Annotated in this window: 86 protein-coding genes and 1 pseudogene (1 of these 87 cut by a window edge); 40 read left to right on the forward strand and 47 right to left on the reverse strand. The window is 65.1% G+C overall.

Annotated features, from left to right (window positions below; translation table 11 throughout):
• Window positions 1-6,960, reverse strand: partial view of a beta strand repeat-containing protein gene (locus tag LB571_RS02830; protein WP_224592087.1) — the 5' portion only. 6,414 nt of this gene lie to the left of the window's left edge; only the first 6,960 of its 13,374 coding nucleotides appear in the window; the start codon lies at window positions 6,958-6,960; its stop codon lies beyond the left edge, outside the window.
• A gap of 334 nt (window positions 6,961-7,294) precedes the next feature.
• On the opposite strand from LB571_RS02830, the gene LB571_RS02835 reads away from it, so the two are divergent.
• Together LB571_RS02835 and LB571_RS02840 are read left to right on the forward strand one after the other, a co-directional pair.
• Window positions 7,295-7,816, forward strand: a complete 522-nt coding sequence (locus tag LB571_RS02835) for an invasion associated locus B family protein (RefSeq protein ID WP_224587168.1) — start codon at window positions 7,295-7,297, stop codon at window positions 7,814-7,816.
• A gap of 308 nt (window positions 7,817-8,124) precedes the next feature.
• A complete protein-coding gene (locus LB571_RS02840; protein ID WP_224592089.1) occupies window positions 8,125-9,369 on the forward strand; it encodes a M24 family metallopeptidase in 1,245 nt (414 codons plus the stop codon).
• A gap of 280 nt (window positions 9,370-9,649) precedes the next feature.
• Here LB571_RS02840 and LB571_RS02845 read toward each other — a convergent pair whose 3' ends face one another.
• The 5 genes from LB571_RS02845 to LB571_RS02865 all read right to left on the reverse strand — a co-directional run bounded on the left by LB571_RS02845 (window position 9,650) and on the right by LB571_RS02865 (window position 15,618).
• Window positions 9,650-11,086: an amidase gene (locus LB571_RS02845; RefSeq protein ID WP_224592091.1), complete on the reverse strand. Its 1,437-nt coding sequence runs from the start codon at window positions 11,084-11,086 to the stop codon at window positions 9,650-9,652.
• Window positions 11,087-11,276: 190 nt separating this feature from the next.
• Entirely contained in the window at window positions 11,277-12,368 is a 1,092-nt protein-coding gene (locus LB571_RS02850) for a Gfo/Idh/MocA family protein (RefSeq protein ID WP_140876140.1), read from the reverse strand.
• 353 nt (window positions 12,369-12,721) lie between these two features.
• The gene (locus tag LB571_RS02855; RefSeq protein WP_224592093.1) at window positions 12,722-13,885 is read right to left on the reverse strand and encodes an ABC transporter substrate-binding protein; all 1,164 of its coding nucleotides are present in this window, start codon (window positions 13,883-13,885) and stop codon (window positions 12,722-12,724) included.
• A gap of 66 nt (window positions 13,886-13,951) precedes the next feature.
• Window positions 13,952-14,794 carry an ABC transporter permease gene (locus LB571_RS02860; RefSeq protein ID WP_224592106.1) on the reverse strand — a complete coding sequence of 281 codons (843 nt, stop codon included), beginning with the start codon at window positions 14,792-14,794 and terminating at the stop codon, window positions 13,952-13,954.
• On the reverse strand, window positions 14,791-15,618 hold the full coding sequence (locus tag LB571_RS02865) for an ABC transporter ATP-binding protein (protein ID WP_140618202.1): 828 nt from the start codon (window positions 15,616-15,618) through the stop codon (window positions 14,791-14,793). The genes LB571_RS02860 and LB571_RS02865 overlap by 4 nt, the downstream gene beginning before the upstream one ends.
• Window positions 15,619-15,931: 313 nt before the next feature.
• Between LB571_RS02865 and LB571_RS02870 the strand changes: the two genes are divergently transcribed.
• Window positions 15,932-16,870: a MurR/RpiR family transcriptional regulator gene (locus tag LB571_RS02870; protein ID WP_224592109.1), complete on the forward strand. Its 939-nt coding sequence runs from the start codon at window positions 15,932-15,934 to the stop codon at window positions 16,868-16,870.
• A 114-nt stretch (window positions 16,871-16,984) separates the two neighbouring features.
• Complete coding sequence (locus tag LB571_RS02875; RefSeq protein WP_224592112.1) at window positions 16,985-18,775, forward strand: NAD(P)/FAD-dependent oxidoreductase; 1,791 nt, start codon at window positions 16,985-16,987, stop codon at window positions 18,773-18,775.
• Between the two features lie 214 nt (window positions 18,776-18,989).
• On the opposite strand, the gene LB571_RS02880 is transcribed toward LB571_RS02875, so the two are convergent.
• Together LB571_RS02880 and LB571_RS02885 are read right to left on the reverse strand one after the other, a co-directional pair.
• Complete coding sequence (locus LB571_RS02880; protein ID WP_224592115.1) at window positions 18,990-20,219, reverse strand: amidohydrolase/deacetylase family metallohydrolase; 1,230 nt, start codon at window positions 20,217-20,219, stop codon at window positions 18,990-18,992.
• A gap of 32 nt (window positions 20,220-20,251) precedes the next feature.
• Window positions 20,252-20,617 (reverse strand): RidA family protein, encoded by a 366-nt coding sequence (locus tag LB571_RS02885; RefSeq protein WP_224592118.1) that lies wholly within the window; start codon window positions 20,615-20,617, stop codon window positions 20,252-20,254.
• 221 nt (window positions 20,618-20,838) lie between these two features.
• Between LB571_RS02885 and LB571_RS02890 the strand changes: the two genes are divergently transcribed.
• Window positions 20,839-21,324: a hypothetical protein gene (locus LB571_RS02890; protein WP_224592121.1), complete on the forward strand. Its 486-nt coding sequence runs from the start codon at window positions 20,839-20,841 to the stop codon at window positions 21,322-21,324.
• 72 nt (window positions 21,325-21,396) lie between these two features.
• Here LB571_RS02890 and LB571_RS02895 read toward each other — a convergent pair whose 3' ends face one another.
• Window positions 21,397-22,032 (reverse strand): methyltransferase family protein, encoded by a 636-nt coding sequence (locus LB571_RS02895; RefSeq protein WP_224592123.1) that lies wholly within the window; start codon window positions 22,030-22,032, stop codon window positions 21,397-21,399.
• Window positions 22,033-22,281: 249 nt separating this feature from the next.
• Between LB571_RS02895 and LB571_RS02900 the strand changes: the two genes are divergently transcribed.
• From LB571_RS02900 to LB571_RS02915, 4 genes are all read left to right on the forward strand, one after another.
• Window positions 22,282-22,539 (forward strand): hypothetical protein, encoded by a 258-nt coding sequence (locus tag LB571_RS02900; RefSeq protein WP_224592126.1) that lies wholly within the window; start codon window positions 22,282-22,284, stop codon window positions 22,537-22,539.
• A gap of 27 nt (window positions 22,540-22,566) precedes the next feature.
• Window positions 22,567-23,358, forward strand: coding sequence for a hypothetical protein (locus LB571_RS02905; RefSeq protein ID WP_224592129.1), 792 nt, complete (start codon window positions 22,567-22,569; stop codon window positions 23,356-23,358).
• Between the two features lie 103 nt (window positions 23,359-23,461).
• Entirely contained in the window at window positions 23,462-24,145 is a 684-nt protein-coding gene (locus LB571_RS02910; RefSeq protein ID WP_224592132.1) for a winged helix-turn-helix domain-containing protein, read from the forward strand.
• A gap of 13 nt (window positions 24,146-24,158) precedes the next feature.
• Window positions 24,159-25,529, forward strand: coding sequence for a sensor histidine kinase (locus LB571_RS02915; protein ID WP_224592135.1), 1,371 nt, complete (start codon window positions 24,159-24,161; stop codon window positions 25,527-25,529).
• A 66-nt stretch (window positions 25,530-25,595) separates the two neighbouring features.
• On the opposite strand, the gene LB571_RS02920 is transcribed toward LB571_RS02915, so the two are convergent.
• Window positions 25,596-26,024, reverse strand: coding sequence for an Lrp/AsnC family transcriptional regulator (locus tag LB571_RS02920; protein WP_140719599.1), 429 nt, complete (start codon window positions 26,022-26,024; stop codon window positions 25,596-25,598).
• 121 nt (window positions 26,025-26,145) lie between these two features.
• Here LB571_RS02920 and LB571_RS02925 point away from each other — a divergent pair, with 121 nt between their 5' ends.
• Entirely contained in the window at window positions 26,146-27,249 is a 1,104-nt protein-coding gene (locus LB571_RS02925) for a saccharopine dehydrogenase family protein (protein WP_224592137.1), read from the forward strand.
• 292 nt (window positions 27,250-27,541) lie between these two features.
• Here the strand turns inward: LB571_RS02925 and lpdA are convergent, their stop codons facing one another.
• The 4 genes from lpdA to LB571_RS02945 all read right to left on the reverse strand — a co-directional run bounded on the left by lpdA (window position 27,542) and on the right by LB571_RS02945 (window position 32,808).
• The gene (lpdA, locus tag LB571_RS02930; RefSeq protein ID WP_224592140.1) at window positions 27,542-28,939 is read right to left on the reverse strand and encodes a dihydrolipoyl dehydrogenase; all 1,398 of its coding nucleotides are present in this window, start codon (window positions 28,937-28,939) and stop codon (window positions 27,542-27,544) included.
• Window positions 28,940-29,212: 273 nt separating this feature from the next.
• Window positions 29,213-30,541 carry a dihydrolipoamide acetyltransferase family protein gene (locus LB571_RS02935; RefSeq protein WP_140712125.1) on the reverse strand — a complete coding sequence of 443 codons (1,329 nt, stop codon included), beginning with the start codon at window positions 30,539-30,541 and terminating at the stop codon, window positions 29,213-29,215.
• 17 nt (window positions 30,542-30,558) lie between these two features.
• Window positions 30,559-31,572: an alpha-ketoacid dehydrogenase subunit beta gene (locus tag LB571_RS02940; RefSeq protein WP_140618177.1), complete on the reverse strand. Its 1,014-nt coding sequence runs from the start codon at window positions 31,570-31,572 to the stop codon at window positions 30,559-30,561.
• A gap of 3 nt (window positions 31,573-31,575) precedes the next feature.
• Entirely contained in the window at window positions 31,576-32,808 is a 1,233-nt protein-coding gene (locus LB571_RS02945) for a 3-methyl-2-oxobutanoate dehydrogenase (2-methylpropanoyl-transferring) subunit alpha (RefSeq protein WP_015314818.1), read from the reverse strand.
• Between the two features lie 389 nt (window positions 32,809-33,197).
• On the opposite strand from LB571_RS02945, the gene holA reads away from it, so the two are divergent.
• Window positions 33,198-34,241, forward strand: a complete 1,044-nt coding sequence (holA, locus tag LB571_RS02950) for a DNA polymerase III subunit delta (RefSeq protein ID WP_224531600.1) — start codon at window positions 33,198-33,200, stop codon at window positions 34,239-34,241.
• Between the two features lie 154 nt (window positions 34,242-34,395).
• Here the strand turns inward: holA and LB571_RS02955 are convergent, their stop codons facing one another.
• The 5 genes from LB571_RS02955 to mnmE all read right to left on the reverse strand — a co-directional run bounded on the left by LB571_RS02955 (window position 34,396) and on the right by mnmE (window position 40,238).
• Window positions 34,396-35,280 carry a ParB/RepB/Spo0J family partition protein gene (locus tag LB571_RS02955; RefSeq protein ID WP_140618171.1) on the reverse strand — a complete coding sequence of 295 codons (885 nt, stop codon included), beginning with the start codon at window positions 35,278-35,280 and terminating at the stop codon, window positions 34,396-34,398.
• Window positions 35,281-35,347: 67 nt separating this feature from the next.
• The gene (locus tag LB571_RS02960; protein ID WP_031251964.1) at window positions 35,348-36,148 is read right to left on the reverse strand and encodes a ParA family protein; all 801 of its coding nucleotides are present in this window, start codon (window positions 36,146-36,148) and stop codon (window positions 35,348-35,350) included.
• Window positions 36,149-36,202: 54 nt separating this feature from the next.
• Window positions 36,203-36,835 carry a 16S rRNA (guanine(527)-N(7))-methyltransferase RsmG gene (rsmG, locus tag LB571_RS02965; RefSeq protein ID WP_140876120.1) on the reverse strand — a complete coding sequence of 211 codons (633 nt, stop codon included), beginning with the start codon at window positions 36,833-36,835 and terminating at the stop codon, window positions 36,203-36,205.
• On the reverse strand, window positions 36,832-38,715 hold the full coding sequence (mnmG, locus tag LB571_RS02970; protein ID WP_224592143.1) for a tRNA uridine-5-carboxymethylaminomethyl(34) synthesis enzyme MnmG: 1,884 nt from the start codon (window positions 38,713-38,715) through the stop codon (window positions 36,832-36,834). The genes rsmG and mnmG overlap by 4 nt, the downstream gene beginning before the upstream one ends.
• 194 nt (window positions 38,716-38,909) lie before the next feature.
• Window positions 38,910-40,238 (reverse strand): tRNA uridine-5-carboxymethylaminomethyl(34) synthesis GTPase MnmE, encoded by a 1,329-nt coding sequence (mnmE, locus tag LB571_RS02975; protein ID WP_224592147.1) that lies wholly within the window; start codon window positions 40,236-40,238, stop codon window positions 38,910-38,912.
• Window positions 40,239-40,310: 72 nt separating this feature from the next.
• Between mnmE and LB571_RS02980 the strand changes: the two genes are divergently transcribed.
• The gene (locus LB571_RS02980) at window positions 40,311-42,329 is read left to right on the forward strand and encodes a thioredoxin domain-containing protein (RefSeq protein ID WP_224592248.1); all 2,019 of its coding nucleotides are present in this window, start codon (window positions 40,311-40,313) and stop codon (window positions 42,327-42,329) included.
• Window positions 42,330-42,387: 58 nt separating this feature from the next.
• On the opposite strand, the gene rho is transcribed toward LB571_RS02980, so the two are convergent.
• From rho to hemE, 3 genes are all read right to left on the reverse strand, one after another.
• A complete protein-coding gene (rho, locus tag LB571_RS02985) occupies window positions 42,388-43,653 on the reverse strand; it encodes a transcription termination factor Rho (RefSeq protein WP_015314810.1) in 1,266 nt (421 codons plus the stop codon).
• A gap of 165 nt (window positions 43,654-43,818) precedes the next feature.
• Window positions 43,819-44,355: a protoporphyrinogen oxidase HemJ gene (hemJ, locus tag LB571_RS02990; protein WP_140719578.1), complete on the reverse strand. Its 537-nt coding sequence runs from the start codon at window positions 44,353-44,355 to the stop codon at window positions 43,819-43,821.
• A complete protein-coding gene (gene hemE / locus LB571_RS02995) occupies window positions 44,355-45,386 on the reverse strand; it encodes a uroporphyrinogen decarboxylase (protein ID WP_224592149.1) in 1,032 nt (343 codons plus the stop codon). The genes hemJ and hemE overlap by 1 nt, the downstream gene beginning before the upstream one ends.
• A 404-nt stretch (window positions 45,387-45,790) precedes the next feature.
• Between hemE and LB571_RS03000 the strand changes: the two genes are divergently transcribed.
• From LB571_RS03000 to dnaQ, 5 genes are all read left to right on the forward strand, one after another.
• A complete protein-coding gene (locus LB571_RS03000) occupies window positions 45,791-46,612 on the forward strand; it encodes a pyruvate, water dikinase regulatory protein (RefSeq protein ID WP_224592152.1) in 822 nt (273 codons plus the stop codon).
• A 282-nt stretch (window positions 46,613-46,894) separates the two neighbouring features.
• A complete protein-coding gene (locus LB571_RS03005) occupies window positions 46,895-47,494 on the forward strand; it encodes a Maf-like protein (protein WP_140660365.1) in 600 nt (199 codons plus the stop codon).
• Window positions 47,487-48,344, forward strand: a complete 858-nt coding sequence (locus tag LB571_RS03010) for a shikimate dehydrogenase (RefSeq protein WP_224592155.1) — start codon at window positions 47,487-47,489, stop codon at window positions 48,342-48,344. The genes LB571_RS03005 and LB571_RS03010 overlap by 8 nt, the downstream gene beginning before the upstream one ends.
• A complete protein-coding gene (coaE, locus tag LB571_RS03015; protein WP_224592158.1) occupies window positions 48,341-48,922 on the forward strand; it encodes a dephospho-CoA kinase in 582 nt (193 codons plus the stop codon). The genes LB571_RS03010 and coaE overlap by 4 nt, the downstream gene beginning before the upstream one ends.
• An 89-nt stretch (window positions 48,923-49,011) precedes the next feature.
• Complete coding sequence (dnaQ, locus tag LB571_RS03020) at window positions 49,012-49,740, forward strand: DNA polymerase III subunit epsilon (RefSeq protein ID WP_015314803.1); 729 nt, start codon at window positions 49,012-49,014, stop codon at window positions 49,738-49,740.
• Window positions 49,741-49,759: 19 nt separating this feature from the next.
• Here dnaQ and LB571_RS03025 read toward each other — a convergent pair whose 3' ends face one another.
• The 9 genes from LB571_RS03025 to rph all read right to left on the reverse strand — a co-directional run bounded on the left by LB571_RS03025 (window position 49,760) and on the right by rph (window position 57,759).
• Complete coding sequence (locus tag LB571_RS03025) at window positions 49,760-50,710, reverse strand: alpha/beta hydrolase (RefSeq protein WP_224592161.1); 951 nt, start codon at window positions 50,708-50,710, stop codon at window positions 49,760-49,762.
• An 18-nt stretch (window positions 50,711-50,728) separates the two neighbouring features.
• Window positions 50,729-51,409, reverse strand: a complete 681-nt coding sequence (locus tag LB571_RS03030) for an isochorismatase family protein (protein ID WP_224592164.1) — start codon at window positions 51,407-51,409, stop codon at window positions 50,729-50,731.
• A 336-nt stretch (window positions 51,410-51,745) separates the two neighbouring features.
• Complete coding sequence (locus LB571_RS03035) at window positions 51,746-53,050, reverse strand: M24 family metallopeptidase (RefSeq protein WP_224592168.1); 1,305 nt, start codon at window positions 53,048-53,050, stop codon at window positions 51,746-51,748.
• A 150-nt stretch (window positions 53,051-53,200) separates the two neighbouring features.
• A complete protein-coding gene (locus tag LB571_RS03040; RefSeq protein WP_224592170.1) occupies window positions 53,201-54,172 on the reverse strand; it encodes a GlxA family transcriptional regulator in 972 nt (323 codons plus the stop codon).
• Window positions 54,173-54,269: 97 nt separating this feature from the next.
• Entirely contained in the window at window positions 54,270-54,593 is a 324-nt protein-coding gene (locus LB571_RS03045) for a low molecular weight protein tyrosine phosphatase family protein (RefSeq protein ID WP_015314798.1), read from the reverse strand.
• Window positions 54,594-54,596: 3 nt separating this feature from the next.
• Entirely contained in the window at window positions 54,597-55,775 is a 1,179-nt protein-coding gene (gene hemW / locus LB571_RS03050; protein ID WP_224592171.1) for a radical SAM family heme chaperone HemW, read from the reverse strand.
• Complete coding sequence (gene rdgB / locus LB571_RS03055) at window positions 55,772-56,449, reverse strand: RdgB/HAM1 family non-canonical purine NTP pyrophosphatase (protein WP_224592173.1); 678 nt, start codon at window positions 56,447-56,449, stop codon at window positions 55,772-55,774. Before rdgB ends, hemW begins: the two co-directional genes overlap by 4 nt.
• Window positions 56,449-56,859, reverse strand: coding sequence for a VOC family protein (locus tag LB571_RS03060; RefSeq protein ID WP_224592175.1), 411 nt, complete (start codon window positions 56,857-56,859; stop codon window positions 56,449-56,451). Before LB571_RS03060 ends, rdgB begins: the two co-directional genes overlap by 1 nt.
• A gap of 183 nt (window positions 56,860-57,042) precedes the next feature.
• Window positions 57,043-57,759 carry a ribonuclease PH gene (gene rph / locus LB571_RS03065; RefSeq protein WP_015314794.1) on the reverse strand — a complete coding sequence of 239 codons (717 nt, stop codon included), beginning with the start codon at window positions 57,757-57,759 and terminating at the stop codon, window positions 57,043-57,045.
• A 155-nt stretch (window positions 57,760-57,914) separates the two neighbouring features.
• Here rph and hrcA point away from each other — a divergent pair, with 155 nt between their 5' ends.
• From hrcA to LB571_RS03095, 6 genes are all read left to right on the forward strand, one after another.
• A complete protein-coding gene (gene hrcA / locus LB571_RS03070; RefSeq protein WP_015314793.1) occupies window positions 57,915-58,997 on the forward strand; it encodes a heat-inducible transcriptional repressor HrcA in 1,083 nt (360 codons plus the stop codon).
• Window positions 58,998-59,100: 103 nt separating this feature from the next.
• A complete protein-coding gene (locus tag LB571_RS03075; RefSeq protein ID WP_015314792.1) occupies window positions 59,101-59,298 on the forward strand; it encodes a hypothetical protein in 198 nt (65 codons plus the stop codon).
• 105 nt (window positions 59,299-59,403) lie between these two features.
• A complete protein-coding gene (locus LB571_RS03080) occupies window positions 59,404-60,747 on the forward strand; it encodes a PQQ-dependent sugar dehydrogenase (protein WP_224592177.1) in 1,344 nt (447 codons plus the stop codon).
• 115 nt (window positions 60,748-60,862) lie between these two features.
• The gene (locus LB571_RS03085) at window positions 60,863-61,480 is read left to right on the forward strand and encodes a LysE family translocator (protein ID WP_140618139.1); all 618 of its coding nucleotides are present in this window, start codon (window positions 60,863-60,865) and stop codon (window positions 61,478-61,480) included.
• A 177-nt stretch (window positions 61,481-61,657) separates the two neighbouring features.
• Window positions 61,658-62,638 (forward strand): cysteine synthase A, encoded by a 981-nt coding sequence (gene cysK / locus LB571_RS03090; protein WP_140712085.1) that lies wholly within the window; start codon window positions 61,658-61,660, stop codon window positions 62,636-62,638.
• A 159-nt stretch (window positions 62,639-62,797) separates the two neighbouring features.
• A complete protein-coding gene (locus tag LB571_RS03095) occupies window positions 62,798-63,424 on the forward strand; it encodes a glutathione S-transferase family protein (protein ID WP_224592179.1) in 627 nt (208 codons plus the stop codon).
• Between the two features lie 9 nt (window positions 63,425-63,433).
• Here LB571_RS03095 and LB571_RS03100 read toward each other — a convergent pair whose 3' ends face one another.
• Together LB571_RS03100 and LB571_RS03105 are read right to left on the reverse strand one after the other, a co-directional pair.
• Entirely contained in the window at window positions 63,434-64,678 is a 1,245-nt protein-coding gene (locus LB571_RS03100; RefSeq protein ID WP_224592251.1) for an RNA polymerase sigma factor, read from the reverse strand.
• Between the two features lie 7 nt (window positions 64,679-64,685).
• On the reverse strand, window positions 64,686-65,054 hold the full coding sequence (locus LB571_RS03105; protein WP_015314786.1) for a YciI family protein: 369 nt from the start codon (window positions 65,052-65,054) through the stop codon (window positions 64,686-64,688).
• 256 nt (window positions 65,055-65,310) lie between these two features.
• On the opposite strand from LB571_RS03105, the gene LB571_RS03110 reads away from it, so the two are divergent.
• The 3 genes from LB571_RS03110 to LB571_RS03120 all read left to right on the forward strand — a co-directional run bounded on the left by LB571_RS03110 (window position 65,311) and on the right by LB571_RS03120 (window position 68,905).
• Entirely contained in the window at window positions 65,311-66,270 is a 960-nt protein-coding gene (locus tag LB571_RS03110) for a TAXI family TRAP transporter solute-binding subunit (protein WP_224592180.1), read from the forward strand.
• A 69-nt stretch (window positions 66,271-66,339) separates the two neighbouring features.
• The gene (locus LB571_RS03115) at window positions 66,340-68,445 is read left to right on the forward strand and encodes a TRAP transporter permease (protein ID WP_015314784.1); all 2,106 of its coding nucleotides are present in this window, start codon (window positions 66,340-66,342) and stop codon (window positions 68,443-68,445) included.
• 76 nt (window positions 68,446-68,521) lie between these two features.
• Window positions 68,522-68,905: a DUF1850 domain-containing protein gene (locus LB571_RS03120; protein WP_140618416.1), complete on the forward strand. Its 384-nt coding sequence runs from the start codon at window positions 68,522-68,524 to the stop codon at window positions 68,903-68,905.
• A 171-nt stretch (window positions 68,906-69,076) separates the two neighbouring features.
• On the opposite strand, the gene LB571_RS28735 is transcribed toward LB571_RS03120, so the two are convergent.
• Together LB571_RS28735 and LB571_RS03125 are read right to left on the reverse strand one after the other, a co-directional pair.
• On the reverse strand, window positions 69,077-69,202 hold the full coding sequence (locus tag LB571_RS28735; protein ID WP_263484918.1) for a hypothetical protein: 126 nt from the start codon (window positions 69,200-69,202) through the stop codon (window positions 69,077-69,079).
• A 2-nt stretch (window positions 69,203-69,204) separates the two neighbouring features.
• Entirely contained in the window at window positions 69,205-69,345 is a 141-nt protein-coding gene (locus LB571_RS03125; RefSeq protein ID WP_015314782.1) for a hypothetical protein, read from the reverse strand.
• 401 nt (window positions 69,346-69,746) lie between these two features.
• Between LB571_RS03125 and LB571_RS03130 the strand changes: the two genes are divergently transcribed.
• The 3 genes from LB571_RS03130 (at window position 69,747) to ligD (ending at window position 73,781) form a co-directional block, all read left to right on the forward strand.
• Window positions 69,747-70,253 (forward strand): ferritin-like domain-containing protein, encoded by a 507-nt coding sequence (locus tag LB571_RS03130; protein ID WP_015314781.1) that lies wholly within the window; start codon window positions 69,747-69,749, stop codon window positions 70,251-70,253.
• Window positions 70,254-70,361: 108 nt separating this feature from the next.
• Entirely contained in the window at window positions 70,362-71,231 is an 870-nt protein-coding gene (locus tag LB571_RS03135) for a Ku protein (protein ID WP_224524692.1), read from the forward strand.
• 9 nt (window positions 71,232-71,240) lie between these two features.
• Complete coding sequence (gene ligD / locus LB571_RS03140) at window positions 71,241-73,781, forward strand: DNA ligase D (protein WP_224592182.1); 2,541 nt, start codon at window positions 71,241-71,243, stop codon at window positions 73,779-73,781.
• A gap of 23 nt (window positions 73,782-73,804) precedes the next feature.
• Here ligD and LB571_RS03145 read toward each other — a convergent pair whose 3' ends face one another.
• Window positions 73,805-74,479 (reverse strand): ArsR/SmtB family transcription factor, encoded by a 675-nt coding sequence (locus LB571_RS03145; protein WP_140618125.1) that lies wholly within the window; start codon window positions 74,477-74,479, stop codon window positions 73,805-73,807.
• A 68-nt stretch (window positions 74,480-74,547) separates the two neighbouring features.
• Here LB571_RS03145 and LB571_RS03150 point away from each other — a divergent pair, with 68 nt between their 5' ends.
• The 3 genes from LB571_RS03150 (at window position 74,548) to LB571_RS03160 (ending at window position 75,523) form a co-directional block, all read left to right on the forward strand.
• On the forward strand, window positions 74,548-74,763 hold the full coding sequence (locus LB571_RS03150; RefSeq protein ID WP_140618124.1) for a DUF1127 domain-containing protein: 216 nt from the start codon (window positions 74,548-74,550) through the stop codon (window positions 74,761-74,763).
• A gap of 86 nt (window positions 74,764-74,849) precedes the next feature.
• Window positions 74,850-75,182 (forward strand): NIPSNAP family protein, encoded by a 333-nt coding sequence (locus LB571_RS03155; RefSeq protein ID WP_224592184.1) that lies wholly within the window; start codon window positions 74,850-74,852, stop codon window positions 75,180-75,182.
• Entirely contained in the window at window positions 75,179-75,523 is a 345-nt protein-coding gene (locus LB571_RS03160; protein WP_224592186.1) for an antibiotic biosynthesis monooxygenase family protein, read from the forward strand. The genes LB571_RS03155 and LB571_RS03160 overlap by 4 nt, the downstream gene beginning before the upstream one ends.
• Before the next feature lie 106 nt (window positions 75,524-75,629).
• Here the strand turns inward: LB571_RS03160 and mbfA are convergent, their stop codons facing one another.
• The gene (gene mbfA, locus LB571_RS03165) at window positions 75,630-76,613 is read right to left on the reverse strand and encodes an iron exporter MbfA (RefSeq protein ID WP_140618116.1); all 984 of its coding nucleotides are present in this window, start codon (window positions 76,611-76,613) and stop codon (window positions 75,630-75,632) included.
• Between the two features lie 168 nt (window positions 76,614-76,781).
• Between mbfA and LB571_RS03170 the strand changes: the two genes are divergently transcribed.
• Window positions 76,782-77,105 carry a hypothetical protein gene (locus tag LB571_RS03170; RefSeq protein WP_140618115.1) on the forward strand — a complete coding sequence of 108 codons (324 nt, stop codon included), beginning with the start codon at window positions 76,782-76,784 and terminating at the stop codon, window positions 77,103-77,105.
• Window positions 77,106-77,254: 149 nt separating this feature from the next.
• Complete coding sequence (locus LB571_RS03175) at window positions 77,255-78,229, forward strand: threonine/serine dehydratase (RefSeq protein WP_140618113.1); 975 nt, start codon at window positions 77,255-77,257, stop codon at window positions 78,227-78,229.
• Between the two features lie 21 nt (window positions 78,230-78,250).
• Here LB571_RS03175 and LB571_RS03180 read toward each other — a convergent pair whose 3' ends face one another.
• From LB571_RS03180 to LB571_RS03195, 4 genes are read right to left on the reverse strand one after another with little or no spacing between them, the layout of a single operon-like run.
• Window positions 78,251-79,387, reverse strand: a complete 1,137-nt coding sequence (locus tag LB571_RS03180) for an ABC transporter permease (protein ID WP_015314771.1) — start codon at window positions 79,385-79,387, stop codon at window positions 78,251-78,253.
• On the reverse strand, window positions 79,384-80,304 hold the full coding sequence (locus tag LB571_RS03185) for an ABC transporter ATP-binding protein (RefSeq protein ID WP_224592188.1): 921 nt from the start codon (window positions 80,302-80,304) through the stop codon (window positions 79,384-79,386). Before LB571_RS03185 ends, LB571_RS03180 begins: the two co-directional genes overlap by 4 nt.
• Entirely contained in the window at window positions 80,301-81,254 is a 954-nt protein-coding gene (locus tag LB571_RS03190; protein WP_015314769.1) for an HlyD family secretion protein, read from the reverse strand. Before LB571_RS03190 ends, LB571_RS03185 begins: the two co-directional genes overlap by 4 nt.
• Complete coding sequence (locus tag LB571_RS03195; RefSeq protein ID WP_015314768.1) at window positions 81,251-81,970, reverse strand: CerR family C-terminal domain-containing protein; 720 nt, start codon at window positions 81,968-81,970, stop codon at window positions 81,251-81,253. The genes LB571_RS03190 and LB571_RS03195 overlap by 4 nt, the downstream gene beginning before the upstream one ends.
• 91 nt (window positions 81,971-82,061) lie before the next feature.
• Between LB571_RS03195 and LB571_RS03200 the strand changes: the two genes are divergently transcribed.
• Complete coding sequence (locus LB571_RS03200; RefSeq protein WP_224592190.1) at window positions 82,062-82,535, forward strand: CYTH domain-containing protein; 474 nt, start codon at window positions 82,062-82,064, stop codon at window positions 82,533-82,535.
• Window positions 82,532-83,476 carry a CHAD domain-containing protein gene (locus tag LB571_RS03205; RefSeq protein ID WP_140823001.1) on the forward strand — a complete coding sequence of 315 codons (945 nt, stop codon included), beginning with the start codon at window positions 82,532-82,534 and terminating at the stop codon, window positions 83,474-83,476. The genes LB571_RS03200 and LB571_RS03205 overlap by 4 nt, the downstream gene beginning before the upstream one ends.
• 22 nt (window positions 83,477-83,498) lie before the next feature.
• Here the strand turns inward: LB571_RS03205 and LB571_RS03210 are convergent, their stop codons facing one another.
• A complete protein-coding gene (locus LB571_RS03210; protein WP_224592192.1) occupies window positions 83,499-84,302 on the reverse strand; it encodes a helix-turn-helix domain-containing protein in 804 nt (267 codons plus the stop codon).
• A 114-nt stretch (window positions 84,303-84,416) separates the two neighbouring features.
• Between LB571_RS03210 and LB571_RS03215 the strand changes: the two genes are divergently transcribed.
• Both LB571_RS03215 and LB571_RS03220 read left to right on the forward strand, forming a co-directional pair.
• Window positions 84,417-85,277, forward strand: a complete 861-nt coding sequence (locus LB571_RS03215) for an SMP-30/gluconolactonase/LRE family protein (RefSeq protein ID WP_015314764.1) — start codon at window positions 84,417-84,419, stop codon at window positions 85,275-85,277.
• Between the two features lie 117 nt (window positions 85,278-85,394).
• Window positions 85,395-86,012 carry a DNA-3-methyladenine glycosylase gene (locus LB571_RS03220; RefSeq protein WP_224592254.1) on the forward strand — a complete coding sequence of 206 codons (618 nt, stop codon included), beginning with the start codon at window positions 85,395-85,397 and terminating at the stop codon, window positions 86,010-86,012.
• Here LB571_RS03220 and LB571_RS03225 read toward each other — a convergent pair.
• The 4 genes from LB571_RS03225 to LB571_RS03240 form a co-directional block, all read right to left on the reverse strand.
• On the reverse strand, window positions 86,002-87,732 hold the full coding sequence (locus tag LB571_RS03225; protein ID WP_224592194.1) for a SulP family inorganic anion transporter: 1,731 nt from the start codon (window positions 87,730-87,732) through the stop codon (window positions 86,002-86,004). The genes LB571_RS03220 and LB571_RS03225 overlap by 11 nt on opposite strands.
• Before the next feature lie 62 nt (window positions 87,733-87,794).
• Window positions 87,795-88,073, reverse strand: coding sequence for a helix-turn-helix domain-containing protein (locus tag LB571_RS03230; RefSeq protein WP_140792405.1), 279 nt, complete (start codon window positions 88,071-88,073; stop codon window positions 87,795-87,797).
• Window positions 88,074-88,348: 275 nt separating this feature from the next.
• Window positions 88,349-89,053 carry a phosphatase PAP2 family protein gene (locus tag LB571_RS03235; protein WP_140660505.1) on the reverse strand — a complete coding sequence of 235 codons (705 nt, stop codon included), beginning with the start codon at window positions 89,051-89,053 and terminating at the stop codon, window positions 88,349-88,351.
• Between the two features lie 8 nt (window positions 89,054-89,061).
• Complete coding sequence (locus LB571_RS03240) at window positions 89,062-89,403, reverse strand: hypothetical protein (RefSeq protein ID WP_015314759.1); 342 nt, start codon at window positions 89,401-89,403, stop codon at window positions 89,062-89,064.
• Window positions 89,404-89,570: 167 nt separating this feature from the next.
• Here LB571_RS03240 and LB571_RS03245 point away from each other — a divergent pair, with 167 nt between their 5' ends.
• On the forward strand, window positions 89,571-90,962 hold the full coding sequence (locus LB571_RS03245) for a sensor histidine kinase (protein WP_224592196.1): 1,392 nt from the start codon (window positions 89,571-89,573) through the stop codon (window positions 90,960-90,962).
• Window positions 90,959-91,621 carry a response regulator gene (locus tag LB571_RS03250; RefSeq protein ID WP_015314757.1) on the forward strand — a complete coding sequence of 221 codons (663 nt, stop codon included), beginning with the start codon at window positions 90,959-90,961 and terminating at the stop codon, window positions 91,619-91,621. Before LB571_RS03245 ends, LB571_RS03250 begins: the two co-directional genes overlap by 4 nt.
• Window positions 91,622-91,753: 132 nt before the next feature.
• On the opposite strand, the pseudogene LB571_RS03255 reads toward LB571_RS03250, so the two are convergent.
• Window positions 91,754-92,079, reverse strand: a pseudogene (locus tag LB571_RS03255) (hypothetical protein); the annotation flags it as partial.

A 92,079-nucleotide genomic window follows, 5' to 3' on the forward strand; every position in this document is an offset into this window, starting at 1 on the left:
ATCCGGGCCGACCGTCGCGCCGTCCAGGTCGAGCGCGGTGCCGGTCGTCGTGGTGATGGTGTTGCCGGTGCCGCTGACGCTGACCGTGCCCGGGCCGGTGGTGCTGGCGGTGAAGCCGGCGCCGCTCGAGGTGGTGATCTTGAGGTTGCCACCGGTGAAGGCCAGCGTGCCCGTGCCTTCGCCCGGGCCGATGCTGGGGGCCTTGACGATGGCGCCGTTGGCGCCGCTGCTGGTATTGAAGATCTTCGACGTGCCGGAGAAGGTGGCCGTTCCCTCGGACGATCCGTCAAACAGCACGCCGATGCCCTTGCCGGTATGATTGGTCGTGCTCGAAATGTTGTAGGCGCCGTTGGCGTTGCCGGTGAAGGTGAAGGCCGCCGTCCCCGCCGCCGCCGCGTCCGTGGTCGAAACGACCGAACCGCTCAAATTGAGCTCGCTCCAGTCGGTCACGGCCTGCACGACACTGCCGGTATCAACCTTGATCGAGCCGTTGTAGTTGAGCGTCGCATGGACGAGATCGTTGCCGCCGCTGACCGCGATGGCCGAACCGGTAGTGCTTGTCGTCGCACCGATGCTGGCGACGCCACCATTGCCGCCGACGTTGATGATCCCGCTCTGCAGGCCGGTCGTGACGATGCCGCCCTCACCCCCATCGATGGTCAGCGTGGATCCGGCGACATTGGCGATGTTTATGGTGCCGACCTGTGGGCCGCCAATGTCGAATCCTCTGAAGCTGACGTCGAGATCTATATCTCCTGTGAAATTGACCGCCCCGGTCCCAGTTAGGCCGGACAGCGAGGCGCCCGTGTAGCCGGTATCCCTGAGCCCGCCGATGTTGACATCGCCGTTAAGGACGGCGGCCTGCAGCAACACGCCGGCGTCTGTCGATACCGCCGCGATGCTGTCAAAAGTAATGCCGCCAGCGCCGACATTGGCGCCGAACACCACCAACCCGTCCGCGCCGGAATTGATCTTGTTGCCGCTGCCGGTGACCGTGACGGAGCCTGAAGTGAAATCGCCAAGCGCGGCGAAGCCCATGCCGCCTGTCGTCGTTATGTCCAGGCCGCCAGTGGTGAAGTTGATGGCGGAGTTCGTGTTGGGGCTCGGCGTGCCGGACGGGTATCCACCGGGGAAGCCGATGTTGACGCCGTCGGTCGCGCCCGAGCTGATCTGCTTGGTGGTGCCCGAGAAGGTGATCGTGGCCGAATCATTGCCGGCAATGAGGATGTTGCCGCCAGCGCCCGCAAGGCCGTCGGTCAGATTGCCCGACAGCGTCACCGAGCCGCCTGTCAGCTCCTGGATCGAGACCGCCGCACCGGTGCCGTTGCTGGCGATGGTGCCGCCATAGGAGACGGTGGCGTTGCCGCCGCTGGCATTGGTCGCCGAGCCTATATTGAAGGCCGTGCCGGTGCCGGTGTTGGTCAGCGTGCCGGTGCCGAAAGCGGCCGTGCCGGCCAGGTTCTGCAGGTCGATGCCGTTGCCGGCGCTGAACGTCGCGCTGGTGGACGTGAAATGAATGTCGGCCGTGATGCTGTCGAGCGACGCCGCTTGCGCGTCCGTGGCATTGATCGTTCCCGCGTCGACCGTGATCGTGCCGCCGCCGGTGGCGGTGAAGGCCGTCGTTCCATTGGTGGAAACGTCCAGATCGGCGAAGGTGATTCCCGCGCCGCTGTTGTTGGCCAGCGATACGCCATTGCCGCCGATGGTCGCCTTGTCGGTGAAATCGACAAGGCCGCCGGTGCGGTTGACGATCGAGACGCCGCCGCCGGTCAGCGTGCCGGCCGGCCCGCCATTGGGCAGGTTGCCGCGCGTGAGCGTGATGTTGCCGTCGCCGCCATCGGCGTCGAGCAGCGTCCCGGCGACGTTGATGTTGTTGTCGATGATCGAGACGTTGCTGGTGAGGCCGTCGACCTTGAACGCCGTCTGGCCAACGGCGACATTGCTGACCGTGACGCCCTGGATCGTGATGCCGCCGGTGTTGTCGAAGCCGGCCGCACTCTGGTCGATCAGGAAGACTGAGCCGCTGGCGCCAGTGAAGTCGAAGGCGGTGTTGCGTACCTGATTGCTGCCGAGCAGATGCATAGCGTCCGCGGTGCCGGTGACGACGCCCTCGTCGCCGGTAACGTTGCCGCCGGTGGCGCCGAGATTGCCCTGCACGTTCACCTGCTGGAAGGTGCCGGACACGGCGATGGTGTTGCTGTTGCCGAAGCCGGTGATCGACTGGCCGGAATCGAGCGTGAACGGCGTTGCGCTGAGATCGACGGTGCCGACGAAGGCGAAGGTCTGCGTGCCGGTCATGAGATCGGCGTCGGCAAGCGAAATCGTGGTCACCGACTGGCTGAGGCCGTACGTGCCGACGGCGATGACGCCGCCCGACTGCGAGACCATCGTCACCGCGCCGACCGCCGAGGGCAGATTGGCGCTGCCGGTGAAGAACACGTCGTCGAAATCATAATTGCCGAGCGTCGGGTCGAGCCCGACCGTGTTGACGGTGTAGCCGCCGGGCGCGGCGCTGATCGAGGATTGCAGCCCGTCGGATGAAGTGCCGTCGCCGAAGGTGAAATTGGCGTTGGCCGAAGTCAGCGTGCTGAGGCCGGACGACAAATCGACGCCGATATGGACGTCGCTGATGCTTGAGCCGCGCAGGAAGGTGATGGTCTTGTTGCCTGTCGTCGACGACAGGTCGATGCCGCGCGAGGTGGCCTCGCCGGTGCCGGTGATGGTGGTCACGCCGAAATCGGCCGTCGTCGACGAGCCGCTGAAGTCGATTGCCGTCTGGTTGGCGCCGGCGCCCATCGTCACACTGGTGGTGCCGAAGCTGACATCGGCGTTGATGCCGCCGAAGTTGATGCCGGCGGTGTTGGCCGCCGAGCCCAGCGTCACATTGGTGGTGCCGAAAGTCACCGAACCGGAATTGCCTGAAATGTCGATGCCATTGCCGGTTGCACCCGACACGGTGACCGCGCCGAAGGTGGCGCTGCCGGCGACATTGGAGACCGACAGGCCGTTGCCGACCGCGTTGGTGATCGAAATTGGGGACGTGGCGTTGAAGGTCGCGGCCGCGCCCAAGCCTGCGATGATCGCGCCACCGCCGCCGCTGGCGGTCAGCGCCGAGTCGGTGAAGCTGATCGTGCCACCCGTCGGCGCGGTGGTCGAGCCGATGGCGAACAGGTTGCCCGCGCCGGTTGAGGTGACCGGACCAGTGAAGGCGACCGAGCCGCCGGTGATGCCGTCGACCCTGACGGCCGTGCCGGGCGCTGTCGCCGAGCTGTTGATGGTCGCGCCGATCGTGATCGCCGCGCTGCCGCCGGAGACGACGACGCCATCGCCCGTGCCGGAATTGGTGATGGTGCCGCCAATGTCGATCGTGCCGGTGTTGTTGGTCAGGCTGACATCGGCGCCGGCGATATTCGTCGTTACGAGGTTGCTGACGCCGACGGTCGCGGCGCTGTTCTGAACCAGGAAGCCGGAGCCTCCACCCACCACGGTGTCGACCTTGGTCGTGCCCTGGAAGGTGTATCTGCCGCTGGCGACATTGTCGAGACTGATGGCGACGCCGCTGATGCGATACAGGTCGACGCCACCGAAGTTGACGTTGCCGCCGCTGGTGTTGGAAATGGCGATGCCGGTCGAAACGCCGCCGCCCGAGCCATCCACGGTGACGCTGGAGAAGTTCACTCCGGCCAGGCCGATCGTCATGCCGGCGATCTGGATGCCCTTCTCGTCCGGCCCCAGGCCGGTCGCCACGGTATTGCTTGCCCCGTACACCGTCAGATTGCCGCCATTGACGGCGCTGAAGGCAAAGCCGCCATCGGTTGTCAGATCGAGACCGCCGACGAAAGCAATCGCGCCGCTGGCATTGCCGGTCAGGTCGATGGCGTTGGCCGCGCCGGTGCTGGCGGTGATCTTGCCGCCGAACCTGGCGAAGCCGCCGTTCATGGCGTTGATCTTGACCGCGCTCGCGGCAGCGGTCTGGTTGATCGTGCCGTTATAGATGAGATTCGGCGTCGAGGAATCGATGTTGAACGCCACGCCTGTCGTGCCGGCGATCGAGCTCGCCGCGTCAAAGGTCAGGGTCCCGGTGGTGCCGCCGGTGATGCTGACGCCCGCGCCGGCGCTGGCGATATCGAAATTGGTGAACGTGCCGGTACCGCTGAAATTGTCGAGCGACAGGCCTGTCGCGACATTGCTGACCGTAACGCCCTGCACCGCCAGGCCGGCAACACCCGTCCCGTTGATCGCCGCGCCGCTGCTGCCCGAAATGTTGAAATCCAGCAGCGAGTTGCCGTTGCCCAGCGTGACGACGTCGCCGGCGCCCGAATTGGTCAGCGTCGCCGCCCCGGTGCCGGGATCCGAAACGACCTGGTCGTGCTGGATGTTGGTCCCGGTGACGTTGATCGGCACGCCGCCGAGCGAGAAGGAGCGGCCATTGCCGAAGGACGCCAGCGTCTGGTCGTCGCTGAGCGAGAAGCCGCCCGACGCATTGATCGGCGTGTTGCCGGCGTCGTTGACCAGCACGAAGATCGCGTTGGCGTCGGTAATGCCGTCGGCGGTGCCGATCGACGCCAGGTTCGCAAGCGAGGAGCCGTCGCCGGCACCCGAGGCTGCCGCGCCGACGAAGATCACGTTCTGGAGGTCGAACAGCTGCGGGCCGCTGAACGTCGTCGAGCCGAAGGCATAGAGGCCGAGCGTCTGGTTCAACCCACGCGCGTCGAGCGAGGCGGTGACGCCCGCGATCGAGCCGCCGCCGAAGCTGAATTGGGCATTGGCCGAGTGGGCCAGCGAGCCGGCGATGCCCAGGCGCACACCCGTGTCGACGCCCGAAATGGTGCCGCCATTGGTGATAATGATCGAAGCGCCGCCGGTGGTGTCGGCGAGATCGATGCCGATCGAGCCGGCGCCCGATCCGCTGATGTTGGCCGAGAGCGCCGTGAAGGTCGTCTGGCTGCCGGAGAAGTCGAGGCCGGCATGGCCGAGACCGAGCCCGGAGATGACGATGTTGCCGGCCACAACCGCCGCGTTGACGCCGCTGAACGACATGCCGTCGCCGCCCAGCGCCGTGATGTTGATGTCGCCGAAGCGGATCGTTGCCGGCGAATCGGAAATGGCGATCGCCGGTCCCGTCGTGTTGGAGATCGTGGTGGCGCCGTTGACCGTGAAGCTGCCCGAGACATGGTCGAGCACCACGCCCGATGTGCCGCCGGTCTGCGAGATTGAATCCAGCACCACATGCGCGGTGATCGGGTCGATGAAGATGCCGGCGCCGTCGTCGCCCAGCGCCGTGTTGCCCGACACCTGGCCGCCGGTGGTGGTGAAGCTGCCGCCGACGGCGGTGCCCTTCACCGTTATGCCGGCATCCTGGTTGTCCTGCGCGTTGAGGATGGCGAAGCTGTAGGTGCCCTTGCCCGTAATATCGAGGCCGTCGTCCTGGTTGCCCGACAGCAGCGTCGTGCCGGTGAAATTGTAGGTGCCGTCGCCTTCGATGTGCAGGCCGTCGAGGCCGTTGCCGGTGGCGGTGAAATTGGACGCGCTGACATTGGTCGAATTGCCGGTGAAGTCGGCGCCATTGCCGCCGGTGCCCGTTACCGTGACGTTGGTCAGCGTCGTGCTGGTGGCGTTGTTGCCGAAAATGCCGTCGCCGCCGCCGGTGATGGTGATGCCGTTCAGCGTGTTGCCGTTGCCCAGCGTGATGACGGGGTTGGCGACGTTGGTGCCCTGGATCGTGCCGTCGCTGCCGCCCAGGTTGAAGGTGGCGGTGCCGCCGCCGAAAAGCTTTGCGGTGACGCTTTCGCCGCCGCCGATGACCGTCTGGCCCGTGGCCAGCGTCACGCCGCCAGTCGTCAGATTGCCATTGCCGCCGAGCGCCACGACGAAGCCGCCGTTGCCGGCCTTGGTGACGGCATCGTCCAATGTCGTCGGGTCGGCCTGCGTGCCGGCGCCGGCCAGGCCGCCATCGGCGAAATAGAACTTTCCGAACGCGGCATTGGTGGCGGCGTTGATGGCGACGCGGGTCGTCGTGCCGCCGGTCTTGTCCTGGCTCTGGATGCGGACGCCGATATCGCCGCGCACCCGCTCGTTGACGCGCTTGCGCAGGCCTTCGCTGACCGGATAGACCGGATCCGCCCCGATGGCCGCGGTGCTGTCCGAGCCGCCGCCGGGATTGAACGGGATATTCAGCCGCACGCTGCCGGCGAACTGGGTGTCGTCGCGATTGTCGTTGCGCACCTCGCCGGTGAAGGTCAGCGACGTTCCGGTGCCGAAGACATCGCCGATCTCATATTCGATGCCAGCCTTGGCGCCGGTGACGCTGCCGTCATCACCGTGCGGATCCTCGAAATGGTAGCCGCCAATGTCCAGTCGCAGCGAATGCTTGTCGGGCAGATTGAGCGGCACCTTCGCTCCAACCTCGCCCTCGATGCCCCAGGCCGCGTAGTCGCGATGGTCGAGCACCGAGATCTGCTCGATCAGCTGGTTGGAGACCATCGACAGGGTCGAGCTGGTCGAGTGGTCGGTCGAGTCGCCCTTGATCGGCACGAAGACGTTCACATGCGCGTCGAAATTCGGCGTGATCGCCTCGACGCCCAGCGTGCCCCCGGTGAACTGGGTGCCGCCGTAACTCTCGGCATTGAAATAGGCATAGCCGCCGAGCATCAGGTCCGGGTTGACGATGCGGCGGATGCCGAGGCCGATATCCTGGCCGAAGGCGTCCTTGAAATCGTGCTTGGCCCGCACATCCAGGAACAGCACCGATTCGGCGGTCTGCTTGATCGGGATGAAGCCTTCGAGCGCGGCGTTGCCGCCATTGTTGTCGGCGCCGATGATGGCCCGGACCTGGGGCTGCCAGAGCCCGGCATCGTCGCCATAGGCGGCCACGCCCGAGAGCGCCAGCGCCAGCGACGTAAGCGCCGTCGTCTTCCAGAGCTGCCTTGCAATGCTCGAACGGCGATAACCGGCGCGCATGAGGAACCCCTCCCCACGCGCCGCCATCTCACCAACTTGCCGAGACTTCTCGGTAGTTCCCATCCCTGGCGAGTCCTTCTGGGACTACACGTCCCGCGTGCCGATGTTTAATGGAATTCTATTGTATAGCGAGTCCCCAATGATCAAACTGCTGTTGTGGCCCACCAAACTGCTACTCTGTGGCAACATGGACACAGTAGATTTGCCGGCTTGCTTCGGTGGATTCCTGGCTTTCAGGCTGGATTGGAGTGTTGTATCAAGCCCTACTGCGGGAAATACCGGTGGGGCCTAAAAGAACATGAGAGTTGTTTTAGCTGTAGCTAATACTTTGAGCTTGGCCGCAGGTATTGGTGCCCTGTGGCTCATCCTGTCGGGCGCCGGACCCGCACTTGCCGAGGAAGCCGCCAAGCCCCAACCGGCCCAGTCAAAGCCGGCCGACGCCAATCCCTGGGCGGTCAACTGCTCCAGCGGCTCGGCGAGCTCCGAACTTCAATGCCAGGTGTCTCAGAACCTGACCGAGGCGAAGACAGGACAGCGCGTGCTTACGGTGACCGTTCGCCGCGACAACGGTAATGGCAGCCTCGCCATGCTGCTCGCCTTGCCGCACGGCCTCTTCCTGCCGTCCGGCGCCAGCTACCAGATCGACCAGGGACAGAAGACGACCATCGCCATCCAGACCAGCGACCAGAACGGCGCCTATGCCGCCACGCCGCTGCCGCCGGACCTCGTCAAGGCGATGAAGTCGGGAACCAATCTGAACATCGGCATGGAGTCCGTCACCCGCAAGCCGGTCACCATCCCGGTGTCGCTGGCCGGCTTCACCGCCGCCCTGACCAAGCTGGAATCGATCAAGTAGCGGGTCGCCGGCAACCGTGGCCGACATCCTATCCCTTCGTCATCCACGGGCGGAGCAGCCGCGGCGCGGCGTCGCGGAGACCCGAGGATCCATGCCGCGACCGTGCTGGCGGGTGCAGCGGAGCAGATTCTGGACCGTGGATCCTAGGGTCTGCGCTGCGTCGCTGCGCTCCTTGCTCCGCTCTAGGATGACGAAGTCGTGGGCGTCTCCGCTCCGCACTCAAGGTATCGGTGCGTCAATACGAGCAACCGTCTTGATTGTCCGCACCTGCGATGCTCCGTTGTCGCTTCGGACATCCGGAGAAACACATGACGGGTTTTGTCGACCGGCAGCGCGCCACGCAGTTGATGCAACGCGCCGGCATCGCCGCGCTGGTGCTCTCAGCGCCCGAGGCCTTCCATTACGCGACCGGCGCTTCGATCGGTCCGGCCGGACTGTTCCGGCGCGCCGGCGCCGGCTTCGTCGTCGTCCCGGCCAGGCAGGACCTGCCGATCGGCGTCGTGGTCGCCGACTTCAATGCCACGCAACTGCGGACCGCCGCGCCCGAGATGGTCGTGCGCTCGCACCCGATCTGGATCGAAGCAGCGCCGGTCGAGACAGGAGCTGCCGGGCTGCCCCTGGCGGAGCGTATCGAGGCTGGCCTGGCTTCGCTCGGCCGCGCGCCGGATTTCGCGCGTCCCGCCACCTTCGACCTCGCCGGCTCGGTGCGACAGCTGCAGGCAATCCTCGCCGATTTCGGGCTGGAGCGCGCCACGCTCGGCCTCGACCTCGACTTCATTCCCGCCGCCGATTTTGCCGCCATCAAGGCGCTGCTGCCGGATTGCCCTGTTGCGGACGGCTCGCTTGTGCTGGACCGGCTGCGCGCGCTCAAGTCGCAGCGCGAGATCGACCTGCTTCGGCAAGGCATCATCCTGTCGGAAGCCGGCCTGGAGCGGCTGCAGGTCGATGCCATGGCCGGCATGCGTCAGAGCGATCTCGTCGCGCTCTACCGGCAGGGCGTCGCCGCAGCGGCGGCTGGGCTTTCGTATCCGGTCATCACGGCCGAATATGTGACGCTGGGCGCCCGGGCCAAGGGCGCCGACGCCAGGGCCGTGGCGGGCGATCCGCTGAAATGCGACATGGTCTGTACGGTCGGTGGCTACGCCTCCGACATGTCGCGCAACTTCACCTTCGGCCCGCCTTCGGCTGATCAGGCCGAACTGCACGCCATTGCCGAGCGCGCCTTCGACGATGGGCTGGCCGAGCTTGTTCCCGGGAACACGCTTGCCCATGTCCACCGCGTCGCCACCGACAGCCTGGCGCGCCAAGGCCTGCGCTCCTACCGCCGCGGCCACTTCGGCCACGGCGTCGGGCAGTCGGTCTTTTCCGAGCAATGGCCGTTCATATCGGCCGGCAGCGAGGTCGTGATCGAGGCCGGCATGGTGCTGGCCTTCGAAATCCCGCTCTATATCGACGGCCTCGCCAGCTTCAACCTCGAGGACCAGTTCCTGATCACGCCGGATGGGCCGGTCGCGATGAACCGGCTGCCGCGGCGGCTGGAGGTGATTGGGTAGTAGGAGGCTTGATATCTGCACCTCCGGAAATTGGCTGAGGTCCCTCCACCTTCGTCATCCACGGGCGGAGCAGGAGCGAAGCTCCGTCGCGGAGACCCGAGGATCCATGCCGTGACCTTTCCGTGGGGTGCAGCGGAGCAGAATTTTGGACCGCCGGGAACGCTTTGATGTCGCGGCATGGATCCTGGGGTCTGCGCGGCGTCGCTGCGCTCCTTGCTACGCCCCAGGATGACGACGGGAAAGGTTTTGCCGTCCAGCGATCAAACCTCCGTACAGGTCCCTAAGCGCTCACCGGCGGCCGCCTGTCCCTCCATGGCATTTCCTGTTCCAGCTGTGCCGACGCCGCCAGCACCGTCGCCTCGTCGCCGTAGCGGCCGACCAGCTGCACGCCGACCGGCACGCCGCCCTGCGACCAGCCGAGCGGCAGCGAGATCGCCGGCTGGCCGGAGATGTTGAAGGGGAAGGCAAAGACGGCATCCGTCCATTTGGCGTTGTAGCGGTCGATGTCGGTCTCCGACATGTCGTAATAGCCGAACGGGCGCGGCAGTTGGGTCAAGGTGGGCGTGACGAAGAGATCATAGGCCCTGAGGTCGCCGACAATATCGCGGCCGACCTGCCGGAGCTGCTCGACATCGGAGATGTGCCTGACCCCGCTGGTGGCGCGGCCGCGCTCGATGATCGCCCAGGTCACCGCCTCGACATCGCCTGGCGTCGCCGGCCGGCCGATCACCGTTTCCAGGGAGTCGAAGGTCGCCGCCGTCTGCACGCAGGTCATGTTGGTGTAGGTCGCCCATACGCCGTCGGCATCGAGCGGCATGTCGTGCTCCTCGACATGATGCCCCAACCGCTCGAATGCGGCCACGGTCGCCAGCACCGCCGCCTTCACCTCCGGATCGATGGCGGTGCCGTTGGGCGGCGTGACGGTGAAGCCGATGCGCAGGTTTTTCGGCGCACGCGCCGACAGGCTGAGCCAGGAGGCATCCGGCACCGGCGGCGTATAGGGTTCGCCGGGCAGCGCGCCGGCCACCGCATCGAGATAGGCCGCCGTGTCGCGCACGGTGCGCGAGCAGCAGAGGAAGTAGGCACCGCCATACCAATAGTCGCCGAACGGCGCCAGGCTGACGCGGCCGCGCGACGGTTTCAGGCCCACGATCCCGCAGCAGGAGGCGGGGATGCGGATCGAACCGGCGCCGTCGCTGGCCTCCGCGATCGGCACCATGCGCGAGGCGACAGCCGAGGCCGCACCGCCGCTCGAGCCGCCTGGCGTGATGCCCTCCTTCCACGGGTTTTTCGTCGTGCCGTAGAGTTTTGGTTCCGTCGTGATCGACCAGCCGTTTTCGGGCGCGTTCGACTTGCCGACCAGCACCAGTCCCGCCGCCTTCATGCGGCGAACGACTTCGGTGTCGAAATCGGCGACGACATCTCTGAGGTAGAAGCAGGAATTGGTGTTGGGCGCACCCGTCCAGGACGAGGCCAGTTCCTTGAGCAGGAATGGTACGCCGGCAAAGGGTGCCGATCTGTCGACCGTCGCGGCCTGCGCGCGCGCCATGTCATAGAGGCGATGGATGACCGCGTTGAGCGACGGATTCAACCGTTCGACCAGCGTGATCGCCGCCTCGACCAGTTCCGCCGGCGAAACCTGGCCGCCGCGGACCAGCGCGGCGAGGCCAAGCGCGTCGGACTCGGCATAGGTCTTCAAAAGACTGTCGGTGACCATGTCTCACTCCCAAATTTGCGTTGCCTCGACATCGCGCTTAGGAACGCGCGAGCTGTCGCTACCGGCTAATTACAAATGTAGGCGCCGCCCCTCATCCGCCTGCCGGCACCTTCTCCCCGTATAGTGACGGGGAGAAGGATGAAACTCCTGCGCTGCCGGTGCCGCCTCCAGCGCCAGCAACCGGATAGCATCAGGCCAGCTCGACCGTCCGTCCCAGCTCGATGCTCTGTTCGGCCGCGAGCACGATGCGCAGGCTGTTGACCGCCGCGTCCATCTGCTCGGTCAGATCGAGGTCCTCGCTTATGGCGCGCAGGAAGAACGCCTGCTCGCGGTCGCACAGTTCCTGGTGGCCGGGCTCGTCCTCCATGCTGACGATCTCGTCGGGCTTTTTGAAATTCTTGTCGCCGTCGACGGCCGCATAATGGATCTTCAGCGCGTCGGTCTTGGTGTGGCGGTCGATGTCGGCGGAGTTCGACACTTCGGCCAACTCGGCCGCGCTGCTCGCCTGCTGGCCGGCGACGATCGAGACCGCGCCTTTCGGGCCGACGACATCCTTCACGAAGTAGGCCGTCTCGCTCATCATCGGGCCCCAGCCGGCCTCGTACCAGCCGACCGAGCCGTCATCGAAGGTGACATGCAAGTGGCCGTAATTCTGCTTGTCGGCTTCGGCCCATAGTTTGGCGCCGATGCCATGCACGCGCACCGGCTTGGCGCCGGTCAGCTGGCACATGACGTCGACATAATGCACGCCGCAATCTACGATCGGGATCAGCGAATCGATCAGGTTCTTGTGCCAGTGCCAGGCGCTGCCGCTGCTTTGCTGGTTGAGGTTGAGCCGCATGACCAGCGGCTTGCCGAGCGTCTTGCCAACCTCGATGAACTTGATCCACGAGGGGTGGACACGCAGGATGTAGCCGAGCACCAGCTTGCGGTTTTTCGCTCGCGCGGCCGCCACCACCTTTTCGGCGTCCTCGATGTTGGTGGCCAAGGGCTTTTCCATGAACACGTGGCAGTTCGCCGCGATCGCCTTCAGCGCGTATTCGGCATGGGTGTTCGGCCAGCTGTTGATCGAGACCGCGTCCGGCCTGGTCTCCCCCAGCGCCAGGTCGAAATCCTCGTAGAGCGGATAGCCGGCGAGTTCGGCCGGGATTTTCGTGTTGCTCCTGATCGAGCGGCTCATGATGCCGACGATCTCAAACCCCTCCGAGCGATGATAGGCACTGGCGTGCGACGCACCCATATTGCCGAGACCCACCACCAGTACTTTCACCTTGTCGGCCACCGTTATCTCCCAGGTTCTGGATTGAATTGTGCGCGGCGACCGGTTGCCGCGTGTTTATCCGGACAATCACCTCAGGTCAGCGCCGCCGCTCGTTGCCCGGCCCTTTCCTCTCCCTCGTCGATCGGGGGAGAGGTGTCGAGCGAAGCTCGACGGAGTGGGGGTCGACCTTCGCCGCCCGCCTGAGGTTACTTCGCCAGATTGTGCCTGTCCCGCAGCGACTGCGCGTTTAGCGACCGCCTTCCCCCACTCCGTCGCCGCTTCGCGGCGCCACCTCTCCCCCTCCGGAGGGAGAGGAAAGGAGCCAAGGCAGGGCAATGAGGAGTGGCGTCGTCATGGCCTTCGCTTGCGCGCTTCTACTTCACCGCCGAATCGAACAGGTGCGCCTTGATCTTCTCGACATCGAGCGCGGCAAAGCCTTCCGACAGTTTGACGCCGTCTGCGTCGGCCTTGACCTTGGCCTTGTTGAAGTCGTTGGCGGCCGGGATCAGGTCGTTGCTGCAGACATCCTCGGCCTTCACCGGGTTGGTGATCTGGCCGATCTTGTGGATCTCGTCGAAGAAGCCCTGCCAGCTCGCCATGTCGTGCGACCCCCAGCCGCCGCGCTTGTCCATGTCGCCGCGGAAGACGTTGATCTGCTGCAGGATCGAGGTGGTGCCGAGCTCCGGTCCGAGGTTCTTGGCCAGCGTCGGGAACTGCTCGAACACCGCTTCGACCGCCGCGCGCGGATTTTGATAGCCGAACTCAAGGCCCATCGCCCAGCCGCGCAGGTATTTTTCCAGGAACGCCTTCTTGTCGGGATCCTCGAGATCGGCGGCGCGCACGACGAAGGTGTTGGCCGGCAGCTTCGAGTTCTTCACGCCGAGCCAGTATTCGAAGTCGAGACCCTTGGCGATCCATTCGGCGCGCAGCCCTTCCCATGACAGCGCCGCGTCGCCTTGGCCGCCGGCAAGCGCGGTGCCCCAGGTCGGCCAGCCGGCCTCGACATACTTGATCTTCTTGATGTCGACGCCTTGCGCGGCAAGCAGCGGATCGGTGATCGACTGCCAGGCGGCGGAACCGAGCAGGATGGTCTTGCCTTCCAGCTTCTTCAGGTCGTTCGAGCCCTCGCCCTTGCGGAAGGCGATGCTGAACGTGTCGCGCGCGCCCATGTGGAACACCGACTTCAGCTTCATGCCGTTCTGGATGGCGAAGGAGAACACGCCGGGCGAGGGAAAGCCCATATCAGCCTGGCCGACATCGACGAACTTCACCGTCGCCGTGCCGTCGGACGGCCCCGGCTGCATGTCGGTGTCGAGCCCGTCGAAATAGCCAGCCTTCTTGGCCGCCCAATAAGGATAGTCGTCGAGCACCTCGAGCGTGCCGCGCGGCGAGATCCAGGTGAATTTTCCATAGGCCTCGGCCCTCGCCCTGAGGCCGGTGGCGCCGAGCGCGGTCGCCGTCACCAGGCCGGCGCCGGTGACCTGCAGGAAGATGCGGCGGCTCATTCCCGCCTGTTGGATGAAACTGTCTTTGGTCATGGCATTCCCCTTTTTGTCTGACGTTGGTCTGCCGCCCGCCTCGCGGGCGTGCTCATTGCCTTTGCTTTAAGCCTCCCAGCTCGCCCATTTCTTGCCGATGAGGAAGAACAGCACGTAGATCAGGATGCCGAGCATCGACAGGATCAGCACCACGGCGAAGAATTGCGGCATCTGGATCATCGACGAATAGGTGGTCAGCCGGTTGCCGAGGCCGAAGCCACCGCCGACCATCTCGGCGCCGACGGCGGTGAGCAGGCCGAAGATGGCGCCGATCATCAGCCCGACCAGGATCATCGGCAGCGCCATCGGCGCGCGGATCTTCCAGAATATCTGCAAGGTGCTGGCGCCATAGGACCGCGCCAGCGCGATCTTGGCGCTGTCGACGCGACGAAAGCCGGTGGCGGCATTGATCATCACCATCGGCCCGGCGGCCAGCGCCACCGCGATGATGCGCGGCGTGTAACCGAAACCGAAACGCAGGATGAGCAGCGGCACCAGCGCCAGCATCGGCGTGGTAACCAGCAGCAATATATACGGCGCGACGATCTTTTCCGCGAACGGGAACTGGGTGATGACCGCGGCCAGCACCAGACCGACGGCGGCGCCGATGGCAAAGCCGGACACCAGCTCGACCAGCGTATAGCCGAGATGCGGCGCGATCAGCGGAAACTCGTCGAACAGCGCATAGGCGATCGAGCTCGGCGGCGGCATGATGTAGAGCGGCACCTGGAACAGCCGCAGCGCGAGTTCGATACCGCCGATGATGATGACGGCGACGGCGAGGATGGCCGCCACCTCCTTGCCCGACTTGATGCCGGGGCCGCTGGCGAAGGCCGAGAGGTTGGTCAGGCTGACGTCTTGCCCATCGCCTGATTTCGACTTCGAAAATTCGGGAATGGCGTCGCTCATGGCCTGATCCTCACGATCTCGGCGCTCGGGCGTTCCGGCGCCTTCGGTCTGGTGCGCTCTCCGACAATGTCCATCTTGATCCGGTTGGTGAGATCGAACACCTCCTTCGTCGCCATGATCTCCAGCGAGCGCGGCCGCGGGAACGGCACGCGGTATTCCTTGGCGACGCGGCCCGGCCGCGCGCTCAGCACCACGACGCGGTCGGAGAGGAAAATCGCTTCCTCGATCGAGTGGGTGATGAAGACGATAGTGGTCTTGGTGTCGAGCCAGATCTCCTCGACCAGCCGGTTCATCTCCTCGCGGGTAAAACTGTCGAGCGCGCCGAACGGCTCGTCCATCAAAAGCACCGATGGTTTCAGCGCCAGCGCCCGCACGATCGCCGCGCGCTGCTGCATGCCGCCCGAAAGCTCGCGCGGGAACTTGCCGCCGAAACCGTCGAGGCCGACGCGGTTAAGCAGATGCGCGATCCAGGCGCGGTCCGGTTTTTCGCCCTTGATCTCGAAGGGGAAGCGGATGTTGGCGTCGAGATTGCGCCAGGGCAGGAGGTTGGCTTCCTGGAAGACGATGCCGATATCGGGATGCGGCCCGGAAATCTCTTTGCCGTCGAGCTTGATCGCGCCGCTTGTCAGGCCGTGCAGCCCCGACATCGACCACAAAAGCGTGGTCTTGCCGCAACCGGACGGGCCGACGATCGAGACGATTTCATTGGCTCTGACGTCGAGGCTGCAGCGGTCCAGCGCCAAGAGGTCGCCGGACGCCGTGTGATAGATCTTGGTCGCTGCCTGCACGCCAAGCTTCGGCGTTGTTATCTCGCCCGCGTTCATCCGCCCCTCGGAGATTGCGTGATGATCCAAAGGTCATCAGACTGTCAAAAATCAGTGTGTAACTATCCTACTTTGCTGTCAAGCGTCGACGACGGCGAGCATGGGACGAGAACCGACTGCTAGGAATAACTATCTGTTTTGACGTTGTATTCTTTGCCTTGAAATTCGTGTTGCTTTCCTACATGATTTGGCAGGCGCACACGCGAATGCCCTCGCGGCACGCATCGGTTGCAGCGCCGTCCTGCGCATGGAACGACAGCGTGCAAACATGATAAGAGGTCAGGTCGAAAACGGGCTAGGGAACACCGCCTTCATGACCGAAGCTGCCAGCCATCCGATCGCGGACGAAGAGGGAACCGGGGGCGAACCCGTCCGGCGCATTCCCGACATCATCTCGCTGGTCAAGGATTCCTACGGCGAATTGCGCCCGGCCGAACGCCGCGTCGCCGATGTCGTGCTCGATAATGTCAAATATGCCGTCGACGCCTCCAACGCGGCGCTGGCCCAGCGCGCCGGCGTCAGCGAACCGACGGTGACCCGGTTCTGCCGCGCCATCGGCTGCGAGGGCGTGCGCGACTTCAAGCTGAAGCTGGCGCAGAGCCTCGTCGTCGGCGCGCTCTACCTGGACACGTCGCCGGCCAGGGAGAGCGACGCCGCCATGCCGTTCTGGAACGCGGTGTTCGGCGAAGCGCGCCGGGCGCTGCAGGAAGCCGAGCGGCAGCTCGATCCGGGTGAGCTGGAAAAGGCCGCCGAGCTGATCGCCCAGGCCCGCCAGGTCACCGTATTCGGGCTCGGCGGCAGCTCTTCGGCGCTGGCGCAAGAAACTCAATACCGGCTGTTTCGCTATGGCATCTCGATCAGCGCCCAGTGCGACCCCTATTTGATGCGCATGACCGCCTCGACGCTGAAGCCCGGCGACCTGGTGATCGCCATCTCGGCGACCGGGCGCACGCGCGAGGTGATCGAGGCGGTCGAACTCGCCAAGCACTACCGCGCCAACGCGATCGCCGTGACGGCGCCCGATACCGAGCTCGCCCGCGCCTGCGACGTCAGGCTGACGGTTGCCGTGCCCGAATATCCCGATACGCTGAAGCCGACGGCCTCGCGCTTCGCCTTCCTGGCGATGATCGACCTCCTGGCGGTGGCGTCGGCCTACAAGCTCGACGGCCCGGCCCGCGAGACCGTGCGCCGCATCAAATACAACGCCCAGATCCACCGCACGGGCAAGGAAATGGAGCCGCTCGGCGACTAATCCTTCTCCCCGTCACTATACGGGGAGAAGGTGCCGGCAGGCGGATGAGGGGCAGCGCCGAGTTCGACAGTTGCCGTCCCGCTATACAGATTGGACGCATACAAGAGGGAAAACATGCTCGAGATTGCACCATCCAAACAGGCGGCCGCATGGCTTGGCTCCTTTTCACAGGCGCTTGAATCCGACGACGTGTCGGCCGCAAGCAACCTGTTCGTCGACGATTGCTATTGGCGCGACCTGCTGACCTTCACCTGGAACGTCACCACGATGGAAGGCCGCGAGGCCATCGCCGACATGCTGAAGTCGATGCTGGCGACGACGAAGCCTGCCGCGTGGCAGCTCACCGGCGAGGCGACCTCGGATGAAGGCACGATCGAGGCCTGGTTCACCTTCGAGACGGCGGCGGCCACGGGCCAGGGCATCATGCGGCTGCGCGACGGCCGCTGCCGTACCCTGTTCACGGCGATGACCGACTTGAAGGGACACGAGGAGCGCAAGGGCGCAGCGCGGCCGCTGGGCGTGCGCCACAAGGCGGACCCGGAACGCGAGACCTGGTCGGAGGCGCGGGCGCGCGAGACGCGCGAGCTCGGCGTAACGGAGCAACCCTATTGCCTGGTCATCGGCGGTGGCCAGGGCGGCATCATGCTCGGCGCACGGCTGCGGCAGCTCGGCGTGCCGACCATCGTCATCGAGAAGAACGCACGGCCGGGCGATTCCTGGCGCAACCGCTACCGCACGCTCGTGCTGCACGATCCGGTCTGGTACGACCATCTGCCCTACATACCGTTCCCCGACAACTGGCCCGTCTTCACGCCCAAGGACAAGATGGGCGACTGGCTGGAAATGTACACGCGCGTCATGGAGCTGAATTACTGGGTCGCCACCAGGTGCCTCAGCGCCAGCTACGACGAGACGGAGAAAGAATGGACCGTGGTGGTCGACCGCGTCGGGCAGCGCATCACGCTCAAGCCGAAGCACATCGTCTTCGCCACCGGCGCCTACGGTCCGCCGCGCAAGATCGACCTGCCGGGTTCCGACCAGTTCAAGGGCGAGCTGCTGCACTCGAGCCAGTATGCCAGCGGCGAGAAGTTCCGCGGCAAGAAGGTCGCCGTCATCGGCGCGGCCAGTTCCGGCCACGACGTCTGCGTCGATCTCTGGGAGAGCGGCGCCGACGTCACCATGATCCAGCGCTCGCCGACCACGGTGGTCAAGTCGGACACGCTGATGCAGGTCGGCTTCGAGATCTTCTCCGAGGACGCGCTGGCACGCGGCATCACCACCGAGAAGGCCGACATGATCGTCGCCTCGACGCCGTTCGCGCTGGTGCCCAAGGGCCAGCGCGCGCTCTACGACGTCATCCGCGCGCGCGACGCCGAATTCTACGAGCGTCTGGCCGCCTCCGGCTTCGCGCTCGATTTCGGCGACGACGAAACCGGCCTTTTGATGAAGGCCTACCGCACCGGCTCCGGCTACTACATCGATGTCGGCGCCTCGGACCTGATCATCGACGGCAAGGTCGGCATCCGCAGCGGCGTCGCGATAAAATCGCTGACGGCGAAAGGCATCCTGTTCGAGGACGGCAGCGAGCTCGAGGCCGACGCCATCGTCGCCTGCACCGGCTACCAGTCGATGAACGAGAATGTGGCGGCGCTCGTCTCGCGCGAGGTCGCCGACAAGGTCGGCCCCTGCTGGGGCCTAGGCTCCGGCGTCAAGGGCGACCCCGGCCCCTGGCAAGGCGAATTGCGCAACATGTGGAAGCCGACGGCGCAGGAAGCACTGTGGTTCCACGGCGGCAATCTTGCGCTGTCGCGCTTCTATTCGAAATATGTCGCGCTGCAGATCAAGGCGCGAATGGAAGGGATCGAGACGCCGGTTTATGGGGCGCCGAGCAATTCGCGGCGGTGAGGCGGAAGCATGCTTCGGTGAGAGGTCGACCCCCACTCCGTCGAGCTTCGCTCGACACCTCTCCCCCGATCGACGGGGGAGAGGAAAGGCGCAAGTTCACCGACCTTGGCTCCCTTCCTCTCCCTCCGGAGGGGGGAGAGGTGGCTCGGCGAAGCCGAGACGGAGTGGGGGAAGCCGCTCGTCAATCGCGCAGCCTCCTCGATATCGGTTAATCCTACCGGTGTCCGAAATGCCTGGCTGCCACCTCGACATGCGTATGCCCGACATGGGCCACGAAGCGCTCGGTCTCGCCGACATCGTCGACCGCCTCGTTCGGCCACCAAATGCCGCCGACGACGATGCCTTCCGGCACCAGCCGCTGGTCGGCGACCAGCGAGGCGCCGACCGCGTCGACGAAGGTGAAGCGGCCTGACCGCTGCCGCAGCACGGCCACGTCGCCGGCGGTGCCGATCGTCAGCGTTCCGAGGTCCGGCCGCGCGATCGCCCGCGCTGGCGCCTGCGTCGCGGCGCGCAGAACCTCGACCAGCGGCATGCCGAGGGCCATTAGCTTCGACATGCAGACCAGTATGTCGAAGGCCGGCCCGTCGACGCAGTAGAGATGTACGTCGCTCGAGATGACGTCGGGCGCCAGCCCTTCGGCCAGCATGGCGCGGGCGACCTCGAAGTCGAACGAACCCATGCCATGGCCGAGATCGAAGATGACGCCGCGCTCGCGCGCCAGCCGCATGTCGGGCCGCACCGTGCCGGAGGCGAACACCGGCGCATTGGGGAAGGGCCGGAAGCAGTGGGTGAGAATGTCGCCCCGGCGCAGGCGCGGCAGCACTTCGGAGCGGCCGGGCGGTGGCTCGTCTATATGCGCCATCAGCGGCAGGCCGGCCTTGTCGGCGGCCTCCAGCGCCAGGTCGACCGGCGCGATGCCGCTTGTGCCGCCGGCATGCTTGCCGGAGCGAACCTTGACGCCGACGACGACGTCGGCGTGCTCGCGCACCGCCGCCACCACCTCGCGCGGCTCGCAGAGACGGAGATCGCTGCATTCGCCGACCGACACCGTCTGCGAGAAGCCGAAAATGCCGGCAAAGGAAATGTTGACATAGGCCAGGATGCGCACCTTCGAACGCTCCATGACATGGCGGCGGAAGCCCAGGAAATTGCCCGCGCCCGCGCTGCCGGCGTCGATGAAGGTGGTGGTGCCGCTCTTGGCGGCGAGCCTGTCGGCGTCGACACCGAGCGAAGTGCCGCCCCAATAGACGTGGCTGTGCAGGTCGACCAGGCCGGGCGCGACGATGCAACCGGTGGCGTCCACCACCTGGGCGGCGCTGGTCGCGGGGATGTCGGCGTCGATCGCGGCGACGCGGCCACTGGCGATGGCGACATCGCGCGGCGCATCGATGCCGGCCGCCGGGTCGATCAGCCGTCCGCCCTTCACGAGGAGGTCGAATTGCATTGTTGGAACCTTCGATTGCCCGAATTGCCGTCTCAGGCCGGTCTGTAGGCGACGGCCTCGACTTCGATCTTGATGTCGATCATCAGCCGCGATTCGACCGTGGTGCGGCCCGGCGGATTTTTCGGAAAATGCCTGGCGTAGACAGCGTTGAAGGCGCCGAAGTCGCGCGCGTCCTCGAGCCAGACGGTGGTCTTGACCACGTCGTCCATCGTGCAGCCGGCGAGCGCCAATGCGGCCTTCACATTGGCGAGCACCTGCTCGGTCTGCTCCGTGATGCCGCCCTTGACCACGATGCCGTCGCCGCCGACGGGAACCTGGCCCGAGACAAAGACGAAATCGCCGGCCCGCACGGCGGGCGATAGCGGCACGTGTGATGTTCCGAAAGTCTGCTTGGGCAAGGGACGGCCTCCTCCGATGACATGGCCGGACACCGAGGTGGCGCCCGCTTTGAACGAGATTTACCGCGATCGGGGCAATCCCGATAGAGGCCCTTGTTGGAAAGCAACATTGTTCGAAATCCGTGTTGCTTTATTACAGATGCGCTTGCATCGTGCGCGTTTGCCGGACGGGCTCCACGCCACGACGGACAGACGCCCCTTGCGAAACCGGAGACCCGACAATGACCTTCGACAAGAACCCGTTCCCTTCCGGCGACGCCGACCGTCACGCGCTGTGGGAGATGCTGGTGCGGCGCGACATCGACGCCTTCATCGGCCAGGATTGGGCCATGGTCGAGAACGATTTCATCGCCGAAAGCTTCTTCGGCATGCATGCGCATTTCCTGGCCAATGCCGATGCCTGGCGGCTGCAATTCCCGCGGCTGGAGATTTACCGCGACGAGTGGCTGCGCCAGGCCAAGGAAACGGCGGCGGCCAAATTCGCCGAGCCGCTGCGCGAGGCGCTGTTTCGCGTCACCAATCTGCGCGACATCGATGTCGACGGCGACCGCGCCGTGCTGCACAAGAAATTCGACGGCAGCGTCGCCAAGGCGGATGGCAGCGTCGACCGGCTGAAATGGCAGACGCTGTATTTCTGCCGAAAGGTCGGCGCGAGCTGGAAGATAGCCGGCTTCGTCGGCTACATGCCTTATCCGCTGGGAAGCTAGTTTCGATTCCCATGAATGGCCATCGACAGTCGCGATGGCCGATCAGCCCCGCCAATTCCCGTGGCGAGCTGCTCAGTACAGCGTGATGAAGGCCGGGAACAGCACGCCTGTCTCCCTGAAATACTCGATCAGCTCGATGGCCGGGAAGATGGCGAGGAAATAGAGCCCGTCGAAAAAGGTGCGCCTCAGCGCCCGGGTCGAGAACCGCAGCTCGTCATTGTCGTGGTAGAGCAGCGGGTTTGGCCAGAACCGGGGCGTCGCCTTGATGTAGGCGCTGTAGGCCGGGCCGAACTTGCCCAGGAGATATTCGGCCTCCCTGCGCGCCGTGACACGGAAGATCAGGAAGCTGGCGACGCCAAGCGCGGCGGCGGCCACCACCGAGCCGTAGAGCAGGCCGATGCCGACCGCGCCGACCGTCGAGAAGAAGTAGAGCGGGTTCTGGCTCATCGAGAATGGTCCCGTCGAGACCAGCTCTTCATTCTTCTTGCCGCCGACATAGAGGATGCTCCACAGCCGGCCGGCGACGCAGGCGAGCACCAGGCAGAAGCCGAAGAATTCGAGCGTTTCGTGGCCGTTCGAGCCTTCGCTGAGCGCCGGTTTGGTCAGGAACAGCAGCAGCACCGCCAGCACCGCCGCGACCCGGATGAATATCAGCCGCTTGCGCTGGTCGAAAGCCTGTGAAACCGGCTTGAGGGAAGCGTAGGTCATTTTCGCGTTTTCCTGGGCACTCTGGTGCAGGCCCGGCCACTGGGGCACGCCATTGATGGCGGATACAAGGCGTTCATCCTCTATCAGCGCATCGCGAGGCATTCGTAAAGGCCTTTCGCGTCGGCCACCGCCATCCTTACGAATTTGTATGGCGCCGGACAGGCTGGCGAGAACTCAAATCCCTATCGTTGGATGCCGGTTCGCCATTCAGGGGCCGGCTCCGATTAAGACAGAGACAGGAACGGTTTCATGAGAAGAATTGCACTGGCCGCCGCACTGGCCACCCTCGCGGTCTGCGGATCGCGTTCCTCCGTTTTCGCGGCCACCGCGCCTTGCGAGGAGACGTTGAAGGCCCTTCGCGCCGCCGAAGCGACAGCCAAGCTGAGCCCCGCCGACAAGACCAAGGTCTCGGAACTGGAGACCAAGGGCATCGAGCGCTGCAATGCCGACGACGACAAGCGCGCCGACGACTTCTTCGCCCAGGCCATGAAGGTCATGGGCAAGTAACCCGCCGCGGCATCGAGGACATCAGCCATGCTCGCACCCCACACACACCCCACACCGAGCCAAAACAGGGTGCCGGACGTCACCCTCGACTTCTGGCTGGTCAAGCTGATGGCGGTGACCATGGGCGAGACGGCGGCGGACTATCTCGCCGTCAACCTCGGCCTCGGCTTGACCGTCACCTCGCTGATCATGACCGGCGTGCTGGTCGTCGCCCTCGCCCTGCAGTTCGCGCACAAACGCTACGTGCCGTGGGCCTACTGGCTGGCGGTGGTGCTGATCAGCGTCGTCGGCACGTTGATCACGGACAACCTCGTCGACAATTTCGGCGTGCGCCTGCAGACCACGACGATCGCCTTTTCCGTTGTGCTCGCGGCGACATTCGCGGTCTGGTACGCGAGCGAACGGACGCTTTCGATCCACACCATCTTCACGACCAGGCGCGAGATCTTCTACTGGCTGGCGATTCTCTTCACCTTCTCGCTGGGAACCGCCGCCGGCGATCTGGTCGCCGAGACCTTCGACATGGGCTACCTGACCACGGGCCTGCTGTTCGGCGGCGTCATCGCGCTTATCGCGCTCGCCTGGTATCTCATCCATCTGGATGCCATCCTGGCCTTCTGGCTCGCCTATATACTGACGCGTCCGCTGGGTGCTTCCTTCGGCGATTGGCTGTCGCAGCCAGCCGAATATGGCGGCCTCGGTCTCGGCACCACCTACACCAGCCTGATCTTCCTCGGCTGCATCATTGCGCTCGTTCTCTACATGACGCTCAGGAATAATGCCGATGAGATGGACGACATGCTGCTGGACTCGGAGTGAACCGCGGTCGGACGCCGCAAGGCCTGGCCAGTTGGCGACGATCCTAGGAACGGACCCGAGCCGGTGATAGCCTGTCGCCGATACCGGCAGCCAGGGAACAGCGATGCGGCTACTTCTCGTCGAGGACGACCACAGGACGGCGGACTATATCGTGCGCGGCCTGACCGAGGCCGGCCATGTCTGCGATCTGCTGCGCAACGGACATGACGCGCTCTTCGCCGCGACCGGCGGCGGCTACGACGTGATCGTCGCCGACCGGATGATCCCGGGCCTCGACGGCCTGTCGATGGTCAAGGCTGTCCGCGCCGCCGGCGTGCGCACGCCGGCGATCTTCCTCACCTCCGTCGGCGGCATCGACGACCGCGTCGAGGGGCTCGAGGCCGGCGGCGACGACTATCTGGTCAAGCCCTTCGCCTTTTCCGAGCTGCTTGCCCGCATCAACGCGCTCGGCCGGCGGCCGGCCGCGCAGGAGCAGAAAACCGTTCTGCGGGTCGCCGACCTCGAAATGGACCTGATCATGCGGCGCGTCGTCAGGCAGGGCCAGCCGATCGACCTGCAGCCGAGGGAGTTCAGCCTGCTTGAGGTGCTGATGCGCGGCGAGGGCCGCGTCATCACCCGCACCATGCTGCTGGAGCGGGTCTGGGATTTCCACTTCGACCCCAAGACCAGCGTCGTCGAGACCCATATCAGCCGCTTGCGGGCCAAGGTCGACAAGCCGTTCGGTACCCAGCTCATCCACACCATCCGCAACACCGGCTACAGCCTGCACACGCCGCTCTCCCAGTGATCGCGACCTTCCGATGACCGCGACCCAGACCCGCCTGCTGCGCAGCACGCCGTTCCGGCTTGCCCTGACGTTCGCCTTCCTGTTCATGCTGGCCTTCGTGCTGGCGGGCGCCATCGTCTACCAGATGATGAGCGCCGACCTTGCCGAACAGCTCGACGATACCATCAGCGAGACCTATGCCGTCATCGCCGCGACCTATGCCGACAAGGATCTCAGGGAGTTGGTGGAGACCGTCGAAAACCACTCCGTGCGCAACCCTAGGGAGGAGCAGCTCTTTTCGCTGACCGACGCCGCCGGCAACCGTATTGCGGGCAACTTCACCGCGGCGGGGCTTCCAGATGGTTTCTCGATGTTCGGCGCCGAAATGCCAGGCCTGCCGCCGGACACCGAATACCGGGCCTATTCCGGTCCGGTCGGCGCCAACACGTTGACCATCGCCTTCAGCCTCTCCGAGACGGAGGAACTGGAAACGATCATGCTGATGAGCTTCGGCTGGGCGACGCTGATCATCACCGGCCTGGCCGTCGCCGGCGGCGCCCTGCTCGCCTCGCGCGTCCAGCGCCGTCTCGACGGCATTGCCGCCACGATGGTCGACGTTTCGCATGGCCGCCTCGACACCCGCATCCCGCTGACCGGCAAGGACGATGACATCGACATCGTCTCCAGCCAGATCAACGCCGCGCTCGACCGCCTGTCGGCGCTGGTCGAGGGCATGAAGCAGGTCAGCGCCGACATCGCGCATGATTTGAAGACGCCGCTCAACCGCCTGCAGATGATCCTGGAGAGCGCCGCCGACAAGGCCGCACGGCGCCAGGACGTCTCCGACGATCTGGCCGACGCGCGCGCCGAGGGCCACCAGATCAACGAGACCTTCGACGCGCTGCTGCGGATCGCCCAGATCGAGGCCGGCGCGCGCAAGGCGCGCTTCACCGATGTCGCTCTCGGCGAGATCCTCGAGACCATTGCCGAGATCTACGCCGGCGTGGCCGAGGACGACGGCAAGGTGCTGTCGGCTGCGGAACCGGACAAGACCGCGGACCGCATTCATGGCGACCGTGAGCTGTTGACGCAGATGTTCGCCAATCTGGTCGAGAACGCGCTGCGCCATTGCCCTCCCGGCACATCCATCCAACTCTCGGTGACGCGCCGGGACGACCGCGTGCTTGCCGGCGTCGCCGACAATGGCCCCGGCATTCCCGCCGACGAGCGCGAAAAAGTGTTTCAGCGTCTCTACCGGCTGGACCACAGCCGCTCGACCCCCGGCAGCGGCCTCGGCCTCAGCCTTGTCAGGGCCATCGCCGAGCTGCACGGCGCGACCATTACGCTCGAGGACCGCCGGCCGGGGCTGGCCGTGGTGGTGAGTTTTCCCCTGGTGATGGATTAACTTCGGAAGTTAGCGAAAGCCGGCGTCGCGGCCATCTCCCCCGCAAGGGGGGAGATGGCCGTAACGTCACCTGTCGATCCGTGTCGACAAAATAATCGACGACGATGTCCGCTCGACCCCCTCCATGGCGCCGATCTGGTCGAGCAGCGTGTCGAGGTCGCGGATCGATGGCGCGTCGACGATGACGATCATGTCGAAATTGCCGCTGACGGAGTGCAGCGTCCTGACCGGCGGCAGCGCCTGCAGGCTGCGCACCACCTTGTCGGCGAGCTTCGGCGTGACGGTGAGCAGCACATGCGCCCTGACCAGCCCCTGCTCATAGTCCGGCGCCAGCCGGACGCCATAGCCGGTGATGATGCCGCGCTGCTCCAGCCGCTCGATCCGGCTTTGCACCGTCGTGCGCGACACGCCGAGCCGCCGCGCCAGTTCGGCCGTCGAGGCGCGCGCGTTGGCGCGCAGCAGCGAGAGCAGGGCTTGTTCGGCATCACTGAGCATTTCGACGAAGCCCTTCGGCAGATCGGTGAAAGATGGGGTTCACTTTGCAGAATTCCACGCTTCCTTTCGACAGGCAAGCTGCGATGGTTTTGGGAAACGCAGATCGCAGGGGAATTTGAACATGAACAAAATCATTATCGTCGGGGCCGGCAAGATCGGCTCGACCATCGCCGAAATGCTTGCCGCGACGGGCGACTATCAGGTCACTCTCCTCGACCGCTCGGCGGCGCAGCTCGCCGCGGCGGAAGTCCCTGTCGGTGTCGAGACGCTGGAACTCGACATCGCGGCGCCCGGTGCGCTTGAAGCCGCGCTCGCCGGCAAGTTCGCGGTGCTGAGCGCCGCCCCCTTCCACCTCACCACGCGCATCGCCGAGGCGGCGGCCAGCGCCGGCGTGCATTATCTCGATCTCACCGAGGACGTCGTCTCGACCAGGCGGGTCAAGGAGCTGGCCCGTACCGCCAAGAGCGCCTTCATCCCGCAATGCGGGTTGGCGCCCGGCTTCATCTCGATCGTCGCCAATGATCTCGCCAGCCGCTTCGACACGCTGGAAAGCGTGCGCATGCGCGTCGGCGCGCTGCCGCAATACCCGTCCAACGCGCTGAACTACAATCTGACCTGGAGCACCGACGGCGTCATCAACGAATATTGCGAGCCTTGCGAGGCGATCGTCGAGGGCGAGCTGGTCGAAGTGCCGCCGCTGGAGGAGCGCGAGGAGTTTTCGCTCGACGGCGTCACCTACGAGGCGTTCAACACCTCCGGTGGACTGGGTACCTTGGCCGAGACGCTGAAGGGCAAGGTACGCACGCTGAACTACCGCACCATCCGCTATCCCGGCCACGCCGCGATCATGAAGGCGCTGCTCAACGACCTTGGGCTGCGCCACCGCCGCGACGTCCTGAAGGACATTTTCGAAAGCGCCCTGCCGGCGACGCTGCAGGACGTGGTCATCGTCTTCGTCACCGTCTCGGGCCGCAGGAACGGCCGCCTGCTGCAGGAGACCTACGCCAACAAGATCTATTCCCGGCGCATCGGCCGGACGGTGCGCAGCGCCATCCAGATCACCACCGCGTCTGGCATCTGCGCCGTGCTCGACATGCTGGCGGACGGATCGCTGCCGGCGACCGGCTTCGTCAAGCAGGAGGAAATCGCGCTCGACGCCTTCCTCGCCAACCGCTTCGGCCGCGCCTATGCCCAGCATGACATGGTAAGCCGGCTGGCGGGGTGAGCGACGGCGCCTTTCCTCTCCCCCGTCGACCGGGGGAGAGGTGTCGAGCGAAGCTCGACGGAGTGGGGGTCGACCTGGCTCGGGCTTGTTATTTCAAGCCGGGGTGATGCCTCGTCCTGACTGATTGAGGCTTGTGATGAGTTTTCAGCGGCGGTGCGTCTGAGGACCGGCTTCCCCCACTCCGTCGCTGCTTCGCAGCGCCACCTCTCCTCCCTCCGGAGGGAGAGGAAAGGAGCCTGGGGCAATCGAGCAACTCCTCCCCCTTTACGCCTGACGCGGGAGAGGGGGAGCTCTAAATATGCAGCGCGTGGCCCAGCGCCTTGAGCGCGGCTTCCTGAAACCCTTCGCCTTGCGTCGGGTGCGCATGGATCGTCCCTGCGATGTCCTCCAGCCTGGCGCCCATCTCCAGCGCCAGCCCAAACACCGCCGACAGTTCCGACACACCCTGACCGACGGCCTGGATGCCGAGCACCAGGTGATTGTCGGCGCGCGCCACGACGCGGACGAACCCGTCTTCGCCGAGCTTGGTCATGGCGCGGCCATTGGCGGCGAAGGGGAACAGGCCGATCTTGATCTCGCCGCCCTGCGCCTTGGCCTCTTCGGGCGACAGACCCGCCGTCACCAGCTCGGGATCGGTGAAGCAGACGGCCGGGATCGAGCGCTTGTCCCAGCCGCGCTTGTGGCCGGCGACGATCTCCGCGACCATTTCGCCTTGCGCCATCGCCCGGTGCGCCAGCATCGGCTCCCCGGTGACGTCACCGATGGCGAAGACGCCGCGCATCGAGGTCCGGCACTGGTCGTCGATCCGTATGAACTTTCCGGCCCTGTCGAGATCGATCTGGTCGAGTCCCCAGCCTTCCGTCACCGGCTTGCGGCCGACCGTCACCAGCACCTTGTCCGCGGCGACCTTGGTGCTCTTGCCGTCCGATGTCTCGACCAGCAGGGCATCGCCGTCTGTCGACAGCCCTTTGGCCCTGGCGCCCAGCATCACCTCGACGCCGAGCGCGGAGAGCCGCTTGACGACAGGCCGGGTCAGCTCCGCGTCATACTGCGCCAGCACGCGCGGCAAGGCTTCGACCACGGTGACCCCCGCACCCATCTTGGCGAAGGCCATGCCGAGTTCGAGCCCGATATAGCCGCCACCGACGACAGCGATTTTCTTGGGAACCTCACTCAGGGCCAGCGCGTCGGTGGACGAGATCACAGGCCCGCCGAAGGGAAGAAAAGACAACTCGACCGGCGCCGAGCCGGTGGCGATCACGATCGTCTCGGCCCGGATCACCTGGCTTCCGGTCTCGGTCTCGACCTCGACGGTCTTGCCATCGCGAAACCTCGCCCAGCCATGCACGGTCTTCACCCCGGCTTTCTTCAGCAGGCCGGCGACACCGCTGTTGAGCCGGCTGACGATCCCGTCCTTCCAGGCGATGGTCCTGGCCAGATCGAGCACCGGTGCGGTGACCGAAATGCCGAGCGGGCTGTTGCCGCCGGCCATGTGCGAGACCTTCTCGAACTCCTCCGCCGCATGGATCAGCGCCTTGGACGGGATGCAGCCGACATTGAGGCAGGTGCCGCCGGGCTTCGCAACCTCGACAATCACGGTGTCGACGCCGAGCTGCCCGGCGCGGATGGCGCAGACATAACCCCCCGGGCCCGCGCCGATGACCAGCAGCTTGCAGGAGATTTCCTTCATGTTGGCAGCTTCCTTGTCGTGAGAGCCGTCAACGTCCTCCCATCCAACCCAGCGCTGCCCCTCATCCGCCTGCCGGCACCTTCTCCCCGTATAGTGACGGGGAGAAGGGATTGGCCGCGATGTTGGCGCCCTCGTCTGCAACGCTGCCGATTGGCGAAACCATGGATAACGGCGTCTTTCTCCCCGTTACTATACGGGGAGAAATGCCCGGCAGGGCAATGAGGGGCGGCGCGGCGCCCGCCAATGGAAACTCGAGAACGCATCACATCTCCCTCAATCCACGAAAATCAGCGCCGGCGTCTCCAGCAGCGCCTTGATCCGCTGGATGAACACCGCCGCGTCCCAGCCATCGATGACGCGGTGGTCGAAGCTCGACGACAGGTTCATCATCTTGCGCGGGATGAACTGGGTGCCGTCCCAAACCGGCCGCACCATCATCCTGTTGACGCCGATGATCGCCACTTCCGGATGGTTGATCACAGGCGTCGTCGCGATCCCACCCATGGCGCCGAGCGAGGTGATGGTGATGGTCGAGCCGGACAGCTCGTCACGTGTCGCCGTGCCTGACTTCGCAGCCTCCGCCAGCCTGCCCACCTCGGTGGCACAGTCCCAGACGTCGCGCGCCTCGGCATGCTTGACGACAGGCACCACCAGGCCCGACGGTGTCTGCGCGGCAATGCCGATATGGATGCCGCCATGCTGGTGGATGATACCAGCCTCGTCGTCGAACAGGGAATTGAGCTGGGGCTGGTCCGCGATCGCCTTGACCATCGCCCGCATCAGGAACGGCAGCAAGGTCAGCTTCGGCCTCTCCGCGCCGCCCTTGGCAACACGCTTTTCCTTGTTGAGCGCGGCGCGCAATTCCTCGAGCGCAGTGACGTCGATCTCCTCGACATAGGTGATGTGCGGGATGCGCGACTTCGACAGCGTCATCTTCTCGGCGATCTTGCGCCGCAGGCCGACCAGTTTGATGTCCTCGACGGTGTCGTCGCGGGCGAGGCCCGGCGCCCTGGCCGATTGCGGCCCGCGCGCCAGGAACGCCTCCAGGTCCTCGTGGCCGATGCGGCCGACCGGACCGGTCCCCGCCACCTGCCTGAGATCGATGCCCGCCTCTTTCGCCCGCAAGCGGACAGCGGGGGAGGCCAACGGCTTTTCGCCTTCCGGACGCGGCGCGCCCGAAGCCGAGGAGCGCGTCACGGTTTTCGGCGCCGACGACGACGATGCGGGTTTCGCCGGTGTCTCGGCGGGTTTTGCCGGCTTGGGCGGCGAAGCGGCTTCGGGCTTCGGGCTCGGCAGCCTGACGGGCGGCTCGGCCCCGGTCGCCGGTTCAGCCTCCTTGCCGGGTTTCACATTGCCGTCGCCCGCCACTTTCAGCCGCACGATCGGTGAACCGATCGCCACCGTGTCGCCGATCTCGGCGCCCAGCCACAGGATTTCGCCATCGACGGGCGACGGGATTTCGACCGTCGCCTTGTCGGTCATCACGGCGGCGAGCACCGTGTCCTCGCGCACGATGTCGCCGATCTTCACATGCCATTCGACGAGCTCGGCCTCGGCGACGCCCTCGCCGACATCGGGCAGCTTGATGATGTGTTCGCCCATCTCAGGCCTCCCCCACTCTAGGCTTCCAATGTTTCAAGCAAAGCGCGGCCGACACGCGCGGGACCGGGAAAATACTCCCACTCCTGCGCATGCGGATAGGGCGTGTCCCAGCCGGCGACGCGGACGACCGGCGCCTCCAAGTGATAGAAGCAGTTTTCCTGCACCAGCGCCGACAGTTCGGCGCCGAAGCCCGAGGTCAGCGTCGCCTCATGCACGACGACGCAGCGCCCGGTCTTCTTGACCGAAGCCACGATCGTGTCGAGATCGAGCGGCAGCAGCGTCCTCAGATCGATGATCTCGGCGTCGATGCCGGTCTCCTCGGCGGCCGCTTGCGCGACATAGACCATGGTGCCGTAGGCCAGCACCGTGACCGCCGCGCCCGCCCTGCGGATGGCGGCCTTGCCGAGCGGCACGGTGTAATGGCCGTCGGCGACCTCGCCGAGCTCATGCTTCGACCATGGCGTCACCGGCCGGTCGTGGTGCCCGTCGAACGGGCCGTTGTAGAGCCGCTTCGGCTCAAGGAAGATCACCGGATCGGGATCCTCGATCGCCGCGATCAGCAGCCCCTTGGCGTCATGCGGGTTGGACGGCACCACCGTCTTCAGGCCCGACACATGGGTGAACAGCGCTTCCGGGCTCTGGCTGTGCGTCTGGCCGCCGAAAATGCCGCCGCCGGTCGGCATACGGACAACGATCGGGCAGGTGAAATCGCCATTCGAGCGGTAGCGCAGCCTTGCGGCTTCCTGCGTCAGCTGGTCGTAGGCCGGATACATATAGTCGGCAAACTGAATTTCCACGCAGGGCTTCAAACCATAGGCGGCCATGCCGATGGCCGAGCCGACAATGCCGGATTCGTTGATCGGCGCGTCGAAGCAGCGGCTCTTGCCGTATTTGGCCTGCAGCCCGTGCGTGACGCGAAAAACGCCGCCGAAGAAACCGACGTCCTCGCCGAACACGACGACCTTGTCGTCGCGCTCCATCGACACGTCCATGGCGTCGCGGATGGCCTCGATCATGGTCCGTCTTGGCATGGCTCAGACTCCCGCCTGCTGGCGCTGGCGCCTGAGATGCGGCGGCATCTCGGCAAACACACCTTCGAACATCTCGCGCGTCGACGGCTTGCCGCCGGCATGCAGCGTGCCGTGGCTTTCCGCTTCCTTCTGCGCCGCGATCACCGTGTCGAGGATTTCGGCCTCGGCCTGCGCATGCCGTTCGTCCGACCAGACACCGAGCTTGATGAGATGGTTCTTCAGCCGCACGACCGGGTCACCGAGCGGCCAGGCGTCGGACTCGGTCTTCGGCCGGTAGGCGGAGGGATCGTCCGAGCTCGAATGAGCGCCGGCGCGGTAGGTGACATATTCGACCAGCGTCGGCCCGAGATTGTCCCGCGCCCTTGTCGCCGCCCATTTGGCCACCGCGTGCACGGCCAGATAATCATTGCCGTCTACGCGCAGCGACGGGATGCCGAAGCCGAGCCCCCGGGCCGCGAAGGTGCCGGAGCCGCCGCGCGCGATGCCCTGAAAAGTCGAGATTGCCCACTGGTTGTTGACGACATTGAGCACGACCGGCGCCTTGTAGGTGGAGGCGAACACCAGCGCCGAATGGAAATCGGATTCCGCCGTCGAGCCGTCGCCGATCCAGGCCGCGGCGATCCTGGAATCGTTGGAGATCGCCGACGCCATCGCCCAGCCGACCGCCTGGATATACTGCGTGGCCAGATTGCCCGAGATCGAGAAAAAGCCGTGCTCCTTCGACGAATACATGATCGGCAGCTGTCGGCCCTTCAGCGGATCGGCCTCGTTGGAATAGATCTGGTTCATCATCGTGACCATCGGATAGCCGTCGGCGATCAGCAGGCCGGCCTGGCGATAGGTCGGGAAATTCATGTCGCCGGGCGCGAGCGCCTTGCGGAAAGCGCAGCTCACCGCCTCCTCGCCGAGATGCTGCATGTAGAAGGAGGTCTTGCCCTGGCGCTGCGCCATCTGCATGCGCGCATCGAAGGTCCGCAGCGTCATCATGTTGCGCAGGCCTTCCAGCAATTCCTCGCTGGACAGCAGCCCGGCCCACGGCCCGACGGCCTCGCCATTGCGGTTCAGCACCCGGATGATCGAAAAGGCCATGTCGCGGATGGTGCGCGGATCGACGTCGATGTCGGGGCGTGGCACGGAGCCGGCCTCGGCGATGGTCACATTGGAGAAATCAGGCGTCCCGCCCGGTCGCACTTCCGGCTCCGGAACGTGAAACCGCAACATCCCAGCATCGGCCATGACCTCGAGTCCTCCAATGTTGCCTGGCAGGGATATTTGCATATCCGCGCCGCCAGTGCGAATGCGTCGGGTGTCGGTTCCGGCCGCGCCGGCCGATCCGGCCTTCCCCGCTCAAGATGAAGATATGTCCGCGAAATTTCTTGTCGATGTTGGGCGGCCGCGCGCAATTTGGCGCATGGTTGTGCCGTGTTTGTCGCCAGATAAAGTGATTGGCTGGCGAGACTTGGTTCCACGCCTCCTTTTGTGCCTCCGCAGGCAGGGGAAATTGGGGATCGCCAACCTTGGCGCCCTTCCTCTCCCCCGTCGATCGGGGGAGAGGAATGGGCCAAGGTTGGCGATCCGAACCGGAAGACGTTCACTCCATCCCCGCATCATGCTAACCACCCTCCATGGCACAGAAGAAAGCTTTCGAGGTCGACGGTTGGCTGGCGCGGCCTGATCCGCGCATCTCGATCGTCCTGCTTTATGGCCCCGATCGCGGCCTTGTCTCCGAGCGGGCGAAGGCCTTTGCCGGAAAGACCGGCCTGCCGCTCGACGACCCGTTCTCGGTGGTCAGGCTCGAGGGTTCGGAGGTCGATCGCGACGAGGGCCGCCTGCTCGACGAGGCCCGCACCGTGCCGATGTTTTCCGACCGGCGGCTGCTCTGGGTGCGCAATGCCAGCGGCCAGAAGGCTCTGGCCGACGACGTCAAGGCGCTGACGGCGGAGCCGGTGCGGGACGCCATCATTCTCATTGAGGCCGGCGATCTGAAGAAAGGCGTCGGGCTGCGCGCCGTGGTCGAGGGCGCGGACAATGCCATGGCGCTGCCTTGCTACGCCGATGAGGCCCGTGACATCGACACGGTCATCGACGACGAACTGCGCAAGGCCGGCATGGCGATGACACTGGAGGCGCGGCAGGCGCTGCGCCGCAATCTCGGTGGCGACCGGCTGGCCTCGCGCGGTGAGATCGAAAAACTCGTCCTCTACGCCCACGGCCAGAAGGAGATCGGGCTGGAAGAGGTGAGAGCCATGTCCGGCGACGTGTCTGGCGCCTCTTACGACGATGCCGTCGACGCGCTGCTCGAAGGCAAGGTCGGCGACTTCGACACCGCTTTCACGCGCCACTGCCAGGGCGGCGGGCAGCCCTTCCAGGTGCTGTCCTCGGCGATGCGGCAGCTCCAGCAGATCCAGGTCATGCGCGGCCAGATGGAGACCGGCGGCCGCAACGCCGCTTCCGTCGTTGCCGCCGCGCGGCCGCCGGTCTTTTTCTCCAGGCGCAAGCTGGTGGAGAAGACCCTGGAGCGCTGGAACAGCGAAGCGCTCGGCCGCGCGCTGACCCGGTTGCATCAGGCCGTGCTGCAGACGCGGCGGCGCCCCGACCTGTCCGTCGCGCTCGCAAGGCAGGCGCTGCTCGGCATCGCGGTTGAAAGCGCGAGGCTGGGACAGCGGTAGAGAAATTGGCCGCCGGCGTCACAGAAAGGCGCCGGCGTCGCACACCCAGCCTCTTCTCCCCGTCTCTATACGGGGAGAAGGTCCCGGCAGGGGGATGAGGGGCGGCGCCGAACGCCGGGAACAACGCTGTATCGCATAATTTGCCGGCTAAATGTCAATCCTGCTTCAGCCGCCTGCACAGCTCGTCGAGCTGTTCCAGGCTGCGATAGGCGACCCGCAGCACCCCGCCCTTGCCCTTGTGGTCGACGGTGACGATCATGCCGGTCGTGTCGGTGAGCAGCTTTTCCAGCGCCAGCGTGTCGGCGTCCTTTTCGGCGGCAGGCGCGGCTGGTTTGGTGCCGTTGGAACTGGCGCCGGCCGGCATCTGCGCCAGCGCTTCGGCCTGGCGCACGGAAAGTCCCTCCTCGACGATGCGCTTGGCGAGGCCCGCCGGATCCTCCGCCGTCACCAGCGTGCGGGCGTGGCCCGCCGACAGCGCGCCGTCGACCAGCATGTCGCGGATCACGTCGGGAAGCTTCAACAATCTCAACGTGTTGGCGACATGGCTGCGGCTCTTGCCGATGACCTGGCCAAGATCGGCCTGGGTGTAGCCATGGTCGTCGATGAGCTGCTGGTAACCCTGCGCTTCTTCGACCGGATTGAGGTCGGCGCGCTGGACGTTCTCGATGATCGCCAGTTCCAGCGCGGTGCGATCGTTGACGTCGCGGATGATGACCGGGATCTCGGTCAGCCCGGCGCGCTGCGCCGCCCGCCAGCGCCTCTCGCCGGCAATGATCTCGTAGCGGCCGGCCTGCGTCGGCGAAGGCCGCGCCACGACCGGCTGCACCACGCCGTGTTCGCGGATCGACTGGGCAAGGTCGGTCAGTTCGGCATCGCCGAAATGCCGGCGCGGATTTTTCGGATTGGCGCTGATGAACTCGATCGGCACCTTGCCGTCGGCGCTCATGCCGGGCTTTTCCGGGGCCGCCGGGCGATCGATCTCGCCGATCAGTGCTGCCAGTCCGCGACCCAGTCTTTTCCTCGATAGATCTTCGCTCATCTTTATTCCACGTCTATTTCGGCTCGTTTCGGTATCGAATCGGCTGTTAAATGTGCATCGGTTCTAATCAAGCGGCGCGCAATTTGCGCTCGCGGCGGATCACTTCGGAGGCCAATTGCAGATAGGCCTGGCTGCCCGAGCATTTCAGGTCATAGAGAATTGCCGGCTTGCCATAGGACGGGGCTTCGGACACCCGCACATTGCGCGGAATGATCGTCTCGTAGACCTTGTCGCCCATATGCTCGCGCACATCCTGCACCACCTGATTGGCCAGATTGTTGCGGCCGTCATACATGGTCAGCACGATGCCCTGGATGGTGAGGTCCGGATTGATCGAGCGACGCACCTGCTCGACCGTCTCGAGCAGCTGGCTGAGACCCTCCAGCGCGAAGAACTCGCATTGCAGCGGCACGAGAACGGAATCGGCCGCCGCCATTGAATTCAAAGTCAAAAGATTGAGCGAGGGCGGGCAGTCGATCAGCACATAGCCGAAGGGCGCCCCGCGCTCGGTCGCGGCACGCAGCGCGTTGCGCAGCTTGAGCACCCGGTCGGGTGCCGAGGCGATCTCCATCTCGATGCCGAGCAGGTCCAGCGTCGAAGGAACGATGGAGAGGCCGGGCACCGCGGTCGGAATGGCGGCGGCTTCCAGATCCAGTTCGCCCGTCAGCACATCGTAGGACGAAACCGTCCGGTCCTTGCGGTCGATGCCGAGGCCGGTGCTGGCATTGCCCTGCGGGTCGAGGTCGACGATCAGCACTTTCTCGCCGATTGCCGCCAGCGCGGTGGCCAAATTGATGGCGGTGGTGGTCTTGCCGACGCCGCCCTTCTGGTTGGCTACGGTGATGATTCGAGGGCCGTTCTTCATCATGGGTCTATGCCAGAAATTCATCTTGGGTCGCCGAACACTCAGACCGGTCTCGGTTCAGACAGGTCGCACATTGGACAATTCGAGGATGACGCCGCTGGCGTCGGTCACGCTTGGATGTTCTACCAGATCGAAGGTCCACCGGTTAACGCTTTCTTGCACTTCGGCGCGATAATCCCGGCCTTTGTGGAACAGCGCCCGCGCGCCCGAGGCCAGCCATGGGGCCGACAGGTCCAGCAGCACCGAAAGCGGTGCCAGCGCCCGTGCGGTGACGATTTCCGGCTTCGAAACAAGCACATGGCTGTCCTCGATGCGGCGCGCCACGACCCGCGCCGGCAGACCGAACTGCCCGACGACCGTCTGCAAAAACGACGCTTTCTTGCGGTTGCTTTCGACCAGATCGATGCTGGCGCCCGGGCGGTCGCCGAGCAGAAAGGCCATGACAAGCCCGGGAAATCCGCCACCAGAACCAATGTCGACCCAATGCATGGCATCGGGCTCTATCCCAGCAAGTTGCGCGCTGTCCAGGATGTGGCGCTGCCAGACATCGCCCGAGGTCGACTGCGCCACGAGATTGATGCTGCGGTTCCATTTCTGGAACATCGCTTCGAACGCCACCAGGCGATCGAATGTTTCACGTGAAACGGGGCCGGCGGCCTCCTGCAGGCGCTCGCGAGAGAAGGAACTCACGCCACATCCCTCTGCTCGGCTTTCCGCACCGATTCCCAATGGCGGACATGCGCGACGATGATCGCCAACGCCGCCGGCGTCATGCCTTCCATGCGCTGCGCCTCCGCGATGGAGCGCGGCCGCCGCGCCTGCATCTTCTGCTTCAGCTCATTGGACAGGCCGGGCACGCCGGCAAAATCTACGGTGTCCGGAATCAGCCGGCTCTCTTCACGCCGGATCTGCGCGACATCGGTGCTCTGGCGATCCAGATAAACCGAATATTTCGCTTCCGTTTCGAGCCGCTCCGCGGTCCTGGCATCGACGTCGTGAAATTTCGGTTCAACCCCAGCCAGCCAAGCCACATCGACACCGGGATAGGCCAGCAGTTCAAAGCCGGACCGGCGCACGCCGTCGCGATTGATCTCCAAACCGTGCCGTGCCGCCTCGTTCGGCGTCATGGTCAACGAAAGCGCCATCTCGCGCGCTTCATTCAGCCGCTGCATGACATCGCCATAACGCTGCATCCGCTCCGGCGAGGCGATCCCCAGCGTCTGCGCCAGCGGCGTCAGCCGCTCATCGGCATTGTCGGCGCGCAGCGAGAGCCGGAACTCGGCCCGCGAGGTGAACATCCGATAGGGTTCGCTGATGCCGCGACTGGTCAGATCATCGACCATCACGCCGATATAGGCCTGGGTGCGGCTGAGCACGATCGGTGCGCCGCCCGCCGCCCGCCGCGCCGCATTGACGCCGGCGAGCAGGCCCTGGCCGGCGGCCTCTTCATAACCGGTCGTGCCGTTGATCTGCCCGGCCAGAAAAAGCCCGGCAACGCGCCTGGTCTCAAGTGTGGGATGCAGTTCGCGCGGATCGACATGATCATATTCGATGGCATAGCCAGGCTGCAGCATGGCCGCATGCTCCAAACCGGGAATAGTCTTCAATACCTCGAGCTGAACGTCTTCCGGCAGCGAGGTCGAAATGCCGTTGGGATAGACGGTGTGGTCGTCGAGCCCCTCCGGCTCGAGGAAGATCTGGTGCCCGTCCCGGTCGCCGAATTTGACGATCTTGTCCTCGATCGACGGACAATAACGCGGCCCAACCCCTTCGATCGAGCCGGAATACATGGCCGAGCGGCCAAGATTGGCGCGGATCAGCTCATGCGTGGCTGTCGTCGTGCGGGTGATGCCGCAATCGATCTGCGGCGTCACGATACGGTCGGTCATCAGCGAGAACGGTACGGGATTCTCGTCCGCCGCCTGGCTTTCCAGCGACGCCCAATCGATGGTTCGTCCGTCCAGTCGCGGCGGCGTGCCGGTCTTGAGCCGCCCGAGCTTGAAGCCGGCGCGGTCCATCGTTGCCGACAGCCCCATGCTGGCCTTCTCGTTCATGCGGCCCGCGACGATCTTCTTTTCACCGATGTGAATGAGCCCGCGCAGGAAGGTTCCCGTCGTCAGCACCACGGCGCCGCAGGCAAGCCGGCGGCCGTCAGCCAGGAGAACCGCTACGATATCTCCATCGGAGATCTCGAAATCGAGAACTTCGCCCTCGACGATCTCAAGACCGTTTTGCTGCCGAATCGCTTCCTGCATGGCAAGGCGATAGAGTTTTCTGTCGGCCTGCGTCCGCGGGCCGCGCACCGCCGGACCCTTGCGGCGGTTGAGCAGGCGGAACTGAATGCCGGCTGCGTCAGCCACACGGCCCATCAGCCCGTCCATGGCGTCGATCTCACGCACCAGGTGCCCCTTGCCGAGCCCGCCGATGGCAGGGTTGCACGACATCACGCCGATCGTGTCGAAACGCAGCGTCACCAATGCAGTGCTGGCGCCGGCGCGCGCGGCGGCGCTGGCCGCTTCGCAACCCGCATGGCCGCCGCCCACCACAACCACATCATAGTGATCGGTCATTCCATATAGGTCCCGGACTCGAAGAAGATGAGCGACACATGTCCCCGCGAGGCGGGACTGTCAAGAAAACTTCCGCGCAGGCGTTTCACGTGAAACAGCAAAACCCCGCTCCTAGCGGCGTTTCACGTGAATTACCGTTTGATTGTTTCACGTGAGTCAGCACGAGCTTCGGCAGCCATTATGTTTCACGTGAGTCATTTTCCAATGCAGAACTGGGAAAAGATCACGTCGAGCAAGTCTTCGACCTCCACCGCACCCACTATCCGTCCCAGGCGATCCGCTGCCAGGCGCAGCTCTTCGGCGCGCAATTCCTGAGGCATGCGTTCATCGGCGGCGCGGTGCAGATGCCGGTTCGCCGCGTCGAGCAACTCGACATGGCGTAGCCGTGACGGCAGCACATCGCCGCTAACGCCGGCCGCCTCGGCAGCGCGGCGACCGATCTCCGCCAGCAATCCATCCACACCCGTCCCGTCGACCACCGATATACCAAACTCGTAGCGCCCAGCTGCATCCTGGATCGCTCCCTTGTCGAGCAGGTCGAGCTTGGTGCCGACGCGCAATGCCGGTGTCGACATTGGCAGCGGGCCGGCGTGCTTGGGGCCCGCGGCGTCCTCGAGCAGCAGAAGTAGATCGGCGCGATCCGCCTTGGCTCTTGCCTTCTCGATGCCGATCGCCTCGATTTTGCCAGGCGCTTCCCGCAACCCGGCCGTGTCGGTCAACCTAACGCGCAAACCCCGGAGATCCAGCACCACCTCCAGCAAATCTCGGGTGGTGCCGGGTTCATCCGTTACAATAGCGGCATCGCGCCGCGCCAAGGCATTGAACAGGCTGGACTTGCCGGCATTGGGCGCGCCGAGAATGACGACCTCGAAGCCGTCGCGGATGATCTCGGCGGCATGGAAGCCGGCAATGTGGCGGTCGATCTCCGATATCATCGACCTCACGTCGGACCAAACCGTATCCGAAACGGAACCCGGTACATCGTCTTCATCGGCGAAGTCGATCTCGGCCTCGATCATGGCCCGCGCATGGATCAGGCGCCGACGCCAGCCGAGGTAGAGCGCGCTCTGCGCGCCCCCGGCGTTCTGGATGGCAAAACGCCGCTGCGCCTCGGTTTCAGCATTGACGAGGTCGGCCAGCGCCTCCGTCTCGACCAGATCGACCTTGCCGTTGAAGAAGGCGCGGCGCGTGAATTCTCCCGGCTCGGCATGCCTGACGCCGTCGAAATCAGCGATCGTTTCCAGCATCCTGGCCACCACGGCGCGCCCGCCATGAACATGGAACTCGGCGACATCCTCGCCGGTGAAGCTCGCTGGACCGGGAAAGAACAGAACCAAGCCTGTATCGAGCACGGTTCCATCCGGAGCCCTGAATCTGCGCAGGACCGCGGACCGCGCCTTAACCATGCCGCCAACGATCGTTTCGATCACGAATCGAGTCTGCGGGCCGGATATGCGCAGCACCGCGACTCCGGCCGGAAGCCGGCCGCTCGACAGCGCCACGATCGAATCGCCTGAAATCATTTGCCCGCTCTACCGAACCGCCCTAGCTTTCGCTTCATCACCGCCCCGGATTGCTCCTGAAAGTTGGCCATTGTGACATTGCCCGCGCAAAACCTGCTTGCCGACGAGGCCAGCCCCTATCTGCAGCAGCACAGCGGCAACCCCGTACATTGGCGGGGATGGTCACCGGCATCGCTGGAAGAGGCAAAGGCGCTGGACAGGCCTATCCTGCTCTCCGTCGGATACGCCGCCTGCCATTGGTGCCATGTCATGGCCCATGAAAGCTTCGAGAACGACGACGTCGCCGCCGTCATGAACCGTCTGTTCGTCAATATCAAGGTCGACCGCGAGGAGCGCCCCGACATCGACCAGATCTATATGGCGGCCCTGTCCTCGATGGGCGAGCAAGGCGGCTGGCCGCTGACCATGTTCCTGACCCCCGATGGCAAACCGTTCTGGGGCGGCACCTACTTCCCGCGCGAGCCGCGCTATGGCCGTCCGGGGTTCATCCAGGTGATGGAAGCGGTCGACAAGGCATGGCGCGAGAAACGGGCAAGCCTGCACCAGAGCGCCGACGGCCTGACCTCGCATGTCGAGGCGCGGCTCTCGGCCACGCATTCCAAGGCACTTCTCGATCGCGATACGCTGTCCGACCTTGCCGGCCGCGTCAGTGGCATGATCGACCGCGACCGCGGCGGGCTCGCCGGCGCGCCGAAATTCCCGAACGCGCCGTTCATGCAGACGCTGTGGCTGTCCTGGCTGCGGGACGGCAATGCCCCGCATCGCGACGACGTCCTCGTCAGCCTCGAACATATGCTGAGCGGCGGCATCTACGATCACATCGGCGGCGGGCTCAGCCGCTACTCGACGGACGCCGAATGGCTGGTGCCCCATTTCGAGAAGATGCTCTACGACAATGCGCAGCTCATCCGCTTCTGCAACTGGACCCTCGCGGCGACCGGCAATGATTTGTTCCGGGTCCGAATCGAGGACACGGTCGACTGGCTGCTGCGCGAAATGCGTGTCGAAGGCGGCGCCTTCGCCGCCAGCCTCGATGCCGATAGCGATGGCGAGGAAGGCCTGTTCTACACCTGGAGCAGGGGGGAGATCGAATCTGTTCTTGGAGACGATTCAACCTTGTTTTTCAATTACTTCAGCCTTTCCAGCCCGCCCGGATGGGAAGGTAAGCCGGTGCTCCATCAGACCCTCTCCCAGCAGGCGTTTGGTGTTGCCGACCGGGAGCGGCTTGTCCCGCTCAAGACAAGGCTTCTCACTGTCCGGGAACAACGCGTCAGGCCGGGCCTGGACGCAAAGACCCTTACCGACTGGAACGGCCTGATGATCGCCGCCCTCGCCGAGGCGGGGCGTTCGCTGGCGCGGCCGGATTGGATCGAGGCCGCGGCCAAGGCCTTTGCCCATATCGGCAAAGCCGGCCGCGACGGTCGCTTGCCGCATTCCATGCTTGGTGTCCGGAAACTGTTTCCCGCACTGTCGAGCGACTATGCCGCCATGACCAACGCGGCCATCTCGCTGTTCGAGGCCACTGAGGACTGGAGCTACGTCGAGCAGGCCAGCCAGTTCCTTGGACAGCTCGACCATTGGCACGCTGACGTGGAAGGCACGGGCTATTATCTGACTGCCTCGGACAGCACCGACGTGCCGATCCGCATCCGGGGCGATGTCGACGAGGCCATCCCCTCGGCCACCAGCCAGATCATCGAGGCGCAGGTCCGGCTGGCTTCTATTACCGGCAACCTCGACTTGCAGGAGAAGGCGGGGAAAACGGCCGAGCATGCTGCCGGCCGAGCGGCGCACCAGGCCTATGGCCAGGTGGGTATCGTCAATGCCTGCGCGCTTGCCCTCGAGCCGCTGAAACTGGTCATCGTGGACGGGCTGGAGGATCCGAAGCTCATTCAGGTGGCGAATCGAAACCCGGATCCGCGTCGCGTCGATATCGTGGTGCCAATCGGTACGGCGGCGAATCGACCCTTGCTCCCCGGCGGAATCCTGCCTCCGACCAACCGGCGCGGCGCCTGGTTGTGCACCGGCCAGGTCTGCCTGCCGGTGGTTACGGATGTTGACGAATTGGAAGGATTGTTGCGGCGAAAGTGATTCGTCATCCTCGGGCTTGATCCGAGGATGACGAAGATAAGGCTCTGCCGCGCCTCGATTACGTGTTCATCGAATCGAAGAAATCGCCATTGGTCTTGGTCTGCTTCAGCTTGTCGATCAGGAACTCGATCGCGTCGGTGGTTCCCATCGGCGCCAGGATGCGGCGCAGCACGAAGATCTTCTGCAGGTCCTGGCGCGACACCAGCAGGTCTTCCTTGCGGGTGCCGGATTTGAGGATGTCGATGGCCGGATAGATGCGCTTGTCCGCCACCTTGCGGTCGAGCTGGATTTCGCAGTTGCCGGTGCCCTTGAACTCTTCGAAGATGACTTCGTCCATGCGGCTGCCGGTGTCGATCAGCGCGGTGGCGATGATGGTGAGCGAGCCGCCTTCCTCGATGTTGCGCGCGGCGCCGAAGAAACGCTTCGGGCGCTGCAGCGCATTGGCGTCGACACCACCGGTCAGCACCTTGCCGGAGGACGGCACGACGGTGTTGTAGGCGCGGCCCAGGCGAGTGATCGAATCCAGAAGGATCACCACATCGCGGCCGTGCTCGACCAGCCGCTTGGCCTTCTCGATGACCATTTCGGCGACCTGGACGTGGCGCACCGCCGGCTCGTCGAAGGTCGAGGAGATGACTTCGCCTTTGACCGAACGCTGCATATCGGTGACTTCCTCGGGCCGCTCGTCGATCAGCAGCACGATCAGGTAGCATTCCGGATGATTGGCGGTGATCGAGTGCGCGATGTTCTGCAACAGCACCGTCTTGCCGGTGCGCGGCTGTGCGTTGATCAGCGCGCGCTGGCCCTTGCCGATCGGCGCCACCAGGTCGATGACGCGAGGCGAGATGTCCTTGCCGGGCGGATTGTCGACCTCCATCTTCAGCCGAGAGGTCGGGTAGAGCGGCGTCAGATTGTCGAAGTGGATCTTGTGGCGGATCTTCTCGGGATCGTCGAAATTGATCGTGTTGACCTTGAGCAGCGCGAAATAGCGCTCGCCCTCCTTCGGGCTGCGGATCGGCCCTTCGACCGTATCGCCGGTCTTCAGCGAAAAGCGCCGGATCTGCGACGGCGAGATGTAGATGTCGTCGGGACCTGGCAGATAATTGGCATTGGCGGAGCGCAGGAAGCCAAAACCGTCCTGCAGCACCTCGACCACGCCGTCACCGATGATCTCGATGTCCTGGGCGGCGAGCTTCTTCAGGATCGCGAACATCAGTTCCTGCTTGCGCATGACGCTGGCGTTCTCGACCTCGAGCGATTCGGCATAAGCGATCAGCTCTGGCGGCTTCTTGTTCTTGAACTCGGTGAGTTTCATTTCTTGCATTAGACGGACTCTGGGTAGGCTTTGGGGGAAAGATCGGCGGGATGCGACAAATGCCGGGCGCGGCCGAAAGCAATGACGGGCGGCGCATGACGGGAAGGAAGACCCGTCTTGTATCGTCGGTCGGCTGAAAGAGCAAGCCGCCTTTTGAGCGGGTCCGATGAAGTCTCAGAAGGGCTTCACGACGACCAGGATCACGATTGCGATCATCAGCAATGTGGGGATCTCGTTGACGATCCGCCAGTGCCTTGCCGGTTTTTCGTTGCGGTCCTCGGCGAATTTGCGCACCGCGCCGGCCAGATAGCCGTGAATGCCCGACAAAATCAGCACCAGGCCGATCTTGGCATGCAGCCAGCCGCCCTGGAACGCAAAGATCTTCCAGGCCAGCCACAGCCCGAACACCCAGGTGAGGATCATCGCCGGATTGATGATGCCGCGCAGCAGGCGCCGCTCCATCACTTTGAAAGTCTCCGACTGCACGGAGCCTTTCTGCGCATCGACGTGATAGACGAACAGCCGCGGCAGATAAAGCATCCCGGCCATCCAGGAGATGACGGCGAGGATATGGATCGCCTTTGCCCAGGGGTAGAAGCTTTCGGGCGCGAAGAAAAACAAAAGCGCGGTAAGAACAATCAGGACAGCGATGCCAACGACCATGCGCTTCATCGCCTGGCCGGTGCTGTTGGTGTTATCTCTGTCAGCCATCAGCGTGCCGCGCTCCGAACCTGTTTCACCATCGCCTCGACATGCGCCACCGGCGTCTCCGGCGTGATGCCGTGGCCGAGATTGAAGACCAGCGGCCCATTCCCCAGCGCCTGGAGGATCGCCTCGACGCCATCGGCCAACGCTTGCCCGCCGGCGACCAGCCGCAACGGATCGAGATTGCCCTGGACGGCGCCTTGCCGCTGCAACGCCTTCGCGGCCTCCAGCGGCACCGTCCAGTCGATGCCCAGCCCCGTCACGCCGGTCTTCTCGCGGTAGCTCTGGTAGCGGGCGCCGGCGCCCTTGGGAAAACCGATGATCGGCACATCGGGATGGACCGCCCGAACCTGCCTGACGATCTCGGCCACCGGCTCGACGCAGAAGCGTTCGAACGAGGCATCGTCGAGCACCCCCGACCAGGAATCGAAAATCTGCACGACATCCGCCCCGGCCTCGATCTGCCGGATCAGATAGGACGCCGAATGGTCGGCGAGCACTTTCAGCAGCTGCCCAAACGCCGCCGGCTCGCGGTAGGCGAACAGCCGCGCCGGTGCCTGGTCCGGGGTGCCGTGGCCGGCGATCATATAGGTCGCCACCGTCCACGGCGCGCCGCAAAAGCCGATCAGCGTCGTCTCGTCGGGCAATTTCGCCCGCAGCCGGCGAAGCGTCTCGTAGACCGGTTCGAGATTCACGTGAAACACATCGCTTTCCAGCGCCGGAATCTCGGCCGCCGAAATCGGCGTCAGCAGCGGCCCACGCCCTTCCTCGAAGCGCACGTCGCGGCCAAGCGCATGGGGAACGACAAGGATGTCCGAAAACACGATCGAAGCGTCGAAGCCAAAGCGCTCGATCGGCTGCAGCGTCACTTCCACGGCAAGCTCGGGATCGTAGCAGAGATCAAGGAACGAGCCGGCCCGTCTTCGCGTCTCACGATATTCCGGCAGATAGCGCCCGGCCTGTCGCATCATCCAGAGCGGAGGAGGAAACACCGCCTCGCCTTTCAGCACATCCAGCATGATCCGTCTTGCAGGCATCGAGCGCTCGCCTCTCCCGGCTTCCTCTTAATCAAATATCTTATTTTAAAAGAGTCTTCTGATTCTAAGAGTCTGTTGGTTGTGGTGGTTGTCACCTGTCCCGCTTTGGCCGCCAAAACGCCAGCAAGCATATTGTCGCGCACTACCGATCGCGGCTGGCAGGGTTCTGGGGACAATCAGGAATCCGCCACTGGAGTCAATGCGCTAGGTCTGATGCCCTGGAGACCTGCCCTGTGGACGAGCAAAAGGCAAAATGCTTCGTCCACGGACTTGTCCCCAGCCGCCCGGAGAAGCTGACAGCGCATCGAATTGTGGACAAACCGGCATCTGATACAGTCGCCTTCGGCCGGCCCGTCGGCCCGTCCGATCTTATCCACATCCGCCCACAGCCCCAGGTGATCCCTGTGAACAAACCCCAGAGCTTCTTTCACCTGCATCTGATTTCCGATGCCACGGGCGAAACCCTGCTCGCCGCCGGCCGCGCGGCTTCAGCGCAATACAAGGATGCACGCGCCATCGAGCACATCTACCCGCTCATCCGCACCGAAAAGCAGATAGCCAAGGTCTTCGAGGACATCGAGGAGGAGCCGGGCATCATCCTATACACGGTGGTCGACCAGAAGCTGGCACGCGGCATCGACGAACGCTGCGCGGCCATGGGCCTGCCCTGCGTGTCCGTGCTGGAGCCGGTGCTGACGGTCTTCCAGTCCTATCTCGGGACGCCGGCCGGCCGCCGCGTCGGCGCCCAGCATGTTCTCGATGCCGAATATTTCCGGCGCATCGACGCGCTCAATTTCACCATGGACCATGATGACGGCCAGCTGCCGGCAAACATGGATGACGCCGATGTCGTGCTGATCGGCATATCGCGCACCTCGAAGACGCCGACCAGCATCTATCTCGCCAACCGCGGCATCAAGACCGCCAACATCCCGATCGTGCTCGGCGTGCCGGTGCCAGAAAGCCTGGTCAACGCCAGGGCGCCGCTGGTCGTCGGGCTGATCGCCACCGCCGAGCGCATCTCGCATGTGCGCCAGAACCGCATCCTCGGCAATTCGAGCACCTATGTGCCGACCGAGTATGTCGACCGCGCCGCCATCAACGAGGAACTCGCCTACGCCCGCCAGATCTGCACCCGCCACGGCTGGCCGATGATCGACGTCAGCCGCCGTTCGATCGAGGAAACGGCGGCGGCGATCGTTGCCCTGCGGGGGAAGACGCGATAGATCAGCCAAGAGGTTTTCCGAGGCTTGCCGCGGAAGGTTAGCGCCGCCCCTCACCTGCCTGCCGGCATCCTCTCCCCGTATAGAGACGGGGAGAGGGGGCCTGTCATCGATGGCTTCGCCAATCACCAGCGTGGCCGAAAAGAGGGCCCGCGTTGAAGCTGCCCTTTCTCCCCGTCTCTATACGGGGAGAAATGTCCGGCAGGACAATGAGGGGCGGCGCTAACTTTACAAAGTAAAACAGCTCACACTCCAACCGCGCCTGTGTCTGCGCCCGAGTGCAAAATGACAGAAAAAATCATCCTCGCTTCAGGCAGCCCGTTCCGCAAGGCGATGCTGGTCGATGCCGGCGTCGACATCGAGGCGGTTCCCGCGACGCTGGACGAGCGGGCGCTGGAAGCGCCGTTGCAGGACAGCGGCGCCTCGCCCGAGGACGTCGCGCTGGTGCTCGCCGAAGCCAAGGCCACCGAAGTCAGCGAGCGCCGGCCCGGGGCACTGGTGCTTGGCTGCGACCAGACTTTGTCGCTCGGCGACGAGGTCTTTCACAAGCCGGCGGACATGGAGGGCGCGCGCCGCCATCTCCTGGCGTTGTCGGGCAAGACCCATCAGCTCAACAGCGCCGCCGTTCTGGTGCGCGACGGCAAGGTGCTGTGGCGCCATGTCGGCATCGCCTCGATGACCATGCGCAAGCTCGACCCCGCCTTCATCGGCCGGCATCTGGCCCGGGTCGGCGTCAAGGCATTGTCGAGTGTCGGCGCCTACCAGGTCGAGGGCGAAGGCATCCAGCTGTTCGAAAAAATCGAAGGCGACCATTTTACCATTGTCGGCCTGCCGCTGCTGCCGTTGCTGGCGGAACTGCGCGCACTGGGAGCCATCGATGGCTGAAACCTCGAAAAAGGCCTTCGTCACCGGCCACCCCATAAAACATTCGCGCTCGCCGATGATCCACGGTCACTGGTTGGCCAAGCATGGCATTGATGGCAGTTATCAGGCGATCGATGTGGCGCCCGAAAACTTCGCCGAATTCCTGGCGACGCTGCAGGCGAACGGTTATCGCGGCGGCAACGTAACCATCCCGCACAAGGAGGCGGCTTTTGCCGGGGTCGCGCGCCGCGACCATGCGGCCGACGAGATCGGCGCCGTCAACACGTTGTGGTTCGAGGACGGCAATTTGTGGGGCGGCAACACCGACGGCCATGGCTTTGCCGCCAATCTCGACGACCACGCTCCGGGCTGGGCGGCCAATGGCCCTGCCGTGGTGCTGGGTGCCGGGGGGGCCGCCCGTGCCGTGATCCATGCGCTGAAGGCGCGCGGCCTCCGTGATATCCGCATCGTCAATCGCACGCTCGCCCGGGCAATCGAATTGCGCGACCGCTTTGGCGCCGGGGTGTCCGCGCATCCCCTGGCGGCGACCGGCGAATTGCTGCGCGACGCCGGCCTGCTGGTCAACACCACGGCGCTGGGCATGCAGGGCAACGGGGATCTGGCCGCCGACCCCAGGGGTCTGCCCGCCCACGCTGTGGTCAACGACATCGTCTATGTGCCGCTCGAGACCCCACTGCTCGCTGTCGCGCGGGCACGGGGGCTGAAGACGGTCGACGGGCTCGGCATGCTGCTCAACCAGGCGGTGCCCGGCTTCGAACGCTGGTTCGGCGTCAGGCCGAAGGTGACGGCTGAACTGCGCGCACTCATCGTTGCCGATCTGGTGCCCAAATCCCGGGTGCCGAAATCATGATCGTGCTCGGCCTCACCGGCTCGATCGGCATGGGCAAGTCGACCACGGCCAGGATGTTCGCCGAGGCAGGCGTTCCGGTGCATGATTCCGACGAGACGGTGCACCGCCTCTATGCCGGCAAAGCCGCCCCGCTGGTCGAGGCCGCCTTTCCCGGCACCACGGTTCACGGAAGCGTCGACCGCGCAAAACTCGGCGCCCGGGTGCTCGGCGATGCCGCGGCCCTGAAAAAACTCGAAGCCATTATCCACCCGCTGGTCCGTGCCGATGCCGATGCCTTCCTGACCAGGCATCGTGAAGCGGGCGAATCGATCGTGGTCCTCGACATCCCGCTGCTGTTCGAAACCGGCGGCCGTGGCCGCGTCGACAAGGTCGTCGTGGTGACGGCGCCGGCCGAAGTCCAGCGCCAGCGCGTGCTGGCGCGGCCTGGCATGAGCGAGGAAAAACTGGCGTCGATTCTGGCCAAGCAGGTGCCGGATGCCGAAAAGCGCCGGCTGGCCGATTTCGTCATCGACACCGGCGAGGGGCTGGACGCCGCGCGTGCGGCGGTTGCTTCGATCATCGCCGAAATCAAGGGATAAGTCGGGCTCCTGACGGCAGGCCGTCAGCATTGCCCATTGCCATTTTGTTCCGGTCTGGCGATTCTGCTCCCCAGGAGCGACCTGATTCGATGCGTGAGATCATTTTCGATACGGAAACCACCGGCCTCGATTCGCGCGACGACCGCGTGATCGAGCTTGGCGGCGTCGAACTGGTCAATCGCTTTCCGACCGGCAGGACCTTCCATCATTATATCAACCCGCAAGGCCGCGCGATCCATGCCGAGGCGCAGTCCGTGCACGGCATCAGCGCGGCCGATCTCGCGGGCAAGCCGAGCTTCGCCGAAATTGCCGAGGAATGGCTGAAATTCACGGAAGGCGCCAAGCTGGTCGCCCACAACGCCACCTTCGATATCGGCTTCCTCAATGTCGAATTCGGGCGGCTCGGCCACCCGCCTGTCGACAACGGGCTTGTCGTCGACACGCTGGCCCTGGCGCGCCGCAAGCACCCGATGGGGCCCAATTCGCTCGACGCGCTGTGCCGGCGCTACGGCATCGACAATACCAAGCGCACCAAGCACGGCGCCCTGCTCGATTCCGAATTGCTGGCGGAAGTCTATATCGAGCTGATCGGCGGCAAGCAGGCCGCACTGATCCTCGACAGCGCCACCGCGCCGGCCCAGGGCGGCAACAATGTCAGGCATATCGAGATCATCGTCGCCGAGCGCCCGGCGCCGCTGCTGCCCCGCCTGACCGAAGCGGAGCGCGCGGCGCACGCCGCCATGGTTGCGACGCTCGGCGAAAAGGCGCTGTGGCTGAAAGCCTCCCCCCAGGAAGCAGCCCAGGCGCTGTCCTCATAAAGCCATCGGAGGAGCGGCCTCAGTAGGGCCATTCCCCCCGGCCCAGCGCGGCAACGGCCGCAATGATGCGCGCAAAAGCCTCCGCCGCGGCCGGCACGGTTGTGCGGGCGCGCAGGAAACTGTGCACGAGACGGGGCTCCTCATGCCACCAGGCCTTGCCGCCGGCCTCCAGGATAAGGTCGCGATAGACTTCGCCGTCCGACGACAGCGGATCGCATTCGGCCGTGATGATCACCGTTGGCGGCAGGTCGGAAAAGTCGCGGTCGCGCAGCGGCGCGAAGGTCGGATCGCCAGGCGATTGCTTCCGGGCTGAGCGGACATCGCGGTAGAAGGCGGCGTCGCTTGTCGACAGCAGCGGCGCATCGGCGTGTTCCACGTAGGAGCCGATCGCCTCGTGGCCGCCGAGATCGGGATAGATCAGCAACTGGCCGATCGAGGCGCGCGGATGGTGACGCGTGGCCTGTGCCACCGCCGCCGCCAGATTGCCGCCCGCACTTTCACCGCAGAGCAAGAGCGGCGGCTCGCCGGTCGCCGCCGCCCATTCGAAAGCCACCAGCGCATCGTCGAAGGCGGCGGGGTGGAGATGCTCGGGCGCCAGCCGGTAATCGACCGACACAACGTCGAAGCCGGTGCCGGCGCAGATTTCGGCGCAGATGTCGTCATGGCTTTCGAGCCCGCCGAGGATGAAACCGCCGCCGTGGAAATAGAGCACTGTCGCGCGCGGTGTGGCGCCGGCGAGCCGGTAACGGCGGACCGGGATATCATGGTTCGAAGCGGCGACCAGGCTGTCGGTGGCCTTGACCCCAGGCGGACGGCCCTGGTGAAAGGCCCGGCACATCCTGGCATAGACCGCGCGCTGCTTGTCGATCGGCAGGCCGGCGATCTCCGGCGGGTACCAGGCGTTGACGCTGTCGATATAGGCCCAGAGCGCCGGGTCGAGCCATGGTCCGTATTTGCCGCGGCTGGTCATTTCAATCCGAGGGGCACGTCAAAGCTCGGCATAGAGACGGGCGGCGTTTTCAAAAGTGAAGCGCAGGGGTACAGAGCCTTCGACCTGCCAGACGGTGACCGTTTCGCCGGCCAACAGCCGGCAGGCGCCGCCGGTGTCGGTAACCGCGCCGCCATAGAGCCGGTTGGCAAGGTTGAGGATGCCGGTCTGGTGCATGGCCGCGCTGCCGCTGCCGCAGGCATCCTTGACCAAAAGCACGCGAAAGCCCCTTGCCACGGCATCCCTGACCGACGCGTCGATGCAGGCCTCGGTCCACACGCCAGCCATGACGAGCCATTCGACGCCGGAAGCCTTGAGCCGGTCGCCAGCCGGACCGGAGCGGAAGGCGCTGGCCTCGGCCTTGATCAGCAGCGCCTCGCCATTCGCCGGCGCCACCTCGTGGCAGATCTCGGTCAGCGGGTCGCTCTTGTCGGAAAAGGCCGACTTGCCGTCTTCGCCGACCGGATGAAAGGGCCGGTCCTGGCTGTCGAGATCGACGATATAGGCCCAGTGATGAAGCGGCACATGGTTTTGCCGCGCCGCCGCCTGCAGGCGCTGGACGTTGCCGAGGATTTCTTCATAGCCCTCGACGAGGTAGCGCTTGTCCCGCCGATGCTCTTCCTGCAGGTCGATGAACACAGCGGCCACCGTGCCGGGGCGGATGGAAATGGGGGCTTTCATGCGGATGCGCCAGGATTGGCGCTCAGCGCCGTTCGGTTCAGCGAGCTGGCGCTAGCCCTGATGATTGGCCGTCGCCTCCCCAACGTCGTCATCCCAGGGCGAAGCAGGAGCGAAGCTCCGTCGCGGAGACCCTGGGATCCATGCCGTGACCTCGATCGAATGGTGCAGCGGAGCAGAATTCCGTAGCCGTTGCGACGCTTTGTCGTCACGACATGGATCCCTTGGGCTGCGGAGCAGCTCCAGAGGTCTGCGCTGCGTCGCTGCGCTCCTTGCTCCGCCCTAGGATGACGAAAGCAAGGGGCGTTCGCTCCGGTTGTTGACGGACACGGATCCACATCAAACCTGCGTCTCCAAAAACTCATCCTCATACGGAAAGCGCGACAGAAGCTCGGTGCCGGTCTCGGTGATCAGGATTTCGTCCTCCAGCTTGACGCCTTCGCGGCCGCCCTTCTCGCCAATATAGCTTTCCACGCTCACCACCATGCCTGGCACGATATGGCCGTCGCGGCCATAGGTCTCGTAATCCATGGCATGCGCGATGAACGGTGTCTCGCCATGCATGCCGACGCCGTGCATGACCGAGGTGTAGCGCTGGTCGACGAAGCGGTCCGGAATTTTCCACGCCTTCTCGGCGATCTCGCGGAACGCCATGCCGGGCTTCACGATCGAAATATTGTGCTGAACCTGATCATGCGCCATGCGGTAGAGCGATTTCTGATAAGGGGTCGGTCTGCCCGGCCCGCAGCGGAAGGTGCGCGAAAAATCCGAATAATAACCGTAACAGCCGATCGTGTCGGTATCGAGCGCCAGCAATTCGCCGGGCCTGATCTTGCGGCCGCTGGCTTCATTGAACCACGGATTGGTGCGCTGGCCCGAGGTCAGCAGCCGCGTTTCGATGAACTCGCCGCCCTGGCGTATGACCTCGCCATACATGATGGCGAACAGCTCGTTCTCGGAAACGCCGGGCTTGATCGCTTCGCGCACCGCATAGACGGCGGCTTCGGCGCCGGCCATCGAGGCCAGCAGGCATTTGACCTCCTCCGGCGTCTTGACCGCGCGCACGGCGAGGATCTCGCCCTGGCAGTCCCGGACCTCGCAGCCGCGCTTCTCCAGGGCGAGTGCCTGCAGATGGCTGCAGCGGTCAAGGCCGAGCTTCATCGAGCCGCCGCCATGTTGCTTCAACAGTTCGGCGATCTCGTCGGCGAAGGGACCGGCGGTTTTGTCGTCGCGGCCCGACACGGAAGACCAGACAAGCTTGGAAGGACGCGCTTCATCGATCGTGTCGAGCACCATGGAGACATGGTAGCTCTGCGGATATTCGAACAGCACGATCGGCCCGTCGGTCGGAATGAAGAAATAGCGGGTCGAATTGCGCAGGAAATAGCCGAACATGTTGCGCGAACCGGTGGCGTAGCGCTGGTTGTAGGGGTCGAACAAAACGACGCCGCCATAGCCGGCCTCGCGCATCCAGCCGCGCAGTTTCGCCAGCCGGCCTTTGCGCAGGGCATCGGCATCGATGAAGGACGGCTCGGTGTCCGACAGCCACATGCCGCCGGCCGGATCGGCCGCCGCCGGGTGGCGCATGCGGTCCTTGAAGTCGACGTCCTCCGTGCTGTCGGGGTCGAATACGACGATGCTCATGGGGTCTGGCCTTTGGCTGGGTGTAGGGCCAGAGCATGGCGCAGGGGGATCGGGGCGATTGTGCGGAAAACCGCGTGGGTTGTGCGGGATACCGCTGCAGGACAGAGGGGGGGCGCTGTCCCGCCAACGCCTCCCGCGTCAACGCTCGCGCTAATGCCTTCTCGCCATCTTCGGCGCATGGCCATGCTCCTCTCGAAAAGCCCGGGCAAAGCTCGACATCGAGGCAAAGCCGCAGGCCAGCGCCACGTCGCGCACGGCAAGCGTCGAATGCGCCAGCAGGTCGGCGGCGCGTTTCAGCCTGAGCCGCCGATAATAGCCGTTGGGCGAGATGGCGAGTTCGGAGCGGAACGAGCGTTCGAGCTTGTCGGAGGAAACGCCGAGCTTCGCCGTCAGCTCGGCCATGCCGAGCCGCTCCTCCACCGCGTCTTCCATGATGGCGATGGCCGACAGCACCAGCTCGTTCTGCACGCCGGTGCGCAGGCGCAGCGGCATCAGCTTGCGGTCGACGCTCGAGCGCAATTGGCTGTGCACGAACCATTCGGCGACGCCCGCGGCAAGCTCGGCGCCGTAGTCGCGGGTGACGATCTCCAGCATCATGTCGAGGCTGCCGACGCCGCCGGCCGAGGTAAAACGCTTGCGGTCGATGACGTAGAGATCGCGGCGCAGCTCGATGTTGGGGAACGCCTCGGTGAAGGCGGCCTGGCTGGTCCAGTGCAAGGTGCAGGCATGGCCGTCGAGCAGGCCCGCGCGGGCGAGGAAGAACGCCGCGTCCGCGACCGCGCCGATATGAGCGCCGGCGCGCAGGCTGCGGCGGATCCAGCTCGCGGCGTCCTCGGCGACGAGATGGTCGGCGTCGCCGCCCGAGCAGACCACGATGCGGTCGACCTTGGGCGCTGCCTCGGCGTAAAAGCCTGGCTGGATGACGACGCCGTTCGAGGCCTCGACCGTCCCTTGGGTCGCCCCGACGATGATCCAGCGGTAGCATTCCCGCTTCGCCAGTATGTTGGCGGCGCGCAGTGGCTCGATGACGGAACTGAACGCCATCATCGGAAAGCCGGGGAACACCAGCACCGCGAAGGTGAGCGGGGCGTCCGTGGGTTTGGGTGGTTCGCGTGTGGCCATGACGTCCGGAGCCGGGAGGATCGGGGGCTACAATTCGGGCAGATGGGCTTCGGGGTCAACGGTGTTCGGCCAAAGGCGAAGGGGCGAACGCAAGCGCTCAGTCCAGATACCGGGACACGCGCGCCTTCAGAAGCGCGATCAGCTCCGGGTCCATGAATTCATAATCGTCGGGGATATCGAGGCAGATCACCTTGGCCGCCTTCAGGCTGGCCTTGAATTGCTTCCGCAGTTTCGTCCGGTGGGTTTTCTCCATGACAAAGATGATGTCCGCCCAGCCGACGAGCTCGTGCGTCAGCGGCGTGTCGGCGTCATGATTGGTGCCAGCCGAGGCGACTTCGATGTCGCGCCGCGTGGAAAACACCTGTTCGGCGGTCGGGCTGCGCAAGCGGTTCTGGCTGCAGACGAAGAGGACGTTTTTCAAGGTTTAGCGCGCCAAATCCGCCACCACGGCGTCGAGCACGATCATGCCGGCCGGCGTGGCACGCAGCCGGGCGTTGCCGATCGGCGCCACCAGCCCCTCGCCCTGCAGCACCGACAGCCGAGCGCTCGACAGCTCGCGCCCGGAAAAGGCCTCGTAGCGCGAGAGGTCGATGCCTTCGGCGAGCCTCAGCCCCATCAAAAGAAATTCGTCCGCCTCTTCGGAGCGCGTCAGCAGCTCGCCGCCGGTGATGCCATGGCCCTTGGCCTCGACCAGATTGGCCCAGGTCTCCGGCATCCGTTCGGCGATGGTCACCACACGGTGGCCGTTCTCCACGAAGCGGCCATGCGCGCCGGGGCCGACGCCGACATATTCGCCGTAGCGCCAATAGGTCAGATTGTGCCGGCTCTCGGCCCCCGGCCTGGCGTGGTTGGAGATCTCGTAGGCCGGCAGGCCGTGCGCCGACGTGATTTCCTGCGTCAGTGCATAGAGATCGGCGGCGTGGTCGTTGTCGGGAACGACGAATTTCTTCGCCGCGTGCAGCGCATGGAAGGGCGTGCCTTCCTCGATGGTCAGCTGGTAGAGCGACAGGTGGTCGGCGGCATGGCCGATCGCCTGTTCGAGTTCCGCCTGCCAATCCTCCGGCGTCTGCCCGGGCCGCGCATAGATCAGGTCGAAGGAGAGCCGCGGAAAGATTTCGCGCGCGAGCCCGATGGCGTGCAAGGCTTCCCTTACATTGTGCAGCCGGCCGAGAAAGCGCAAATCCTTGTCGTTCAGCGCCTGCACGCCAAGCGAGACGCGGTTGACGCCCGCCGCCCGGTAACCGCGAAACCGCTCCGCCTCGACCGAGGACGGATTGGCCTCGAGCGTCACCTCGATGCCATCAGGCACCGTCCAATTCCCAGCCACGGCGTCCAGAACCCTGGCCACGGTTTCCGGCTTCATCAGCGACGGCGTGCCGCCGCCGAGGAAGATGCTGGTCACTTCGCGCGGCCCGGTGCGCTGGCGCATCGTTGCCAACTCGGCCTCGAAGGCGGCGGCGAAGCGCTCCTGGTCGACCGGCTGGTGGCGGACATGGCTGTTGAAGTCGCAATAGGGGCACTTGGCCGCGCAGAACGGCCAATGGACATAGACGCCGAAGCCGGGACCGCGGTCGAGCGCCATGGTGGTGCCGGGTCCGATCATGCCGAGCCAGGCCTCACCGAACCAAGCCGGGCTTGGGCGAATTTCTGGAAGGCGCGGGCGCGGTGCGACAGCGCCGTCGCCTGGCCGGGTTTCCAGCCGTGCTTTTCCTCCGCGCTCATCTCGCCGAAGGTCTTGTCGAAGCCATTGGGCAAAAACACCGGATCGTAGCCGAAGCCGAGCTCGCCGCGCGGCGGCCAGACCAGCGTGCCCTCGGCCTCGCCGCGATAATATTCGGCCTCGCCGTCGGGAAAGGCGAGGCAGATGACGGCGACAAAGCGGCCCGTGCGCCGCTCGGGCGTGGCCGCGCCGACTTCCTGCATCGCCACTTCGGTGCGCTGCATGGCTATGGCGAAATCGCGCGATCCGTCTGGTGTCTCGGCCCAGTTCGCGGTATAGACGCCGGGCGCGCCGTCGAGCGCGTCGACACACAGGCCAGAATCGTCCGACAGTGCCGGCAGGCCGGTCGCCTTTGCGGCGGCAAAGGCCTTGATGTAGGCGTTTTCCTCGAAGGTGGTGCCGGTTTCGTCCGGTTCGGGCAGGCCATACGCCTTGGCTGATTTCGCCTCAAAGCCGAACGGTCCCATCAGCTCGGCGAATTCGCGCAGCTTGCCTTCATTGTGGCTGGCGACGACGATCTTCTTGCCATCAAGCGTATGGAGGTTTGGCGAGTGCATCAAAGGCCCCAGATTCTCGGCTCGGCGAACTCGATCGAATTGCCCGAAGGGTCGCGTATATAGATCGAACGGCCACCTTGCGGCCATTCGAATTCGCTTTCGACGGCGATTTTCTTCGCCAAGAGATGGGTTTTCCAAAGCTCGATTTCAGCGGCGTTTGCGGCAAAGCACAGATGGCCTTCGCCAACCGTGCCGTGCGGCGGCACTTTCAGCCTTGCGTCCGGCGCGGGCGGAATTCTGGTCGCCTCGGCGTTGAAGACGAGCAGGACGCCCGGGCCACAGCGGAAGAAAAGGTGGCGGCCGTCGACCTTGCCGAGGAGAGTGAGGCCGAGGATATCGGTGTAGAAGACCTCTGCTTCAGCGAGGTCGGTGACATAGAGGGCGGATTCAAGAATGGCGGAGGGTGTCACGAGGCGCCCCCCTCTGCCCTGCCGGCCATCTCCCCCGCAAGGAGGGAGATTGGCAGCGCGAGCGCCGGCTCGTGGTATTCTATGCTGATTATTGGCGAAGCTCTCGACAACATCCGATCTCCCCCCTTGCGGGGGAGATGGCCGGCAGGCCAGAGGGGGGCGCCCAGGCTCGGCATCGAAAACTCAGGCCACCGCCATCTGCTGCAGGCTGACCAACCGGGAAATGCCCTTCTTGGCCAGGCCCATCAAGGCCGCGAACTGCTCTTCGGAGAAGGGCTCGCCCTCGGCGGTGCCCTGGATCTCGACGATGCCGCCCTTGCCGGTCATGACGAAATTGGCGTCGGTGCCGGCCGAGGAATCCTCGATATAATCGAGATCGATGACCGGCTGGCCGTCATGGATGCCGCAGGAAATCGCCGCGACATGATCCTTCAGCACTTTCGAAACACTGGCCATCTGCCGCGCTTCCATCCAGCGCAGGCAGTCATACAGCGCCACCCAGCCGCCGGTGATCGAAGCGGTGCGGGTGCCGCCATCGGCCTGGATGACGTCGCAGTCGACGGTGATCTGCTGTTCGCCCAGCGCCTGCAGGTCGACCACGGCGCGCAGCGAACGGCCGATCAGCCGCTGAATCTCCAGCGTGCGGCCGCCCTGCTTGCCGGCGGAGGCCTCGCGGCGCATGCGCTCGCCTGTCGAGCGCGGCAGCATGCCATATTCGGCCGTCACCCAGCCCTTGCCGGAATTGCGCATCCAGCCAGGCACCTTTTCCTCGAGGCTGGCGGTGCACAGGACATGCGTGTCGCCGAACTTCACCAGGCACGAGCCTTCGGCATGCTTGGAGACGCCGCGCTCGAAGGATATGGCGCGCATTTCGTCGAATTGGCGTTTGGAGGGGCGCATTCGGCCTGCTTTCTTGTCATTTTTTTGAATCGTGGCCGGCTTTTAGACGCATGCAGGGCACGGCGCAAAGGAAAAGGGGCGGTGACCCGACACAGACACCGGGTTGCGCGCGGCCCACCGAAGTCTATATCCTTGAACCGGAGGTTTTTAGCCGAATGACCAAGGCAGTCGATCCCGCCTCGCAGTCGCTGGCTCTTCAGTCGCTCGACATGCGCTCGCGCGACATCTTCCGGCGCATCGTCGATTCCTATCTGCGGGACGGCGAACCCGTGGGCTCGCGCAGCCTGTCGCGCATCCTGCCGTCCTCGCTGTCGCCCGCCACCATCCGCAACGTGATGAGCGACCTCGAGCATCTCGGGCTGATCTACGCGCCGCACATCTCGGCCGGGCGCCTGCCGACCCAGGCTGGCCTGCGTTTCTTCGTCGATGCCTTCATGGAGCTTGGCGACCTCTCCGACGAGGAGCGCCGCACCATCGAGGCGCAGGTGCGGGCCTCCGGCTCCGGCGCGACGCTGGAGCATATGCTGACCGAGGCCAGCCAGATGCTGTCGGGCATGTCGCGCGGCGCCGGCCTGGTGCTGGCGGCCAAGAACGAGGTGGCGCTCAAGCATATCGAATTCATCCAGCTGGAGCCGACCAAGGCGCTTGCCGTGCTGGTATCGCAGAATGGCGATGTCGAAAACCGTGTCGTCGAGCTGCCCGCCGGCATCACCGTCTCGCAACTGCACGAGGCCTCGAATTTCCTCAATGCGCATATCCGTGGCCGCACGCTGGCCGAGGCGCGCACCGAGATCGCCCGCATCAAGGAAGAGACGAGAGCCGCCCTCGACACGCTGTCGCAGGACCTCGTCGAGAAGGGGCTTGCGGTGTGGGCGGGGGCCGAAAGCGGCCTGCCGGCGCGGCTCATCGTGCGCGGCCGCGCCAATCTGCTGGAAAACGTCACCGCCCAGGCCGACATCGAACTCTTGCGCCACCTGTTCGAGGACATGGAGACGCAGGACGGGCTGATCCAATTGCTCGACCTCGCCGAGCAGGGATCGGGCGTGCGCATCTTCATCGGCTCGGAAAACAAGCTGTTCTCGCTGTCGGGCTCGTCGCTGGTGGTGGCGCCCTATCGCGACAAGGACGCCCGCGTCGTCGGCGCGCTCGGCGTCATCGGCCCGACAAGGCTGAACTATGCCCGCATCGTGCCGATGGTGGATTATACGGCACAGCTGATTTCCCGCATGCTGAGGTAAGGAGTCCGAGGAATTATTGCTTTGGTTTCCATGCCGGAATTCGACCGCGAACGACTTTCCTGGCGGGACCGTAAATCCAGACAGGCTGCAAAGGAGAAAAAGAATGGCGCTGGAATCGTTCAAGGCCCAGATCAGTCTGCTGCTGGAGGAGATGGTCAACCAGCCGGAGGACCAGCACGAAATTCAGGAACAGCTGCGCGAAAAACTGCGCGAGATGCGCGCCATGGGCCTGCCATTGCCGGCCGATCTCGTTGAATTGGAAAAACGCCTGGACGACGATTTTTACGCTGCCGGGACCTGACCCGAGAAGTTTTGCGCATGGTGCGCAACGGAACCCACGGGCAAACCGATCGTTGCTTTCCTTCATGACGGATTGGAGGAAGTGATGCGATTAGCCGGACTGGCGATGTCCGCACTGTTTGTCACGACCGCAGCGCTCGCCCAGCCAGCCGACCAGCCTGTGCTCAAGGGCCCGGCCGCCTTCGGCGACTGGCGCGCGGACAGGCCCGGCGTGCGCCGGCTGATCAAGCCGGAAGACCTGCCGAAACCCTATGTCACCAAATCCGCCTCCAACAGCGCCGGCGTGATCGACATGCCGGCGGACGCAAAGCCGCATTTGCCGCCGGGGTTTTCGGCCGAGTTGATCGCCTCGGGGATCGACAATCCGCGCGTCGTGCGCATCGCACCCAACGGCGACCTGTTCGTTGCCGACAGCAAGGCCAACCAGCTCCGCGTCTATCGCCTGGCGAAGGGCAGCGCGAAAGCCGCTGAGAAAAGCATCTTTGCCGGCGGTCTCAACCGGCCCTATGGCATTGCCTTCTATCCCCCGGGCAAGGACCCGCAATGGGTCTACGTCGCCAACAGCGACAGCATCGTGCGTTTTGCCTACGGCAATGGCGACCTGAAGGCCTCGGGCGAGCCGCAAACCATCGTCGCCGACATTCCTTCGACCCACCACTGGACCCGCGACATCGCCTTCTCGCCCGACGGCAAGACACTTTATCTTTCCGTCGGCTCCGGCTCGAATGTCGCCGAGGACATGGGCAAGAGGCCCAGGGGCGGGCTCGACGCCTGGGTCAAGGCTAAGCCGCTCGGCGCCAGTTGGGGTTCCGAGGCGGGCCGGGCCGAGGTCCGGGCCTTCGATCCCGACGGCAAGAACGGCCGCACAGTCGCCACCGGCTTGCGCAACTGTTCGGGCATGACCGTCCAGCCGGCGACCGGCGCGCTATGGTGTGTCGTCAACGAGCGCGACGGGCTCGGCGACAATGTGCCCGCCGAATACGCGACATCGGTCAGGGAAGGCGCCTTCTATGGCTGGCCCTGGTATTATATCGGCGACAATGAGGACCCGCGCCACAGGGGCGAGCGGTCCGATCTCGCCGGCAAGGCTGACAGTCCCGACGTGCTGATGCAGGCGCATTCGGCGCCGCTCAACATCGCCTTCTACGATGGCAAGGATTTGCCCGCCGACACCGGATTTCCCCAGGCGTATCGAGGCGACGCGTTCGTTGCCCTGCACGGTTCGTGGGACCGCGGCAACAGGACCGGCTACAAGGTGGTCCGGCTTCTGTTCAAGGACGGCAAGCCAACCGGCGAATACGAGGATTTCATGACCGGCTTCGTCGTTTCCAATGGCGAGGTGTGGGGCCGCCCGGTCGGCGTTGCGGCGGCCGGCGACGGATCCTTGATCGTCTCCGAGGACGGCAACGGCACGATCTGGCGCGTGACTTATAGCGGCGACCGCTCCTGACCCTTCCTTGCGAACCGGGCCATGCCGTCTGGTGCAAGCGAATTTCGCGCTCAGGGCGTTCTCCCCGAGGCCGCCTCGTGCGACAAGGGCGCGACTGCCCTTGGACGCCAGCGCCATGACCCTCACCGGATTCCTCGCCTATAGTGCCGCACTCGGTATCGCCGCCGCCATTCCTGGCCCCGGCATCACCGCGCTGGTCGCGCGTGCGCTGGGCTCGGGCTTTCGCTCGTCGCTGGCCATGTCCTTCGGACTCATGCTGGGCGATCTCACCTACCTGACCGCCGTGGTGCTGGGCCTCGCCTTCGTCGCGCAGGAGTTCGGCATGGTTTTCCTGGCCATCAAATGGGCCGGCGTCGCCTACCTGGCTTTCCTCGGCTGGCGCTTCTGGACCGCCGGCATCACACCTGAAACCGTCGAAGCCAGGAAGGGAAAGGGCGGCTTGCTGTCGAGCTTCGTCGCCGGCCTCACCGTGACGCTCGGCAACCCCAAGACGATGATCTTCTACCTCGCCATCACGCCGACCATCGTCGACCTGAAGACGATCACGCTTGCCGATTACGGCATTCTCGTCGCTCTGACGGTCGTCGTCCTGTTCGTCGTGCTGGTGCCCTACCTGGCGCTGGCGGCCAAGGCGCGCTGGTTCCTGAAGTCGCCGCGCGCGCTGAAGGTGCTGAACCGCACTGCCGGCGCCTTCATGGTTGGCGCGGCGGCGGCGATCGCCGCTCGCCAGTAGGTCGTTTCGGCCAAACCATTCCCTGGCGCGGCTGTTTCGGGAAATGCTTTTCCGAGTGCCAGGCGTTTTCAGCACGCGCCCCACTCGGATATTTTCCAGCCGCAGCCTATCTTGCGCGGTTGAAAGCCCTATTCTGTCGGCTACTGCCAATTGCCTGAAATCCAGGGAGCGAAACCAATGAACAAGCCCGTCACTTCAGCCCGCGTACCCGGCCGCGGCCGCATCTACGATTCCATCACCGACACGATCGGCGACACGCCCTTGGTACGGCTCGACAAGTTCGCCAAGGAGAAGGGCATCGTCGCCAATCTGGTCGCCAAGCTCGAATTCTTCAATCCGATCGCCTCGGTCAAGGACCGTATCGGCGTAGCGATGATCGAGGCGCTGGAAGCGGCCGGCAAGATTGCCCCCGGCAAGACCACGCTGATCGAACCGACATCCGGCAACACCGGCATCGCGCTCGCCTTCGCCGCCGCCGCCAAGGGCTACAAGCTGATCCTGACCATGCCGGAGACAATGTCGGTCGAGCGCCGCAAGATGCTGGCGCTGCTCGGCGCCGAACTGGTGCTGACCGAAGGCCCGAAAGGCATGAAGGGCGCCATCGCCAAGGCCGACGAACTGGCCGCGACGATCCCCAACGCCATCATTCCGCAGCAGTTCGAAAACCCGGCCAATCCAGAGATCCATCGCAAGACGACGGCGGAGGAAATCTGGAACGACACCCAGGGCGGGATCGACATCTTCATCGCCGGCATCGGCACTGGCGGCACCATCACCGGCGTCGGCCAGGTTTTGAAGAAGCGCCAGCCCGCGCTGCATGTCGTCGCCGTCGAGCCGGATGCTTCGCCGGTCCTGTCGGGCGGCCAGCCCGGCCCGCACAAGATCCAGGGCATCGGCGCCGGCTTCGCGCCAAAAATCCTCGACACCACGGTCTATGACGAGATCGTTAAGGTCTCGAACGAGGATTCGGTCGCCAATGCGCGCCTCATCGCCCGCCTCGAAGGCGTGCCGGTCGGCATCTCCTCGGGCGCGGCCCTGCAGGCGGCCATCGTCGTCGGCTCGCGGCCCGAGAACAAGGGCAAGACCCTGGTCGTGGTCATCCCCGATTTCGCCGAGCGGTATCTGTCGACGATCCTGTTCGAGGGGCTGGGAGCTTAGGCTTCGATACCCAAGAACAGCAGCGCTAACGTAGCTTGTTTAGCGTCCTGAGCCTGGCCCGTTGAAAAACCTGCCGTGGAGTCCTTACCCGACTTGAGTAGCCCCTGCTTCCGGTGCAAATCTCGAGCGCGCCCTGGTTCGGGCCGGGGGGAGGATTTCATGTACAAGCTCTACACGCGTCCGGGCAGCGGCGGCTTTGTCGTCGAGGCGGCGCTGGCGCTGATCGATGCGCCTTTCCAGCAGATCGACGTGCTGAAGAGCGAGGCGCCCGATCCGGCCTTCCTCGCCATCAGCCCGTTGAACCAGGTGCCGGTGCTGACCTTGCCGGACGGACGCTCGGTCACCGAATCGGCGGCGATCTGCATCCTGCTCGCCGAGCGCCACCCGCAAGCCGGCCTGGCGCCGACCGCCGATGAACCGGCGCGCGCGGAGTTCCTGCGCTGGATGGCGTTCATGTCCTCGGTGCTCTACCCGGCGATGCTGCGGCTCTACTACGCCCATCGCTACACGACGGATGCCGAGGGCACGAAGGCGGTGAAACAGGCGGCGGTCGCCGAGATGGACCGCGGGTTTGCCGTCGTCGATGCAGCCTTGCGCAACCGCGACTGGCTCGCCGGCGATCAGATGTCGCTGGCCGACATCTATCTCGTCATGCTGGTGGCTTGGCATCCCGACATCGACATGGCGCGGGCGGCCTGGCCCGGTATCGAACGCCTGTGGGCGCGGTTGCGCGAGCATCCGCTCATGGAGACGCTCAACACGTCGCACGAAATGTGGCCGGCCTGAGCGGACACTTCACTGTATGAGCGCGGCGCGTCTTGCCTGCAGGAAGCGGCGCACCGCCGGATCGCGCTCGAGGCCGATCGCCCGATCATAGGCTTCGAGCGCCTGCGGTGCCTGGCCGAGCCTGGCCAGCAGGCCGGCCCGCGCGGCCCAGTAGGGCTGGTAGTCATTGAGCCGCTTGTCGTCTCCCAGCACGTAAAGAGCCGCCAACCCCGCCACCGCGCCCTCGGTCTCGGCGATCGCCACCGCGCGGTTGATCGCCACGACCGGTGATCCCGCGATCGAAAACAGCGCTTCGTAGAGCGCGCGGATCGCCGCCCAGTCGGTGCGGCCGCTCAGCCGTCGCGCCACATGCGCCGACTGGACCGCCGCCTCGAGCTGATAGCGGCCGATCGTGCCCATGGTGGCGGCACGGCGGAGCAGCGCTTCGGCCTCGTCGACCAGGGCGTGATCCCACAGTGCATGGTCCTGCTCGGCGAGCGGCACATACTCTCCGGCCGTGTCGCGACGCGCGGCGCGGCGCGCCTCGGCGAACAGCATCAGAGCCAGCAGGCCCAGCGCTTCCGGCTCGTCCGGCAGCAGCGAGGCCACCAGCCGGCCGAGCCAGATACCTTCGGTGGCGAGGTTTCGGCGCCGCGTCTCTGTACCGGCGGGGTCGGACCAGCCCTCGGCGAAAGCGGCGTAGATCGCCTCCAGCACGGCGTCCAGCCTTTCACCGAGTTCGGCTCGCTCCGGCACGCGGAACGGAATGCCGGTCTCGCGGATGCGGCTCTTGGCGCGCACCAGCCGCTGTCCCATCGTTGACGGCGAGAGCAGGAAGGCGGATGCGATCGTCGCGGCATCGAAGCCGAGGATGGTCTGAAGGATCAGCGGCGCCCGCACGCCGGGTTCGATCGCCGGATGGGCGCAGGCGAACATCAGCCGCAATCGTTCGTCGGGCAGGTCCTCATCGGTCATGCGCGCCTCCGCCTCCTCGGCAATCAGCTTGAGATGGTCGCGGCCGGCTTCGCCGGTCAGCCGCCGCCGCACCGCATCGACACGCCGCCGCCTTGCCACCGCGAGCAACCAGGCTTCCGGCTTTTCCGGCACGCCGGTGCGCGGCCAGCGTTCAAGCGCCGCCGCAAAGGCGTCGGCCAGAGCATCCTCCGCGGCAGCCACGTCGCGCGTGCGCGCCGCCAGCCAGGCGACCAGCTTGCCGTAGCTCTGCCGGGCGGCCGTCTCGGCGGCCACCCGGGCAATTTCGGGGCGTGTGTCCATCACGCCGTCATTTCCTGGGCAGATAGTCGGCCATTTCCCAGATCGGTCGCACCTCGACAGTCCCGGTGCTGGCCGCCGGACAGCGCGCCGCCCAGGCGATCGCGGCGTCGGCGTCCTCGGCCTCGATCATGTAGAAGCCGGCAAGCTGCTCCTTGGTGTCGGCATAGGGGCCGTCGAGCACGCTGGTCTTGCCGTCAGTCATCCGGACCAGGGTGGTCGCCTGGCTCGGGCGCAGCCTGTCGCCGGCCAGCCAGGTGCCGGACTTCTTCAGCGCTTCCGTGTAGGCGTCATAGGCGGCGCTCATCTGATAGGTCGCCTCGGTCGGCACGTTCGCCATCGCGGCTTCGTCGGCGTAAATCATAAGCATGTATCGCATGGGTCTTCTCCCGTGGTTTCGAAGGCCGCTTCGTTGCGGGCCGAACGTATGTCGCGCGACCTTGGCCGATTTCGACAGGCGCTGGAAAAACTTTCGGCTCCGGCCGCGCCTTGTGCAAGCGGGCATATGTTTGGCGACACTCTCAACCATTCGTCTAACGAGCGGAATTGCGGGTTGGCATTTCTCCTCCGCTGTCTAAACTCGCCCGGTTCGCGTCAGGGAGGCGATGCGGCCAATATTTCAGGGAGGAAACCGGATGTTGAATTTCAGAAAGAGGTTTATTGCTGCCGGCGCGATGGCGCTTTCCCTTGGCCTTGGCGCGGTGTCTGCCACCGCGCAGGAATTCATCAATGTGCTGACCGGCGGCACTTCGGGCGTCTATTATCCGCTCGGCGTGGCACTGTCGGAAATCTACGGCAAGGGCATCGAGGGCGCCCGCACCCAGGTGCAGGCGACCAAGGCCTCGGTCGAGAACCTCAACCTCCTGCAGCAGGGCAAGGGCGAGATCGCGTTCGCGCTCGGCGATTCCGTCAAGATGGCCGCCGAGGGCAATGCCGAGGCCGGCTTCCCCGGCAAGCTGGACAAGCTGCGCGGCATCGCCGCCATCTATCCCAATTACATCCAGATCGTCGCCAGCCAGGAATCCGGCATCAAGACGCTCGCCGACCTCAAGGGCAAGAGCTTGTCGGTCGGCGCGCCGGCATCGGGCACCGAGCTCAACGCGCGGGCCATCTTCGCCGCCGCCGGGCTGAAATACGAGGACCTCGGCCGCGTCGAATATCTGCCCTTCGCCGAATCGGTCGAGCTGATCAAGAACCGCCAGCTCGACGCCACGCTGCAATCGGCCGGGCTGGGCGTCGCCTCGATCCGCGATCTCGCCACCTCGCTGCCGATCAATGTCGTTGCGGTGCCGGCCGAAGACGTCGCCAAGATCGGCTCGCCCTATCTGTCGGTGGTCATTCCCAAGGGCACCTATGAGGGCCAGGCAGAGGATGTCGCGACAGCCGCCGTCGGCAACTTCCTCATCACCCGTGCCGATGTCTCGGATGAGACCGCCTACCAGATGACCAAGCAGATGTTCGAGCATCTCGACCAGCTTGCCGCCGCGCACGCCGCCGCCAAGGCGATCGACCCGGCCAAGGCCCTCGACGGCATGCCGGTGCCGCTGCATCCGGGCGCGGAGCGGTATTACAAGGAGAAGGGGCTGCTGAAGTAGGCGAGGACTATCTGAGATGTCTTCGCGACGCGCCTCGCACTATCATTCGCTCATTTTGGAGTGCGTCGGATGAGCGAAGCAGTCGACGGCAAATCCTCCACCTTCCATCTCCCCGTCGCCGAAGAGCAGGTAGAAGGACTGCCGCCGGGTTTCGGCGACGGCATCGCCGGCAAGGCGGCCTTCGCCATCGCGGTCGCTTTTTCCGCCTTCCAGATCTACATCGCCGCCTATGGCAGCCTGCCGAGCCAGGTGGTGCGGGCCATGCATGTCGGCTTCCTGCTGCTGCTCGGCTTCGGCCTGATCGCCAATCTGCGCGCCACCAACCTGCCGGCCAAGGCCGCGTTCTGGACGCTGGGCGTGCTCGGCTTCGGCACCGGCCTGTACAATTGGGTGTTCTATACCGACCTCATCCGGCGCTCCGGCTTCCTCACCACGCCGGACCTGATCGTCGGCGCGGTGCTGGTGGTGCTGGTCTTCGAGGCGGCGCGCCGGCTGATGGGACTGCCGCTGGCGGCCATCGCCTTCATCTTTCTCGCCTATTGCTTCGTCGGCAATCATCTGCCGCCGCCCTTCATCCATCGCGGCTATGACTTCGCCCAGCTGGTCGACACCTTCGCCTACGGCACCGAAGGCATTTACGGCACGCCGATCTATGTCTCGGCCGCCTATATTTTCATCTTCGTCGTCTTTGCCGCCTTCCTGGAGCGCGCCGGAATGATCGCGCTGTTCAACGATTTCGCGCTCGGCCTGGTCGGCACCTGGCGCGGCGGCCCGGCGCAGGTCTGCGTGCTGTCCTCGGCGCTGATGGGCACCATTTCCGGTTCCGGCGTCGCCAATGTGGTGGCCAGCGGCCAGTTCACGATTCCCTTGATGAAGCGCTTCGGCTTCCGCTCGGCCTTTGCCGGCGCCGTCGAGGCGACCTCATCGATGGGCGGCCAGATCATGCCGCCGGTGATGGGCGCGGTCGCCTTCATCATGGCCGAGACGCTGAACATCCCCTATGCCGACGTGGTCAAGGCGGCCATCATCCCGGCGCTGCTCTATTTCGGCGCCTGTTTCTGGCAGGTGCATCTGGAGGCAGGCAAGGCCGGCCTGAGCGGCATGGCCAAGGCGGACCTGCCCAACCCCTGGGACGCCGTGCGACAGCACTGGCCGCTGGTGCTGCCGCTGGCGGCGCTGATCTATCTGCTGTTCGCCGGCTACACGCCGGTCTTCGCCGGTACGATGGGCCTGGCGCTGACCATCGTGCTGATCCTCGGCACGCCGCTGGCGGCGCTGATCGGGCCGCTCGCCTTCCGCGTCGTCTTCTGGCTGGCGCTGGGGCTTGCCGCCGCCTCCTTCATGAAATTCGGCGTCAACATCCTCAGCCTTGTCATCGCCGCACTCGTCATTGCCTGCCTTGCCTTCAGGGGTGGCCGCGAGACGCTGCGGATCTGCATCGATTCGCTTGCCGAAGGCGCCAAGAACGCGCTGCCGGTCGGCATTGCCTGCGCCATCGTCGGCATCGTCATTGGCACCCTGACGCTGACCGGCATCGCCTCGACCTTCATCGGCTGGATCATCTCGATCGGCGAGAACAATCTGTTCCTGTCGCTGGTGCTGACCATGCTGACCTGCCTGGTGCTCGGCATGGGCATCCCGACCATCCCCAACTACATCATCACCTCGTCGCTGGCCGGGCCGGCGCTGCTATCGCTCGGCGTGCCGCTGGTGGTCAGCCACATGTTCGTCTTCTATTTCGGCATCATGGCCGACCTGACGCCGCCGGTGGCGCTGGCCGCCTTTGCCGCCGCACCCATGGCCAAGGAGAGTGGCCTCAAGATCGGTATCCAGGCGACAAAACTAGCCATTGCCGGCTTCGTCGTTCCGTTCATGGCGGTCTACACGCCGGCGCTGATGCTGCAGGACGCCGGACCGATCGCCGCCCAGTTCGGTTATCCCGTCGAGGTCGCCTACATCGTTCTCAAGGCCTGCATGGGCATCGTGCTGTGGGGCGCCGCCGCCGTCGGCTTCCTTGCCACGCGCATGGCCTGGTGGGAACGGCTGGTCGCCTTCGCCGCCGGCGTGCTGCTGGTGGCGGCGGTGCCGCTGACCGACGAGACCGGCTGGGCGCTGTCGCTGGCCTGGATCGGCTGGCATGTCTGGCGTGCCCGGCAGGCGCCGGCCAGGGCATGATCCCGAAGCGAAGGTCGGCGAACGCAAAAAGCGGCACCCGGCTGGCGGCGGCGATCCTGCTCAGGCGAGAAACCGCATGAGCCTGTGCATCCTCGCCGCCGGCAAGAGCGTGACGCTCGGCGTTGCCGCCTTCACATTGTCCTGGGCGCATTCGGTGGAGCGGACGCGCTGGGAGGAAGACTGGAAGGTGACGCCCTCCGGCCTGCAAGTGGTCGAGGCCCGTATCAAAGGCTCAGGTGCCGGCATGGAGCCGCCGGAAGGTGCGGTGCTGAAGGATGGCTGGTGGGCCTATTCGCCCAAGGTCGGGCCGCAGCCCCGTCTCGTGCTGGCGGCCTCCGGCGCGACGGCCGGTGGCTGGACGCTGTGCACGTCCCAGGATTGCCGCGAACTGGGTAAGGCGGCGGGCGGCGCGATTGTGCTCCAACCCTGTGTGGCCGATCGCTTGAGCCGGCCGCGGTAGCGCGCATTCATCCGATTGGCCGCAACCAGGCGCGACGCTCTCGAAGAGGATCAGCGGCTGCACCGAAGGGTTCAGAGGGACGGCTTGCGTGGGATGGCTCGTCCGCGGACGCGCGGTCACGCTAGCCTCGGCTGCTTATGTCCTATGACACCAAGCCAGCCGATGGCGGCATCAAAGACGCGGCGTTGCCGCACGCCGGCGGTCGGCCAGGACAGGGCGTTCGGCGCGATAGGCGGTGGCGCGGCTGTCGGCGTCCGGCCTGCAGATGCGGCTGTTGTGGCGGCTTTCGAAGCTCATGGTCAGTGCGCGCCCAGCGACGTGCCGCGACGGGCGCAGGCCGGACCGGGGCCACGCATGTAATAGCGCTCGGGCCGATAGGTCGGCGCGACGAATTCGCGGATAGCGGCGGCATAGCCGATGAGTTGCGTGAGGAAGTTCATTTTACCTGGTCCCTGTCCCGATTTTCGGACGTCCCTTCCGAAGTGCGAGAACGATAGCATCGAGGCGTGAATACTCAGTGAACGTGATGTTAATTTTTGGTCGAAAACCCGTCGCTTCATGGCCGGATTGCGGCTGATTCGGGGTGTTTCGACGCCTTTTGTCACCATTTCGGTTGGTGTGACTTTTGCATCACATATGTTTCGTTTGAATGTCGCCTTGGCGCGCTTGTGTTTCAACTTTCGTGCCGCCCGGGAATTTCCTGCCGTGCGGCCGCGAGCGCTCGGAACCGGCCCCACCAATGGACGTTGAGTTCCAAGAACCGGCATTGCCGGCTCACAGGCACTGCCCAGGCAAGGCCGGGATCTCCCGAACAAGCAAGAGCAATGGAAAGGTTGAAATCATGGGCTTCTTTTCGAAGGACATCAAAACGCTGGACGACCTCTTCGTGCACACGCTGCGCGACATCTATTATGCCGAAAAGCAGATCGAGAAGGCGCTGCCGAAGATGGTCGACAAGGCAACCGATCCGCAATTGAAGGCCGGCTTCGAAAAACACCTCGAGCAGACCAAGGGCCATATCGAACGCGTCGAGCAGGTGTTCGAGCTGCATGGCGTCAAGGCCAAGCAGGTCAACTGCCCGGCCATCGACGGCATTCTCGAGGAGGCCGACGACGTCAGCGGCGATGTCGACGACAAGGACGTTCTGGATGCCGCGCTGATCGCCTCCGCGCAGGCCGTCGAGCACTATGAAATGACCCGCTACGGCACCTTGATCGCCTGGGCCAAGCAGCTCGGCCGCAGCGACTGCGCCAATGTGCTGGCCAAGAATCTCAAGGAAGAGCAGGCGACGGATCGCAAGCTGACCGAAATCGCGGAAAGCAAGATCAACCTGCAGGCCGCCGAATAGGGGCTGAAAGCCGGGGCCGGCGGCAACCGCGCCGGCCCCGGCCGACCGGGTTGGAACCGAGCGGGGTGGTCGCCCGTTCCAGCTGATCTTTCTCAAAGGGAAAACCTCATGGCGCCGCGCCCGGCCTGGAAAGGCTATCTGAAGCTCTCGCTGGTCACCTGCGCCATCGAACTGACCAACGTGGTCACCCATGCCGACAAGGTCTCGTTCCACATCCTGAACCGCAAGACCGGCAATACGGTGAAGCGGATCTATGTCGACGCCGAGACCGGCAAACCGGTGGAGGACGGCGACGAGATCAAGGGATACGAGATCGAAAAGGGCGACTTCGTCCATATAGAGGAGGACGAGATCGAGGCGGTGCAGATCGAAACCTCGCACACGATGAGCCTCGACGGCTTCGTCGACAAATCCTCGATCCGGCAGATCTATCTCGACACGCCCTACTATGTCGCTCCGGCCGACAAGGTTTCGGAGGAGGCCTTCGCCGTCATCCGCGACGCGATGGCGGGCAAGAAGATGGCCGGGCTGGCGCGCATCGTTCTTTATCGGCGCGAGCGTCCAGTGGTCATCGAGCCGCTCGGCAAGGGCATGGTGCTGACCACGCTGCGCTACGACAACACGGTGCGCCAGCCGGAGACCGTCTTCGGCGACATCGAGGCGGTGAAGACCGACCAGGAGATGACCGATCTGGCCGAGCTCATCATCGACAAGAAGAAGACCAAGTTCGATCCCTCGAAATTCGACGACAAATATGAGGAAGCCCTGCTCGAGCTGATCCGCGCCAAGAAGGCGGGGCACAAGGCGCCCAAGGCCAAGGAGGCGCCCAAACCCTCCAATGTCGTCAACCTGTTCGACGCGCTGAAGAAGAGCTTGTCGTCGGATTCGGCGCCGACCAAGTCGTCCCCGGCGAAAGCCAAGCCGGCGGCCAAACGTGCCAAGGCGAAAAGCGTTGCGCCGAAGCGCAAATCGGCCTGAGGATACGAGATGGCCAGCAGCCTCGAACAGTATCATTCGAAGCGTGACTTCAAGAAGACCGCCGAGCCGGCGGGCAAGGTTGCGCGCGGCAAGAAGGCCGGCGGCATCTTCGTCGTCCAGAAGCATGCCGCCACGAGGCTGCATTACGATTTTCGCCTCGAGCATGACGGCGTGCTGTGGAGCTGGGCGGTGACGCGCGGTCCGAGCCTCGATCCGCACGAAAAGCGGCTGGCCGTGCATGTCGAGGATCATCCCATCGACTATGCCGGCTTCGAAGGCACCATCCCCAAGGGCGAGTATGGCGGCGGCTCGGTCCTCGTCTGGGACGAGGGCACCTGGATGCCCGAGGGCGATCCGGCCAAGATGATGGCGAAGGGGCACATCAACTTCGAGCTCGAGGGCCACAAGCTGCGTGGCAAGTGGCATCTGGTGCGGCTGCGGCCGCGGCCCGGCGAAAAACGCGACAACTGGCTGCTGATCAAGTCGGACGATGCCGCCGCACGCCCCGGCGAGGATATTCTGCAAGACGAGCCGAAATCGGTGAAATCAGGCCTGACGATCGAGGAGGTCGGTGAAGGCAAGGCGGCCAAGGGCGAGAAGCCGAAGGTCTGGCATTCGAACAAGCCGGCCGCCGGCAAGGCCAAGACCGGCGGCAAGAAGCTCGATTTCATCGAGCCGCAGCTCGCCACGCTGGAGCGCGACGCACCGTCGGGCCAGGACTGGCTGCATGAGGTGAAGTTCGACGGCTACCGCATGCAGGCGCAGATCGCCGGCACCGACGTTCGGCTCTTGACCCGCACCGGGCTGGACTGGACGGAAAAATTCGGCGGCGAGATCGCGGCCGAACTCGCCGGGCTGAAATGCAGCGACGCCATCCTCGACGGCGAGATCGTCGTGCTGGCCGACAGCGGCGTGTCGTCCTTCGCGCTGCTGCAGCAGGATCTGTCGGCGAAGCGGACGAACCGCTTCATCTATTACGTCTTCGACCTGATGCGGCTCGACGGCAAGGATTTGCGCCGCGAGCCGCTTGTCGAGCGCAAGCAGGCCCTGCAGGCGCTGCTCGGCGAGCCGTCCGACACCGCGGCGGTGCGTTTCTCCGACCATTTTGCCGAACCCGGCAAGATCATGCTGGAACATGCCTGCCGCATGGGGCTGGAAGGCGTCGTCTCAAAACGCGCCGATGCGCCCTACCGGAGCGGGCGCGGTCCGACATGGGTCAAATCGAAATGCACGGCACGGCAGGAATTCGTCATTGGCGGCTATCTGCCGTCGGACAAGACCGGGCGCGGCCTGCGCTCGCTGCTGGTCGGCTATTTCGAAGGCGGCAGCCTGCACTATGCCGGCCGTGTCGGCACCGGCTTCTCCACCAAGAGCGCCAACGACTTGAAAAAGAAGCTCGATGCGCTGAAGGCGGACGCCTCGCCCTTCGATGCGGCCGTGCCGAAGGGCAAGGGCCTGGTCTGGGTCAAGCCGGAACTGGTCGGCGAAGTGGAGTTTCGCAGCTGGACGTCGGACCGTATAATACGCCATGCTTCGTTCCAGGGGCTGCGCGAGGACAAGCCGGCGGAGGAAGTCGTGCAGGAAAAGCCCAATGCAGCGGGAACAGGGGCAGCGGGAACCAAAACAGCGACAGGCAAAAGCCCCGCCAAGGCCAAGCCGGCGGCAGGCAGCGCCAATACGGCGGCAACGGCGGCGAAAACGACCGTGAAGCTCTCCCACCCGGACAAGCTTCTGTGGCCCGACGAAAAGATATCGAAGCAGGCCCTGCTCGATCATTACGCGCTGGTATGGCCGCGCATGAAGCAATTCGTGGTCGACCGCCCGCTCAGCCTTGTCAGGGCGCCCGATGGCGTTGGCGGCCAGCGTTTCTTCCAGAAGCATGCCTCGCCCGGCATGCATGCGAAGATCGAGAAGACCAAGGACCCCACGGATGGCGAGGAAATCCTGTTCATCCGCGATTTCGACGGCATCGCGGCGCTGGTCCAGCTCGGAGTGGTCGAGATCCACATCTGGGGCTGCACCATCGACAAGCTTGAACAGCCCGACCAGATCGTCTTCGACCTCGACCCCGACGAGGGCGTCGACGTGAAGGCGGTGCGCGAGGCGGCGCTCGACATCAGGGGCAAGCTCGACGAGCTGTCGCTGCCCAATTTCGTCAAGACATCAGGCGGCAAGGGCTTTCACGTCGTCGTTCCGCTGAAGCCGTCGGCGGATTGGGCCGAGGTCAAAGGCTTCGCCCATGATTTCGCCAGGGCGCTGGAGCAAGGCGCGCCGGACCGTTACACCGCGACGCTGTCGAAGAAGGCGCGCACGGGGAAGATCTTCGTCGACTACCTGCGCAACGGCAGCGGCGCGACCACCGTCGCGCCCTACTCCTCGCGCGCCAAGAAGGGCGCGACGGTGTCGATGCCGGTGACATGGGCCGAGATCGAGGCCGGCCTGCCGCCGAACGCCTTCCCGATCGGCGACAAGACGACGCTGAAACGGCTCTCGGAAGCCGATCCGTGGGTGGATTTCTTCAAGAAGGGCAAAGTGCTGAAGCGGGGGTAGCTCGACTCTCGGCGCCGCCGACCTCACCCCAAAAACACCCTCTCGAACGCCTGCTTGCCCGGCGGCGAGAAAATCACCGCGCGGCTGTCCTTCTCGCGGCGCGCCCATTTCTCGGCAAGGATCTTGTCGAGGATGGCGGCGCCCAGCGTCCCGGCGAGGTGCGAGCGCCGCACGCTCCAGTCGAGGCAGGCGCGGCACACCGGCCGCCGAGGCTTGGTGTAGACATCGATGCCGATCGCCGCGAAATGCGATGCGGCGGATGGCCCGAGCCTGATCTCCTTGTCGTTGCGGACCAGTATGTTTTTCTCCACAAGGCGGTCCAGCATCGCAACGGCCTGCTCGCCCGCAAGGTGATCGTAGCAGACGCGCGCGACGCGCATCGCGCCGTCGCGCGGGCCCGGCCGCACGCGCTTGGGGCCAACGGCTTCCGCAACGCCGGTGATGGCCTCGATCATGCCGGCCACTTGCGGGCCGGCCAGACCGTAATAGCGATGCCGGCCCTGGCTGGCCAAGGTCAGCAGCCCGCCCTCCATCAGCTTGGACAGATGCGAGGAGGCGGTCGGCAGCGACACGCCGGCCTCCAGCGCCAGTTCGCTCGCGGTCAATGCCGTGCCGCCCATCAGGGCGTTCAGCATGTTGGCGCGGGCCGGATCGCCGACCAGGCTGGCGATGCGGGCAATGTCGGGTCCTTCACGCATGGTTTGATCCTCATCGAAGCATTCTTGTCAGATAACCATTATTCTCCGACGGGATCAAGGAGACGAGGATGGCCGCACGAATCGCTTTCACCCCCGAGCCGGTGCCCCGCCGCCAATCGTTCCCGTTCGTCACCTGGGTCCGCTCACGGTTGCTGGCCCGCTGGTATGACCGCCATGCGCAGCGCCGCGACCTCTCGGAGATCGACGACCACCTGCTGCGTGACCTCGGCCTGACACGGGAGGATGTGCGCCGCGAATGCGCGAAATCCTTCTGGCAGGTGTGATCGCCAACTCATCTGCCTAGCAGATCGGGTGGCACGACGTTTCGACGCCGCCCGAACTGTCGCCGCTAAACACCAAGGAGCCGACCATGACCATCACCTGCTTCATCCGCTACGAGATCGACCCGTTCGGCAAGGCCGCCTTCGAGGAATATGCCCGCAACTGGGGTCAGGCCATTCCACGCTGCGGCGCCGATCTGATCGGCTATTTCGCGCCGCATGAGGGCTCGGCCACGACGGCCTATGCCGCCTACAACATCGAAAGCCTTGCCGCCTACGAAGCCTACCGCGCCCGGCTTGCCGCGGACCCCGCCGGCAAGGCAAACTATGAATTCGCCCGCCGCGAACGCTTCATCCTCAAGGAGGACCGCATGTTCCTGAAACTGGCTTCCGGCCCGCATGCGCCGCTGGTCAAGCTATGATCGCCGTCATCTTCGAGGTGCAGCCTGCGCAGGGCCGGCGCGAGGCCTATCTGGGCATAGCCGCCGACCTGCGGCCGCTGCTCGACGGCATTGACGGCTTCATCTCCGTCGAGCGCTTCCAGAGCCTGGCCGACCCGGACCGGGTGCTGTCGCTGTCGTTCTGGCGCGACGAGGAGGCGGTGAAGGCCTGGCGCAACACCGAAGAGCACCGGCAGGCGCAGCGGGCCGGGCGCGGCGGTATCTTTGCCGGCTATCGATTGCGGATCGCGCACGTGGTGCGCGACTACGGACTGACCGAGAGGGACGAGGCCCCGGCGGACAGCCGGGCCGTGAATGGGTGAGGAAGAAAGGAGCCAGCGCGGCAGCCAGCCTCCTTCTCCCCGTCACTATACGGGGAGAAGTGCCCGGCAGGGCGATGAGGGGCAGCGCTGACCTTCGCCACTTTGTTTACGCATTCCCGATCAGCACGCCCGCCGCGAACACCAGGGCGCCGCCCAGCACCACCTGGAAGGCGGCGCGCAGGAACGGGGTCTGCATGTAGCGGTTCTGGACGAAGGCGATGGCCCACAGTTCGAAGAACACCACCACGGCGGCTACCGCCGTCGCGGTCCAGAAATGCGGGATGAGATAGGGCAGCGCGTGGCCGAGGCCGCCGAGCGTCGTCATGACGCCGACGGTCAGGCCGCGCTTGATCGGCGAACCCCTGCCCGACAGCTTGCCGTCGTCGGAAGCGACCTCGGTGAAACCCATCGAGATACCGGCGCCGATCGAGGCGGCGAGACCGACCAGAAGCGTCTGCCAGGTGTCATGGGTGGCAAAGGCGGCGGCGAAGATCGGCGCCAGCGTCGACACCGACCCGTCCATCAGCCCGGCCAGGCCCGGCTGCACATAGGTGAGGATGAACTGGCGCTGCTCGGCGGTCGCCTCCTCGACCTTGACTTCGCCCGGCACGTGTTTCTGCTCCAGCGCATGCGCCGAGCTTTCATGGCCCTGTTCGGCCGCGGCCAGATCGTCGAGCAGCTTGCGGGTCGAGGCGTCGGTGGTGCGCTTGGCCGCCTCGACATAGAACAGATAGGCCTGCCGCTCCATCGCCTCGGCCTGGCGGCGCACGGCCTCGATGCCGAGCGGCCGCACCAGCCAGTCGGGCTTGCGCTCGAAATAGCCCCTCACATGTTCACGGCGGATCAGCGGAATGCGCTCGCCGAAACGCTTGCGGAAGAGTTCGATCAGCGAGTCGCGATGGCCGTCTTCTTCCTCGGCCATGGCCTCGAAGAGTTTGGCCGATTGCGGAAAAGTCTCGGACAATCCGTCCGCATAGGCTCGGTAGATACGCCCGTCATCCTCCTCCGATGAAATGGCCAGCGCCAGGATCTCCTGTTCGGAGAGCGATTCGAAGGAGCGGCGGCCGAAGCCGAAAACACGGGAAAGCATGAGGAAATCACCCTAGTTTAGAATTGTTCTAAACTATGATTTGCAACGTCCTTGGTCAATCGTGCGCTTGGCCACGGTCAAGAATAGTTGAGCCGCACCGGGCATCACTCTTCATTATCAGCGAATGTTAACCTATATATCGGGTCAAGCCAAAAAAGGAACGAGCTGATGACGGCCAAGAAGCCTCCGCACGCCTACGACCCGAAACCGGTCCTCGATCTCATCGCCAGCATCGAGGCCGACCTGCAGCGCCTGAAGGGGCTGGTCGAGCAGCAGGTCGAGAAATTCGACCCCGCCAACCCGCACAATAAGGCACCCGACGGCAAGCTGACCGAGGAAGGCGTCGAGTGCTGCTACCGCATGTTCGACGAGGGCAAGTCGCGCTATTCGGTCGCCCAGCAGATGAAGATCTCGTTTGCCGCCGCCACGCATCGGTTCAACAATTGGCGCAAGCTGGGCGGCAGCAAGCGGCAGCGGACATTGCTGGGGTGAATTTCGACATGCGGGCGTGACGGCCGCAACGCTGGATGCGTTTGTGTCTTGATCACAATCGCGAACTTTGTCCCGGTCACATCTTTTCGTTGGCATCGCGCGCGCCTTTGCGTGCACCATGGCCGGATCGCATCGCTACAGGACCCGCCATGATCACCCCTCCCGGCATCGCCGACATCCACGCCGCCGCCGCACGGCTCTCGGGCCTGATCGTCGAGACCCCCTTGATCGAATCGCAGGAGCTGAACAGGCGCTTCGGCGGCCGCATCCTGTTCAAGCCGGAGACGCTGCAGCGGACCGGCTCGTTCAAGTTCCGCGGTGCCTACAACAAGCTGTCGACGCTGAGCGAGGCGGAGCGTTCTCGTGGCGTCGTGGCTTTCTCTTCGGGCAATCACGCGCAGGGCGTGGCGGCTTCCGCCGCCATGTTCGGCGTCAAGGCGGTCATCGCCATGCCGGCGGACGCACCTGACATGAAGATCGCCAATGTCCGCAGGATGGGCGCCGAGGTGGTGCCCTTCGACCGTTTCAAGGACGATCGCATGACGGTGGTGCGCCCCTATCTCGACAAGGGCATGGCGTTGGTGCCGCCCTTCGACGATCCGGCCATAATTGCCGGCCAGGGCACGATCGGACTGGAGCTGGTGAGGCAGGCGCGGGCGCTGGGTGTCGGCCTCGACGCGGTCGTCATCCCCTGTGGCGGCGGCGGCCTGACCAGCGGCATCTCGGTTGCCGTGAAGGATACCTCGCCCGGCACCGCGATCTGGGCGGTCGAACCCGAGCATTTCGACGACACGCGCCGCTCGCTGGCGGCGGGCGCCAGGGTTTCGAACGAGCCTGGCCACAGTTCGATCTGCGACGCCATCCTCACCGCCGAGCCGGGCGCGATCACCTTCGAGATCAACCGCCGCAACCTCGCCGGCGCCGTCGCCGTCTCAGAGGATGCCGTCAGGCGGGCGATGCGCGACGCCATGGCCTATCTCAAGCTGGTGGTCGAGCCCGGCGGCTGCGTCGCGCTGGCGGCGCTGTCGTCGGGCGAGATCGAGCTGTCGGGCAAATGCGTTGCCGTGGTGCTGTCCGGCGGCAATGTCGATTTCGGCACCTATGCCGGGATCATGGCGGCGTAGGGCGGCACAGGTCAGCTCTCGTCAGTCCAGCGTGCGCCTGAACCGCACCAGCGCCACGCCGGCGAACAGCGCCACGAAAACCGCCAGCCAGCCGATCTCGGTCGCCACCGCCGGCAGTTGCGCGCCCTTCAGCATCACCGCGCGGGTGATGCGCAGGAAATGCGTCAGCGGGAAGATCTCGCCGAAGGTTTGCGCCCAGTCCGGCATGCCGCGATAGGGGAACATGAAGCCCGACAGCATGATCGAGGGCAGGAAGAAGAAGAAGGTGAGCTGAAGCGCCTGCATCTGCGTGCGTGCGATCGTCGAGATCGTGTAGCCGAGCAGCACCAGCGACAGCACGAACACCAGCACCGCCGACAAAAGCAGCGTCATCGAGCCGGTGAAGGGGATGGCGAACAGAAGCTTCGACGCCGCCAGCACCACCACCACCTGCACCGCGCCGACCGCCAGGTAGGGCAGCACCTTGCCCATCATGATCTCCAGCGGGCTCGACGGCATCGCCAGGAGATTTTCCATCGTGCCGCGCTCGGTCTCGCGCGTCAGCGCGATCGAGGTCATCATCACCATGGTCATCTGCAGGATGACGCCGAGCAGGCCGGGCACGATGTTGTATTGCGAGATGCCTTCGGGGTTGTAGCGGCGGTGGACGACGACATCGAGCTGCCCCCTGGCGGCTTCCGCCGCGGCTTCCTGCGTGCCTTGCGCTCTCAGCAGCGCCTGGCCGGCGATGGTGCCGAGCGTCGAGATGGCGCCGCTGGCCACCGCCGGATCGGTGGCGTCGGCCTCGATCAGGATTTGCGGCTTGTCGCCGCGCTCGACGCGGCGGGCGAAATCGGCCGGGATGGTGACGACGAAGGCGACGTCGCCGCGCGCCATCAGGAACTCGGCCTCCTCGGCGCTTTGCGCGACATGGTCGAAGCGGTAGTAACCGGTGGTCTGCAGCGCCGCGACCATGGCGCGGGTATAAGGATCGCTGCTGGTCGCCACCAGGGCCGCCGGCAGGCTTTTCGGGTCGTTGTTGATGGCGTAGCCGAACAGCACGAGCTGGATCAGCGGCACGCCCAGCATCATGGCGAAGGTGATGCGGTCGCGCCGCATCTGGATGAACTCCTTGATCAGCAGGGCGCCGAGCCTGGCGAAGGAAAAGACGCTGTTCATGCCATGTTGTCCTTCGATCCCGACATGAACTGGATGAAGACATCCTCCAGGCTGGTCTCGCCCGGCGTCACCGTTACGCCCTTGTGCTCCCTCTCGACATCGGCAAGCGCGGCCTCGAGCTTCTCGCGGTCGGAACCGACGACGTGCAGCGTCGCGCCGAACGGCGCCACCTGGTCGACGCCGGGGCGGCCTTGCAGCGCTTGCGCCACCTCGTCGAGCTTTGGACCCTGCAGCACGAAGGTGGTCAGGCCTGCATTCTTCACCACCTCGGCGACGGTGCCGGTGGCCAGCATCCTGCCATAGGAGATGTAGCTGATGCGGTGGCAGCGCTCGGCCTCGTCCATGTAATGAGTGGAGACCAGCACGGTCAGCCCGCCGCTCGCCAGGCGATGGATCTCGTCCCAGAACTCGCGCCGCGCCTTCGGATCGACGCCGGCCGTCGGCTCGTCCAGCAGCAGCAGTTTCGGCTTGTGCATGATGCAGGCGGCCAGCGCCAGCCGCTGCTTCCAGCCGCCGGACAAGGTGCCGGCCAGCTGGTTGCGGCGCGTCATCAGGCCGAGCTCCTCCAGCGTGCGCGAGACATAGTCCTCGACCGGCCGCAGCCGGTAGAGCCGCGCCACGAATTCGAGGTTCTCGCCGATCGTCAGATCCGCGTAGAAGGAGAATTTCTGCGTCATGTAGCCGACTTCGCGCTTGATCCTGAGGCTGTCGGTGCGGATGTTGAAGCCCAGCACCGTGCCTTCACCCTCGTCCGGCGTCAGCAGGCCGCACATGATGCGGATGGTGGTGGTCTTGCCCGAGCCGTTGGGGCCGAGGAAGCCGACGATCTCGCCCTCGGCGACCGACATCGTCACATGGTCGACGACGGTCTTGTCGCCGAAGCGTTTGACCAGGCCGTGAACGTCGATGGCGTTCATTTTCCCATATCCGCGAGATCGACATCGACGATCTGGCCGGGCTGCAGCGGCCCCGCATCGCCCTCCGGCCGCGCCTCGACGAGGTAGACCAGCTTCTGCCGGTTCTCCAGGGAGTAGATCACCGGCGGGGTGAATTCGGGATCGGGCGAGACATAGCTGACGCGCGCCTTCACCTCCGGGCCACAGCCGTCGCAATGGACGCTGAGCAGGCTGCCGACCTTGACCGAGGAGAAGGCGCTTTCCGGAATATAGACGCTGAGCTTCACCGCGCCGTCGGGAAGCACCGAGATGACCGGCGCGGTCGGACCCGCCGTGTCGCCGGGATTGCGGATGACGTCGTTGACGCGGCCGGGCGAAGGCGCCGCCAACACCCGTTTGGAGAGCCGCCATTGCGCCTGATCCAGCGCCGCCTGCGCCTGTTTGACCTGATTGTCGGCGGCCTTGATCGTCTCGGCGCGCGCCGGCAGCCCGCCGACCGCCAGGTTGGCCTCCGCCTGGCCGACCTGCGCATTGGCCGTCTCCAGCGTCGCGGAAGCCGTGTCGAAATCAGCCTGCGTGCCGGCGCCGCGTTTGAACAGGTCGCTGGCGCGGTCGAATTTTCGCTTGGCATCGGCGGCCTGTGCCTTGGTCATGTCGACCTCGGCCTTCAGCACGGCGATCTCTTCCGGCCGCTTGCCGACCTGGAGATCGGCATACTGCGCCTGCGCCTGGGCCAGCGCCGCCTGCGCTTGCGCCACCGCGATCTTGGCGTCGGCATTTTCGAGTGTCACCACGGTGGCTCCCGGCGTGACGCGGTCGCCGCGCTTCACCGCCACCGTCTCGACCTGCGCCACCTCGATCGGCGCCAGGAGCACATAATCGCCCTCGACATAACCGACGGCGAGCGGTGCCGCCGGCGCGCAGGCACCGAACAATTGCGCGGCGAGCGGCAGCGAACACAGAAAGCTCATTGTTTTGATCCCTTCATCCCTGGTCCCTTCCGGGCGGCCAGTATGGCGCGGAGATTGTCCGTGGTGACCGCCACCACCTTGGCGGCCTCGGCGGCGCCGATGTCGCGCCAGCCCATGCGGCGCATGACGGCCTCGCGGCCGATGCGGAAATAGATGACCTGGCCGATCAACGTGAACACGGTGAGTCGGGTGCGTTCGCTCTCGGCCGGCTCGCCGGTGGCCTGCTCCCAGATCTGGCACAGCCGACGGTGCGTCGGCTCGAAGACGCCGTCATAGATGCGGTCGAGCGCCGCCGTCGGATGCGAGAGCTCGCGCAGCACGAATTGCACGATCTCTCCGGCCTGCGGCTGAGCCACGATGAAGCCGACCATCCGCTCGAGTGCCGTGAAGAGCTGCGCGCGCGCCGCCTCAGGATCGCTTGCCGCCGCCTGTCCATGGCCGAGCCCCTCGCCAGCGCCCAGTGCCTGCCCTGCGACGCCCTGGATGGTCTCGACGATGAAGTCGGCGGCAGCGGCGCGAAGACCTTCCTTGCCGCCGAAATGATAGGCGATCGAGCCGATATTGGCCCCTGCCTCGGCGGCAATTTCGCGCGTCGAGGTGCCGTCGAAGCCCTGCCGCCCGAACAGTTTCAACGCCGCCTGGACAAGCGCGGCGCGCGTCGGCTCTGCCGGGGAGGTCTCGCGGCGGGGTCTCTTGGCATCTGGCAATTTGATCATGCCAAAGACCTTAATCAATCGATTGATTAAGGTCAACTTGTGTGCGGCGCTGTCTTGCCATCGCGCGCGGCAACCGCTTTAGTGCGCGGCCATGGGCAAGGAAGTCGAGCGTAAGTTCCTGGTCTCCAGCACCGCATGGCGGGATCTGGCGGAAGCGGATATCCGCATTCTCCAGTTCTATCTCGCCACGGCACCCGGGCGAACCGTCCGCATCCGCATCAGTGATGGCGCCTCCGCCAAGCTGACGCTCAAATTCGGCAGCAGCGCGCGCGAGCGCGACGAATTCGAATACCCGATCCCGCTGGCGGAGGCGGTGGAGATGCTGGACTTCGCCATCGGACGTGTCATCGAGAAGACACGTCACCATGTTAGGCATCGCGGCTATCTCTATGAAGTCGATGTCTTTGGCGGTGCACTGGCGGGACTTGTGGTGGCCGAGCTCGAGACGCCGGAAGAGGTTCAGGACGAAATGCTGCCTGACTGGCTCGGCCGGGAAGTGACCGGCGAGCAGAAATTCTACAACGCGTCGCTCGCCCTCGGGGGGATACCGGAGATCGCCGCATGAGCTTTCGTATCGATCCGCGCCTGCCGCTGACCGGCGAGGTCAGGCGTATCCTTGCCGAGGAGATCGGCAAGGCCCTGCTGCATCTGGAGACCGCGCACACCCGGCCGGAACAGGGGCTGCACAAGTGCCGCAAGCGGCTGAAAAGCGCGCGTGCCTTGTTGCGCCTGGTTCGTTCCGGTGACGAAACATTCTGCACTACGGAAAACCAGTGCTATCGCAATGTCGCGGCGCTGCTTGCCGGTCCGCGTGAAGCCACGGCCCTGATCGAAACCATCGATCGGCTGGCGGCGGGCTTCGCCAGGGAAAGCGTCGATGGCGGGCTTGATGCCGTGCGCGACAGGTTGATCGCACGCCAGCATGATCTGCACGAAGGCGCCGGCCTGAAGGCGGCGATCGGGGCGGCCACCGCCGCCTGCGAAGACGGCCTGAAGCGCATCGAAACCCTTGCTTTGCCCGATCAGCCGGAACAGGCCGCCGACGTGCTTGCCGAAGGCGCCCGCGTCGCCTTGCGCCGCGCCAGGAAGGCGCTCGACAAGGCCGGCACGCGCGGTGAAGCCGACGATTTCCATGACCTGCGCAAGGCGGCCAAGACGCATGGCATGCACCTGTCGCTGCTGGGCAGGCTGTGGCCGACCCCGATCAAGGCGCGGCGCAAGGCCGTGGATGAACTGGGGGAGCGGCTCGGTGAACTGCATGATGTGTTCGTCATGCGCGCGCTGCTCGAGGCGGACAGCGAGCCGCTGGGGCCGCCCGAGGACACAAAACTTCTCGGCAAGTTGCTGAAGCGCTCGGAAAAGAGCCTCAGGAAAGCCTGTCTCGCCGAGGCAGCCGAACTGTTCGGCGACAGCCCCAAGCACGCGACGAAAAAGCTCGCCCGCAAGGCACGCGACGATCTCGCCGGCGCCTCGTCCGCGGATGATCTTGCCGCCTCTGCCGGCTGATGGGCGGCGGACCTCGGCCGGTCTAAGCGGGTAGCGGCCGCCGGCCTTTCGCCAGGGAAGGCTGATCCTCCATCCGCGCCCCGGCATCGCGTGGATGCGGCCCGATCGGCATGATCGCTTCGAACGGCGTGGCGCCAAAGGCAAAGGTCCATTTGTAGCCGATCAACCCGTCCTCGGGCGTGGTGTGCTGGTCGTGATGCGCCAGCAGTCTCGCCCGGTCGGCCAGTTCCTCGGCCTCGCGCCGCACCATCTCCGCCGTCTCCGGACGCATCCTCCTGGAGAAGCTGACGAAGGTCGCCTCCTTCTCGATATGGGTGATGGCCCAGCCGATGAAATTCTTGTTGGTCATTTCGAACAGCGGCCTGAGCGGCCCCTCGAAATTCCACTGGATCGGCGTTTCGACCAGCAGTTTCGCCGACAGGCCACGGCCAAGCGCGATCAGGCCGAGTTGCTCAAGGTCGCGCAGATAGAGGAACATCGAGGCCTCACTCAGGCCTTGCGAGCGCCTGATGCCTTCAGGCGTGAATTTTTCCGACAGCATGACGAAGACGAACAGCAGCGCCGGCCGGCTGGCGAGCCGTCGCTCGATCTCGGGCGCGATGTGGTTGACCGGCCCCGGCCCGCGGTTCATCGAGCCGAGCACGTTTTCCAGTTCGACGCCGGCGGCCGCACAGATCTCCACCAGCCGGTCGAGCTTGCAGTTCTTCTCATGGAAGATGCGCTTCACCGTCGGCTCGGAAACGCCCATCCGTTCGCCGAGCTCACGATAGGTGACACCCTTGGCCTTCAGTGTCCGTTTCAGCGCCTCGAAGATCGGGCCGTTCATGGGATGCGCCTCTTGCCGGCGGTTTCGTATCGATATTCGATACTAGCTTCAATCCGCCTTCCCGAGAAGTATCGAAAATCCTAGCTGTTCACCGACATTCACAGGAGAGCAGCCATGAACATTGTCGTCACTTCCGCCGTCATCGCCGCCATCGGCATTGCCGCCGCCCAGGCCGCCCAGGCCGACGAACTCTGGCGCGCAACGGGCCTCGAACAGCCTGAATCGGCGCTGTTCGACGCCGCCAACGGCCGCATCATCGTTTCCAACATCGTCGGCAATCCGGGCGACGCCGACGGCAACGGCTACCTCAGCCTGCTGTCAATGGATGGCAAGATGGTGAGCCAGCACTGGACCGACGGCATGGACGCGCCCAAGGGCATGGCGATATCGGGCGGCAAGCTCTATGTCGCCGACATCACCAAAATCCGTGTCGTCGACCTCGCCAGCGGCAAGCTCATCGCCAGCATCGTGGTCCCGAATGCCGTTTTCCTGAACGACATGACGTCGGATCGGTCCGGCAAGGTCTACGTCACCGACATGCTGGCCGACACGATCTACCGCATCGACGGCGACAGGCCGGAGCTGTTCGTCAAGGATCCGCTGCTCGCCTCGCCCAACGGCGTCTTCGCCGATGGCGACAGGCTGATCGTGGCCTCCTGGGGCAAGGGCATCAAGGCCGACTTCAGCACGGCCGAGCCCGGCGGGCTGCTGGCGGTCGACATCGCCAGCAAGGCGGTGACGCCGCTGGCGGGCGCCCAAAACTTCGCCGACCTCGACGGCGTCGTCGCCATCGGCGGCACCATCTATGCCACGGCCTACATGACCGGCACGCTCTATCGATACAGGACCGGCGGCGGGCCGGAAGCGGTGGCGCATTTCAAGCCGGGCAGCGCCGATATCGGCACCGACGGCAAGTCGATCCTCTACGTGCCGCTGATGAACGAAGGCGAGGTCGCGGCGCTCAAGATCGAATGAGCGCTGGCGTCCGCACGACCTTCGCTGACAGCCGTGGATGGAGCGTGGTAGGACGGTCCCTCCACGGCAATGGTCAAGGAGGTGTGCCATGGACGACCGGGAGATCAGAGCGGCCCGATGGATCCCGTGAGCCACAGCGACAAGCATCGTCCGCTCGCGCGAGAGGAGCTGCCGGACGATACGGCCGCGCTCGCCCGGTTTCTCCTAGGCAAGCTGGTGGTGCGCGACTTGCCCGAAGGCAGGGTCAGCGGACGGATCGTCGAGACGGAAGCCTATGTCGTCGGTGACGCGGCCGGGCACGGCTTTCGAGGGATGACGCAGCGCAACCGGTCGCTGTTTCTCGAAGCCGGGCACGCCTATGTCTACCTCGCCTATGGCACCTCCTTCATGCTGAATGTCTCGAGCGAGACGAAAGGGGTCGGAACCGGCGTGCTGATCCGGGCGCTGGAACCGCTGGAAGGCGTCGCGATCATGCGGCTGAACCGAGGCGTCGAGCGCCTGCGCGACCTGGCGCGCGGTCCCGGAAGGCTGGCTGCGGCGTTGCGGATCGATCGTTCGCTCGACGGGATCGACCTGTGCCGGGAAGGCCCGCTGTGGCTCGCTCAGGACGAATGTGAGCCCGGCGCGATCGGACAGGGCATCAGGATCGGCATTTCGAAGGACGCCGACCGCCTGCTGCGGTTCTACGTCAAAGAAAGTCCGTTCGTCAGCGGCCCGGCATCGCTCAATCGCTGAGAGACGGCTGCTCCGCCTCTTGTTTCCCCGCCAATTGGCCCCGCGCGTCGCGGATCGACGCGGCATAGGTCACCAGCGGCGGCTTGACGCCGTGGTTGATCAGCATGCGCCGGATCTGCGGCGAGGCGCCCGAAATGATGAAGCGCACGCCGGCGCGCCCCGCCTTGTGGGCCGCACTTTCGATGACATTGGCCGCCGTCGAATCGAAAAGCGGCACGGCCGAACAGTCGAGCACGAAGTTGCGGCGCTGGTCGGCGATGCGGTCGAGCACGCTGCCGACAGTGGACGCGGCACCGAAGAAGAAGGCGCCCGAGATGCGGTAGACGACGGTGTCGGCGTCGCTTGCCTCCGCGGAATCATAGGTGCGGGCGCCGCCGACGCTGTCGGCGACATCGTCCTGCGCCAGGTCCGCCTCGACCGCGACGGACTTGGCCATGCGATCGATGAACAGGATCGAGCCGAGCGCGAAGCCGACGACGATGCCCTCGGTCAGGTCGCGGAAGACGACGATGAGGAAGGTCGCCATCAGCACCAGCGCATCGCCGCGCGATGCCCTGAGCAGCGTGGCGAAGGCTTGTTTCTCGACCATGTTCCAGCAGACCACCGCCAGGACGCCGGCAAGGGCCGCGAGCGGGATGTAGCTGGCAAGCGGCGCCGCCACCAGCATCAGCACCAGCAGGATTCCCGAATGGACCATGCCCGAGACCGGACCGTGTGCGCCGGCCCGCACATTGGTGGCGGTGCGGGCTATGGTGCCGGTGGCGCAGATGCCGCCGAACAAAGCGGACACGACATTGGCGAAGCCCTGCGCCACCAACTCGCAATTCGAGCGGTGCCGCCGGCCCGTCATGCCGTCTGCGACGACGGCCGACAGCAGCGATTCGATGGCGCCGAGCAGCGCGAAGGCGATGGCGTCCGGCAAGACGTCGAGCATCCTGCCGAAGCTGACGGGTGGCATGCCAGGCCATTGCAGGCTGCGCGGAATGCCGCCATAGCGCGTGCCGATCGTCTCGGCCGGCAACGCCAACAGCGCAACGACCAGCGAGGCGAGCCCGATGGCGATCAACATGGCCGGCCATTTCGGCCGCCAGCGCTTCAGAACGGCGATGGTCGCGATGGTCAGCGCCGCCACGACGGTCGCCGCGAGGTTAATCGTGCCGGCTGCTTCTCCAAGCGCGATCAGCTTGGGCACGAACGGTCCGGGTTCCCTGCCCGGCAAGGTCAGCCCGAACAGTTCGACGATCTGGCCGGAGAAGATGATGACGGCAATGCCGGCGGTGAAGCCGACGGTGACCGGATAGGGAATGAACTTGATGTAGGTGCCGAGCCGGAGATAGCCGATGGCAATGAGGAACACACCGGCCATCATCGTCGCCAGCAGCAGGCCGTCGAGACCGACGCGCGCCACCGTCGCCGCCACCAGCACGATGAAGGCGCCGGCCGGGCCGCCGATCTGGAAGCGGCTGCCGCCCAAGGCCGAGATGATGAAGCCGCCGACGATGGAAGTGTAGAGGCCACGCTCCGGCGTCACGCCCGAAGCGATCGCGATCGCCATCGACAGCGGCAGCGCGACGATGGCGACAGTCAGCCCGGCGATGACATCGGCCTTGAAATGCGGCAGGCGGTAGCCCTCCCGCCAGACCGTCACCAGCTTCGGCGTGAACAGCTCGGAGAATGTCGGCTTCACCGCCTGATGCACTGCCTGACGCGCTTGATCCATGGACTGCCCCTGCAAAAGGCGGCGGGATCGTCGGCAGGACTGTCGGCGGTCTCCGTCGCGACCTATTCCGGCTCGGCCTTGGCATCCGGCGGCATGGCGGGCTTGAGGCGCACGCCCCTGCCGCCGCGCTCGCTGGCCTGGTTCTCGCCGATCAGTTCCACCCCTGCTTCGTCGAGAGCCTGGATGACCTTCATCAGCGTATCGACCACGCCCCTGACCACGCCGCCGCTCGCCTCCATGCGCTGGATGGTGGGAAGCGAGACGCCGGCGCGCTCGGCGAGCGTCCTCTGGTCGATGCCGGCCAGCGCCCTTGCGGCGCGCATCTGCGCGGCAGTGATCATCGGCCGGAACCCCCGTCTGAGCCTGCTGACATAACGTATAATACCATCATTATCATGTTTCAAGCATCATCATATCGCTTTTAGACGTAACCACTGCCACCTGATGCCCATTTTCTTCGATACCTGCCAAGGATTTCAGGTAGGGTGGCATGCATCAGACGCAGGGGGTACGCGGGTGAACGTTTTCAAGACCATGGTGATATCGGCAGGCTTGCTGTCGACGGTTCTGATACTGACGGGCTGCGGAGGGCACCTCATCAACAGGTTGATCTGACTCAGTCAGGCTCCTCGCTCACCGCCTTGCGCCGTTGCAGAAGCCTCGCCACCAACCAGCATAGCATCGCCCAGGCGAAGCCGGCACACCAGCCCGCCAGCACATCAGAGGGCCAGTGGACGCCGAGATAGATGCGGCTGACGCCGACCAGCACTGTCGTCAGCACCGCCAGGAACAGCACGTAGACCTTGGTCGTCCGGCCCGGCAGGAAGCGCGCCGCCAGCGAACCGAGCGTGAGGTAGGTCACCGCCGACAGCATGGCATGGCCGCTCGGGAAGGAAAGCGACGTCTCGTTGACGAGATGCGAAACCAGTTCCGGGCGCGGCCGGTCGACGCCGACTTTCAGCAGGCTCGACAGCACCTGGCCGCCCGCCACGGCAACGAACATGAGAAGCGCCGTCGCCGGGCGGCGGATCAACAGCAGATAGATGATCGTCGCCGCCGTGATCAGCACCAGAACACTGGAGCTGCCGAGGCTGGTGATGTCGCGCATCGCGCCTTCCAGCCATGGCGGACCGATCGGGATCGCCGGTTGACCGGCCTGGCGGAATGCAAGCAGGATTTCGGTATCGAAGGCGTGCGGCGTGGTGGCCCGTGCCACCTCCATCAATTCCTCGAACGCCCACAGCCCACCGGCGATGACCAGGCCGGCCAGCAGCACCGGGAATTCGACCCGATTGAGCAGAGCTTTCGCGGCGTTCTTCATCGGCACCGTTACATCCGCCCTTGCAGATAGGGTCCAAGCGTGATCAGCGCCACGGCCGCGATTGCCAGCGCGATGCCGGCCGCCTGCAACGCGTTGACGCGCTCGCCGAAGAACACCAGCGCAACGACATTGACCGAAACCAGCTGGATCACCGCCGAGAGGCTGAACGATACCGACATGCCGAACTCGCGGATCAGCCGCAGCATGATCAGATTGCCCAGCGAATAGAGCGCCAGCGTCAGCAGGATCTTGCCCAGGCTGGGCGCCAGTCCCCATTGCTTGGCGGCGGTCGCCGCCAGCAGGAAGATCACCGTCGAAAAGCCGAGCTGCAGAAGTCCCGAAAAACTCAACGTCCCGTCCTCCTCGAAGCGCCTCTTGCCTGATATCGCCGACCTTGTTTCCGAAGCGTGCCGGAACGTCAAGCGACGTCTTCAAACGAGGGTCTTGGCAACGGCGAGACTGAAGCTCAATGTGCCGGAATCGCCCAGCCTGTCGATAGAGGGGCGGTCAGGGGTTCATGATTCGTATTTTTCAGAACTTGGCGCGGCGCTGGAGCGAGCTTTCCCTTGCCCTGCAATTCGTCGTTGCCGGCGGTTTTGGGCTGCTGGTCGTCATGGTGATCGTCGGCACCTGGGTGACGACGCAGATCCGGGACGGCGTCACTCGCAATTCGGCCGCCACGACGGCGCTCTATGTCGACAGCGTGATTGCGCCGCTGCTGCCCGACCTGCGCAAGAGCGAGGAGCTCAGCGCATCCGTCAAGCAGGCGCTCGACGAGACGCTCGGCCAGGGCGCGCTCGGCAAACGCCTGGCATCCTTCAGGCTCTGGCGCCGCGACGGCACGATCCTCTATGCGAAGGACTCGGCTTTGACGGGTCGCCGCTTCGACCTGAACGACAATCTGCGTTCTGCCTTCCAGGGCAGCGTCGTTGCCCAGTTCGATACGTTCGACGAGAACGAAGACAAGGAGCGGGCCGCAGGTGTGCCGTTGCTCGAGATCTACAATCCAGTGCGCGAGCCCTGGTCCGGCGAAGTGGTCGCCGTCACCGAGTTTTACGAGGTCGCCAGCGATTTCAAGGCTACCCTGGCCTCCGCCCTGCTGTCGAGTTGGCTGGTCGTGGCCGGCACCACCTTGACGGCATTCCTGCTTCTGTCGGGCATCGTCCTGCGCGGCAGCCGCATTATCGACGACCAGCGCGGGGCGCTGCGCCGCCAGGTGTCCGAGCTGCAGGGCCTGGTGACGCAGAACAGCGCCTTGCGGCATCGTGTGCAGCGGGCGTCCCGCCGCGCCACCGCGCTCAACGAAAGATATCTGCGCCGGATCGGCGCCGACCTGCATGACGGCCCTGCCCAGCTCGTGGCGCTGGCCGCGCTGCGCATGGACAGTCCGGTGTTTACCGGCGAGGGGCATGGCAGCGAAGGCCGCTCGACCGAGGTCGCCATGATCCGCAAGACGCTGGAGGATGCGATGCGCGAGATACGCGGCATCTGCACCGGCCTGGTCCTGCCGCAGATAGAAACGGCGGCGGCGGCGGACGTGCTGCGGCTGGCCGTCGAGGAGCATGAGCGCCGGACGGGCACATCGGTGACGCTTACGATGCCGAGACATTTGCCGGAGCCCGGCGCTTCTGAGAAGATCAGCATCTATCGCTTCGTGCAGGAGGGGCTGAACAATGCCTACCGCCACGGACGGGGCAAGGATCAGGCGGTGCGTGCAGGCATGAAAAATGGTAGGCTTTTCGTTGAAGTATCGGACGGCGGACCGGGCTTCGATCCGGCGCGGGCCGAGGGGTTGGGCCTTGCCGGCCTCAGGGAGCGGGTTGAAAGCATTGGCGGCCAATTCGAAACACTCACAGGGCCGAAAGGCACGAAGCTGGTGATCCGTCTTTCGGTCGAGGAGCAAGCATGATCGGCGCCATCCGCATTGCCATTGTCGACGATCATCCGCTGTTCCGCGAAGGCGTGACGCGCAGCCTGTCGGAGATCGGCGGCTTCGAGATGGTCGGCGAAGGTGCGACCGCGCAGGACGCGGAGCGCATCGCCTCGACCATGCAGCCCGACATATTGCTCATCGACATTTCAATGCCGGGCGGCGGCCTGGCCGCGGTTGCCAGCATCCTTGCCGACCATCCCGCCCAGAAGATCGTCATGCTGACCGTTTCAGAGGCGAATGCCGATGTGACCAAGGCCTTGAACGCCGGGGTGCTCGGCTATGTCCTCAAAGGCGTCGGATCGCGTGCGCTTGCCGATATCCTGCGCAACGTGGCGGCCGGCGAAAGCTATCTTTCGCCGATGCTGTCGGCCCGGCTGCTTTCCGACGTGCAGTCCTTGCAGCCCGCCAACGGCGTGGCGGACCGGCTGCGGCAACTCACCGGCCGGCAGACCGAAATCCTGCGGCTGGTGGCGGAGGGACTGAGCAACAAGGAAGTCGCCTTACGCCTGGAGCTGCAGGAGAAGACCGTCAAGCATCACATGACGGGGGTGCTGTCGAAACTCAACGTACGAAACCGTACTGAAGCGGCCCTCATCATGCGCGAGTTTCGCGACCGCGACAGGGACCGTTCGTAGCCGTCGCGGAACGCCGCGAAACGAGGTCACCTCCGCCGGGGGGCGGCGGAGGTGACGTGTGAAGCTGGTCGTTGCCTGTTGACCAGCTTCACAAGGCGAAATTCATAGGGCCGAAATTCAAAGGGTCGAAATTCATAGCGCCTTGAGACGGCTGGCGTCGGCCGGTGTGGCACGGCGATCGATGATCGTGCGGCCGAGCTTATCCTTCATGCTGAAGCGGCCGTTCTCGATCTTTTCCGTCAAGCCGTCAGGGTGCTGAACTGTAATCTTGTTGCCGTCCACGTCGACCGTGTCGCCGGTCGTGGCGTTGACATGGCTTGTGCTCTGGTTGCCCTGGCCCTTACCCTTTCCGCTATTCCCGCCGCCGCTGTTACCGCTATTGCCGTTGCCGCTGTTTCCTCCATTGCCGCTGTTGCCGCCACCGCCACCGCTGTTACCGCCCCCCCCATTCCCACCGC

Origin of the sequence: Mesorhizobium sp. BR1-1-4 (assembly GCF_020165375.1) — a bacterium.
GTDB lineage: Bacteria > Pseudomonadota > Alphaproteobacteria > Rhizobiales > Rhizobiaceae > Mesorhizobium > Mesorhizobium australicum.

Excerpts from the sequence above, each read along its gene's own strand:
- LB571_RS02840 (WP_224592089.1), top strand. The coding sequence starts at position 8,125 with ATGACGGGTTTTGTCGACCGGCAGCGCGCCACGCAGTTGATGCAACGC.
- LB571_RS02845 (WP_224592091.1), bottom strand. The coding sequence starts at position 11,086 with ATGGTCACCGACAGTCTTTTGAAGACCTATGCCGAGTCCGACGCGCTT.
- LB571_RS02855 (WP_224592093.1), bottom strand. The coding sequence starts at position 13,885 with ATGACCAAAGACAGTTTCATCCAACAGGCGGGAATGAGCCGCCGCATC.
- LB571_RS02860 (WP_224592106.1), bottom strand. The coding sequence starts at position 14,794 with ATGAGCGACGCCATTCCCGAATTTTCGAAGTCGAAATCAGGCGATGGG.
- LB571_RS02865 (WP_140618202.1), bottom strand. The coding sequence starts at position 15,618 with ATGAACGCGGGCGAGATAACAACGCCGAAGCTTGGCGTGCAGGCAGCG.
- LB571_RS02870 (WP_224592109.1), top strand. The coding sequence starts at position 15,932 with ATGACCGAAGCTGCCAGCCATCCGATCGCGGACGAAGAGGGAACCGGG.
- LB571_RS02875 (WP_224592112.1), top strand. The coding sequence starts at position 16,985 with ATGCTCGAGATTGCACCATCCAAACAGGCGGCCGCATGGCTTGGCTCC.
- LB571_RS02880 (WP_224592115.1), bottom strand. The coding sequence starts at position 20,219 with ATGCAATTCGACCTCCTCGTGAAGGGCGGACGGCTGATCGACCCGGCG.
- LB571_RS02890 (WP_224592121.1), top strand. The coding sequence starts at position 20,839 with ATGACCTTCGACAAGAACCCGTTCCCTTCCGGCGACGCCGACCGTCAC.
- LB571_RS02895 (WP_224592123.1), bottom strand. The coding sequence starts at position 22,032 with ATGACCTACGCTTCCCTCAAGCCGGTTTCACAGGCTTTCGACCAGCGC.
- LB571_RS02900 (WP_224592126.1), top strand. The coding sequence starts at position 22,282 with ATGAGAAGAATTGCACTGGCCGCCGCACTGGCCACCCTCGCGGTCTGC.
- LB571_RS02905 (WP_224592129.1), top strand. The coding sequence starts at position 22,567 with ATGCTCGCACCCCACACACACCCCACACCGAGCCAAAACAGGGTGCCG.
- LB571_RS02910 (WP_224592132.1), top strand. The coding sequence starts at position 23,462 with ATGCGGCTACTTCTCGTCGAGGACGACCACAGGACGGCGGACTATATC.
- LB571_RS02915 (WP_224592135.1), top strand. The coding sequence starts at position 24,159 with ATGACCGCGACCCAGACCCGCCTGCTGCGCAGCACGCCGTTCCGGCTT.
- LB571_RS02920 (WP_140719599.1), bottom strand. The coding sequence starts at position 26,024 with ATGCTCAGTGATGCCGAACAAGCCCTGCTCTCGCTGCTGCGCGCCAAC.
- LB571_RS02925 (WP_224592137.1), top strand. The coding sequence starts at position 26,146 with ATGAACAAAATCATTATCGTCGGGGCCGGCAAGATCGGCTCGACCATC.
- lpdA (WP_224592140.1), bottom strand. The coding sequence starts at position 28,939 with ATGAAGGAAATCTCCTGCAAGCTGCTGGTCATCGGCGCGGGCCCGGGG.
- LB571_RS02935 (WP_140712125.1), bottom strand. The coding sequence starts at position 30,541 with ATGGGCGAACACATCATCAAGCTGCCCGATGTCGGCGAGGGCGTCGCC.
- LB571_RS02940 (WP_140618177.1), bottom strand. The coding sequence starts at position 31,572 with ATGCCAAGACGGACCATGATCGAGGCCATCCGCGACGCCATGGACGTG.
- LB571_RS02945 (WP_015314818.1), bottom strand. The coding sequence starts at position 32,808 with ATGGCCGATGCTGGGATGTTGCGGTTTCACGTTCCGGAGCCGGAAGTG.
- holA (WP_224531600.1), top strand. The coding sequence starts at position 33,198 with ATGGCACAGAAGAAAGCTTTCGAGGTCGACGGTTGGCTGGCGCGGCCT.
- LB571_RS02955 (WP_140618171.1), bottom strand. The coding sequence starts at position 35,280 with ATGAGCGAAGATCTATCGAGGAAAAGACTGGGTCGCGGACTGGCAGCA.
- LB571_RS02960 (WP_031251964.1), bottom strand. The coding sequence starts at position 36,148 with ATGATGAAGAACGGCCCTCGAATCATCACCGTAGCCAACCAGAAGGGC.
- mnmG (WP_224592143.1), bottom strand. The coding sequence starts at position 38,715 with ATGACCGATCACTATGATGTGGTTGTGGTGGGCGGCGGCCATGCGGGT.
- mnmE (WP_224592147.1), bottom strand. The coding sequence starts at position 40,238 with ATGATTTCAGGCGATTCGATCGTGGCGCTGTCGAGCGGCCGGCTTCCG.
- rho (WP_015314810.1), bottom strand. The coding sequence starts at position 43,653 with ATGCAAGAAATGAAACTCACCGAGTTCAAGAACAAGAAGCCGCCAGAG.
- hemJ (WP_140719578.1), bottom strand. The coding sequence starts at position 44,355 with ATGGCTGACAGAGATAACACCAACAGCACCGGCCAGGCGATGAAGCGC.
- hemE (WP_224592149.1), bottom strand. The coding sequence starts at position 45,386 with ATGCCTGCAAGACGGATCATGCTGGATGTGCTGAAAGGCGAGGCGGTG.
- LB571_RS03005 (WP_140660365.1), top strand. The coding sequence starts at position 46,895 with ATGACAGAAAAAATCATCCTCGCTTCAGGCAGCCCGTTCCGCAAGGCG.
- LB571_RS03010 (WP_224592155.1), top strand. The coding sequence starts at position 47,487 with ATGGCTGAAACCTCGAAAAAGGCCTTCGTCACCGGCCACCCCATAAAA.
- coaE (WP_224592158.1), top strand. The coding sequence starts at position 48,341 with ATGATCGTGCTCGGCCTCACCGGCTCGATCGGCATGGGCAAGTCGACC.
- dnaQ (WP_015314803.1), top strand. The coding sequence starts at position 49,012 with ATGCGTGAGATCATTTTCGATACGGAAACCACCGGCCTCGATTCGCGC.
- LB571_RS03025 (WP_224592161.1), bottom strand. The coding sequence starts at position 50,710 with ATGACCAGCCGCGGCAAATACGGACCATGGCTCGACCCGGCGCTCTGG.
- LB571_RS03030 (WP_224592164.1), bottom strand. The coding sequence starts at position 51,409 with ATGAAAGCCCCCATTTCCATCCGCCCCGGCACGGTGGCCGCTGTGTTC.
- LB571_RS03035 (WP_224592168.1), bottom strand. The coding sequence starts at position 53,050 with ATGAGCATCGTCGTATTCGACCCCGACAGCACGGAGGACGTCGACTTC.
- LB571_RS03040 (WP_224592170.1), bottom strand. The coding sequence starts at position 54,172 with ATGGCCACACGCGAACCACCCAAACCCACGGACGCCCCGCTCACCTTC.
- hemW (WP_224592171.1), bottom strand. The coding sequence starts at position 55,775 with ATGATCGGACCCGGCACCACCATGGCGCTCGACCGCGGTCCCGGCTTC.
- rdgB (WP_224592173.1), bottom strand. The coding sequence starts at position 56,449 with ATGCACTCGCCAAACCTCCATACGCTTGATGGCAAGAAGATCGTCGTC.
- rph (WP_015314794.1), bottom strand. The coding sequence starts at position 57,759 with ATGCGCCCCTCCAAACGCCAATTCGACGAAATGCGCGCCATATCCTTC.
- hrcA (WP_015314793.1), top strand. The coding sequence starts at position 57,915 with ATGACCAAGGCAGTCGATCCCGCCTCGCAGTCGCTGGCTCTTCAGTCG.
- LB571_RS03075 (WP_015314792.1), top strand. The coding sequence starts at position 59,101 with ATGGCGCTGGAATCGTTCAAGGCCCAGATCAGTCTGCTGCTGGAGGAG.
- LB571_RS03080 (WP_224592177.1), top strand. The coding sequence starts at position 59,404 with ATGTCCGCACTGTTTGTCACGACCGCAGCGCTCGCCCAGCCAGCCGAC.
- LB571_RS03085 (WP_140618139.1), top strand. The coding sequence starts at position 60,863 with ATGACCCTCACCGGATTCCTCGCCTATAGTGCCGCACTCGGTATCGCC.
- cysK (WP_140712085.1), top strand. The coding sequence starts at position 61,658 with ATGAACAAGCCCGTCACTTCAGCCCGCGTACCCGGCCGCGGCCGCATC.
- LB571_RS03095 (WP_224592179.1), top strand. The coding sequence starts at position 62,798 with ATGTACAAGCTCTACACGCGTCCGGGCAGCGGCGGCTTTGTCGTCGAG.
- LB571_RS03100 (WP_224592251.1), bottom strand. The coding sequence starts at position 64,678 with ATGGACACACGCCCCGAAATTGCCCGGGTGGCCGCCGAGACGGCCGCC.
- LB571_RS03105 (WP_015314786.1), bottom strand. The coding sequence starts at position 65,054 with ATGCGATACATGCTTATGATTTACGCCGACGAAGCCGCGATGGCGAAC.
- LB571_RS03110 (WP_224592180.1), top strand. The coding sequence starts at position 65,311 with ATGTTGAATTTCAGAAAGAGGTTTATTGCTGCCGGCGCGATGGCGCTT.
- LB571_RS03115 (WP_015314784.1), top strand. The coding sequence starts at position 66,340 with ATGAGCGAAGCAGTCGACGGCAAATCCTCCACCTTCCATCTCCCCGTC.
- LB571_RS03120 (WP_140618416.1), top strand. The coding sequence starts at position 68,522 with ATGAGCCTGTGCATCCTCGCCGCCGGCAAGAGCGTGACGCTCGGCGTT.
- LB571_RS28735 (WP_263484918.1), bottom strand. The coding sequence starts at position 69,202 with ATGAGCTTCGAAAGCCGCCACAACAGCCGCATCTGCAGGCCGGACGCC.
- LB571_RS03125 (WP_015314782.1), bottom strand. The coding sequence starts at position 69,345 with ATGAACTTCCTCACGCAACTCATCGGCTATGCCGCCGCTATCCGCGAA.
- LB571_RS03130 (WP_015314781.1), top strand. The coding sequence starts at position 69,747 with ATGGGCTTCTTTTCGAAGGACATCAAAACGCTGGACGACCTCTTCGTG.
- LB571_RS03135 (WP_224524692.1), top strand. The coding sequence starts at position 70,362 with ATGGCGCCGCGCCCGGCCTGGAAAGGCTATCTGAAGCTCTCGCTGGTC.
- ligD (WP_224592182.1), top strand. The coding sequence starts at position 71,241 with ATGGCCAGCAGCCTCGAACAGTATCATTCGAAGCGTGACTTCAAGAAG.
- LB571_RS03145 (WP_140618125.1), bottom strand. The coding sequence starts at position 74,479 with ATGCGTGAAGGACCCGACATTGCCCGCATCGCCAGCCTGGTCGGCGAT.
- LB571_RS03150 (WP_140618124.1), top strand. The coding sequence starts at position 74,548 with ATGGCCGCACGAATCGCTTTCACCCCCGAGCCGGTGCCCCGCCGCCAA.
- LB571_RS03155 (WP_224592184.1), top strand. The coding sequence starts at position 74,850 with ATGACCATCACCTGCTTCATCCGCTACGAGATCGACCCGTTCGGCAAG.
- LB571_RS03160 (WP_224592186.1), top strand. The coding sequence starts at position 75,179 with ATGATCGCCGTCATCTTCGAGGTGCAGCCTGCGCAGGGCCGGCGCGAG.
- mbfA (WP_140618116.1), bottom strand. The coding sequence starts at position 76,613 with ATGCTTTCCCGTGTTTTCGGCTTCGGCCGCCGCTCCTTCGAATCGCTC.
- LB571_RS03170 (WP_140618115.1), top strand. The coding sequence starts at position 76,782 with ATGACGGCCAAGAAGCCTCCGCACGCCTACGACCCGAAACCGGTCCTC.
- LB571_RS03175 (WP_140618113.1), top strand. The coding sequence starts at position 77,255 with ATGATCACCCCTCCCGGCATCGCCGACATCCACGCCGCCGCCGCACGG.
- LB571_RS03180 (WP_015314771.1), bottom strand. The coding sequence starts at position 79,387 with ATGAACAGCGTCTTTTCCTTCGCCAGGCTCGGCGCCCTGCTGATCAAG.
- LB571_RS03185 (WP_224592188.1), bottom strand. The coding sequence starts at position 80,304 with ATGAACGCCATCGACGTTCACGGCCTGGTCAAACGCTTCGGCGACAAG.
- LB571_RS03190 (WP_015314769.1), bottom strand. The coding sequence starts at position 81,254 with ATGAGCTTTCTGTGTTCGCTGCCGCTCGCCGCGCAATTGTTCGGTGCC.
- LB571_RS03195 (WP_015314768.1), bottom strand. The coding sequence starts at position 81,970 with ATGATCAAATTGCCAGATGCCAAGAGACCCCGCCGCGAGACCTCCCCG.
- LB571_RS03200 (WP_224592190.1), top strand. The coding sequence starts at position 82,062 with ATGGGCAAGGAAGTCGAGCGTAAGTTCCTGGTCTCCAGCACCGCATGG.
- LB571_RS03205 (WP_140823001.1), top strand. The coding sequence starts at position 82,532 with ATGAGCTTTCGTATCGATCCGCGCCTGCCGCTGACCGGCGAGGTCAGG.
- LB571_RS03210 (WP_224592192.1), bottom strand. The coding sequence starts at position 84,302 with ATGAACGGCCCGATCTTCGAGGCGCTGAAACGGACACTGAAGGCCAAG.
- LB571_RS03215 (WP_015314764.1), top strand. The coding sequence starts at position 84,417 with ATGAACATTGTCGTCACTTCCGCCGTCATCGCCGCCATCGGCATTGCC.
- LB571_RS03220 (WP_224592254.1), top strand. The coding sequence starts at position 85,395 with ATGGATCCCGTGAGCCACAGCGACAAGCATCGTCCGCTCGCGCGAGAG.
- LB571_RS03225 (WP_224592194.1), bottom strand. The coding sequence starts at position 87,732 with ATGGATCAAGCGCGTCAGGCAGTGCATCAGGCGGTGAAGCCGACATTC.
- LB571_RS03230 (WP_140792405.1), bottom strand. The coding sequence starts at position 88,073 with ATGATCACTGCCGCGCAGATGCGCGCCGCAAGGGCGCTGGCCGGCATC.
- LB571_RS03235 (WP_140660505.1), bottom strand. The coding sequence starts at position 89,053 with ATGAAGAACGCCGCGAAAGCTCTGCTCAATCGGGTCGAATTCCCGGTG.
- LB571_RS03245 (WP_224592196.1), top strand. The coding sequence starts at position 89,571 with ATGATTCGTATTTTTCAGAACTTGGCGCGGCGCTGGAGCGAGCTTTCC.
- LB571_RS03250 (WP_015314757.1), top strand. The coding sequence starts at position 90,959 with ATGATCGGCGCCATCCGCATTGCCATTGTCGACGATCATCCGCTGTTC.